An 81286-nucleotide genomic window follows, 5' to 3' on the forward strand; every position below is an offset into this window, starting at 1 on the left:
ACCATGGCGGCCTGACTTAAACGAAATGGCCTCCATAAAACCCGGTACGATTCAATCAGGCGTTTGCCGCGAATTACGAGGGTTTGAAAATCCTTGCAGCTAGCGTGCGCGAGCTCGAAATTCAATACGTAGCAAACGACCCTCATGCTGCGCATGTCGTGCTGCACATGAGTAGTCAAGTTCCGGCACTTGTCCCCTGTGCGTTCAATTGGTTTTCGGTCACATTGGTTAACTACCTGCGCCTAGTTGGTCTAGTTCAGCTCATGAATATAAATGGCTGGAAATCGTCTGCTTTGGCAGATCCAGAAAATCGCTCTGCTATCAAAGCGCACTGCACCAGCTTCGTGAAATCGGCGGTTCCGGAAGTTTATCTTTGGAGAAATAAGGTTGCGGCCCATTTCGCTGCAACCGACCCATTCCATGATGACAATCTCGGAACACTGGAGCAGTCAATCATGAATCCAGTTACATACAAGTTCCCCCACTACTACGTCGGCGTATTAAAGTGGAATACAGCCGGGGAGACGTCACAATTGCCGAGCTGGGCGCTAACAAAGGTATACGAAGACTTAAGCGCACGATTCTGGCCTGAAATAAAGCTAAAGCAGGTGCCAGGAGCTGATAAATAACCACGCCAAGCAGAGCGGCCCATTTTTTTTAGCCTTTGTCTGCACTCAAAATGGCCGCTTGTTGGCGGCGTTATACGTCAAGCAAGATCAAACTTTAGGGGGTTCAAATGAGTATAAGATCAATTGGTGCGATGGCCGCATTCTTGCTTGTTTTTCTTGGGTTAATGTCGATGGTCGGCAATGTCCATGTGGCTGAGTTCTTTGGTAGCTTAGCATTAGGATTTATTGCGGCTTTGATAGCATGGTTCAAGTTGCCCAAACCAGCTCAAAAAGGTAAAAATTAATCATAATTTAAGTGCAAATCCATATTAAAAAAGACAGAATCGCCCTTCGATTCGGACGTGCTAACGCGCACCGTTGCTTTGGGTGTTATGCATAAAAAGAGCTTTTGTTCATGTATCTGAAAGTTGGGGGGAAGTATGCTGATCGGGAACTTAAATTGCTCGCAGAGCTGCTGAATATTCTTGATGAGAACCTAGTCGAGGTTAGCGATCTAATCTCTAAATCAGTTGATCCCGAGTCAGATGGTCTGAATGACCGGGGGGAGTATTTCATAGGTGTTGGTTTCTCCGTAATACAACAATATTTAACTGATACGCTTACCTTGACCGGCGTTAGTAAAAGAAAAGCTTTCGATATTGGCCCTCGCTACTCAGAAGAATTCACTTTTATTTCCGTTGTGAATGCAGCCGCCAACTGGTGGAAGCATTCTGCTGAGTGGGTGGGCCAGGAAACAACGAGTACGTTGGCATTACAGACACAAAGAATTGTGGTCGAGACTGCTGAATCGTTGGGTTACCCTCTTAGCAATGTGCTTGCGAAGTTACTCGGTGCAAGCGAAATTACGCTTTGCGCATTATTGCCAAATTTGGTGCTGTGGCGGTCAGCCGTAGATACTGTGGTGCGTGAAAATGCATAACAATCCGCAGCAGTTCGCGGCCGGTAGCCGCCGGATTCTCGTAAACTCGCGCCGCTGTAGTCGGCGTTATAGGTCAAGATCGTGGCCGAGGTTAATCGCAACTCTTACATCGTCCGGGCGGCCCGTACTGAGCTTCGGCCTAGTGGATCCACCCCGAAGGGGCCGTCTCGCAAATCGCTGGACGACCACCACTGGTGTGATTTAACTGCGAGTGCTAGTTACCCGCTGAGTAAATCTAGCGGCAGGCCGCCCCACACCAACCAAATCACGACCAAATCTACTCCCAAAGTATCATTCGTACCCCCCGATCCCGGTGTTTAACTGAGTCCGTCGGTTCCTGCCGACGCTGTAAACCCACGCAATAACAAGAGGATCGACCCATGTGGACTAAACCCAGCTACACCGACCTGCGCATTGGCTTTGAAGTCACCATGTACTTTGCCAACCGCTGAGTACCGGGCGCCCCGGGTTCCGGGGCGTTTAGGCACGCTGGCCGAGGACAGATCCCATGCATGTACAGATACTTGGTTCAGCTGCTGGCGGTGGTTTTCCGCAGTGGAACTGTAACTGCCGCAACTGCGACGGCTTGCGCCGTGGCACGCTGAACGCGAAAGCGCGTACCCAATCTTCCATTGCCTTGTCGGATGACGGGGTGAACTGGATTCTCTGCAACGCTTCCCCCGACATTCGCACCCAGCTGGAGCAGACGCCTGTGCTGCAACCGGCGCGGGCGGTGCGTGATACGGCGATCCGGGCGATTGTGTTGATGGACAGCCAGATCGATCACGTGACCGGGCTGCTGACCCTGCGTGAGGGTTGCCCGCACGAGGTCTGGTGTACCGATATGGTCCATGAGGACCTGCAAACCGGCTTCCCGCTGTTCCCGATGCTGAGCCATTGGAACGGTGGTTTGCAGCGTCGTCGGATCGGGCTGGGTGAGCCGTTCCGTATTCCCGCTTGCCCGGCGCTGGAGTTTTTGCCGATTCCGCTGCGCAGCGCGGCGCCGCCGTATTCGCCGCACCGCAATGACCCGCACCCCGGCGACAACATCGGCCTGCTGGTGCGTGACACCAACACTGGCGGCGTGCTGTTTTACGCGCCGGGCCTGGGCCAGCCAGATGAAGGCCTGCTGGCGACCATGCGTGATGCTGACTGCCTGCTGGTGGACGGCACCCTGTGGCGCGATGACGAGATGGCCTTTGCTGGTGTGGGCGACAAGCTCGGCAGCGAGATGGGCCACCTGCAGCAGAGTGGGCCGGGCGGGATGATCGAGCTGCTGGATGCGCAGCCGGCCAGCCGCAAGGTGCTCATTCATATCAACAACACCAATCCGATCCTGGACGAGGACTCTGCCGAGCGCGCCGAACTGGTGGCGCATGGCATCGAGGTCGCCCATGACGGTATGCAGATCGTTCTGTAAGGAGGCCGCCATGCAGCGCGAGCCGATGAGTATTGCCGAATTCGAGCAGGCCCTGCGCGACAAGGGGCGCTACTACCACATTCATCACCCGTTCCACGTTGCCATGTACGACGGCAGCGCAACCCGCGAGCAGATTCAGGGTTGGGTGGCGAACCGTTTCTACTATCAGGTCTGCATTCCGGTGAAGGACGCGGCGATTCTGGCTAACTGCCCGGACCGCGACACCCGCCGCGAGTGGATTCAGCGCATCATCGACCACGATGGCGAGCCGGGCAGCGAAGGTGGCATCGAGGCCTGGCTGCGTCTGGGCGAGGCTGTGGGGCTGGACCGCGAGGTGCTGCTGTCGCAGGAGCTGGTGCTGCCGGGCGTGCGCTTTGCGGTGGATGCCTACGTCAACTTCGCCCGCCGGGCCAGCTGGCAGGAGGCGGCCAGTTCGTCGCTAACCGAGCTGTTTGCCCCGCACATTCATCAGTCGCGGCTGGACAGCTGGCCGCAGCATTACCCGTGGATTGATCCAACCGGGTACGACTATTTCCGCAAGCGTCTGAAAGAGGCCCGCCGCGACGTCGAGCACGGCCTGCGCATCACCCTGCATCACTACACCACCTGGGAGGCGCAGCAGCGCATGCTGGAGATTCTGCAGTTCAAACTGGATGTGCTCTGGAGCATGCTCGACGCCATGACCATGGCCTACGAGCTGGAGCGCCCGCCGTATCACACGGTCACGGCCGACAAGGCCTGGCATCGGGGGATCGCGCTATGAACCCGGTGGTGCGTGATAACACGCCGGTGCTGCGCCCCGGCTTTCGTCTGCAATGGGAACCGGTGCAGAACAGCCACGTGCTGCTCTACCCGGAGGGCATGGTCAAGCTGAACGAAAGCGCCGCCGAAGTGCTGTTGCTGGTCGACGGCAAGCGGCCGGTCGCTGAGATCATCGACACCCTGTCCGAACGTTTCCCCAATGTGCCTGGTCTGGACGAAGACGTTCTGGCCTTCATCGAGGTGGCCCATGCTCAACACTGGCTCCACATCCGCTGAACAGGGGCCACCACTGTGGCTGCTGGCCGAGCTGACCTACCGCTGCCCGCTGCAGTGCCCGTACTGCTCGAACCCGCTGGAGTTTGCCAACCACAAGAGTGAGTTGAGCACCGCCCAGTGGATCGACGTGTTCACCCAGGCGCGAGCGCTGGGCGCGGCGCAGCTGGGCTTTTCCGGTGGCGAGCCGCTGGTGCGCGAAGACCTGCCCGAGCTGATCGGCGCGGCGCGCGAACTGGGCTTTTACACCAACCTGATCACCTCCGGCATGGGGCTGACCGAGGCCAAGATCGAGGCGTTCCGCGAGGCGGGGCTGGATCATATCCAGATCAGCTTTCAGGCCTCCGATGCCGAGATCAACAACATGCTGGCCGGCTCGCGCAAGGCGTTCGAGCAGAAGCTGGCGATGGCGCGGGCGGTCAAGGCGGCCGGTTATCCGATGGTGCTCAACTTCGTGACCCACCGGCACAACATCGACCAGATCGACCGCATCATTGAGCTGTGCGTGGCGCTGGAGGCCGATTTTGTCGAGCTGGCGACCTGTCAGTACTACGGCTGGGCGCACCTGAACCGCGCCGGGCTGCTGCCGACCAAGGCGCAGCTGGACCACGCCGAGCAGGTCACCAATGCGTGGCGCGAGAAACTGGCCGAGCAGGGCAACCCGTGCAAGCTGATTCTGGTCACCCCCGATTACTACGAAGAGCGCCCCAAGGGCTGCATGAATGGCTGGGGCAATATCTTCCTGACCATCACGCCGGATGGCACCGCGTTGCCGTGCCACAGCGCGCGGCAGCTGCCGGTCAGCTTCCCGAGCGTGACCGAGCACAGCCTTTCACACATTTGGTATGACTCTTTCGGTTTCAACCGTTTCCGCGGCTATGATTGGATGAGCGAGCCGTGCCGGTCCTGCGACGAAAAGGAGAAGGATTTTGGCGGCTGTCGCTGTCAGGCGTATTTGCTGACCGGCGATGCCACCCAGGCAGACCCGGTGTGCAGCAAGTCGCCCCACCATCACAAGATTCTGCAGGCCAGAGCCGAAGCAGAGCAGCCCCAGCCGGGGATAGAGGAGTTGACCTTCCGTAATGAACGTACCTCGAGGATCATCTGCAAGGTCTGATGTAACCCGGCCCGGCCGTTGGCCGAGCGACTTCAGTGCAGCGCAGGCGGTTGCCGCCAGCGCTGACTACAGCGATCTGTGCTGCGCCGATGGCGCACTCTGGTGGCTGACCTTTCGCCCGGAGCAGGGTGACAGCGTGCTGCAGCGTTGGCAGGACGGCGTCACCCGCACCGTCACCCCCCAAGGCCATTCCGTGCGCAGCCGCGTGTATGAATACGGGGGCGGCAGCTTCTGCGTGCTGCCCGGTGAGTACGAGCCAGACTGCCTGCTGGTGTTCGTCAATGAAGCCGACCAGCAGCTGTATCTGCAATGCCCGGAAGGCCAACGTCTTGAACCCCTGACCCAACACCCCGAATGCCGCTACGGTGGGCTCTGCGCTGACCTAACCCGCCGCCGCGTGCTGGCGGTGGAAGAGGCGCATCTGCCGGGGCGGGTGGAGCACCGGCTGGTCGCCATCGGGCTGGACGGCTCGCGCCAGTTGCTCGCCAGTGGCGCCGATTTCTACCACAGCCCGCAGGTCAGCGCCTGCGGCACCCAACTGGCCTGGATCGAATGGGATCGCCCTGACCTGAGCTGGACTCGTACCCGGCTGATGCTGGCAACCCTGGCGGCCGACGGCAGCGTGGCGCAGGTGCAGTCGCAGGGCGGGGCGGATGAAGCGCTGCAGCAGCCGCGCTTTGATGCCAGCGGCCAGCTGTGCTGCCTGTCTGATCGCAGCGGTTATTGGGTGCCGTGGCTGTTTGCAGCTGACGGCCCGCGCAAGTTGCCGGCGATTGCCGCCGATCATGCGCCCGCGCCGTGGCAACAGGGCAGCAACACCTGGCTGCCGCTGACTGACGGCTGGATGGCGCTGAGCTGGAGCGAGGCCGGCTACGGTCACCTGGCGCTGCGCCATTCGGTCAGCGCCGAAGAGCGGCGGCTGGCGCACGCCTACAGCCGCTTCCGTCACCTGTGCAGCGATGGCAAGGCGCTGTATTGCATCGGCGCCTCGCCCAGTTGCACCGCCGCCATCCTGCGTATCGAACTGGCCACTGGCGAGCTGACCCGTTTGCTGGGCGAAGACACGGCGCTGGACGCCGCCGATCTGTCCCGCCCCGAACGGTTGCTGTATCTGAGCGCTGGTGGCGAGAGCGCCCACGGCTTTTTCTATCCGCCGCGCAATCACGCCCAGACGCTCGATCAACCGCCGCCGCTGCTGATCTTCACCCACGGCGGGCCAACCTCAGCCTGCTATCCGGTGCTGGATAACCGCATCCAGTTCTGGACCCAGCGCGGCTTTGCCGTTGCCGATCTGAACTACCGCGGCAGCACCGGGTACGGCCGGCCCTATCGCCAGCGGCTGCAGGGCAACTGGGGCGTAACCGACGTGGAAGACGTGCTGGCGGCCGTCGACTATCTGAGCCAGCAGGGCAAGGTCAACCCGGCGCAGGTATTCATCCGCGGCTCCAGCGCCGGTGGCTACACCACCCTCTGCTCGCTGGTGGCCGGGGCAGGGCGCTTCCGCGCGGCTGCCAGCCTCTACGGTGTAAGTGATCCGCTGCAGCTGCGCGCGGTGACCCACAAGTTCGAGGCCGACTACATCGACTGGCTGATCGGCGACCCCGAGACCCAGCCAGAGCGCTACGTCGATCGCTCACCCCTGGCCCAGGCCGAACGCATCCGCACCCCGGTGATCTTCTTCCAAGGCCTGCGCGACGCCGTCGTACTGCCCAGCCAGACCGAACAGATGGTCGCCGCGCTGGACGACAACGGCGTACCGGTGCACTGCGTCACCTTCGCCGACGAGCGCCACGGCTTTCGCAAGGCCGCGCATCTGGCGCAGGTGCTGGAAGAGGAGCTGGCGTTTTATCGGTCGTGGTTGTAGGGCGGCATCGGGAAGGTCGAACTCCCGCTCGACTAGTGACCTGTGGTGTGACGCCATGGACGAGTTGGAACTCGGCCTCGCTGGGTAGAGCACTTCCTGCTTCCTCGAGGCGGCTCCTGTTTGAACTTGAGTCTGAAGCTACTTCAAGGTTTAGCCTGCATTTCCACTTAAACGTGAAGGGTGCAGGCAATGGAGAGCAACCGCGTTGAAACGGCTATAACAGACCAGCATGTGTACCCAGTGCTGATCATTGGCGCAGGTCAGGCGGGGTTGGCTGCCTCCCATGCGCTGGGCCAGCGCGGTGTTGACCACCGGGTGCTGGACGGCCACGCAGAGGTTGGCGACAGCTGGCGCCAACGCTACGCCGGTCTGCGTTTATTTACCCCGCGGCAGTTCAGCAGCCTGCCGGGTATGCCGATGCCGGGGGATGCAGCGGGCTATCCGGATCGCGACGAGTTTGCCGATTACCTGCGGGAATACGCGCGCTTGTTTGAGCTGCCGGTGCGGAGCAATACGCGGGTGACTCGTTTGACGCGCGATGCGCTGGGGCGCTTTGCGGTGTCGTTGGACAGCGGTGAGCAGCTGCTGGCCCAGCGGGTGACCATTGCCGCTGGGGGCTTTCAGCAGGCGGTCATTCCTGCAGTGGGCGCTGGGTTGGACTCCAGCGTGCTGCAGTTCACGCCAGACACCATCGGCGACGGCAGTGCGTTGCCCAGCGGCACGCTGTTGGTGGTGGGTGATGGGGCCAGCGGGCGCGACCTGGCCCGGCGCTACGCGGCAACGCACCGGGTGTTGCTAGCCTGCGGCAAACCGCGACGCCTGTTGCCAGAGCGGCTGCTGGGGCGCTCGATCTGGTGGTGGCTGCAGCGGCTCGGCTTGATGCGCGCCTCGGCTGACAGTGTTATCGGTCGGCGGATGCGGCGCCTCGATCCGTTTCCGAATCGGCAGGTGGCACTGCCGGATCTGCAGCGTCTTGGTGTTGAGCTGTTGCCGCGGGTGCGGCGCGCGGATGGTCGGCTGGTTCAATGTGCTGATGGCCAGCAACACGACATTGATGCGGTGATCTGGGCGGTCGGCTACCGCGATGCGCTGGACTGGCTGCAGGTGCCGGGCGCGCTGGACGAGCGCGGGCGTGTGTTGCACGACAGCGGCCTGTCGCCGGTGCCGGGGCTTGGCTGGCTGGTGCGGCCGTGGCAGCGCAATCGCGCCTCGGCGCTGGTGATGGGCGCGGGCGAAGATGCCGAGTGGCTGGTTGAGCGGATGTTCGCCGAGCCATGCTAGGCTCGCTGCGTAGCCAACAAAGCGAACAAGAGGATAGGTCTGTGAGCACGTTTTCCCCTGTGCAGTGGTGCCTGAAGGCGTCGGTCGAGGTGCCTGCGATGGAGACCGCCGACGACTGGCTGGCCAACTGGCGACAGCTGCAGCTGGATGAGCTGTCGCCGTTCGCACTGGCAGTCATGGGTGGCTTTCAGGCTGATCGCGCCGCCTGGGCGTTCAGCGGCGGTTACGAGGCGGCGCTGCGGGCGATGTTTCCGCAGATCAGCGGCGGCGGGCTGCACGGCTTCAGCCTGAGCGAGGAGGGCATCCGCAGCCCGCGTGAGCTGCAGACCCTGTGGCAGGCAGACAGCAGCGGCGGTATTCGCCTGAACGGCAACAAGGGCTGGGTGCCGATGCCGGAGCACTGTGAGGCCTACTTCGTGGTCTGCCGGGCCAGTGGGCCGCAGGGGGCGCTGAGCGTCGTGCGGATGCCGGCGACCGCCGATGGTGTGTCCATGAGCCCGCGCAATCCGGCGGCCTTTATGCCGGAGCTGCCGGCTGCGCGCATGCAGTTGCAGGACGTGGTGCTGGACGCGTCAGCGATGCTGCCCGGTGACGGTTGGACCGACTACGCCAGGCCTTTCGGTGCGCTGGAGGAGCTTTACGTCAGCGCCGCGCTGATGGGCTATCTGCTGCGCGAAGGGCGCGCCCGTGACTGGCCGCAGGCGCTGCTGCGGCAGATGCTCGCGGCCATCACCTTGCTGGAGCGGATCGCAGCCGAGGCCGGCTCCGAGCAAAGCCTGGTGTTGCTGGCCGGTGCCACCGAGTGGGTGCGTACTCTGATGACGCGGGCGACAGCGCAGTGGGCGGAGCAGCCGGATGATGCGGCCAGGCAGCGCTGGACCCGAGACCAGACGGTGCAGCGGATGTGGGCTGCGTCCGGTGCCAAACGCGGCGATCGGGCCTGGCAGGCGCTGACTGCGGAGAGCTGATCAGTTGCCGGTTTCGCCAGCCAGCGGGGCTGGCGTTGCCGTCGCGGTGGACTTGAACGCCGGGAAGAGCACCGCCAACGGGCAGGTCAGCGCCGCGATCAACCCGGTCCACAGGGTCTTGAAAATCAGATAGTGGGTCACGCTCAGCTGCTCGATGCCGAACAGGCCGAGCAGGGCGATGGTTGGCGCGGCGTAAATCAGTGTGCCGGCCAGGCCGATGCACAGCGCGGCGCCGAAGGCGCGGTCGGGCAGGTAGCGAATGATCTGGCGCAGGCCGTTGAAACGCCCTGCGGGCACGTCAGGGAACTGGCCGCTGCTGAGCTTGCGGCGCTGCAGGGCAATGGTGATCCAGCTCAGCAGCAGGCAGAGCAGAAAGGCGGTGATCACCAGGTCGACGGCAATTCCTTCCTCGCCGCGCAGGGTCAGCATCGACTTGCCGTGCAGCAATGCCCAGGCAATGCCGCCGTTGAGCAGGGCGTTGATGATGAAGGTGGCGGAGACTTCGGTTTTCAGGTGCGCTTGTATCGAGTTGCTCATGGGGTTCTCGTTGTTATCATTGTCGACCGTTCAAGCTGCCAGCCAGCCTACTGCTCAGGGCACCCCGCCACAAGCGAGCAGGCCCTATGGCTGATCATCAGGGATATCCATTTTCATGACTGTCCGCACTCCCAGCGCCGCTCCGACCGCCCGTGAGGTCTATCAGCTGTTTCGCGATGTCGCCATGCAGCAGGCCACGCTGACGCTGGATCGCGGGCCGCGCTGGACGGAGGTGGATACTGGGGCGGTTTCGGTCCGCATCGATGGCCATCTGGTCACCGTTTTCAAGGACGCCGGAGAGCTGCATCACTGTCTTGGCTGCGAGCTGGATGATGGTCGCCTGGCCGACCAGCAAGCCTGGGCCGGCCCCGGCACCGATCCGCTGGAACTGCTCAGCGTCTGGGAGCGGGCACAGCTGCTCAAGGCGCTGGAACAGGCCTGATGTCCGGCGGTCGGTTATCGCCAAATTAGCTCTTTTGCCTAATACCGCTTGCTTGGCAAGTCCCTAAGCTGGTTGGGGTAGAGCTGTCCAGTTGTCGGTTCTGCGTAGCGCTCAGGGAGTGCCGGGCGTTGCCCGAGGCAGTCAGTCACCGGTTGTTGTTAGCACTCCAGCTGCGGCCGGGATGAGGACAGAACAATGCAAATGGATAGACGCTGGAGCAGAGGGCTGCTGGCTGCGTGGGTGGTGTTGTGTGCGCTACCGGCGACGGCGGCGGATATCTATCAGTCGTTCGACGCGGGTAAGAGCTGGTCTGCGTTAGCGGCGCCGGTCGACACGATCGCCAGTGCCGGTAACGGCTCTTACAAGGTCGGCGTGGATGCGGCGGGTGCCATGCACATTACCCGTGGCGGCGAGTGGAGCAAGTTGAATTCACCGACGGGCAAGACCATGCGTCAGGTGGTATTCGGCTTCTCCGGTGGGCACCTGTATGCCATTGCGACCGATGACACTATTTGGTGGAGCAACGACTACGGCAACACCTGGCGTGCGATGTCCGGAAGACTGCGCCAGCTGGCGGCGGGTGCCGACTCCAGCATCTGGGGGGTAAACGCGGGCGGCGAGGTGTGGGGCACCTTTGATCTTGGGCGTAACTGGATCAAGGGGCGTGCTACCGCTCCGAGCGGCCAGCGCTGGAGCCGGATTGCCGTGGCGCAGCCGGGTGTGCTGGCTGCCGTTGCCGCCGACGACAGCCTGTGGTTGAGCCGAGACAAGGCGCAGAGCTGGACAGCCTTTCAGGGGCGATTGCGCGAAATTACGGCGACACCCGATGGCAGCATCTGGGGAGTGAACGCCGCCGGTGATATCTGGACCACCAGCAACTATGGGCAGAACTGGCGCAAGATCGAGCGTAGCGGCGCCAAGACCGTTGCACCGACCCAGAGCATCATCTATCTGGTCGAAGACAGCAGTGCAAACGATGTGGTCATCCCTCCGGAAAACCTCAATATTCCTAACGTTGGCACCACCACGACCACCACTCAGCCGGTCACCGGTCAGCCGATACAGCTCACGACCACCACCAGTACCATCACGCTCGATACCAGCACCACTGCCAGTGAGCCGTTTGCCGTCCCCAACCCGACCGCGAGCTTCGACCAGAACGTCAATGTGACGGGCTGCGTCTCGACGCCTAACTACTCCTGTGTCAGCAACACCACCAGACCGCGCAGCTCAACCTGGGTGCTGGACGGCGGTGGTGATTGCACCCAGGCGTTGCCGGGGGTAGCGAAGTCGCGTTACCTGCGCGCCCGTTTTACGCTTGATGGCATGGACTGCTCGACGTCAGCGGGCGTTGAGCAGTACAGCCGGGTAAACCGGTGGTTTCTCGATCTTGAGCGGCGCAACCCGTCGGTGCACAGCAGTGAGGTGATGAAAGTGATCCTGCTGCAGGCCGATCGCTTGCTGGCCCAGCCGGAGTCAACTCTCAGCGCAGACGATCGCGCAGCACTGGGCTGGTTTCTTTCGGCGGCCTACAGCCTAGAGGACCGCATCTTGCGCCAGGCGTATCTTGAGTACACCACTTGGAAAACGATGCCGTGCGCCTACCCGGTGCCGGGCAACCTGGGGCAGATCAATCGCACCAACTTTTATAGCGACTATCACTGCATCGGTGATGAGGTGATGACGCGCAGCAGCTTGGCCAATGCGTTTTCTATGGGCGGGCTGGACGCTATTTGGGAAACCCCTAAGATGTCGCAATTCCGTCAGGCGGGCATCTCCAAGTTGTGCACCCGGCCGCAGTTCTCTGGGTTACGAGGCACCACCACCCGCAGTAGCCGGAGTTATGGCGACGTGCTGAAGGTGCTGAAGCCGGGTCAGCCGCTGGTTGTTCCTTATACCGAGTGCACCGAGATCATGCGCAGCATCAGCTACGGTGGGGGCTCCGGTGAGGATCTCGTGTACCTGGGCGGCAGCTGGCAGATCAGTACCTTTGAACTGGCCTTGTTGCAGACCATGGGTATGTCCGTGAAACAGGCGATGGACAGTGGTTACTTCAAGAAGCGCTCGCCCACCCGGGATACCAGCGGCACCTTGCTGCAGCAGTACCAGCGCCAACTCAAGCCTAGCGAGGGCTTTGCGTTGCTGGTTGGGGGCATCGCCATGGGCATCAACCAGTAAGCTTGGGCCGGGCTGCCGGCCGCCGGTGGGCGGTCGGCAGCATCTGTTATTCACTTGCGGTAAGCTGGCGCAGCGAGTCAATAACAACAAAGAGCAAATCGATGCCCGCCTTGTCCCGCTTGATCAATGCATCTGGCCAGCCCCGCTATGGCCTCTTCCCCGATGGGGTAGAGGAAATCAACTACCTCGACTTCGACCTGCGCACGGTGATGGACAGGCCGCGCTCGCAGTTGGCCCGGCGCTTTGGCGCTAACCAGTTTCAGTTCATCAGCTTGCTCAGCCCGGAGTTGATCGTCGGTGTGGCGATTGTTGATCTGAAGCTGGTCAGCAACGCGTTCGTTTATCTTTATGCTCCGGCAACCGGCCAGTTTGACGAGTTCAGTTTTCTGCAGCCGTTGGCCCGTGGCACGACATTCGAGTCTCGGCCGGGCAGCGGTCGGGCGGTGTTCGAGAAAGGACGTAACCGGATCAGCGTGGATGCCGCCAGTGAACCGGGCGTGCGTCACCTGCGGGTCGAACTGGCTGGCGGCACCCGGATCGATGCGCGGATCGATGAAGCATCGAGCCAACAGCCTCTGTCGGTCTGCACCCGGGCCGGATACACGGGCTGGGTATTTACCCGCAAGACGGCGGCGCGTGGCTGCAGCGGCAGCGTTAGCTGGCGCGGCCAGCAGCATGATCTGCAGCAGCTCGGCGCACTGGCGGCGGTGGACTGGACCACCGGTTTTATGCGCCGGGAGACATTCTGGAACTGGGGCAGTCTGTCCTGCTGTTTGCCTGACGGTCGGCGCCTCGGCTTTAACTTGGCGGCCGGGGTCAACGAGACCGGTTTCACCGAGAACGGGATCTGGCTAGACGATCAACTGATCAAGGTCGATATGGTCGACTTTCAATTCGACCGTGCCGAGCCGCTGACGCCCTGGCAGCTGCGTTCGGCCGATGGTCAGATTGATCTGCGCTTTCAGCCGGTCGGTACCCGTCAGGAAAAACTCAACGCGCTGCTGCTGGCCTCCAATTTCAAGCAGCACTTCGGCCAGTATCACGGCGAGTTGCGGGTGGCTGGCGAGACGCTGACGCTGGATGGTGCCTGGGGGCTGGTGGAAGATCACTACGCGCGCTGGTGATGAGCCTCGCCAGCGCTGATAGTGCCCCAATCAGCAGATCCATGAAGCGTCTGGACGGTTGGAATTGGGCGGCAGGCTGCCTATTCTGTCTGCTTTACGAGACACAAGACCCTGAAAGGGCTGCCAATGAAACCCGCACTTCCCGATGGCCTGATTGTAGTGGCCAAGGCCGATTGCCCGACCTGCCGACTGGTCGAACCGCTGCTGGCCGAGATTGCCGAGGCCGGCCCACTGACGGTTTACGCGCAGGATTCGGCTGACTACGCCGCGGACCTGCCGTCCTCCCTGTACGACAAGACGCTCGAACACTCCTTCCACCTCGGTATCGAGTTTGTGCCGACGCTGATTCGCGTCGAGAACGGTGAAGAGGTCGAGCGTACCTACGGCTGGCACAAGGAAGACTGGCGCCAGCTGACCGGTTTGGCCGAGCTGGGTGAAGCGCTGCCGGTGATGCGTCCGGGCTGCGGCTCGAAGACACTGGAGCCGGGTATCAGCGAAGAGCTGGAACTGGCCTTTGGCGATATCCGCCTGCAGTCGCGCGAGATCGACATGGGCAGCGCCGAGGACCCGATGGAAGCCTGCTTCGAGCGCGGTTGGAGCGACGGCCTGCCGGTCGTACCGCCGACGCCGGTGCGGGTGCTGCGCATGCTCAAGGGCACCAGCCGCCAGCCCGACGAGGTGGTGGGGCTGATGCCGCCGGATCTGGTGCCGGTGACCGTCGAGAAGGTTGCGATCAACGCGGTGCTGGCCGGTTGCAAGCCGGAATACATGCCGGTGCTGCTGGCCGCGCTGGAAGCGGCACTGACCGATGAATTTGGCCTGCACGGGCTGATCTGCACCACCATGTTCGGCAGCCCGGTGATCGTGGTCAACGGCCCCGCCGCCCGCGCCATCGGCATGAATTCCGGCGTCAACGCGCTGGGGCAGGGCAACCGCGCCAACGCCACCATCGGCCGTGCGCTGCAACTGATTATTCGCAATGTCGGCGGTGGTCGCCCCGGTGAAATCGACCGCGCAACACTGGGCAATCCCGGCAAGTACAGTTTCTGTTTCGCCGAGGCCGAAGACGCCGACTGGCTGCCGCTGGCGCAGGAGCGCGGCGTCGAGGCCGGGCGCTCTGCGGTGACCCTGTTCCCCGGTGAGGGCGTGCAGGGCATCGTCGATCAGAAGTCGCGCGACCCCGAGTCGCTGGCGCGTTCCTTTGCCCTGTCGCTGCGCACTGTGGACCACGCCAAGCTGGCGATGGCCGGTGACGCGGTGCTGGTGGTGTCGCCCGAACATGCGCGGGTCTTTATCGAGGCCGGCTGGTCGAAACAGCGGCTGCGCGAAGAACTCGAGAAGCTGTTGCTGGCGCCCGGTGCCGAGCTGGTGGCCGGTGCCGGTGGCATCGCCGAGGGTATTCCCGAACGTTTCAAGGATCAGCAGGTGCCCAAGTTCCGTCCGGGCGGGTTGTTGATCGTCAGGGCTGGCGGCACCGCCGGCCTGTTTTCCGCCATTATTGCCGGTTGGGCCGCGTCTGGTCCGGTCGGTTCGTCTCCGGTAACACGTGAGGTAACGTCATGAACCACAGCATTGTGCTCGATCCGACCGCGGAACGGGCGCCGGCGCAGCGTGCGCGTCTGGCCCGTCCCGCCAGCCTTGAAGGCAAGGTGGTCGGTCTGCTCGACATTTCCAAGCCACGCGGCAATGTCTTCCTCGACCGTATCGAGGAGCAGCTGGCAGCCATGGGTATTGCGGTGAAGCGCTATAACAAGCCGACCTTCACCCGCATTGCCCCAACCGAACTCAAACAGCAGATGGCCGCCGAGGTGGATCTGCTGGTGGAAGGTCTGGCCGACTGAGGGTCTTGCACGTCGTGCTGTATGCATGACATCGCAGACCTGGAGTCACGTCAGATCCCGGGAGTAGGGGTTGCCTCCAGTGAATTTGTACAGGCCGCGGCGTTGCAGTCGAAGGCCCTTGGCTTTGATCCGGCCATGGTCTTTGTTCCGCATCCGATCCAGGACCGCACCGACGATGAAATGCGCGCGCTTGCTGATGGCGCGCTGGCAGAGATTCTGCGCCTGCTGCAAAGCGGCGACGCAGACTGAGCCACAGGTGGCCGCATGACGGCCACCCTCAACCGACCGCCAGCGGTCGACCGGGTTCTGGCCTGGCCGCTGGTGCAGCAACTGATTGCCGATCACGGCCGCGCGCTGGTGCTCGATGGCGTGCGTGCCGCGCTGCAGCTGTGGCGCGACGGCGCGATCAGCGACGACGAGGCGCTGGTGCATTGGCTGCGTCAGCACCTGCTGGCGACGCTGGCGCCATCCATGCGCCCGGTGCTGAACCTGACCGGGACCGTGCTGCATACCAATCTCGGCCGCGCGCCATTGCCGCCGGAAGCGGTGGCGGCGATGAACGCGGTCGCGCTCGGGGCCAGCAATCTGGAGTTCGATCTCGCCAGCGGGCAACGTGGCGACCGTGATGATCACGTCGAGCAATGGATCTGCCGCCTGACCGGCGCCGAGGCCGCGACCGTGGTCAACAACAACGCCGCTGCCGTGCTGCTAGTGCTCAACGCGCTGGCGAACCGCCGCGAGGTGGTGGTCTCGCGCGGTGAGCTGATCGAAATCGGTGGTTCCTTCCGCCTGCCGGACATCATGGCCCGCGCCGGCTGCAAGCTGCGCGAGGTTGGTGCCACCAACCGCACCCACCCGCGCGACTACAGCGAAGCCGTTGGCCCACGTACCGCGCTGCTGCTCAAGGCACACACCAGCAACTACCGCATCGAAGGCTTCAGTACCGCGCTCAGCGAGGCGCAGCTGGCGGCGATTGCCCGTGAGCATCAGGTACCGCTGGCGGTGGATCTGGGCAGCGGCTCGCTGATCGACCTGCAGGCGCTGGGTCTGCCGGCCGAACCGGTGGTGGCGCAGGTGCTGGCCGAAGGCGTCGACGTGGTGACCTTTAGTGGCGACAAACTGCTCGGCGGGCCGCAGGCCGGCATCATCGCAGGCCGTGCGGACCTGATCGCGCGCATCCGCAAGAGCCCGCTGAAACGGGCACTGCGCTGCGACAAGCTGACCCTCGCCGCACTGGAAGCGGTGCTGCGCTTGTATGCCGACCCTGACACCCTGGTGCAGCGGGTACCGACCCTGCGTCTGCTGACCCGCAGTGCCGAGTCGATTCAGCGGACCTGCGCGGCACTGCTGCCTGATTTGCAGCGCTGGGCGGGGGAGGGCTTTGCGGTAGACGTTTGCGCGGTCAGCAGCCAGATCGGCTCCGGTTCGCTGCCGCTCGATGTGCTGCCGAGTGCGGCGCTGCGTGTGTGCAGCACCAGTGGCAATCGGCGTGAGCGCAGCCGCGCGCTGCGGCAGTTGGCAGAGCGCCTGCGACAGTTGCCGCAGCCGGTGATTGGCCGGATTGCCGACGATAGTCTGCTGCTCGATTGCCGCTGTCTGGAAGACCCGCAAGAGCTGCGTGTCGCGCTGGGAACGGCCGGGTGATCATTGCCACCGCCGGGCACGTTGACCACGGCAAGACCTCATTGATTCGCGCCCTGACAGGGGTAGATACCGACCGGCTGGCCGAAGAAAAGCGCCGCGGGCTGACCATCGAGCTGGGGTTTGCCTGGCTGCCGAGCGAGACCGGCGAGCCGCTGGGCTTTATCGATGTGCCAGGCCACGAACGCTTTATCGGCACCATGCTGGCGGGGGTTGCCGGGGTGGATATGGCGCTGCTGGTGGTGGCCGCCGATGACGGCGTGATGCCGCAAACCCGCGAGCATCTGGCGATCTTGCAGCTGCTGGGTATGCGTGAGTTGGGGTTGGTGATCAGCCGTTGTGATCTGGTGGATGCTGCTCAACAGCAGCGGGTCGCCGAGCAGGTGCAGGCGCTGGCCGCCGAGGCAGGTTGGTCCAGTGCAGAGGTATGGCGGGTTTCCAGCACCAGCGGGCAGGGCATTGACGCGCTGCGTCAGGCGCTGCAGCAACAGGCAAAACACCTTGAGGCGCGGCCGAGCGACAGCCCGGCGCGCTTTATGATCGACCGCCGCTTCAGTATCGCCGGGGCGGGCTGTGTGGTGACCGGCACGCTGGTCAGCGGTCGCCTGCAGGTGGGGCAAAAGCTGTGGCTGCATGGGCAGGAGGTGCGGGTGCGCAGCCTGCAAAGGGCCTCCAGCGAGGTTGCTGAGGTACACGCCGGGCAACGCTGTGCGCTCAATCTGGGTGGCGCGGTGTCGTCCGACCAACCCCAGCGCGGCGATTGGCTGAGCGAGCAGATGTTGCCACTCAGCGATCGGCTGGATGTTTCCCTCACGCAGTTACCCGACAGCCATTGGCACCGCGGCGTGCTGCAGCTGCATTTGGGCACCGCTGTTCATCCGGTTCGGGTGGTGCTGCTGGATGAGGCGGCCGGTCTGGCGCAGCTGATGCTGGATCAACCGGTGCCTGCGGTCTGGGGTGATCGCTTTATCATCCGCGACCCGGCGGCCAACACCACGCTGGGTGGCGGCCGGGTACTGGATCCGCAGGGTGTGGGCCGCGGCCGCAGCAAGCCGCAGCGGCTGGCCCTGCTGGCTGCCTGGTCGAACGCCAGCGCGCCGATTGAGGTACTGGCCGCAGCGCTGCAGCAGGGCGCGGTGGCGTTGCCCGAACTGGCACTGAAACTGAATCTGTCCGCCGAGCAGCTGGAGTGCTTGCTCCCGGTTGCCGGGCTGATCGTGCTGTCGGCGGCTGGCCAGCGGGTTGCGCTGACCGAGCAGACTTGTGAGGCGCGCTGGCAGCAACTGGCTGCGCGTCTGGCCGATTGGCACCAGCAGCACCCCGAGTTGCTTGGGCCGGGGGAAGGGCAGATCGGCTTGGTGGGCTGTCTGCAACTGCCGTTACCGCTGGCGCGCCAACTGCTGCAGCGCTGGCAGACCGAGGGGCGGCTGCAGCGCACCGCCTGGGCACTGCACCTGCCGCAGCACCGGCCGCAGCTGCAGCCGGGGGACGCCGAACTGCTGACGCGGGTTGTCGCCGAACTGGCGCCATGCGGCTTGCGACCGCCGATTGTTGGCGAGTTGGCGACCGCGCTGGAGATGGAGCTGGAGGCACTCAAGGCCTTCTTGCTGCGCATGCAGCGCTCTGGGGAGCTGATTGCCGTGGCACCTAACCGTTATTACCTGCCATCACAGGTGGAAGGGTTGGTAGCGGTGGCGCGGCAGTTGGTGGCAGACTCGCCATCCGGCAGTTTCAATGCGGCCCAGTACCGTGATGCCTCGGGCATCGGCCGCAACCTGACCATTCAGGTACTGGAGTATCTGGATCGCGCGGGCGTGACCCGCTTTGTGCGCGAGCAACGTTTTCTGGTGGCTGGCTGAGCTGGCTGCTGCAATGGATGGACATCGTCCCCGGTGGGGCGCCCGGACTTCAACTCCGGTGAGATGCGCAACGCGCGTCTGGTGGGTTCGACTCCCATGTCCTTCCGCCATCTTTAGGGTTGTGTTCTGGCGCTCGCCAACGCTGATGGTGCCTGAGCATTGCCCTGCCTCTTTTGATAGTAAAATACTATTGGGTGCGTTGATTTAAGTTAATGGCGCTATTCTGATCCCGTGCTTAACTTACCTTCAGGTTGCAGGCACATAGACCCGCCCCGCGGGGCCCGTCGCGTTAAGGCCTGTGCGAATAAAGCACCCTACACCTGAAGCGGAGATTGACATGACTGACAACAAGACTGGCGGATGCCCGGTGATGCATGGTTCCAATACCAAGCTGACCGGCCGTGGCACCATGAATAAGGACTGGTGGCCAAACCAGCTCAATCTGGCCATTCTGCACCAGCACAATCCCAAATCTGACCCGATGGGCGGCGATTTCGATTACGCGGCCGAATTCAAGAAGCTCGACCTTGCAGCGGTCAAGAAAGACCTGGCCGCAGTTATGACCGATTCCCAGGACTGGTGGCCGGCCGATTACGGTCACTACGGGCCGTTCATGATTCGTATGGCCTGGCACGCTGCCGGGACATACCGTACCGCCGATGGCCGTGGTGGCGCTTCCACCGGCAACCAGCGTTTCGCCCCGCTCAACAGCTGGCCGGACAACGGCAATCTCGACAAGGCCCGTCGCCTGCTGTGGCCGTTGAAGAAGAAGTACGGCAACAAGCTGTCCTGGGCTGATCTCTACATTCTTGCGGGTAACGTCGCGCTGGAAACCATGGGCTTCAAGACCTTCGGCTTCGGCGGCGGTCGCGCTGACATCTGGGCACCGGAAGAAGACATCTACTGGGGCGCCGAGACCGAGTGGCTGGCCACCAGCGACAAACCGAACAGTCGCTACTCCGGTGACCGTGATCTGGAAAACCCGCTGGCAGCCGTACAAATGGGTCTGATCTACGTCAACCCGGAAGGCCCGGACGGTAACCCCGATCCGCTGCTGTCCGCCCGCGACATCCGCGAAACCTTCGCCCGCATGGCGATGAACGACTACGAAACCGTAGCCCTCACCGCCGGTGGTCACACCTTCGGTAAGGCACACGGTGCCGGTGATGCGGCCTGCGTCGGCCCTGAGCCGGAAGCGGCACCGATTGAAGCCATGGGCTTCGGCTGGCTGAGCAGCCACGGCAGTGGCAAGGGCAGTGATGCCATCACCAGCGGCATCGAAGGTGCCTGGACGCCGAACCCGACCCAGTGGGACATGGGCTACTTCGACGTGCTGTTCGGCTACGAGTGGGAACTGACCAAGAGCCCGGCCGGCGCCCATCAGTGGCAGGCCAAAGGCCTGGCAGAAAAGGATCACGCACCAGATGCAGAAAATGCCGCCAAACGCGTCGGCATCATGATGACCACCGCCGATATGGCGATGCGCGAGGATCCCGAGTACCGCAAGATCGCCGAGCACTTCCACAAGAACCCGGACGAGTTTGCTGATGCCTTTGCCCGCGCTTGGTTCAAGCTGACGCACCGCGACATGGGGCCGAAGGTACGTTACCTGGGCAGTGAAGTTCCGGCTGAGGAGCTGATCTGGCAAGACCCGGTTCCGGCGGTGGATCACCCGCTGATCGACGCGCAGGACATCACCGCACTGAAGGCCAAACTGCTGGCCTCCGGCTTGAGCGTTGCCGAGCTGGTGTCGACTGCCTGGGCGTCGGCTTCGACCTACCGCGATTCCGACAAGCGTGGTGGTGCCAACGGGGCACGCATTCGTTTGGCGCCGCAGAAGGATTGGGAGGCCAATCAGCCGCAGCAACTGGCCAAGGTGCTCAAGGTCCTCGAAGGTATTCAGGCGGATTTCAACGCCGCCGGTGCCAAGAAGGTGTCGCTGGCTGACCTGATCGTGCTGGGTGGTGCTGCCGCTATCGAGAAGGCGGCGCAGGATGCCGGTCAGAGCATCTCTGTACCGTTCGCTCCGGGCCGCACCGATGCGACTGCCGAGCAGACCGATGCCGAATCCTTCGAGCCGCTCAAGCCCGAGGCCGATGGCTTCCGCAACTACCGCCGGACCAAGTTCACCGTCCCTGACGAGGAAATGCTGGTCGACAAGGCGCAGCTGCTGGGTCTGAGTGCGCCGGAGATGACCGTACTGGTCGGTGGCCTGCGGGTATTGGGCGCCAATCATGGCGGCAGCAAGCACGGCGTGTTTACCAGCACCCCGGGCGCGCTGACCAACGACTTCTTCGTCAATCTGGTCGATATGAGCACGGCCTGGGTTCCCACCTCTGCTGATGCAGACGTGTTTGAAGGTCGTTGCCGCAACACCGGCGCGGTGAAGTGGACCGGCACGCGGGTCGATCTGGTATTCGGGTCCAACTCGCAGCTGCGGGCACTGGCCGAAGCCTACGCTCAGGATGATGCCAAGGCGAAGTTCGTCACTGACTTCGTTGCTGCCTGGAACAAGGTGATGAACGCCGATCGCTTCGACTTGGCTTGATTACCTCGGGTTTTAACCCCTCCTGACCCACGGGCGCCGCAAGGCGCCCGTGGCGTTTCTGCGCTGTGCCGCAAGCCCATCACATTGGTGAATACCGTTACACAGGAAACAATGTGACTGTTCGGGCGCCGATTTATGTCTCGCGCGGCTCCTCCTGTGAACACGTTCTTGCGAGTTATCGGTATGTGTCGGAGCGGGGAGGGGCTCCCCGCAGGCCCCTGTTTTTATTTAAAAAAGAATGAATGTTCAGTCATTTTAAGGTTGTCAATTGTCTGCTCCAGCAGCGGCGGCAGTGCCTGAGACGTAGTGAGTTTGTGTCGCGGAATGAGTGTCTGTCTCGCGCGGAATGATCATTCATTTTTTCGTTGTATGCCCTTGCTCACCTGCCTATGCTCGTTCCGATCAGACCTGTGACTGCCAAGTCACGGCGGATCTGACTCCATCACAAGAACAAAAAGGAGCGCTGCATGAAAACCGGTATTGCACATTCCCCCTTGCGCCTCAGCTACCTGAGCGCCTCCCTTATGATGCTGGCGCTGCCGCTGGCCGGCTGCCTTGGTGGCGGTGGCGGCGGTAGTGACGATGGCCGCCGCACTGGCACCTTTGTTGACAGCCCGGTGGCCGGTCTTGATTTCAGTGCGGGCAGCCAAACTGGCACAACCAGTGATACCGGCACCTTCAGCTACCGCGCCGGTGAAACGGTTACCTTCTCGATTGGTGATCTGGTGCTGGGCAGTGCAGGCGGCGCCGAGGTCATGACGCCGCTGAGCATCATCCAGGGCGCGACCGATGCGTCTGATCGGCGGGTCAACAACCTGCTCATTCTGCTGCAGTCGCTGGATGCCGATGGCAACCTGAACAACGGTATCCAGATTACCGAGCAGATTCGCACCGAGGTTTCCCTCGCCGCGGCAGGCATCAACTTTGACCAGCCGGTGGCCGACTTTCGCACGGCCATTGGCGGTCTGATCGGCGACTTGGAGAGTGCGGGTGCGTTTTCCGACACCGATCCGCGTGAGCGCAAGGTGGTAGCGGCCGACGACGCGCGCGAGCATTTCAGCCGCTCCACCGGCGAGCGCATGGTGGTGACCACTACCGGGGGCGAGCTGCGTGGCTTCGAGGCCAACGACACCACCTGGCAGTTCCTGGGTGTGCCCTATGCCAAACCGCCGCTGGGCGAACTGCGCTGGCGCGCGCCGCAGCCGGCTGAGCCGTGGGAAGGCGTGCGCGATGCGGTGGCCTGGAGTGATCAGGCGGCGCAGAACGCAGCGTTGGAGCGCTTCGGCGAGGGCGGCATGAGTGAAGATTCGCTGTACCTCAATATCACCATGCCCAAGGACGCCGACAATCTGCCGGTGATGGTCTGGTTCCACGGCGGTGGCTTTACCGCACTGACCAGCAACACCATCCCGTTCAACAACCCGGAAGCGGTTGCCAGCAAAGGCGTGGTGCAGGTGTCGGTCAATCACCGATTGGGCGCCTTCGGCTATCTGGCGCACCCGGCCCTGACTGCCGAGAGCAGCTACGGCGGTTCCGGTAACTACGGTCAGATGGATCTGATCATGGCGCTGCAATGGGTGCAGGACAACATTGAGGCCTTCGGCGGTAATCCGGATAACGTCACCATCTTTGGCGAGTCTGGCGGTGGCCGCAAGGTGTTGTCGCTGATGGCGTCGCCGCAGGCGGCCGGGCTGTTCCATCGCGCGATCAGCCAAAGCGGCACCCTGCGTCCGGATACACGCTCGCTGGCCGATGGTGAGGCCCTTGGCCTGACTGTTCAGGAGCGCATGGGGGCCTCGTCGCTGGCCGAGATGCGTGAAGCAACCTGGCAGGAGGTCACTGCGGCCGCGACCGGTGCGGAGTACACCAACATCGACAACTATTACCTGCCGGTGTCCGAGCGAGCGCTGTTCGAGACCGATCAGGATAACGACGTGCCCTTTATGTTCAGCGTCAACACCAACGACACCGAGGAACCCACCTACACCGCCATCAATGTGTTCCCCTGGATGGCACCACTGAAAGCCCAGCCGATGTACGCGACCCTGTTTGCCCATCAGCCTGCCGGCTGGCGCGCCCGGGGTATGCAGGCCTATCACGCGGCGGAACTGGCCTATCTGTTCAACATGCCGTCTAGCGTGGTTACCCACTATCAACTCGGGCTGGTATTGGATCCGGCAACCGGCAGTCCGCTGGTAATCGGTGATTTGAACGAGAACGGCGTCAGCGGTTCGCGCGGTGACCCGGCAGACATCATGACCTCTGCCGGTTTTGATGCCACTGACGAGCAAGTGATCGATCGGATGATGACCATCTGGACCAACTTCGCCAGAACCGGCAATCCCAGCATCGACGGTGATATCAGCTATCCGACCTACGACGCGACCTCCGAAGCCTATGTCGAACTGACCGGGATCGCCGAAGCCAAGTTGTACCTGGGCGACGCGCTCAGCGACGACTGAGCCTCGGCACGGGTAAATCAATCGCAGGTTCGTTATTGACCCACCGGCTGCAGGTGCAGCCCGGTGTGGTCCTCAACATGCAACAGGGAGTAGCACATGGTTAGTTCAAAATTGCGCGGCCCCGCGCGTGCAGCTGTGCTGGGCGCTGGCTTGACCCCACTGTTTCTGGCGTTAACCGGTTGCCTGGGCGGCGGCGGGGGATCTGATGGTGACGCCAGCCGCAGCGGTGTGTTTGTTGACAGCCCGGTTGCCGGGCTGGACTACCAGGGCAGCCGAACGCCAGCCGGGCAGACCGACGCGCAGGGCGGCTTCCGTTACCGTGCGGATGAGACCATCCGCTTTTTCATCGGCGATCTGGAGCTGGGTTCGGCAGTCGGGGCGGCGCAGCTGACACCATTGAGTATTGTTGCTGGCGCGGAGTCAGTGACTGATCAGCGCGTCACCAATATGCTGATTCTGCTGCAAAGTATTGATGCTGACGGCAATCTGAATAACGGCATTCAGATCACCCACGAGATTCGTCAGGAAGTGTCGTTCAACGCCGGCAATATCAACTTTGATCAGTCCAGCGCCGACTTTCGCACCAGTCTGACGGCGATGCTGGAGCGGCTGGATGAGGTCGGCGCGTTTACCGACACCGACCCGCGTGCCCGCACGGTGGTCGATGCGGCCGATGCACAAGCGCACTTTCAGCGTTCCGCCGGCCCGCGGGTAGAGGTGGAGACGACTGGCGGCACCCTGCGCGGCTTTGAGGCCAGTGCATCGACCTGGCAGTTCCTCGGCGTGCCTTACGCCAAACCGCCGTTGGGTGAGCTGCGCTGGCGTCCGCCGCAGCCGCCGGAGCCGTGGGAGGGTGTGCGCGAAGCGACCTCCTGGGCAGACCAGTCGGCCCAGGATTACACCCTGGAGCGGGTTAATGAAGGCGGCATGAGCGAAGACTCGCTCTACCTCAACATCACCGCACCCAAGGACGCCGAAGGGCTGCCGGTGATGGTCTGGTTCCACGGTGGCTCGTTCGCCATCCTTTCGGCCAACTCGCCGCAGTACAACAACCCCAACGGGCTAGTCACCAAGGGTGTGGTGCAGGTGAGCGTCAACCACCGGCTGGGGCCATTCGGCTACATCGCCCATCCGCTGTTGAGCGCAGAAAGTGGTTACGGCGGTTCCGGTAACTACGGCCAGATGGATCTGGTCATGGCGCTGGAATGGATTCAGGACAACATCGCTGCCTTTGGCGGAGACCCGGACAACGTCACCATCTTTGGTCAGTCCGGCGGCGGCGGCAAGGTCTACTCGTTGATGAACTCACCGCAGGCGGTGGGGCTGTTCCACAAGGCAATCGTGCAGAGCGGCGTTGCGCCGCTGGAGACCGATAGCTCACCTGCCGATTCGCTGGCCGTTTCCGAGGCCATTGGTGCCGCGCTGTTCCAACGGGCGGGGGTAACGACGCTGGAACAGGCGCGGGCGCTGCCATGGACCGCGTTTGCCAAAGCGGATCTGGATAACAACATCCCGCGGCAGACCTATCGGCCGAACTCCGACAACTACTATCTGCCGAACACCTACTACCAGAATGTTCAGCAGGGCATGCCGAGTGATGTGCCGCTGATGGCCGGGGTGACCAACGGTGACTACACCACCATCCGGGGTGCCTTGCCGATCTGGCTGCAGCAACGCAGTGCCGACTACCAGTCCAATCAGTACATCTATCGCTTCAGTCGGGTACCACCGGGCTGGGATGATCTGGGTCTGAGCAGCTGCCACGGCTGCGAGCTGCCGTACCTGTTCAACTACCCGGCCGGCATGGTGCAGAACTATCTGCTGGGGCTGGTGCTGACCGATAGCTACACCCGACCGGTGATTGGTGATCTCAACAGCAACGGCATATCAGGCACCCAGGGCGATCCGGCTGACATCTACGCCTCCATGCGTTGGGGGGCTCAGGATGTGGCCATGGCTGACTTGCTGATGACCCAGTGGAGCAACTTTGCCCGCACCGGTGACCCGAGCACGGCGTCGCTGGAGTGGACGCCTTACAGCCTGGCAAATGATGCCCTGATGGAGCATGGCAACGACGGTGTTGCCGCAATGACCACCGGAGTCGCTGAAAGTCCCTGATCCTGATCGTCGTGCGTGGGCTGCGATAGCAGCCGTTATGGCCAAGTGGCCTGAACCGGTGCCTGCGATGGTGGGCACCGGTTTTTTTTGTGTTCGGAAGATCGGCGGTGCACCGTCTCTTGCGGTTTACCATCTCACGCTTGCGCTATTGCTGTGTCAGCCTTTCGCCTTCACGGCGAGCCAAGGGCACCCGGCTACGCGGCCCTGCGGGTTCGCTGCGTTGCTCGGCTTGGCAGGGGCCGTCAGAACTCGGCTCTGCGAGCCTCAGACAGGCTGCCGTCCTGTTTCCTGCCAACCCTGCGCTACTCGCCCGCGTAAACGGGGCGAAACCCTGGGTGCGCACTCCACCTGCTGAGCAGTCGGCAGAAGGACTTGGCGCAACAGCCAGGAGCTTCGTTTCGGAATGCCAGGATTCACTGACTTACCCAGCTGCCTTCAGCCGGTGCTCCCACAGTCTGCGTGCCAGACGACGCATGTTGGGGATCTCGTCGGTTTCATCGAGGATCGGCCGGCCGATCAGCGTCTCGATGATGTCTTCCATGGTCAGCAGACCACACCAACTGCCAAACTCGTCGTAGACCAGACACAGGTGCTGCTTCTCGTTGAGCATCTGGGTCATCAGTACCTCGATATTCTGGCTGTCTTGCACCACCTTGACCGGTTTCATCAGGCTGGAAATGGCGATGTCGCGATTGTCGCTGGCCAGCAAATCAACCCGAAACAGCACGCCGAGCGGTGTTTCCTGTTCATCCAGCACCGGATAACGCGAGAACTGGCCGTGCTGCACCCGGGTGCGAGCATCGGCGACGGTGAGCGACGGGCTCAGTACTTCACTGACGGTACGCGGGGTCATGACGTCGCGGGCGCGGATGGTGTGCAGATCCAGCACGTTGCTGATCATCCGTTGCTCGTCCTCGTCCAGCGACTTGAGTTCCTGACCGAGCGCAGCCAGTGCCTTGATCTCGGCGCGCAGGTCGTGCTCCGGGGCCTTGCCGCCGAGGCTGCGGGTGACCAGATCAGACATCAGGATGAACGGCTTGAGAAGCAGGATAAGGCTGTTGAGGATGCCGGGCATGACCGGTGCAAGGGCCGGCCAGTAGCGCGCGCCCAGGGTCTTGGGCAGGATCTCCGAGCCGAGCAGAATCAGCAGCGTCATGATTGCCGAGGCGATACCAAGATAGCCATCGCCGAACACCAGAGTCACCTGCGCACCGACACCGGTGGCGCCAACAGTGTGGGCGACGGTATTCAGGGTCAGGATGGCGGCCAGCGGCTGGTCGACATTTTCCTTCAGCTGCTTGAGCTGCGGGTAGAGTCTTGGGCGTTCGGTTTTCTGCCGGGCGATGAAACTCGGTGTCATCGACAGCAGTGCAGCTTCAAGGATGGAACAGATGAAGGAAACCAGAATGGAGAGGACAGCAAACGCTATCAGAAGGGACATGGGGATCTTGTGTGGCCAATGATGTGCGAAGTATACGACCGGCCGATCCCGGCTCAATGGCCTGGCTGATTCAGGATGTTTCAGACTGTGCGGCAGGCTGGGGGGCGGCCGCTTTTGTCGCTTGGTGCGGGCCCGGTCGGACGCGCGGCGCGATCCGACCGGGTGTTTAACCTATGCGGCCGCGCTGTTGGCCGCGAACAGCGCCTCGAAGGTATCCATGTCGAGTGCGGCGATGACGTTCTGCTGGTCATCGAGAATCTCGTACATGACGCCTTCGGTGCCGCGGATGCTGAACAGCACCAGCGTAGCGCCATCGCCGCCACATTCGCGGTGTGGCGTGGTGTCGGGCTGGCTGATGGTATAGCTGCCGGTGGGGCGTTTTTCCTTCAGTTCGCCGTTGGCATGGAACAGCTGATGCTCACCACGGATGACAAAGGTGTGGTTCACCGCGCAGTGGCGGTGCAGCACGATCGGGTCGTGGGCGTGGAAGTGGAATAGGACGTCGACCAGTTGGTTGGGGCGGTCGACACTGAGAATGCTGTAATCGAAGTTTTCGAAGCCCGGCAGTTGGTGCCAGCGGATGTGGTTCAGATCAAGAGAGTGCATGGTTACGTCCTTTTGTTGTTGTGCTGCTGCGGTTATCAGTTCTGTGGCATCCAGTCACTGACAATGATGTTGTTGGCACGCTCGGCGCGCGCCGCCTGTTTGCGGGCGCTGATCTGCGCGACGCATTGATCTTCGTTGTTGAGGATCACGATGCACTCCAGGCACTGGATGCACTCGTCGTAGTCGATGGCGCCGCTGCGCTTGATGGCGCCGATCTCGCACTTGTTGTGGCAGTGTTGGCAGGGCTTGCCGCAGGCGTCGATGCGGGTCAGCCAGGAGAACAGGCGCAACCGGCCGAGGATCGCCAGACCGGCGCCCAGCGGGCAGACGTAGCGGCAATAGAATTTGTGCACGAACAGGCCGATGCCCAGTAATAGCACTGCGTACAGCACGAACGGCCAGCTGCGCACGAACACCAGCGTGATCGAGGTCTTGAAGGGCTCGACCTCGGCCAGCCGTTCGGCCAGCGTCAGTGAGTAGAACGCGGTGGGTATCAGGCTGATCAGAATCAGGTATTTCAGCCATTGCAGTCGGTGGTGCCAGCGCTCGCTGATCTTCCACTGACGCAGGTGCAGTTTCTTCGCCAGCCAGCCGACCATCTCCTGCAGCGCGCCGAAGGGGCACAGCCAGCCGCAGAACAGGCCGCGGCCCCAGAGAAACAGGCTGATAAAGGTGAAGGTCCAGAGAATGAAAATCACCGGGTCCATCAGGAACACCGTGATGTCGAAGCCATGCCAGAGCGCGAGCAGCAGGGTGAAGATGTTGACCACCGAGAGCTGGCCCTGGGCGTAGAAACCGATGAACAGCAGGGTAAACAGCAGGAAGCCTCCGCGTAGCAGGTGGAAGCCTCGGGCCTGCTGACTGACGCGGTGCTGCCGCACGAACACCACGCTCACGAGCACCAGCGAGGCCAGCAGCACGGCGATCTGCCAGGCGCGCTGTTGCCACATCTGCAGCCAGATTGGCGCCGGGGCGGCAACCGTGCTGACCTCCTGCAGTTCGAACAGATCCGGCTCCAGCGTCAGCGCCTGTTCAAAGTGGCTTTGCCGCTCGCTCAGCGGGTTACGGCGCAGGGTGACGTTGAGTTGCAGGGCGGCCGAGTCGACCGGGTTGAAGGCAGCGTGGGTCTTGATGCGGAAGATATTGGCCTGCCAGTCACCCGCTGGTGCGTCCAGCAACGGCAGCAGGATGCCGTTATTAAAGTTCATGTCATGCAGCTCAATCGCCTTGCCGTGCTGCAGCAAGTTGATGCGACTGGGCGCAGTGGCGGGAATGAAGTCGTCAGGCACGTGCGGGTACTGCCCGCGTGAGAGCACCAGCAGCGCCTGCTCGCCAGCCAACAGCTCGCTCTGCAGGCGACTGAATACCTCATCACCGAGCAGATTGCGGCCGGTCATTGGCGTGTTCAGGTAAGCGAAATACAGCTCGCTGAACGGCAGGTCGGTGTCGTCAGAAAAGCCCGGATACAGCGTCAGACTATTGCCCAGCGCCGCTTCCACGGTGGCGGTATCCAGCTGCCAGTGCTGCAGCAGGCCGCGTGCCTGAAGCTGTTGCCAATCGAGTGGCTCGAACAGCTCGGCGCGCGCGACGGCCTGCGGCCCCTGAGCAAAATCCGGCAATAGCGCGCGGGCAACGGTCATCGCCGATTGCAGTACCGTTTCGTTGAGGATGACCACGGACACGGTCGCCTTGCTGACCCCATCGATATAGCCCACGGCGTCGCCATCCACGCTGCCACCGTGGGTGCTGCCAACCACGATGGGCGTGGCGATATTGCGGCCAGCGTACTGGCCGGCGAAGTCGAACAGCGCCTGCTCGCCCAAGCCGTGCAGAAACACTGGCTCATGGTGCTCCAGTACGGTGACGCCGGTCAGCTTGCCCTCTGGCGTCATGCCGATCAGCAGGCGGATCGGCTTGCCGGAAAAGCCCTGCAAGCTGGAGTAGTCGGTCGACTCAAAGGCGTAGCCGAGCAACTGGTCCAGCTGAAAGGCCTGGTAGACGGGTGGCGTGCCCTGCTTTTCGATCAGCCGGGTGGCACTGGGGAACAACTGCTGTACCGCGGGCTGCCACTCATGCACAGGCTGGCTCTCGGCGCGCAGGGCGGAGCCAAGCAAGCACAGCAGGCAGATCAGCAGGAGCTGCTGAAGCGTTGGGCGACGCACAGACATGGCGACTCATCCTTGTTGTTGTACTGCCATGCTGGCGAGCGCAGGGGCCAGCGAACCATCCAACTTAGGGTCTGAGCCGTTGCTACTTCAGTCTTAGTTCGCCGCCTTGCGGCTTATAAAAGGGGCGGCTTTGGGGTAGTCTGCCGGAACCGCCTGCGCAGCTCTGCAACAGCCCTTGCGAGCACGCAGCATTACAACAACAACGCGGATGCCCAAGCATGTCCTACGATGTCAGCCAGCTGCGCAAGTTCGTGACGCCCGAGATCATTTTCGGTGCAGGATCGCGCAAAACCGTCGCCAATTACGCCTCTACCTTCGGTGCCCGCAAGGTGCTGCTGGTGTCCGATCCGGGGGTTCAGGCGGCCGGCTGGGTGGTCGATGTCGAGCAGAGTCTGATGGAGCAGGGCATCGAATATGTGCTGTTCACCCAAGTCTCCGCCAACCCGCGCACCGAAGAGGTGATGCACGGCGCCGAGGTCTACCGCGCCGCCGGTTGCAACGTGATCGTCGCCATTGGCGGCGGCAGTCCGATCGATTGCGCCAAGGCGATTGGTATCGCCGTTGCCCATGATCGGCATATCCTCGAATTCGAAGGCGTGGATACCATCCGCGCGCCCATCCCGCCGCTGATCTGCATCCCGACCACGGCGGGCACCTCGGCTGACGTGTCGCAATTCGTCATCATTTCCGATCAGCAGGAGAAGGTGAAGTTCTCGATCATCAGCAAAGCGGTGGTGCCGGACGTGTCGTTGATCGACCCGGAAACCACCTCGACCATGGACACTTTCCTGTCCGCCTGCACCGGTATCGATGCCATGGTGCACGCCATTGAGGCCTTCGTTTCGACCGGCAGCGGGCCGATGACCGACGCCCATGCACTTGAGGCAATGCGGCTGCTCAACGGGAATCTGGTGCAGATGATCCAGAACCCGCAGGACATCGCCCTGCGTGAGCAGATCATGCTCGGCAGCCTGCAGGCCGGCTTGGCGTTTTCCAACGCCATTCTCGGTGCGGTACACGCCATGTCGCACAGCCTTGGCGGTTTTCTCGATCTGCCGCACGGGCTGTGTAATGCGATCCTGGTTGAGCATGTGGTGGCGTTCAATTTCGATGCGGCGCCGGAGCGCTTCAAGGTCATCGCCAACACCCTGGGCATCGATACGCGCGGTATGACCACGCCGCAGGTACGTCAGCGGCTGGTGCAGCATCTGATTGATCTCAAACAGGCGATGGGCTTCCACCAGGGCCTGCGCATGCACGGGGTTAATACCAGCGATCTGCGTACCCTGTCGCTGCACGCGATGGATGACCCGTGCATCCTCACCAACCCGCGCGAATCCAGCTTGCAGGACGTTGAGGTGGTCTATGCAGAAGCCCTCTGATCCGCGCCGTGAGGTGCTGACAGGGCTGCTTGGGCTGGGTTCGCAGTCGTCGCGCAAGAGTTATTACCCTGAGCTGTTGGCGCGCTTGGAAGAACTGGAAGAGGAACGCAACCGCTACAAGTGGCTATTCGAAAACGCGCTGCACGGGATCTTTCAGGCCAGTCTCGAAGATGGTCTGCGGGCGGCCAACAAGTCGTTGGCGCGGATGTTGGGATATGGGTCGGTCAGTGCGCTGGTCAGTGCCCGCTGCTCGCTGGCTGAACAGTTCTTTATCGGTGGCGAGGAAGAGTTTCAGCGTATCCGCCATCAGTTGCTGCGCAAAGGTGAGATAAGCGGCTATGAGACCCGGTTGCGCCGGGCTGACGGCAGCTTGCTGGATGTGCGCATGAATATTCAGCTGCGCCCCGATGCGGCTGATCATGTGATTGAAGCCTTTGTTGCCGATGTGACCGAACGCAAGCAGGCTCAGCTGGCGATGCAGCAACTGAACGACGAGTTGGAGCAGCGCGTCCAGCAGCGCACCCGTGAGCTGGAAGCCCTTAACGAAAGTCTGCGTTACGAGATCATTGAGCACGAGCGTACCCAGGGAGAACTGCGCAAGGCGCGGGATGCCGCCGAGCAGGCCAATCGCAGCAAGGATCGTTATCTGGCGGCCGCCAGTCATGACCTGTTGCAGCCGCTTAACGCTGCACGGCTGCTGATCTCCACGCTGCGCGAGGCGCCGCTGGAGGAGAGCGCCGGGCTACTGGTCGAGCGCTCGCACACGGCGCTGGAAAGCGCCGAGGATATGCTCAGCGATCTGCTGGATATCTCGCGGCTGGACCAGCCCAACCTGCAACCGGATTACAGCGACTGCGTGGTGGCCGATGTGCTGGAGCCTCTGCTCAGTGAGTTCGATGGTGTTGCCGAGGCCGCCGGGGTGGCGTTGCGCGGCCGGGTCAGCGGGCATGTGGTGCACACCGATTACCGTCTGCTCAGCCGGATCCTGCGTAACTTCATCAGTAATGCCATTCGCTACACCGAGCGGGGTGGCGTGCTGGTCGGCTGTCGGGTGCGTGGCAGCGAGCTGAGCATTCAGGTGTGGGACACCGGCCGCGGCATTGCCCGCGGTGATTTTCAGCGAATCTTTCAGGAGTTCAATCAGCTCGACGCTGGCAAGGCCAGTCAACGCCGCGGCGTTGGTCTGGGGCTGGCGATTGTCGACCGTATCGCGCGGCTGCTGAATGCCCGAGTCGAGGTGCAGTCACGTCTGGGTCGCGGCTCGATGTTCGCGGTCAGCATTCCGTTGGCAGTCGCGGGTCAGCGTCGCCAAGACAGCGCCTCAACCCAGCTGCTCAGCTCGCTGGATGTTCCGCTGCATGGCCGGCGCTTGCTGGTGCTGGACAACGAGCAGATGATTTTGCAAAGCATGCGCGGGCTGCTGGAACAGTGGGGCGCCGAGGTGCTGACCGCGGTCGATCTGGAGCAGGCGCAGGCGTTACTTGGTGATCAGCCACCGGATGCGTTGCTGGTCGACTTTCACCTTGATGGCGGGCGCACCGGTGGTGAGGCCGTGGCAGCGCTGCGCGCCCAGTTTGCCTGCCAGCTGCCGGCGATCATGATCACCGCCGACCGCAGCGAAACCTGCCGGCAGGTGGCCCGCGAGCTGGACATCATGGTCCTCAACAAACCGCTCAAGGCCGGCAAGCTGCGCGCTATTCTCGGCAAGCTGCTCAGCAATAGCGACTAGACTGGGTAGCAGCCGACCTTGTGTCGGCCCACCCTGTCCCCAACCGTGCAAGGAATTGCCCATGCTGGATGCCAAACCCCGCTCCAATCTCGCCTGGATCCTGATCGTCGCCGTTGGCGTCTGGCTCGGCAATCTGCTGCACGACGTCACCCTGGTGGTAGGTGCCAAGCTGTGGGTGCAGTATGAGCTGCACAGCATCGCCAACAAGGTCGAAGAGCGAGTCGAGGAGGGCGCCGAGCACGCACGTGATTTGATGGAAGAGGGGGCCGAGAACGCCCAGGAGTGGGTTGATGGCAGCAAGGAGCGTCTGCATGACGCGCTCCCCGAGAAACCCCATTTGCCGTCCCTGCAGGAGCGTCTATGTGAGTTCTGGCTTCAGCAGCTGGAGCGTCATCCGGGTGAACGCACCGAGCGCGGGGTTGCCGAGAACTGCGAGTAAACAGCTCTGTAACAGTTGTTTCAGAGCTGTTGTATTGTCATCAAAGGGACACTGCGGTGTCGTCGGAACGCCGCTGAAAGTTCATCATTCATTGCCTGATCTGTCACGTTAGGTCGCCATCCTGTTTGGGTTTTCAAGCAAACCAAAACCCTGAGAGGAAGGAACCGATGTCCATCGAACAACGTGACCAGCTGGTTTACATCGATCACGGTGAGGGTGATGAACCCCTCAGTACCCGTAAGATGAATCCCCTGTTTTCCAGCATTCTGGAAGCCCGTCTTGCCCGTCGTCAGGTACTCAAGGGCAGCGCCGGCGCTGCGGCGCTGGGTTTTTTCGGACTGGGTCTGGCTGGTTGCAAGAGCAGCTCCAGCAGTAACGACAATGGCGCGGGTGCACCAACGCCCCCCGCGCTGCTCGGTTTTTCTGCCGTTGCGGTCAGCAGTGCCGATGAGATCGTCGTACCGGAAGGCTACAGCTACCAGGTGATCATTCCCTGGGGCACGCCGATTCTCGGCAGCTTCCCGTCGTTTTCAGTAAACAGCACCGGTGCTGATCAAGCCGAACAGGTCGGCTCGCACCACGATGGTATGCACTTCTACCCGATCAACGGCAGCTCCGATGACGGCTTGCTGGTCCTCAACCATGAGTACGTTGAACCGCGCCTGATGCACGCTGCGGCCCAAGGCGTCGCGCTGACCAGCTCCGCGTTGCCCCCATACGCAGGCCAGCGTCCGGCGGATCAGGTACGTAAGGAAGCCAATGCGCACGGTGTATCGGTTGTCCGGATCGTCAAGGGCGTCAATAACGAATGGAGCGTTCAGCCGGATGCGATGAACCGTCGTATCACCGCACTGACACCGATGGAAATCCATGGCCCGGTGCGTGGTTCTGACTTCGTCAAGACGCTGTACAGCCCGAACGGCACCATGACCCGCGGCACCCTGAACAACTGCGGTAACGGCTACACCCCTTGGGGCACCTACATGGCTGCCGAGGAGAACTGGGCCGGGTATTTCACCAACAAGGGCGACGCCCCGCGTGAGCATTCCCGCTACGGCGTCCCGACCGGCGCAACCAGCCGCTATGCATGGGAAACAGCCGATAACGGCGCTGACGAGTTCATTCGCTTTGACGCCAGTATTCAGGGCGCTGACGCAACTCAGGACTACCGTAACGAGCCGGTCTGCTTTGGCTGGATGGTCGAGATCGACCCATTTGACCCGACTAGCAACCCGAAGAAGCGCACTGCCATGGGCCGCTTCGGTCACGAGGGCGTGGTTTTTGCTCCGGCCGAGGAAGGCAAGCCGGTCGTTTGCTACTCCGGCGATGATTCGCGCTTCGAGTACATCTACAAGTTCGTGACCGCGGCGAACTACAATGCGGCCACCGCCAGCGGCAGCCTGCTGGACGAGGGTACGCTCTACGTTGCCAAGTTCAACGACGACGGCACCGGTGAGTGGCTGCCGTTGGTCTACGGTCAGAATGGCCTGGACGAAAACAATGCTACGCCGTTCACCAGTCAGGCCGACGTGCTGGTCAACACCCGTCTGGCTGCCGACTTCCTGGGTGCCACTCCGATGGACCGCCCGGAGTGGGGTGCAGTGGATCCGGCCAACGGGGATGTGTACTTCACCCTGACCAACAACACCAGCCGTAACGCTGGCAACGTCAACGAAGCGAACCCGCGTGAGGTTAACCGCCACGGTCATATCATCCGCTGGAAAGAAGACGGTGGTGATCAGGCGGCAACTACCTTCAGCTGGGATATCTTCCTGTTCGGCGGCGACAGCGGCGAGAGCGGTGTCGATACCAATATCGGCTATGACCCGAACGGCGAGGTGCTGACTGCAGACAATATCCTCAGCTCGCCGGACGGTCTGTGGATTGATCCGGACAGTCGCGTCTGGATTCAGATGGACAGCGGCTACCGCGATCCCTTCGGCAACTGCGCCATGCTGGTCGCTGACCCCACCACCGGCGATCTCAGGCGCTTCCTGGTTGGCCCGATCGATCAGGAAATTACTGGCATCACCATGACTCCGGATCAGAAGACGTTGTTTATCAACGTGCAGCACCCGGGCGAAGGTACCAGTGCGGCCGACTTTGCTGCTGGAGATTACTCCAGCAGCTGGCCTGACTATATGCCGGCCACCCGTCCGCCGCGCTCGGCCACCGTGGTTGTCTGGAAGGACGATGGCGGCGTAGTCGGTAGCTAAAACGCTGCTCAGGCAGCCCGCAGGGGCTGCCGCAGAACAGCAATACAGCAGGTCATTTCGGGGGTCGGCAGCAGCTGACCCCTGTTTTTACGGAGAAATCATCATGGGTGTAGGTGGAATCAGTATCGGCTCACTGCTGATCGTGCTGGTTATTGTCATGCTGCTGTTCGGCACCAAGCGTCTGCGCAACATCGGCAGCGATCTGGGCGGCGCGTTGAGTGGTTTTCGCAAGGCAGTGCGCGATACAGACGAGGCCCGTGACGCACTGACCATGGATTCGCAGGAGCAGGTTGCCGAGCGCAGCGAATCGCGCTCGCGCGCTTGAAGCCGGGTGCCGTATGTTTGGTAACGGCATGACGGAATGGCTGGTGGTCGGCGTGGTTGCGCTGATCGTGCTTGGCCCTGAGCGCCTGCCATCACTGGTGCGCATGGCGGGGCGGGCAACCGGCAAGGTACGCGGGCTGTGGAGTGATGTGCAGCGTGAACTGGACGGTAGTCTGCCAGCCGATGAGGTCAAGGAACTGACCGAGAGCGTGCGTGAGTTGCGTGCTCAGACCAACGTCAAACAGTTTGTTCGCCGCCTGGCGGTGGATGAAGAACGCCGCCAGGGCTGAGCCCCGGCGGCGGCTGGTTGCTGACTGACTCAGGGTGGTGGTGGGCAGGGTGGCAGTTGGTTGCGCTGAACATTGTTGCCAGCGACAGGCCCGTCAATGGTGTAGGTGCATCCAAAGTCCGCTGCGGCAACGGTCGCAGGGCTCAGCCAGTCGTCTCCCTGGGGCTTGGGTCCGCCTTGCTCCCAGTCGAGCATGGCCGCCAATGTCGCAGTGAATTCAGCCTCGGTAAAGTCGCAATGGCCTGGCGCCCGCATTGCACGCTGCACAAGCAGATCGTCACTGCCATTATCAGCCGCCCGTCGTGCGTATTCCTGTTCCATCAGAATCGGCACAAACAGATCGCCGATAGTATGTGCCGTGACGACAGGCACATCGAATTCACCGTTAACCTTAGGAATCCAGCGCAGGCCGTCATTGCGCAGATCATTGGCGCCCTCTGTTGCTGTGGCCTTGACGATCATGCTGTTGAAGTTGATTTCGTCAGTGGTTAACGGCTCGTCCAGTTCGCTTTCAAAGCGATAGGTAATGGCGTTGGTGTCGACCACGTTGTCCAGCAGGATGCCGTCGACGGTGCCATCAGAGCCAGCAAAGCTTTGCAGCAGATCCTGGAACAGACCAAAGCTGATGGGGTACATCGGTCGCTCACCACCACTTAGGTTCTTCAGCGTCTGATAGAACGCGAACCCTTCTTGAGTCAGACCACTCGGGAACTTGTTCGTGGTGTAGTCGTTCCAGAGCACGGTGCGAGCGTTGGCGACCATCGTAGCCGCCTCTTGCTGAGTCAGCGGGAACTCTTCAATCGGGTTGCCTGACAACGCCGCCAGGGCGATGGTGTAGCTGGCGAAGAAGTTGAACAGCTCGGTATCGCCAACGACACCGCACATCGGTGCAGACCCTGAGTAATTGACGACATTATTGGCGGTCGCCAGCGTTTCCCGTTCTACCGCCGCAGCGGCAATATGGCCGCCCATGGATACGCCGGTTATGTAGTATTTATCCGGCGGATCCAGTGGGCGTCCGTTATCGGCGGCAATATCGGTGAACGCCAGTGCCAGAGCGTTGGTATCCTCAAGGCCAGCGCGAACATCGTAGAAGTTGGCGCTGTAGCTGGATGCTGCCCAGGCGTAGCCTTCGTCAAGCAGATAACGGCGCATCGGCGGGTTGTCGACGGTGAGCTGATCGACATTGTTAATACGAAAACCGTGGGTATACATCACCAGCATGCCGTTCCAGTTCTGCGGCACTTCGACGCGGTAGCCTGCTCCGTTCAAAACTCCTGACCAGCGGCTGGTGGTGTTGTAAGGCGCAGAGTCTTCGAGTGCGCCAAAGGACAGGTCATTCTCGTTAACGCTGAAGAAATCGGCGTCGAGTCGCTGTTGCTGCAACCGAACCCTGGTGTCACCCGCTTGCGGTTGGGCGTCACCGCCACCACCACCCCCACCGCTGAGGCAGCCGGTTAATGTAAGGCTGCTGATCACCATCGTCAGCAAGGCCGTTTTTTTCAACCCTGTCATTGTTATTTTCTCCGTGTGCAAGCTGTTGTTATTGGTTCGTTCTTGCCGCTCTGAGTTAAGAGCGAGTGCTGGCAAAGGGCAAGTACGAACTGTCTCATTTCGGGACGTTCTCGCGTGCGTGGATAGCTGGGCATCAGCGGGCTGGATTGCTGTAACAGGGGTATCACCCATTTGGGTGTATTTACAGGGCGGAAGGAGGGCGATTTAGCCCGAATGGGTGATGCTGGCGGCGTGGTCAGGCCGGTAGCGTCGTTGCTTCGGCCGAAGCAGTCTGGAATAACCTGTTCAGGGGGTTGCCGTGTGATTGCAGAATCGTGACAATCGAGGCGCCCTCGCAGTCATATTGCAGGCTTATAACAATAATTTTGCAAAGAAAGGTCAGTACCTTATTCCCAACTGCCCTACGCCCGATTCGGATCGGGATTCTTTGCCATGGAGAGAGCATGCCCCTGGTCGCCCGTTTTTCGCTGGAGAGCCTTGTCACGCTGGTTTGCGGTCTTTTCGTTGCGATTTCAGCGTGGATTCTCGGGCACCTGATCTGGACATTGATCGAGCCGCAAAGCGTTATGCCGGCAGCCTCCAGTCTTCCTTATTCCGTATCCTCATCCGAACGTTCTGTTGCTCAGCCCGGTTTTCGCGAGTTGGCGCTCCTGTCGCCCTATGGTCGCGCTGATCGCGCACCTGTTGCGGTTGATGCTCCTGACACCAAGCTTAGCTGGACGCTGAAAGGGGTGCTGTCCGACCCCGACCCGGCTCGCAGCGCCGCGATCCTGGTCACCCAGGGTCAGCCTGAAAAACTCTATCGCGTTGGCGCCACTTTGCCCGGGCAGGTTCGCCTGGAGCAGGTACTGGCTGATCGCGTGATGCTCATGCGCGACGGCCAGCTGGAAACTCTGCGACTCAAGCGCAATGAGCTCAACGGTTCGGGTCGCTCTGCTCGCAACGCGCGGACTGCAGCGCTGCCTGAGGTCGACGCCAATCAGACCTTGGCACCGGACGGCAATCTGGCGCGGATTGATCGTGAGGCCTGGCTGAACGACCCGCAACGTTTTGCCGAGGTGATCAGCGCCAACCCGGTGATGGTCGATGGCGCGCTCTACGGTATTGAAGTCTCACCGGCGCGCAATGCACGTGAATTTGAAGCAGCGGGCCTGAAGGCGGGTGATGTGATAACCGACGTGGATGGCACTCCGGTTTCCCAGATCGAGGACTACCGCGACATTCTGCGCGACATGTCTGGCGCCACTTCGGTGTCGGTGTCGCTGGAGCGCGACGGGCAGCCCATGAACATTACGATAACGATGGATTGATACTGATGTCGATGCAGTTTCGCAAACAACGGCTGGCGCTGGCGCTGGCGTTGAGTCTGGGGGTAGTGGGCGGTTCGGTGCACGCGCAGTCAACTGCCGGTACAGCTGATAACGCCGAGGATCTGGTGCTGAATCTGCGTGATGCGGATATCAACGGTCTGATCGAAATTGTCAGCCAGGAGACCGGCATCAATTTCATCGTTGATCCGCGCGTACGCGGTCAGGTGAATGTGGTCTCGGGTCAGCCGATTCGTCGCGAGGATCTCTACGAACTGTTTCTCAGCGTGCTGAAGTCGCAGGGCTTCGCTGCGGTGCGTGGCAGCGACGGCATGGTGCGCATCGTGCCGGAAGTGCAGGCCAAGGAGAACGAGGTCGCTGGCCTGACCGGGGATACGCCCGGCGATGAATACATCACTGAAGTTATCACTGTGAACAATATGGATGCCGGCCAGCTGGTGCGGATCCTGCGCCCCCTGGTGCCGAAAGGTGGGCATCTGGCTGCCGCTGCGGCCTCCAATAGTCTGGTGATCGCCGACACGGCAGCCAATGTGCGACGCATTCAGACGCTGATCGCGCGGATGGATCGTGAGTCCACCGAGGATTTTGAGGTGTTGCCGCTGCAGCACGCCTCGGCATTGGATGTAGTGCGCATCGTTCAAGGGCTGGATAACGCCGCGCCAGCGGAAGAATTTACCCGCGGCCCCAAGCTGATCGCCGATGAGCGCACCAACTCGGTGATTCTGCGCGGTGATCCGGAGGCACGGGCGATCCTGCGTTCGGTCGTGCGTCGACTGGACGTCGAGGGCGATCAGGGCAACACCCAGGTGCATTACCTGCGGTACGCCAAGGCGGAAGAAGTGGCCGAGGTGCTACGCGGGATTGCCGAGGGCCGGGAACGTAATCCGACCGCTTCCGGCGCCGGTAACTCAAGCGCCACATCAAGCAGCAATACGGCTGAACAGAATCGCGTACGCATTGAGGCTCACGAGAGCACCAACTCGGTTGTCATCTATGGTCCCGCCGAACTGTCTCGCGAGCTGTCATCGATCATTCGCCAGCTCGACATCCGCCGCGCGCAGGTACTGGTCGAGGCGGTCATTGCCGAAGTCTCCTACGATCGCGCCAAGGAGCTGGGTGTGCAGTGGGGTATTGGCAGCGAAGACTCGGGTGTCGGCATCATCAACTTCAACCGCAACGGCAACAGCATCGTCAACCTGGCTGCCGGGGTGAACTCCTTCCTCGAAGGCGACGTCAGCAGCCCTCCGTCGCTTGGCAGCGGCCTGAGCCTCGGCGGCATCGGCAGCATCGGCAGCACCCAGATCGCACTGCTGGTCAACGCGCTGCAGGGCGACACGGCCAGCAATATCCTCTCGACCCCAAGCCTGCTGACCCTCGACAACGAGGAAGCCGAAATCGTGGTCGGTCAGAACGTGCCTTTTATCGTCGGCCGCTCGGTTGAGGACTCTGGTCAGGCATTCGACACCATTCAGCGTGAAGACGTGGGTATCAAACTGAAGATCCGCCCGCAGATCAACGAAGGCAACGCGGTACGTCTGGAGATTGCTCAGGAGGTTTCGCAGATCGCACCGGGTACCAGCGGTGCGGCTGACATCATTACCAACAAGCGTAGCCTGACCACCCATGTGATGGTCGACGATAACCAGATGATCGTGCTCGGCGGCCTGATCGACGACCAGATGGTCGAGACCGCCGACAAGGTGCCGGGGCTGGGTGACATTCCCGGGCTCGGCCGCTTGTTCCGCTATGACACAGCCTCGCTGCAGAAGCGCAATCTGATGGTCTTCCTGCGCCCGGTGATCGTGCGCGATTCGGCCGTCGCCGAAAGCCTGACCCATGCCAAGTACAGCTACATTCGCGATCGTCAGGTGGCGGAGCAGAACCGCCGCGGGCGACTGGATGTGGGCGATGGTGTGCCGGTGTTGCCGGACTGGAACTACCTGCTGACGCTGCCGCCGCCGTTTGAGAACGCCATCCAGGGCCCAGCTGCGCCAGCCGCTATCAGCGCACCGCCCAGCGCAGGTCAGGAGTAAACGATGAGCGAGCAGGAAAGCAGCAGCGTCGCTGCGCCGGCTGCCGAGACCGGGTACCGCTACTCGCGACGGGTAGGGGTGCTGACCGGGGCCATGCGTGATGACGGCCAGCTGGAAGTCTTCGTGCGTGCCGACTGCGATCCGCAGGGGCTGCTGGAGCTGCGCCGCCGCCACGGCTGCCCATTACTGCCTATCGAGCTGGACGACGACGCATTTGCCGCGCGGTTGCGAGACCGTTACGAGCGCTCGGCCAACGATGCCATGCAGTTTGTTGAAGGGCTGGGTGACGACGCCGACCTGCTCTCGGTTGCCCAGTCGCTGGCCGAGCCGGAGGACCTGCTGGAATCGCAGGACGAGGCGCCGATTATCCGTCTGATCAACGCGCTGCTGTCCGAGGCGGTGAAGGAAAACGCCTCTGATATTCATATCGAACCGTTCGAGAATCGGCTGTCGATCCGTCTGCGGGTTGATGGTGTGCTGCGCGAGGTGCTGGAGCCGCCACGTGCGCTGGCGCCGGTCATCGTGTCGCGGATCAAGGTGATGGCCAAGTTGGACATCGCTGAGAAACGCCTGCCGCAGGACGGCCGGATCGGCCTTCGGCTGGTAGGGCGGGCGGTAGATGTGCGGGTGTCGACTCTGCCATCGGGGCACGGCGAACGGGTGGTGCTGCGCTTGCTCGACAAGCAGGCCGGACGTTTGGAACTGCGCCAGTTGGGCATGTGTCCGGAGCATTATGACGCGATGGAACGGGTGATCAGTCGCCCGCACGGCATTGTGCTGGTGACCGGCCCGACCGGCTCGGGCAAGACCACCACGCTGTATTCAGCGCTGATGCGCCTGAACGACCGCAGCCGCAATATTCTCACTGTCGAGGACCCGATCGAGTACTACCTCGATGGCATCGGCCAGACCCAGATCAACAACAAGGTCGATATGACCTTTGCCCGCGGCCTGCGCGCGATTCTGCGTCAGGATCCGGACGTGGTGATGGTCGGCGAGATCCGTGACGTCGACACCGTGCAGATCGCCATTCAGGCCAGTTTGACCGGGCACCTGGTGTTCTCCACCCTGCACACCAATACCGCCATTGGCGCCATTACCCGTCTGCGTGACATGGGTATCGAACCGTTTCTGTTGTCGTCCACACTCAATGGCGTGCTGGCCCAGCGGCTGGTGCGCACCTTGTGTCCCGACTGCCGCGTGCCGCATCAGGCCAGCAGCAGCGAGTGTCGCTTGCTGGGAGTCGACGAACAGGCACCGCCGACCCTCTACCGCGCCGGAGGCTGTAGCGCCTGCAACGGCAGCGGCTACCGCGGCCGTACCGGTATCTACGAGTTGATCGAGATCGACGACACCTTACGCGGCATGATCCACGACGGGGCCAGCGAGCAAGCGATGGTGCGCCACGCGCGTTTGGCGCAACCGGGAATTCGGCAGGACGGGGTGCGTCGGGTTTTGGCCGGTGACACCACGCTGGAAGAAGTCTTGCGCGTTACCCGGGAGGACTGACCGTGCCTGCCTTCGAATACACCGCGCTGGACGCCAGCGGCCGCACCCGCAAGGGTGTAGAGGAGGGGGACTCCCCGCGTCAGGTGCGCGGCCGGCTGCGTGAGCAGGGGCTGACGCCAATGACGGTCAGCCAGGTCGCCGAGCGCGCCGCTCTTTTGCGCATGCCGGTGCTGCAGCAGAGGATCAAGCCGCTGGAGCTATCCCTGGCGACCCGGCAGATGGCCACGCTGGCCCGCGCGGGGTTACCCATTGAAGAGGTCTTGGCGACAGTGGCTCGGCAGAGCGAGTCGCCCAAGGTGCGCTCGGCGCTGACAGCCGTGCGCACCCGGGTTATGGAAGGCCTGCCGCTGGCCCACGCACTTGGCGAGTTTCCCTCGGTCTTTCCCGTGATCTATCGCACCACCATCGCCGCCGGTGAGCAGGCCGGGCGACTGGACCTGGTGCTGGAGCGGCTCGCCGACAACGTCGAAGCGCAGAGTGCCATGCGCCAAAAGATCCAGCTGGCGATGTTCTATCCCGCCATCCTCACCTGCGTCGCGCTGCTGGTAACGGTGGCGCTGCTTACCTACGTGGTGCCCGAAGTGGTCAGGGTATTTGACGGCATGAATCAGCAGCTGCCGCTGTTGACCCGCATGCTGATTGCCGTCAGCGACACCTTACGCGATTGGGGGCTGCTGATGCTGCTGGTACTCGGCGGTCTGGGCTATGGCCTGCGTACGGTGCTGCAGCGTCCGGCCTACCAGCGGCGTTGGCACGACCTGCTGCTACGCTTGCCGCTCATTGGCCGTTTGACCCGCGGACTCAACACCGCACGCTTTGCCCGCACCCTGAATATTCTTGCCGCCAGCGGCGTGCCCTTGCTGGATGCCTTGAACATGAGTGCCAGCGTGATCACCAACCTGCCAATGCGCGAGGCGGTCAGCGAGGCGGCCCAGCGTGTACGCGAGGGCGCGGGGGTAGGCCTGGCGCTGGAGCGCAGCGGCTACTTCCCGGCGATGACCCTGAGCCTGATTAAAAGCGGTGAAAGCAGCGGTACGCTCGATGACATGCTGGAGCGCGCGGCGGAGACGCAGGAGCGTGAGCTCGAAGCCCGTATCGCGATGGTGATGGGCGTGTTTGAACCGCTGCTGATTTTAACTATGGGGGCGGTGGTGCTGGTGATTGTACTGGCGATTCTGCTGCCAATCTTTGAACTCAACCAACTGGTGAATTGATGATGAGCAATAACCACGTGCGCCGTGCCGCGCAGCGCGGCTTTACCCTGATTGAAGTAATGGTTGTGGTAGTCATCCTCGGGATTCTGGCTGCGGTGGTCGTGCCGCGGGTCATGGACCGCCCGGATCAGGCGCGCATTACCAAAGTTCAGAGTGACGTGCGTGCCATCGAAAGTGCGCTGAACCTCTACCGGCTCGACAACTTCAGTTATCCAACCACCGAGCAGGGTCTGCGGGCGCTGGTGCAGGAGCCGACTGGCCAGAATGCACCGCGTAACTGGCGTAAGGGGGGGTACCTGGATCGTCTGCAACAGGACCCGTGGGGCAACGATTACCAGTACCAGACCCCCGGTCGTGACGGTCGTCTGTTCGACCTCTACAGCTTCGGAGCGGACGGTCGCAGCGGCGGTACCGACAACGCGGCCGATATTGGTAACTGGAATCTGGAACAGAACGGCGAGCGTTGATGAACCTACGTTCCAGCTCCCATCGCGCGTGCGGCCGTCAGACCGGCTTTACACTGTTTGAAGTACTGATTGTGCTGGTACTGATCGGGGTGATGGCGGGTCTGGCGACGCTGTCGCTGGGCGATGGGGCGGAACGCGAGTTACGCCGTGAAGCAGATCGGCTGGCGACCGTCCTCAAACTGGCACGTGACGAGTTGCTGATCAGCGGTGGCAGCGAGCGGGCGCTGGGGATTCGGCGCGACAGTTACAGCCTGCTCGATCTGGTGTTGCTCGACGATGCCACCCGTGAATGGCAACCGGTGAACGATGCGCAGCTCGGGCCGCATGTCGTGACCGAAGGGTTGCTTGAACTGGATTTCGAGGCGGCCAACCAGCCACGCAGTCTATCGTCCAGCACGGTGTGGACTCCGCAGCTGCGTCTAAGCAATACCGGCGAAATGACGCCGGGGCTGATTATCCTGCGGGCGCGTGAGCACAATCTGCAGCGCTTCATTCAGGTCGAACTGACCGGCAATATCGAGGTGCTCAGTGAACGCCCGTAGCAGCCGCGGCTTCACCTTGCTCGAGGTGCTGGTGGCGCTGACGGTGCTGGCGGTAGCGCTGGGGGCGCTGGTCAAGGCGGGCAGCGATCACGCCCGCAACACCGGTTACCTGCAGGAGCGAACGTTGGCGCATTGGGCTGGCAGTAACCTGCTGGCTGAGTACGAGTCGGGCATGCGTCCGGCCACTGATGGCGAACTGGCGGGTGAGACCGATATGGGCCCCTACCGCTTCGGTTATCGCGCACAGGTCAGTGACTACACAGCCAAATCGCTGTTCCCGCTGCCCGCGGTCAAACGGATCGATATTCGCCTCTGGCTGTTGCCCGGCGATGAAAGCGACCAGCGCGCGCTGGTCAGCGGGTTCGTACTGCCATGACCTTCCCGAGTGCACAGCGCGGCTTCACCCTGCTGGAACTGCTGGTAGCGATGATGCTGTTTGCAGTGATGAGCGTGGTGGCCTATCAGGGCTTGCGCGCAGTACTAGAGACCAACGAGGTCAGCCGTGGTCATGCCAGCCAGCTTGCCGATCTGCAGGTCAGCCTGAGCGTTCTGGAACGTGATCTGGCGCAGTTGGTGGATATCCGCGTACGGGACGAGTTTGGTGATCGCCTGCCGCCGCTGCGGCTGCAGGCCAGTAGCGAAGAGCCGCTGCTGGAGATTGTCCGGGCAGGCGCCGGCGGCGAGCAGCGTCTGCGGCGTACGGCATGGCGGCTGACCGAGCGTGGCCTGGAGCGGGAATTGTGGCCGGGTGTGGATGTGGCGGACGCTGACAGTCGCCATCTGCAGCCCTTTGCCGAGCTGGTGGCCGAGGACGAGCGGCTCGGAGTTGAAACCGGCTTCCATTTCATCGTGCGTGGAGCCAGCGGTTTGGAGCGGGTCGACAGCTGGCCACCAGCGGATCTTGATCCTGAGTCCACCCAGTTGCCATTGGCGGTGGAGGTGCAGCTGGACCTGCCGCGGCTGGGTGTGATTCGTCGTCTGATTGCGGTGGGCCAATGAAACGCCGGCAGCAGGGCGTGGCCCTGATTACCGCTTTATTGATCGTTGCCCTGGCGGTGACGGCTGCGGTTGGTATGGCCATGCGTGGTCAAGCTGATATCCGCCGCAGTAGCGCGGTGTTTGAGCGTGACTTGTCGCGCGAGATTGCGCTTGGGGCCGAGAAAATGGTGTTGCAGGTGCTGGAGCAGGTCGACAGCGCTGATGAGCTGCTGTGGGACACCTGCCTGTCACCGGTGTTGCCGTTTGAGGTAGATCAGGTGAAGTTGCAGGCGACGCTGGACAACATGCGCTGCCGATTCAATCTCAACGCGCTGGCCTCCGGCGACGAACAACAGCAAGCGGAATTCGCCCGTCTCGTCGACCGGGTGGCGCAAGACTCAGGCGTGGCGATGCCCGCGGGCAGCCAACTGGCACTGGCGGTGAGTGACTGGATGAACCCGGAAACCGATGACCCGGTTTATCGACTCCAAGATCCGCCGCGGTTGTCGGCCAATCGCACCATGCTGGTGGCGTCCGAGCTGGCGTCGGTCAACGGTATGACGGCAGATGCCTGGCAGGCGCTGGCGCCCTACGTCGCCGCGTATCCGTCCGATCAGAGCCCGATTGATATAGAGCGCAGCAACGATCTGATCAAAGAGGTTTTCGCTGACCGCGCCCAGCCCGGCGATGACGCGCCTTGGTATATGCGATTGCAGATCGTAGCGCACTTCGGGGAACGCAATTTCTATCAATGCACGCTGCTCGACGCGCCTAATGGCAAGATCGTGCTGCGAGAACAGACGGCGTGCGAGCCGTAATGAAGACAGGAAGCAAGGCATGCTGATAGTGCTGTTGAGCAAACCCGACCAGCCGCTGCATTGGTGGCGGTTGGAGCGGGATGGGCAAATTCAGGAGCAGGGTTGTGATCCGCTCTCGGTGCTGCAGGGGCGTTTTCCCGGGGCGCGGATCAGGGCGTTTATGGCCGACGGCGTTAACTTGCTTCGGGCTACCCTGCCGGGACAGCGCGCTGCAGCGCTCAAGGCGGCGTTGCCCTATGCGCTGGAAGAGCAGCTGAGCCAGGATCTGGACGAACTGCATATTGTCATGGGGCCGCGTCGCAACGACGGCCGTATTAGCGCTGCGGTTGTCGAGCAGCGCCTGCTGGAAGGCTGGCTGGCCCAGTTCTCTGCCGTTGGCTTGCGCCTGGAGGCGGTGCTGCCGGTTGTCGCCGTTCCTGCCGATGCTGTTCCGGCAGCGGGGCTGCGAGTTCAGCGATCACCCTGGCCGCAGGATTCGCGCTGGCTGGTAACCGATAGCGCTGCCGAGGCGGTGCTGCTGGAGTCCGGCATGTTGCCGATTTGGCTGCGCAAGCGCGTGCAGGAGCTCGAGGAGGGCCAGCGCGCGGTTGAGCTGGCAGGCGAGCAGGCCGCGGAGTTGGAGTCGTCATTGCCGGCAGGCGTCGCTGTCAGCCGCTCGGATCAGGTGGTAAGCCTGCCACGGCTGCTCGGGGCAACTGAATTCAATCTGTTGTGCGGCCCGTTCGCAGTCAGTATGGCGCCGCCGCCCTGGCGTGCACTGCGGCCGGCGCTGTTGGCGGTGGCCGCCACGCTGGTGCTTGCGGTCGGCTGGCTGGCGGCGGAGCGTATGGCGCTTGAGCAGCAGCGTGACGCGTTGCAGGCCCGAATCGAGCGCAGTTTCTCCGATGCCCTGCCTGGTGAGCGCATGTTGGATCCGGCAATGCAGTTCCGTCAGCGCCTCAGCCTGGCTGCTGCTGCCGATGGTCAGGCCAGTGTCGGGCAGCTGCTGTATGCACTGTACGCCGCGGTGGGGCAGCAGCAGGGCGCAGAGGTGCGCCAACTGCGTGGCGGCAGCGGTGAACTGGAAGTCGAGCTCAAGATCGCTACCTTTGCCGATCTTGAGCAGCTACGCGCGACCCTTGCAGCGACTCAGGGAATTAGCGAGAGCCTGTTAGGGGCCGATTCGGACAGTGGCGCCGTGACGGCACGGCTACGCATAACAAGGAGTGGGTCATGAACGCCTGGTGGACGGCTCTGGCGCCCAGAGAGCGGCGTATTCTGGTCTTGGGCGGAGTCGCCCTGGTGCTGATTCTTGCCTGGATCGCGGTATGGGAGCCGCTGGTGCAGGGACGCAGTGCCTTGCGCAGCGATGTTGCCCGGTTGTCTGCCGAGGCAGTCTGGATGGAACAGACCAGCGATGAAGTACGCAGGCGTGCACGTCTGGAACAGCGCTCACCGGCGCTGCCAAGCGGCGGTAGTTCGGTGCTGACTCTGATCGAAGTGTCGGCCAATGCCGCTGGCCTGCGCTCGGCACTGACCCGTGTGCAGCCGGAGGGTGAGGGGGCACGGCTGATTTTGGAGTCCGTCAGCTTTGATGCTCTGATGGGTTGGCTTGCCGAGCTGGAACAGCGCCAGGGGCTGCAGGTCAGTCAGCTCGCACTGGAAGCGACCGAAGCCACAGGCCAGGTGTCCGCCCGTCTCTTGCTGGAGCGGCACTGATGAGCTGGTTAAAAGGGCGACGACTGGTTTTATTGGCCGTGGCAATACTGCTGGCGACGCTGATTGGCAACCTGCCGGCGCAGCTGGTCTGGCGTCAGGTACAGCCGCATTTGCCGGCCGATGTGGAACTGGACGGTTTGACCGGTACGCTGTGGCGCGGCAGCGTCGCTCGTATGCAGGTTGAGGGTATTGATCAGGGTGCACTGGACTGGCGCTGGAAACCTGCAGGCTTGCTCACCGCGGAGCTCGAGCTGGATCTGAGTTGGCGCCCGCGTGACGGACAGGTTGATGCAGTACTGCGCCTTGGTGCTAGCGCGGTCTCGCTGGAGAATGTGCGCGGTCGCCTGAGCGCTGCCAGTATGGCGCAGGTAAACAAGGCGCCCTTTGTACTGCAGGGGGACTGGTTACTGGATATTCCTCAGCTGACGCTGGAACACCTGCGTGAAGTTACCGCGGCCAGTGGGCGCATTGCCTGGCAGGACGCAGCGGGCGGTTTGCCAAACCCGCTGGCACTGGGCAATCTCGCCGCAGACCTGGGCGCGGATAACGGCTGGCTGGTAATGCAGCTGACAGACGCCGGCGGACCTCTCGGGCTGAGTGGTAGCGCCCGCTGGCAACCGGCCAAGCCGTTGAAGCTGGATACGCGTTTGCAGGCACGTGCTGACGCTGAACGCGATCTGGCGGCCGGCCTGCAATTGCTCGGGCGGGCAGATCCACAGGGTTGGGTGCGCTGGCGCGCTCAGCTGCAATGACAGAGATGATAACGATGACAACAGGACGAATTGGCTGCTGTGTGTTGCTGGCGTTGACCTTGACCGGATGTGCGGGCAATCAGGTCAGGCAACAGCAACAGGACGCTGCACTAGCAGATGTACGTGCTCGCCTTGGCATGGGGCAGTGTGATCCTGCGCTGGCGGCGCAGGTGCGCGCGTTGGGCGATTCAGCGGTATTGCTGGAGGCTGCTTACCAGTGCCTGACACTCGCGCAGCTGGATACCGCTCAAAGTCTGCTGGATAGCTATCAGCTGCAGCAGGATATCGGCGAACGCGACTATGCGGCATATCTGGGGGCGTTGATCCCCTACGCTCGTTTCGAACTGGCAGAGGGTGATAGCGAGCTGCAACTGCAACTCGGGCGTGAGGCGCATGCAGCGCTGACAGGCTTTGTCAGAAGCTACCCACAGTCAGGATACCGCTCTGAGATGGTGCCGCGTGTGCAGGCGGTGCTGGAGGGGATGGCCAAGGCTGAATACAGCCTTGCCGTGCTGGATCAAGAACGTGGGCAACTGGAGCGCGCGCGCGCGCGAATGCGCTACCTGCAGCGCGGATACCCGCGCAGTGCCGCAGCCGCTGATGCAACAGCCTGGTTGCTTGACCATCAGGGTTAGTAAACCGCTTCGCTGTCACTTTCTTGGTTACTTATTTGAGGCTCTGGTGCGTTGAAATGGCGCACCAGAGTGCCCTTCATTCGCGTTGTCCGCCCCGTGATTGTGCACAACGGCAGCTCATCCTGTCATCAATTCGTCAAAAGCCGCTGTAAGTTACTGATATCTGGCGCCATATCGTAAGTTATTGATTTTTAAGGTAAAAAAATAGGTTAAAAAATAACCATTCTAAGGGGTGCCCCCATTTTATATACCTTGAGGCGACTTTTTTGCAGGCTGTCCACACAGTTATCCACAGGATTTGTGGATAGTTTGGTGGGAGCCCCGCGGGGTGGGGGTTGCCGCCCCGGAACCGGGACGGCAATGGCTGGGACAGGACTCAGATTCCCTGTGGAATGTCTTCACCGCCAAGTGCGCTAGTGACCGCTGGCAGCAGTTCGCTCAGGGTGCTGGCCATGATGGTGAAGCTGGCATCCATCTGGCTAAGCATGTCGTCGCCGCCGTTTTCCTCGGCTTCCTCGCGCAGCAGGTCTTCAAACTTGACGCGCTTGAGGGTCAGCTTGTCATCCAGCATGAACGACAGCTTTTCCTGCCACTGCAGCGCAAGCTGACTCACCTGCTTGCCAGCACTGAGATGCAGCTGGATCTCGTCGCTGGCCAGGTCCTGGCGCTTGCAGCGCACCACGCCGCCGTCTTCGCTGGTATCACGCAGCTCGCATTCGTCGCCGATCTGCAGTTGCTCGGGCGCCTGATTGTCCTTGACCCACTGGGTCATGCAGCTGGCCGGCGCTATCTTGACGTTAAGCGGGCGTACGGGCAGTGAGCCGGTACATTCGCGCAGCAGGCTCAGCAGGTCCTCTGCGCGTTTGTGGCTGGAGCTATCGACTGCGATCCAGCCCTCGGCGGGGCAGATACAGGCAAAGGTGGTCTGGGTGCGGGTGAAGGCGCGCGGCAGCAGGGACATGACAATTTCGTCCTTGAGGGTGTCGCGCTCTTTCTTGTAGACCTTGCGGGCGTCGCGGTTCTCGATTTCCTCGACTTTCTCGGCCAGCGCTTCCTTGACGACGCTGCCGGGGAGAATACGTTCCTCCTTGCGCATGGCGATAAGCCAATAGCCGTTGCTGACTTCAACGCGGTTTTCCGAATGACGTCCCCAGGGAGTGGTCCAGCCGAGGGTGTGGGTTTCCTGACTGGCGCAGGGGCGCGACGGCTTCTGCTCCAGGGCCTCGATCAGCTGAGATTCGCTGAAGGGGACGGGTTGACTGAAGCGGTAGATAAGCAGATTGCGAAACCACATGGGTACTGTCCTTCTGTTGCAGTGGGCAGGGCTGCCCGAGAAAACGGCCAATATTGCCCCAGCAGACCGCTAGCAGCCAGTGTTTCCGCGGCTTCGGAATAAGATATTGAAATAACCTAATTTTTTTTTGAAAAAGGTGTTGCCAGATCCGGAAAAGCTCCCTAGAATGCGCACCACTTCGAGAGCAAACGGGTGATTAGCTCAGCTGGGAGAGCATCTGCCTTACAAGCAGAGGGTCGGCGGTTCGATCCCGTCATCACCCACCACTCGAGAAGAATAGCGCAGCGGTAGTTCAGTTGGTTAGAATACCGGCCTGTCACGCCGGGGGTCGCGGGTTCGAGTCCCGTCCGCTGCGCCATTTCCCCCTCCTGCAGTACCTTCTGATTTACCCCATCAAAGTACAACTCAGTACTCGTTCACATTCATGTTTCTGCCGGTAGCCGGGCGTTTAAACCCCTGCTAAGCTGGCTGCTTCTTTTCGCCCGTAAAGGGCTTGTCTACTGAGGTAAGCATGAAGCGTAATCTGCTGGCAGTCAGCATTGCAGTCGGGGCTCTGGCTCTGGCCGGTTGTAACAAGGACGAACCGGAACTCACTACTCCTATCCAACAAGCTTCTTACGGCATCGGCCTGAACATGGGTCAGAGTCTGCTGCAAGACGGTCTTGGTGATATTGATCCACAAGCGCTGGCGCTTGGCCTGCAAGATGCCCTGGGCAGCCAGGAGCAGCGGGTTGGTGACGAAGAGCTGGCTAATGCCTTTAACGAGCTGCAGCAGCGCTCGCAGGAGCGTGCCGAAGCGCTGGCCAAGGAAGCGCTGGATGCCAACAAGCAGTATCTCGAAGAAAATGCTGCCAAAGAGGGTGTCACCTCTACTGCTTCCGGTCTGCAATATGAAGTAGTCACCAGCGGTGACGCCGAAGGCCCGCAACCGCAAGCCGACGATGTGGTGGTTGTTCATTACGAAGGTCGTCTGCTTGACGGCACCGTGTTCGACAGCTCCGTTCAGCGTGGTCAGCCTGCAGAGCTGCCAGTTGCTGGTGTGATTCCTGGTTGGGTTGAAGTCCTGCAGCTGATGCACGTTGGCGACAAGTGGACCGTCACCGTTCCGGCCGAATTGGCCTACGGCCCGCGCAGCCCAAGCCCGGTTATTCCGCCGAACTCCATTCTGGTGTTCGATATGGAGTTGGTCGGTATCAAGCCCCGCGAAGAGTAAGGGGTCGGTAACACGTCGGAATGCCCGGTGCAAGGCCTCCGGGCATTCCAGTGTTACCTTTATGCACATTCTTCGGTAACGCGCGTTGTTTACTTTCGGTTTTTTTTCTGATCCATTCTTCTCTTGCTAACTCGCTGAAAAAATTGAATTTTTTTCCTTGGTTAAAATGTGCGCTGTTTGTCTGGAGGCGCATGTAAACGGGCGTTTGAGCGAGTTTTCCTGATTTTCTTCACAGACTTATCCACAGATCCTGTGGGTAACCACAGGCGTCATTCATGCCGCCGTACAACCTCGTGAATGCGTCCTTGATCGAGCAGCTGGTGAATGGTGTCTATCAGCTGCGTCGCTTTATCCGTTTCCGGTCTCGCGGCACAGCGCATGTCGAAGTGCTCTATCTCCCAAGCGCTGATCTGAATCGCCGCGGTGCTGCTGAGCAGGTGATGTTGCAGCGGACGTCGCATTTCTACAGTCGCATCCAGGCGGCCCCGCTCGAGCATCTTGATCCGCGTTTCCATGTCACGCACGTCGTGGCGGGTAAGCTGACCGTTTGCAAACGCGTTGGTAAGAGATTCGCTGTAGTGATACCCGAGGGTGGTACCGATCAGTGATCCCTGGAGATCGTCCAGCTGTGCCGGCGCTCTGTCGGCCCGTCTGGTCGCTATTACGTCGGCGTCTTCGTACAGCACATCGCTCCAGTTGAGTTGTTCAGGGCGGCTGTGCCAGGAAGGCAGAGTGTTGCAGATGATATCGATGCGACCTTGTTCAAAGGCTTCGTCGATCCGGTTATTGGGCACTGCTGCAAAGTGCACAGGCTGCTTAACGGCGCCTGCAACCAGTTCGCCAAGATCGCGGGTCAGGCTTGATGCCAGGTCAGCACCGTCCATCGCCACATAGGGTGGCGGGTCTGATGGAGAATACCCCCAATTGATCGGCCCGGCCTGCAGGTCGGAGAGCCACAGCAAGGGCAGGATGCCGAGGCATCTAAGATTCGGCCTCACGACGTTACCTGTATTTTGATCCTACTAGAGCATAGATCATTGCGCGCATTTAGCTGCACAGGTTGAGGTGTCTGTCAGGCAGATCCTGGGTACCCGTGGGCAGGGCATGCACCACGAGGCTAAAGCCACGCTGCTTCTTGGCTTCGTGCTTTGCGCGTGATGCCAGTTCGGCCAGTCGACTCGGGTCGAACTGGCTTGCCTGGCTGCCCTCCAGGTGAAGGATGCCGATCGAGAGGTTCAGCAGATCGTGGCTGCGCCAGCGGCCATCACGGTCTGGCGCGGTGAAGCTGCTGCTTTGCAGATGTTCGGCTCGGTACAGCGTGCGGCAGAGTTGCTGAAAGCGGATGTCGAGGCGCTGAAGGCGGTCACGCCAGTCGCTGCTGCGCATGACGAGCATAAAGTCGTCACCGCCGATATGGCCGACGAAGTCGCAGCGTTGGTCGCAGAGTTCGCGCAGCAGTTGCGCCAAGCCAAGCAGGATCTCATCGCCCTTGCCGTAGCCGTACAGGTCGTTGAAGGGCTTGAAGTTGTCCAGGTCGATGTAGCACAGCTGGGCGTCGACTTCGCGCTCGAGCAGGCGCTGGAGGCACTGTTGGATCGGAATGTTGCCGGGTAGCAGCGTGAGCGGATTAGCGTGGCGTGCTTGCTGTAACTTCAGCTCGGTAATCTGGCGCAGTACGTCGATCCCCCGCCCAAGGCCCTTGTAGATGCCCTGGTCGACGATGATGAAGTCGTCCTCCAGCCGCTGGCGCGCGCGGCTGGTCAGCAGCCGGCTTACGCGCTGAAGGCTTTGGCGGATATCCACCATGAGGCAATCCGGGTCCATCAACTGGCGTATCGGTTTGCGACTGTAGATCTCTTGGGCGAACGGTTTAAGCATGGTCTGCGATAGCGCGTGGCGTTGTACCGCCCCGATCGGTCGTTGGTGCTCATCTACAACTGCCAGTGTATTCAAGGTGGGTTGCTGCTGAAAACAATCCAGTACTGCCTGGACTTTGGTGTTTTCCGGCACGCCTGGAATCGGCAGTAAGAGACTGTGAATCGGCGCGTCGTCGCTGTTGCCGGTTTGGCGCTGTCCAAGACTGGTACTCAGGCTGACGTCATCGGTACGAGGAGCACTGTCAGGGCGGCCCAGCAGGTAGCCCTGCACCCAGTCGATACCGATTTCTTCCAGTACAGCCAGTTCTTCCTGCTGCTCAATGCCTTCGGCAATCACGCAGGCGCGGGAGGCCTTCGCCATCTGCAGGATCGAGGTGACAAACTCGCGCTTGACCGGATCGCGGTGGATGCCGTCGACGAAGTGACGATCAATCTTTACGTACTCTGGCTGTAACTCAGACCACAGACGCAGACTGGAGTACCCGGCACCCAGGTCGTCCAGGGCAATCGAGAAGCCCATGTCGCGGTAGTGGTGCAGGGCGTTCTGCAATAACGTCAGGTCTTCGATGGGCGCCTGTTCTGTCAGCTCAATCACCACTCGGTCGGGCGATAGACCGTTGCGCTGCAGAATTTCGAGCGTTTGTCCGGGGTAATGCTGCTGTTCAAGCAGGCTTTCCGGCGAGACGTTGAGAAACAGCTTGCCCGGAAGGTTTTGGTTACAGAAGCGGCTGATGGCGCGATCGCGGCAGAGCATTTCCAGTTCGGTGAGGATGCCGTGATGGCGCGCAGCGGCGAACAGCGTCACTGGCGAGTGCAGTGGACTGTCAGATGGGCCACGACTGAGTGCTTCAAAGCCGACAATACGCTCTTCGAGCATCGATACGATCGGCTGAAACAGGCTGCTGACGGCGCCCCGATTAAGAATCGAGATCAGGGCCTGACGTTGTTCGGAAACGGTCATAGTGTATCCCAGGCAGATGGAAGTGGCCGTACCTGGCCGCCCGGGCGCGCGCTAGAGACGTTCGCGGGCATTCGTCCTGACCGCGAAAGTGTGTCACTTGGCTATTACAGAAGGGTTACAGCAGTGCATTCATCCGCCAGCGGCTGCTGGCGGATGAATGATAGGCAGGGTCAGTCTACCGTGGCGACCTGGTGCTCCAGCTGGAGAAGGTCGAGCAGGATGTGGCTGGTTTCAACCAGGAAGGCGTCATCCTCTGCCTTGTCCTCGTCTTCCTCGCTGTGCTCCGCATTGAGCAGCGGATCCTGATTCTCCAGGCTGGTCAGCGGCTCTTCACCGCGCGCGGTCAGGCGCTGATTTTCCAAAGCCAGCAAGCGCGCTTCATAGTCGTCCTGACGCTGCTTGCGTTTAACCTCATTGAGCGGCACGGTCAGCTGGGCTCGGACTTCGTCATCCAGGCTGATTCGGGCCAGGGTGTAGAGAAAGTCAGGGTCGTTGGCCGCGCGTGCCTCGTGCTGCTTTTGCAGCTGCGACATGAAAGGTTGCAGCTGGCTGCTGGCGCGGAAGCGGGCTGGCGCGATGGTATCCCAGGGCATGGCATGGGGCAGGGCGCTTTCGCCGATTTCCTTGCTGTCGAGCAGTGACGGGTAGCTGATATCCGGCACCACGCCGCGGTGTTGAGTGCTTTGGCCAGACACGCGGTAGAACTTCGCCAGCGTCAGTTTCAGTTCACCGTGGTTGAGCGGCTGAATGGACTGCACGGTGCCTTTGCCGAAGGTGGACTCGCCGATCACCAGCGCACGGCCGTAGTCCTGCATGGCGCCAGCGAAAATTTCCGAGGCAGAGGCTGACAGTCTGTTCACCAGGACGGCCAGTGGGCCGTTGTAGGCGATGCCTGCTTCCGGATCGTCCAGTTGTTGCACTTGCCCCTGGCTATCGCGCACTTGCACGGTAGGGCCCTGGTCGATGAACAGGCCGGTCAGCTCGGTCGCCTCCTGAAGGGAGCCGCCACCATTGTTGCGCAGATCGAGCACGACGCCATCGACGTTTTGTTTGCTCAGCTCGCCCAGCAGGCGCCGCACGTCTCGGGTGGTGCTGCGGTACTCTGGGTCGCCCTGGCGATAGGCTTTGAAGTCGATGTAGAAGCCGGGTACTTCGATTACGCCTATACGGTAGTCGTGTCCCTGCTCGTTGATTTCGATGATCGACGACTTGGCGGCCTGGTCTTCCAGTTTCACCGCCTCGCGGGTCAGGTTAACGATTTTGCTGGTCAGATCACCCGGTGGGTTGCTAGCCGGGATGACTTCAAGGCGCACCGGAGAGCCCTTGGGGCCACGGATCAGCTTGACGACTTCATCAAGCCGCCAGCCAACAACATCCACCATGTCGTCGTCACCCTGGGCAACACCGACGATCTTGTCGCTGGTAGCCAGCTGCTGGCTGCGCTGGGCCGGGCCAGCAGGTACCAGGCGAACAATCTTGGTGTACTCGTTGTCACTCTGCAGCACCGCACCGATGCCTTCGAGTGAAAGGCTCATGTTGATGTCGAAGTTCTCGGCATTTTCTGGCGAGAGATACTGGGTGTGAGGGTCGTACACCTGCGCCATGGCGTTGATGTAGTTCTGGAACAAGTCTTCAGCGCGGGTCTGGTTGATCCGGATCTGCTGGCCGCGGTAGCGCTTGCCCAGCAGCTCCTTGATGCTCTGCATGTCTTTTCCGGCCAACTTCAGACGCAGGACTTCATCTTTGACCTGGGCGCGCCAGAGCTGCTCAAGGGCTTTCTCGTTGCTCGCCCAAGGTGCCTCTTCGCGGTCGATCAGGATCTCCTGGTCGCTTGTGAAGTCGAGGCTGTCGAGTTTGTTGTCGACCAGATCAAGTGTGAAGCCGAGGCGCTGCTGTACGCGTTGCAGTTGGCGTTTGTGCATCGCAAAGCCAACGCTCAGGTCGCCGGCTTTGAGCAGATCATCAAACCGCAGGCGGTTGCCGGCGAAGGCGTCGATATCCTGCTGGGTAAACAGGCTGCGCTGCGGATCAAGCTGCTTGATGTAGGTGTCGTAAATCTGTGCGGACAGGGCGTCGTCCAGACGGATGCGGTTGTAGTGATGGCGCCGCAGTAATTCGACAGTATTCAGGCTGGCAATGACCTGGTCGCGGGTCGGCTGCAGTGAATCGAGGTCGAGGGCTTGATTCTGCTCGGCTGAGAGCACAGTGCCGCTGATGGTGAGCAGGGCAATGAGACAGGACTGGCGCAGGAGAGGGAAACCTTTCATCTGGGGTATCGTGTCCGGAGAGAGTATGCTTTTGGAGTTCCGACGGGAGCCTGGAGTTCCCGTATATGGCCACTATTGAATGAACTATGGAGGTAGCGTGAGAGGATTGCAAGCTGAGGGCGGGGAGCTGTCGTGGCAGGTCCAGCCCGCTGTGGAGCTGAAATCTGGCGAAGTTCGCGTTCGCGTCATGGCCGCCGGTTTGAACCGGGCAGACCTGTTGCAGAAGGCGGGTATGTACCCGCCGCCCGCTGGTGTGACCAGCGTTCTGGGGCTGGAGTGTGCCGGTGAGGTGATTGAGGTTGCCGAGGGTTCGCGCTGGCAGATCGGTGACCGGGTCTGTGCGTTGCTGGCAGGTGGCGGCATGGCTGAAGAGGTGGTGGTCGATCAGCGTCACTTGCTAGCCGTGCCGGATAACCTTAACTGGGCGGAAGCAGCCGCGATTCCGGAAGTGTTCAGCACTGCGTGGTTGAATGTGTTTGTGCTGGGTAATGCGCGTCCGGGTGAAAAGGTCCTGATTCACGCTGGGGCCAGCGGCGTTGGCACTGCAGCGATCCAGTTGTGCAAGGCGCAGGGCAACCCGTGCTGGGTTAGTGTCGGCAGTCAGGACAAGCTGGACGCCTGTGTTGAGCTGGGCGCCGAAGGTGGTGTTCTGCGCCAGGGCGGCATTGCCGCGCTAAGCGACTTCGGCCCCTTCAACGTGGCGCTGGATCCAGTGGGCGCTACCTACGCAGCCGATCATCTTGATCTGTTGGCGCTGGACGCGCGCTGGGTACTTATTGGTTTGATGGGCGGCCGTGATGCTTCGCTGGATCTGGCCAAGGTGCTGGCCAAGCGTATCAGCCTGATCGGCTCGACACTGCGCACCCGCGATGCGGAATTCAAGGCGACACTGTTGGCGGATATGGAGCAGCGTTTGATGCCGCAGTTCGCTTCCGGTGAGCTCAAGCCCATGGTAGCCAAGACCTTCGGCTTTGCCGATGCGGCTGCGGCGTTTGAAGAGTTGGCGCGTGATCAGGTCGTCGGTAAGGTGATTCTGGTACGCGAGGCCTGATTGCTGGCCTGATGTTGTTGCAGAAAAGCCCCATGCGCTCAGGCGCATGGGGCTTTTTTATGCTCAGATCAGTTGCGCGCTGTTGCAGAAGGCCGTCAGGACGGTGATCAGGTAGCCGGGATCGCGGCTGCCGGCCAGTTCGCGAATCGAGTGCATGGCGAAGGTTGGTGCGCCGATGTCGACGGTACGCACCCCCAGGCGACTTGCGGTGATGGGGCCGATGGTGCTGCCGCAGCCCATGTCGCTGCGCACTACGAACGCCTGCACTGGCACGCTCGCGCTGGCGCAGAGTTGGCGGAAGAATGCGGAGGTCTCGCTGTTGGTGGCGTAGCGCTGGTTGCTGTTGATCTTGATCACCGGGCCTGCGTTGAGCTTTGGGCCGTGATTCTCGTCATGCTTCATTGCGAAGTTCGGGTGCACGGCGTGGGCGTTATCGGCCGACACCAGCAGCGAACGCTGGATTAGTTGGATGCGCTCGGCATCGTCTGGCACTAGACGGCGCAGGACATCCTCAAGGAACGGGCCGTCGGCGCCGCAGCAGGAGGATGAGCCGATCTCTTCGTGGTCGGTACAAACCAGCAGACAGGGCTGCTGACCATCACTGTTGAGCAGCGCCTGCAGGCCGGCGTGGCAGGACAGCAGGTTGTCCAGGCGCGCGGCGCTGAAAAAGTCACCATCCAGGCCGATCTGTGCGGGCGGCTGGGTGTCGTAGAAACTCAGTTCATAGTCCAGCACCTCAACCTCGGTGCATTCCGGGTGCTGTTTGTGCAACTGCGCCGCGAGCAGGGCCCGCAAGTCGCGGCCGCCGTCCAGGCTGTGGGCGAGCACTGGTGGCATGTCGGTCTGCGGATTGATCGGCTGGCCGTCGTTGACGCCGCGGTTGAGGTGAATTGCCAGATTGGGAATCACAGCGACAGGGCGTTTGAAGTCGATTAGACGGCTGTCCAGTTTGCCATCGTTACGCCGGAAGGTAACCCGGCCAGCCAGCGACAGGTCGCGGTCGAACCAAGGGGCGAGCAGGGCGCCGCCATAGATTTCCACGCCAAGCTGCCAGAGGCCTTGCTGGTCCTTCTCCGGTTGCGGTTTGACTCGCAGACAGGGGCTGTCGGTGTGAGCGCCGATCAGACGCAGGCCGCGACTTGCCAGCGCGCCCTCGGCACCCAGCTGGAAGGCGATGATGGAGGAGTCGTTGCGGGTCACCAGATAGCGTCCGCCCGCCTTCAGCTGCCAGTTTGCGCGCTCGTCCAGGGCTTTGAACCCGGCGGCGAGCAGGCGCTCGCGCAGCGTGGTGGTGGCGTGGAAAGGGGTCGGTGAGCTGGCGATGAAGTCGGCCAGATCCTGAAGCTGTCGGTCCTGCATGAAGCTCTCCTGCAAGGTTGAATTCGGGCCCGCGATCAGAACGGGCAGGGGCTCTCAAAGGCCATGCGCTCGCCGGTTTCCGGGTGGCTGATGGTCAGCCTGGCTGCGTGCAGTGCAAGGCGCGGGCAGGCATCGAGCGCGGCACCTTCTGCATACAGACGATCACCCAGCAGCGGATGCCCGATGGCTAGCATATGCACGCGCAACTGGTGCGAGCGCCCGGTGATCGGCGTCAGCTCAACACGGCAATAGTCGGCATGGCGCTCAAGCACGCGCCAGAAGGTCTGTGCGTGCTTGCCCAGTTCATGGTCAACGATATGCCGTGGCTTGTTTGGCGGATCATAGCGCAGCGGCAGGTCGATATGGCCAGCGTCACCCTCTGGCTGCCCCCAGCACAGGGCGATGTAGGCTTTCTCGGTCTCACGGTCATGAAACTGGCGCGAGAGCTCGCGGTGGGCGTCGGGGTTGCGGGCAATTACCAGCAAACCGGAGGTCTCCCAGTCCAGGCGGTGGACGATGCGGGCTTCGGGGTAGCCGTTTTCCTGCAGGCGGGTGATCAGGCAGTCCTTGTTATCCTCGGCGCGGCCAGGGACGGACAGCAACAGCGTCGGCTTGTCGACGATCAGGAAGGTCGGGTCCTGATGAATGATGCCGATATGGGTCAGGGGCATGGGAAATCCGCGGTGCCGCCCGGGTGGACGGCACCGACTTGCTCAGGGGCGTTCGGGCAGGGTGATGTTGAGTTCAAGAATCGAGCAATCATCCTGATTGTCCAGCGCGACGTGTACCTGTTCGCGATCGATAGGAACGTACTTGCTGATGACATCGATGATTTCTTGCTGCAGCTGCGGCAGGTAGTCCGGCTGATTACGCTGGCCACGCTCGTGGGCAACGATGATCTGCAGGCGCTCCTTGGCGATCGACGCGGGCGTCGATTTCTTGCGATCGCGGAAATAATCGAAAATGCTCATTAACGCCCTCCGAACAGGCGCTGCAGCAGGCCCTTCTTCTGTGCTTCCAGGAAACGGTGCGGAATATCCTTGCCCAGCAGGCGCTCAACGGCGTCGCTGTAGGCCTGACCGGCATCGCTCTTGTCGTCCATGATGACCGGAATGCCCTGGTTGGATGCCTTGAGGACAGCCTGTGACTCAGGGATAACGCCCAGCAACGGGATGGACAGGATGTCTTCCACGTCTGCTACCGAGAGCATTTCGCCGTTTTCGACGCGCTCCGGGTTGTAGCGGGTCAGCAGCAGGTTTTCCTTGATCTTCTCACCGTTCTCGGCACGACGGGACTTGCTCGACAGCAGGCCCAGCATGCGGTCGGAGTCGCGTACGGAGGAGACTTCCGGGTTGGTAACAACGACGGCCTCGTCGGCGAAATACATCGCCAGGTGAGCACCTTTCTCGATGCCGGCCGGCGAGTCGCAAACGATGTAATCGAAGGTTTCTTTCAATTCGTTCAGTACGCGCTCGACGCCTTCAACGGTCAGCGCATCCTTATCACGGGTCTGGGACGCCGGCAGGATGAACAGGTTGTCGGAGCGCTTGTCCTTGATCAGGGTCTGATTCAAGTTGGAATCACCATTGATCAAATTAACGAAGTCGTAGACCACGCGGCGTTCACAGCCCATGATCAGGTCCAGATTGCGCAGGCCCACGTCGAAGTCGACGATAACGGTCTTGAAACCGCGCAGTGCCAGTCCGGTACCGATAGCGGCACTGGTGGTTGTTTTGCCCACCCCGCCTTTGCCTGATGTGACAACGATGACTTTTGCCAAAATGACCTTCCTGTCGAAATTGTCTGGATAGTGGAGCGCACCGGACGCGTATGGTTCCCGGTGCGGCTATAAGAATGTGGCTACGGCGGAACTCGGTCACAGACCAGAGAAAAAGGGCCCCCGAATGGCTGGACAGTATCTGTTAAAGCCCGGCTATCTTCAAGCTGTCACCCTCCAGACTGATCTGCACGGCTTCCTTCCATTGTTGCTTGCGCAGATCTTCCGCCACCTTGTACTGCCCGGCGATGGAAACAAGCTCGGCTTCTAGGCTTTGGCAGAAAATTCTTGCGTCCTGATTACCCTGTACACCTGCTAGTGCGCGGCCGCGAAGTGGCCCGTAAACATGGATGTGGCCGTCGGCGAGCAGCTCGGCTCCAGCGCTGACAGGCGCCATGACGATCAGATCGCCGCCGCGGGCATAGATCTGTTGGCCGCCGCGTACCGGTTCGGTGACGATCTTGCCAACGGTGGCTGGCGCCGGCGCGGGTGCCGGGGTGGGTGCTTCGACAGCGGGAGCCGGCGCAGGCTTGGGTTGCGGCGCAGGCTCGGCGGCCACCGGCTCGATACTGCGCTCACGCTGACGGCCGGGTGGCAGCAGTACCATCGCGGCGCTTTGGGCCAGCTCACGAAACTCTTCGCTGCCGCGCAGCGCCACGGGTTGCAGGCCGTTATCGCGGCAGATGTTCAGCAGATGGCGCAGGGTGAGGTCGGTCAGGGTTTCACTCAGCTTGTCGAGTGCGATGACCACCGGGGTATCGACGAAAAAATTCGGCGCCTGCTCGACTTTCTCCGCCAGTTGCCGGGCAAACTGGTCCGGGGCCAGGCGAATCAGCTCGACCAGCGTCATCGTCAGCATGCCACCTTTGAGGTGGAATACCGGGTCGTTGTCGAGCAGGTCGAGGGTGGTGTCAGCAGTCATGGGCAATCCAGTTCACAATGATAGGTAGCGCGTTGGCAGGGCGATTTGCCTGCTTGGCTGTTCTGCGCTTCCTTATATAGAAGGGCCCGGTCGATCGCAAGCCGCAGGCGGCGTGATCCGATGCCGTTTCGCGCGGGGAGAGGAAACCCGGCTGGCGATCACGGCGGTTCAGGCCATAGAATGTCGGTTTTCGCTGAGTGGACCTTTTGATGGAACGTCCGGGTTTTTCTGCCGCCTTGCTGCACCCACGCTACTGGTTGCTCTGGATGGGGCTTGGGCTGCTGTGGCTGGTTATTCAGTTGCCATACCGCTGGCTGCTCGGTTTGGGGCGTCTGGTGGGATGGGGCATGTTCCTCTTGATGGCTGATCGTCGCGAGGTTGCTCGCACCAATCTGGCCTTATGCTTCCCAGAGATGTCGGAGGTCGCGCGCGAGCGCCTGCTGCGTGAAAACTTCGCGTCTAACGGCATTGCCTTGTTTGAAATGGCTATGGCCTGGTGGTGGCCGCGCAAGCGCCTGGCAAAACTGGCACATATTGAGGGGTTGGAGCATCTCACCGAGGCGGCTGCTGCCGGCAAGGGTGTGGTGCTGATGTCGTTGCACTTCACCACATTGGAGATTGGTGCGGCGCTGTTGAGTCAGGCAGTCACCATCGACGGTATGTACCGCGAGCATCGCAACGCTGCCTTCGATTTTGTCCAGCGCCGCGGACGCGAGCGGCATAACCTTGATGCCAAGGCGGTGGAGCGCGAGGACGTGCGTAGCATGATGCGCTCGCTGCGCAGTGGCAGGGCGATCTGGTACGCACCGGACCAGGATTACGGCCGCAAGGCCAGCGTGTTTGTGCCGCTGTTTGGCGTTGAGGCGGCAACCGTGACCGCGACCAGCACCTTCGCTCGTTTGGGTAAGGCGCTGGTGGTCCCGTTCACCCAGCGCAGGCTGCCGGATGGCAAGGGTTATCAGTTGACAGTGCACCCGGCCCTGACCGACTTCCCCGGTGAAAGCGAAACCGCGGATGCGTTACGCATCAATCAATGGGTCGAGCAGGCAGTAAGTCAGCAGCCCGAGCAATACATGTGGGTGCATCGTCGCTTCAAGACCCGCCCGGAAGGGCAGAGCCGGCCTTATGCCAAACGGCGTCGGCGCAAGCGTCGGGCGCGGCGCGGTTGATGAGCGAGCACCTCGGTGGTGACTGTGCCGGGCTGATCCTGTCTGGAGGCGGTGCCCGGGCGGCCTATCAGGTCGGCGTGCTGTCGGTGATTGCCGAGCTGCTTCCCGAGGGCTCACCTAACCCCTTTCCGGTGATCTGCGGCACGTCTGCCGGTGCCATCAATGCCCTGGCGCTGGCGACCCACACGCGCCACTTTGCCGCGGGGGTAAAGCAGCTCGAAACCGTCTGGTCCGAGTTTCACTGCGATCAGGTGTATCGCACTGACTGGCCCGGTGTGACGGCTCAAGCCTGGCGTTGGGTCAAAGCCAATCTGCTCGGCTTCCCGAGCAAGCAACCTACGGCCTTGCTGGATAACGCACCGCTGCGCGCATTACTGCAGCGCACCATGCACTTTGGTCAGATAGATGAAGCGCTGCAGTCCGGACTGCTGCATGCGGTGGCCGTGAGTGCCTTTGGCTATCAATCGGCCGAGTCGGTCAATTTCTATCAGGGGCGGGAGCGGATCGCGCCATGGTCGCGGCACCGGCGGGTTGGGGTGCAGACTCGGCTCGGTCTGGATCATTTGATGGCGTCGTCTGCGATTCCGCTGGTGTTTCCGCCGGTGCTGCTCAACCGTGAGTGGTTTGGTGATGGCGCCGTGCGTCAGCAGGCACCGGTCAGTCCGGCACTGCACCTGGGTGCCAACAAGGTGTTGGTGGTCGGTGTTTCGGATAATCTCGCCGATCCACCCGGCGGGCGTCGCGGGCCGCGTCTGCGCGCCGCTGCTCCGCCAACTCTGGCGCAGATTGGTGGTCATCTGCTCAGCAGTACGTTCGTCGATAACCTTGAGGCAGATGTGGAGTTGCTGGACCGGATGAATCGGCTGGCCGGCTACCTGCCGAGTGCGGCGAGGCAGTCTGCCAGAGGGGTGCGTCAGGTCGATGTGCAGATCATCTCCCCAAGCGAGCCGCTGGATATTATCGCGGCGCGGCATCGGAAGTTGCTGCCGCGCACGCTACGCACCTTTCTGCGGGGCAGCGGGGCAACCCGGGCGTCGGGCGGCAGCGTTGTTAGTTATCTGCTGTTCGAGGCCGACTACACCCGCGAGCTGATCGAGTTGGGCCGGCGTGACGCCACCGCGCAGCGCGAAGCGCTGCAACGATTCCTTGGCTTGCTGTGTCTGGTGCCGAGCGCGTCCTGATCAGCCGGCAACCAGTACGCGAATCGCATCGAGGCGCAGTTTGGCTTGCTGCAACAGGTGGTCGCCCTCACGCAGGCGCTGTTCCTGTGCGGCAATCTCTTCGTCGCGCACCAGCGGGTTGACCAGCTGCAGCGCCTTCAGACGTTCGATTTCTTCCTGCAGCTCGCTGCTGAGCTGGGCACGGGCGTTGTCTACCAGTTGCTGATGTTCGGCTGCGGCCGCGGCCTCGCCCTTGCTGAGTAGTGCTTCAATCGGATCGCGCTGGGTCTTGGCGATCTTGACTGCCAGCTGGCGTGGCAGTGATTCAACCTGCGAATCCAGCGTGTCGAAGCTGACCTTGCTGGCCAGGTTGTTGCCGCTGATGTCGAGCAGGCAGCGAATGGGTGTCGGTGGCAGCACACGTTGCAGCTGCAGAGCGCGCGGCGCAACTGCTTCACAGACGTAGATGCACTCAAGCAGCATGGTGCCCGGCTTGAGTGCCTTGTTCTTGAGCAGCCCCACGGCGCTGTTGCCCATACTGCCGGACAGCACCAGATCCATCCCACCCTGCAGCATCGGGTGTTCCCAGGTCAGGAATTGCATGTCTTCGCGCGACAGTGCGGTGTCGCGGTCATAGGTGACCGTGACCCCCTCGTCGTTACCCAGCGGGAAGCCTGCGTCGAGCATGCGCTCGCCCGGACGCAGAATCAGTGCGTTGTCGGAATGGTCCTCGCTGTCGACGCCAAATACATCGAACAGGCGCTCCATGTAGATTGGCAGCTGGAAGTCGCTGTCCTGCTTAGCGATGGTTTCCAGCATCTGCTCGGAGTCCTGATGGCCGCGCGAGTGCAGTTCAAGCAAGCGGTCACGGCCGTTGTGCATTTCCTCTTCCAGCGCCAGACGACTGTTGCGGGCACGCTCCAGCAGGTCGTTCCAGCCGTCTTGCTGCGGGTGGTCGAGGTGCTGCAACAGCTCGCTGCCAAACCGGTGCTGCAGCGCGTTGCCGGTCGGGCAGGTCGCGCGGAATGCGTTCAGCGCGCTGTCGTACCACTCGACCAGGTGGGCTTGAGCAGTGCCTTCCAGATAGGGCACGTGCAACTGAATGGTGTGCTGTTGGCCGATGCGGTCGAGACGGCCGATACGCTGTTCGAGCAGGTCCGGGTGGCTCGGCAGGTCGAACATCACCAAGTGGTGAGCGAACTGGAAGTTGCGCCCCTCGCTGCCGATTTCCGAGCAGATCAGCACCTGAGCGCCGAACTCTTCGTCGGCGAAGAAAGCCGCCGCGCGGTCGCGCTCGACGATGCTCATACCTTCATGAAACACCGTGGCGGGCGTGCCGCTGCGTACGCGCAGGGCGTCTTCCAGGTCCAGCGCGGTTTCAGCGTGGGCGCAGATGACCAGCACCTTGTTGCGCTTGAGCAGCTTGAGGGTGTCGATCAGCCATTCCACGCGCGGGTCTGCCTGCCACCAGGCTGGCTCGCCACCTTCGGCCTGCAGAGCCTGCTCAGGATAGAGCGCAGCCTGACCTTCCAGGTCTTGGTATTGCTCGGGGCAGGGTAGCGGGTAGGCATGCAGCTGGCGCTCCGGGAAGCCGGAAATCGCCGCGCGGGTGTTGCGATACAGCACGCGGCCGGTGCCGTGACGGTCCAGCAGTTGGCGGATCAGGCTCTCGCGTGCGGCAGCGGCTTCGTCGCCGCCTTTGGCTGCGCTATCGAGCAGGCTGGTGGCGCTGGCGCCAAGCCAGCCGGTGATGGCGGCGATGTCCTCGGCACTCAGCGTGTCCTGTTCGAGCAGATGCTGTACCGCCTCGGCGACTGGCTGGTAGCGCTCGGTTTCCTTGATGAACTCTTCCAGACTGTGGAAGCGGTCCGGATCGAGCAGGCGCAGGCGGGCAAAGTGGCTGGCCTGGCCCAGCTGTTCCGGGGTGGCGGTCAGCAGCAGGACCGCAGGGGTGCGGCGGGCAAGGCCCTCGACCAGGACGTATTCTTCGCTGGGCTGCTCTTCATGCCAGACCAGGTGGTGCGCTTCGTCGACGATCAGCATGTCCCAGTCGGACTGGTCGAGGTAGTCGCGGGCTTTGTCATTCTCCAGCAGGAACTCCAAGGCAACCAAGGCCAACTGGGCCTCTTCAAACGGGTTGCTCTCGGCGCCATTGCAACGGTCGGCGTTGAACAGGGCGAATTCCAGATTGAAGCGGCGACGCATCTCGACCAGCCACTGGTGTTGCAGGTTCTCCGGAACCACGATGAGCACGCGGCGAATGCGGCCGGTTTGCAGCTGGCGATGGAGGATCAGGCCAGCCTCGATGGTTTTGCCCAGACCCACTTCGTCAGCCAGCAGAACCCGCGGGGCCATGCGATCGGCAACATCGCGGGCGATGTGCAACTGGTGGCCGATGGGCTGAGTGCGAACGCCAGCCAGACCGAGCAGCGGCGAGCGCTGAATGCGGCAGTAGTGGCGCAGGCTCTCGAAACGCAGGCTGAACCAGGGCAGAGGATCGATCTGGCTGGCGAACAGGCGGTCGCTGGCCAGGCGAAATTGAATGAAGTTGTCGAGCATGGTCTCGGCGAAGGCAGCAGGTGTGCCATCTTCGCGCAGGCCGGCATAGGCCAGCAGGCCTTCTTCCTCGACTACATCGCTGACTATCATGCTCCAGCCTTCGTGGTGGGTGATGCTGTCACCGGGGCTGAAGCGCACACGAGTCAGTGGCGCGTTGCGCAGTGCATAGTGGCGGGTTTCGCCGCTGGCTGGGAATAGTATGACCACCAGGCGGGCGTCCTGTGACAGTACCGTACCGAGTCCCAGTTCCGCTTCGCTGTCGCTGACCCAGCGCTGTCCGGGGGTAAAACCTGTCATGCCGCTCTCCTGGTGGTGCAAAAAAAGGGCGCACATCTTACCCGATCGGCCTGCTGCTCGAAACCGCGGTGTTGCCGGACGTTGGCTGATCCCGGTAACGTCGTTTGGTTAAAAATTGTTCATTTTTGTGCGTTATGACACAGTGCAGTGGTAAAGGCATCGGGTTTGCTGTCGATATTAGTGTAGTCACCAGGGTTTTCGCGGGGGGAAATCCATGCACAACGACACGAGGTCACGTCAGTCATGCTGATTCCGGGGTTGCCACCAGCGGGTTCTCAGAATGATGCAGTCAAAGTTTCGCGGGAGGTAAAGCCTGCGGCTGCGACTGAGCCTGTGCATGAGGCTGGAGTGCAGCAGGTGGACCGTCGCAGACGCGATAATGGACATTGGCCCGAGCGCCGGCGCGGTCGCCGCCGGGTGCATACACGTCAGGAGCAGCCGCCACAGGAGCGGGAAGCGGAGCTGGATCTGCCGCGCAAGGGGCTGCTGGTTGACATTGAAGTCTGAGAGGGTGCTAGTCTGACGTCACCCGTTGGCGTTGTTGAAGGTTGTGTGATGGCAGAAAAGACAGATTCCCCTGATGTGATCGACTTCGCTGAAGCCCGCCGCCAGCGTATCCACGATATCCACGACGCTCGCCTTGAGGCTATGCGCGCCGCCTTTACCCGCGCCCTGCCATTACCTTCCAAGCCCGCTGCCAAAAAACGCAAGAAAACTAAGAAGCCCCGTTGAGCGCTATGGCGCCTGCTATTGATCAGCGTCAATAACCCTGGTTCCGGTTAGGCATAACCTGCAGTCATTGATAACGCAGGAGGTGCCTTATGTACGTTGATGAAGTTGTCATCGCTGGTGTGATTACTGTGGGTCTGATGGTTGCCTTTCTGGGCGGTGTCGGTCTGTTCATCTGGCGCGACGCGCACAAGAAGAAAAATCAGTAATCGGTTCTGATCTGCTGTATGGGGCATAATGGCCTGCCGTAGCGCGCTCGGTAGCCCGGAATGCCCCAAGCCTCTTCTCGCCAGCGTTGTGCTGACTGTTTTCGTCCGCTCAGTCACTGCCTGTGCCACCTGATTCCCAAACTCTGGCCTGATACTCAGGTGCTGGTCATTCAGCACCCCGATGAGTCATCGCACGCCTTGAATACGGCGCGCTTGCTGGTGCGCGGGCTGGTCAACGCCCATCTGCTGGTCACCGAGTCGCTGGATGAGCACCCTGAGTGGGTGGCGCGTTTGACCGATGTCGGTTGGCGCAACGAGCTGCTTTTTCCAGGGCCGGGCGCTGCTCAGCTGGCGCCTGAGGCAGATCATCGGCCCCGTCGTCTGGTACTGCTTGACGGCACATGGCGCAAGGCGCGCAAGTTGCTCTATCTCAATCCGGTGTTGCAGGCCTTGCCACAGGTCCGACTTGCCGGCGGGCTGGTAAGCCGATACCGCATTCGCAAGGTGCCGGAGGTCGGTGCGCTGTCTACCATCGAAGCTGGCGCCGAAGCTCTTGCTGTTCTGCATCCGGGGTTCGCGCGTGAGCAGTTGTTGGCACCGTTTGACGCGCTGATTGAGGGGCAGATTCAGGCCATGGGGCAGCGGCGTTATCAGCGTAACTATCAGAACAAGCCTTAGACTGCGGATGGCCTCAGCGCCAGCGTGATTGGTGCACGGCTAGAGCCTTTCATTCACGACTTTTATTATCGGCGTTATTTGCCGCGCAACCCCGGCGCGCTCGCTAGACTGCCAGCTACAGACTTACAGTCCGTAACAAAACAACAAGAAAAGCCGTATCAGCACTGTCTGGCGACAGGTAAGGGGAAAACATGCAAACAACAGGACAGCGCGTCGTGATCACTGGCGCCGGTAGCGGCCTTGGTCGCGAACTGGCCTTGCGCTACGCACGCGAGGGCGCCCGACTGGCACTCGCCGATATCAACGATGCCGGGCTGGAAGAAACACGTCGGATGGCAACTGCCGCCGGTGGCTGGGCCTTCACCCAGCGCTGCGACGTGCGTGACTTCAGTCAATTGGCTGCTCTGGAACAGAGCTGTGAAGAGCGGATGCAAGGTGTTGATGTCTTGATCAATAACGCAGGCATTGCGTCTGGTGGCATGTTCTGGGATTTGTCGCTTGAGGACTGGGACTCGCAGATCTGTATCAACCTGATGGGCGTGGTCAAAGGCTGCAAGGCGTTTATGCCGGTGTTCATGAAGCAGGGCGGTGGCCGGATCATCAACATCGCGTCGATGGCGGCGATCATTCAGACGCCGGGCATGAGTAACTACAATGTGGCGAAGGCCGGTGTCGTCGCGCTTTCTGAAAGCCTGCTGGCTGAGTTGCAGCCACTCGGGATCAAGGTCAATGTGGTTTGTCCGTCGTTTTTTCAGACCAACCTGCTGGAGTCCTACCACGGCCCGGACAGCAAGGCGCGCGACGATATGGCCAAGCTGCTGCAGAACTCGCCCATCAGTGCGGCGGACGTGGCAGACACTATCTACCGTGAAAGCGAAGCTGATCAGTTCATGATTCTGCCGCATGAGCGCGGCCGTCTCGCTGCAGAGCAGAAGCGGGCTGATCCGCAAGTTATCTACGACGAGATGTTCAAGCTGGCAGCCAAGCGTCTGCAGGCCAGTTGACGGCACATTTTTTCGTCCTGTTTGCCAGCAGCTGAGCGCATGTTTGCCGGCTGCTGGTGACTGTTCGCCGCTAAATGGCGTTTTATCACGCCTGTCTATTGTGTTTACCCTCTGCGACTTCGCCTTTATGCTTGTCCGCCTCTGGACGGCAGAACCGTCCCAACCCATCGGCAACAAATGAGGTTACCGCAATGCGTGAAGTCGTAATCGTCGACAGTGTACGGACTGGTCTCGCCAAGTCCTTCCGTGGCAAGTTCAACATGACCCGTCCTGACGACATGGCAGCCCACTGTGTCAACTCGCTGCTTGAGCGCACTGGCGTTGACCCGAAGATGATCGACGACTGCATCGTCGGTGCTGGCTCCAACGAAGGTGCTCAGGGTCACAACATCGGTCGTAACGTTGCCGTGCTGTCCAAGATGGGCATCGACGTTGCGGGTATGACTCTGAACCGTTACTGCTCTTCCGGTCTGCAGGCTATCGCCATTGCGGCCAACCAGATCGCATCCGGCTGCTCCGATGCCATCGTTGCCGGTGGTGTTGAGTCCATCACCCTGACTGCCAAGAGCCGTAACACTGATCACTTCGTTAACCCGATCCTGGAAAAAGACTTCCCGGGCATCTACTACCCGATGGGTCAGACTGCCGAAATCGTTGCGCGTCGCTACAACGTGACCCGTGAGCAGCAGGATGCCTACGCGCTGCAGAGCCAGCAGCGTACCGCCCGTGCTCAGGCTGAAGGCCTGTTCAACGACGAAATCGTTCCGATGGCGGTTAAGTACCAGGTTCAGGACAAGGCCACCGGCGAAATCACCATCGTTGACGGTGTCGTTGATGCCGACGACTGTAACCGCCCGGACACCACCATCGAAGGTCTGAACAGCCTGAAGCCGGTCTTCGCTGAAGACGGTTCGGTAACTGCCGGTAACGCTTCCCAGCTGTCCGACGGTGCCTCCATGACCCTGCTCATGAGCCTGGACAAGGCTCTGGAACTGGGCCTGAAGCCGCTGGCTTACTTCCGTGGCTTCACCGTTGCCGGTTGCGAGCCTGACGAAATGGGCATTGGCCCGGTTTACTCCGTGCCGAAGCTGCTGAAGGCCCGTGGCCTGACTGTTGAAGACATCGACCTGTGGGAGCTGAACGAAGCCTTTGCTTCCCAGTGCCTGTACGCCCGTGACTTCCTGAAGATCGACAACGAGAAGTACAACGTCAACGGCGGCTCCATCTCTATCGGTCACCCGTTCGGCATGACCGGCTCCCGTCAGGTTGGCCACCTGGTTCGCGAACTGCAGCGTCGTGGTAAGCGCTATGGCATCGTGACCATGTGTGTTGGCGGTGGCATGGGCGCAACTGGCCTGTTCGAAGCCTACCGCGGCTGATTAGTCTGGCCGTTCATTCGACCTGACTGATAAAAAGGCGCTTCCCCTCGCGGGAAGCGCCTTTTTTGTTGCAGATTTATCACCGCTGTTACGGTGTGCAGCGTGTACCCTTGTGGCACAATGCGATTTTTCCGAATGAGACGGGATGCGCCCGGTGACGTGTCTGAACGAGCAGTTTTGCGAGCAGGGTGATCATGGCCACTGAGTTGCGCCGGGTCGTCTTTGCGCTGCTGCCCGGGGCGCACCCAGGCTGCCTGATGCCGGCTCTGTCGGTCCTGCTCTCGGCCAATCGCATGGCCGAGGAAGTCTGTTATCAGATCGAATGTTGTACGCTGGACGAGCAGTCGGTTCGTGCCGACGATGGTCTCTTGCTGCAGCCGGCGCCGCTGGATCAATGTGCCCCCGGGTTCGCTCAGCTCTGGCTGGTCGCCGAAAGTCTTTCCGCTTCAGATCATTTGCCCGATTGGCTGGCGCCGCGCTTGCGTGAGTGGCAGGCCGAGGGCGTGCTGATCGGTGGTCTGGAGGCCGGCGTTGCTGCACTGGCTGCGTCAGGAATGCTCGCCGGAGCCCGCTGCGCCGTGCACTGGCGCATGCTGGACGAGTTTCGTGAACGCTTTCCGGATGTGGAGGCCGTTACCCAGCTCTTTGTTTGCGGTGAGTCGCTGTGTTCAAGCAGCGGCGGACAGGCGAGCACGGACCTGCTGTTGTCGGTTGTCGCCCGCGAGCAAGGTCAGGATCTTGCGGCGCTGGTTGCTGAGGATCTGGTCATCGAGCGTATGCGCGATGGGGCCGAACGGCAACGCATGCCGCTGCGCAACCGGCTCGGCAGTAGCCATCCAAAGTTGACCCAGGCGGTCATCCTGATGGAGTCCAATATCGAAGAGCCGCTAACTACCGATGAGATTGCGCGTCACGTTTGCGTCTCTCGGCGTCAGCTGGAACGTATTTTCAAACAGTACCTCAACAGCGTACCGTCGCAGTATTACCTCGAGTTGCGGCTCAATCGGGCGCGTCAAATGCTGCTGCAGACCAGCAAGTCGATTATTCAGATCGGGTTGTCGTGCGGATTTTCGTCGGGGCCGCATTTTTCCAGCGCCTACCGCAACTGTTTTGGGGTTACGCCGCGGGAAGACCGCAATCAGCGCCGTGCTCAACAGGCTGCTGAAGGCGCAGCCAAAGATCATTGAGTCCGGATGCGCCGGGCTTGAATAAACGCGCACGCCCTGTGCGCCCATGTATAGAAAGGAGATGACAGTGTCAGCAACGGTCGGTCGGTCCGATTTTGATCGGGTGATGGTTCCCAATTACGCACCGGTAAACATGGTTCCGGTTCGCGGCGCGGGTTCGCGTCTGTGGGACCAGCAGGACCGAGAATACGTCGATCTGGCCGGTGGCATTGCGGTCAATGCGCTGGGGCATGCACACCCGGCGATGATCGAGGCGCTGAACGAGCAAGCCCACAAGCTGTGGCACGTCTCCAACATCATGACCAATGAGCCGGCGCTGCGGCTGGCTGACAAACTGGTGCGGGCCACCTTCGCCGAACGCGTGTTCTTCGCCAACTCCGGTGCGGAAGCGAACGAGGCGGCATTCAAGTTGGCGCGCCGCTGGGGCCACAACACTTGTGGCGCGCAGAAGCACCAGATCATTGCCTGCACTAACAGCTTCCACGGTCGTTCGCTGTTTACCGTCAGTGTCGGTGGGCAACCCAAGTATTCCGAAGGGTTTGGGCCGGCGATGGGCGGTATCAGCCACGTACCCTATCAGGACATCGCGGCGCTGGAAGCCGCCATCTCTGACGATACATGCGCTGTGGTGCTTGAGCCGGTTCAGGGCGAGGGCGGTGTCATTCCGGCCAGTACTGAGTATTTGCGGGCTGTGCGTGCGCTGTGTGACAAACACCATGCGCTACTGGTCTTTGATGAGGTGCAAAGCGGTATGGGCCGCACTGGCAAGCTGTTTGCCTACATGCAAAGTGGCGTCGTACCGGACATTCTGACCAGTGCCAAGAGTCTGGGCGGTGGCTTCCCGATTTCGGCGATGCTGACGACCGCTGCGATCGCCGAGCACTTCGTGGTTGGTACCCATGGCAGCACCTATGGCGGCAACCCGCTGGCTTGCGCGGTTGCTGAGCGGGTCCTGGATATCGTCAACACCCCGGCAGTGCTCGACGGGGTGCAGCAGCGTCATGAAACGATTCGTGCCGAGTTGGAGCAAATGGGTACTGAGTTTGGTGTCTTCTCCTCTGTGCGTGGCAGCGGTTTGCTGCTGGGCGCGGTGATGAGTGATACGTTCAAGGGGCGGGCGAAGGATGTGCAGGCGCTGGCTCAGGAAGAGGGTGTGCTGGTGCTCCAGGCTGGGCCTGACGTGGTCCGTTTGGCGCCGAGTCTGATTATCGAGCAAGAGGATATCGCCGAGGGCATGACGCGTCTGCGTGCTGCGCTGCGGCGGATGGTCGGCTAGACCACAGGGGGATTGGGATGCTGATGCTGCGCTTGGGCAGGGCTGCTGACCTGCCACAGATCGAACGCCTGGCGGCGGCCAGCCCGGTTGGGGTGACCGCGCTGCCGGCCAGTCGTGAGCGACTGGCCGACATCCTGGCGGCATCCGAAGCGTCCATGGCCGAAGAAGTGGTGTTCAGTGGCGAGGAACGCTACTTCTTCGTGCTGGAGGATACCGAGACCGGTACCTTGGCGGGCTGCAGTGGCATCATCGCCGCATCGGGCTTCCGCTCCCCCTTCTATACCTTTCGCAACGAGATGTTCGTGCATGCCTCGCGTGAATTGGGGCTGCATAACCGTATTCACGTGCTGTCGCTCTGTCATGATCTGACCGGGCACAGCCTGCTGGTCGGCTACCACCTGTCCGAGCAGTATCATCAGTCTGACGTCATGCAGCTCAATGCGCGTGGTCGCCTTTTGTTCATGGCCAGTCATCCGCAGCGGTTCGCCGAGTCCACCTCGGTTGAGGTTGTGGGTATCAGTGATGAACAGGGCAATGCGCCGTTCTGGGACGCGGTTGGTCGTCACTTCTTTGCGGTCAGCTATGCCGAGGCCGAGCGGATCGGCAGCGAGCGTGGGCGTGGCTATCTGGCGGAGCTGATGCCGGGTTACCCGATCTACGTCCCGATGCTGTCCGATGAGGCGCAAGAGGTGATTGGTCAGGTCAATCCGTCCGTTCAGGATGTGTTCGATATCCTCATGGATGAAGGTTTTGAGACCGACAACTACGTCGACATCTTCGATGGCGGCCCGGTAGTGCACGCCAAAACGGCGCTGCTTAACACGGTGCGGCATAGTGAACTGGCAGTTGTTGAGCTCGGCGAGCCGCAAGAGGGTGATGCGCTCTGGCTGGTTGCCAACACAAAAGTGTGTGATTTTCGTGCCTGCGCGCTGAAGTTGCGTTGGCAGCCGGGTGAGCCGGTAGTGGTGTCTGCGGCGACAGCGCAGGCGCTCAAGGTCTCGGCCGGTGACCGGCTGCGTCTGGTCAGGGGAGGTTGAGATGCTGGTTCGTGCTGCCTGTCTGCAGGATCTTGAGGGTCTGGTAGCCCTTGCCGCCAGCGCTGGCGGAGGGTTGACGTCGCTGCCAGCCAGCGAGGACAAGTTGCGTGATCGTCTGCTGCAGATCGAGCGCAGTTTCGCTGGCGCCGCGATGCAGGCTGATGCCGACTACCTGTTGGTCATGGAGGCGCCGGACGGGCGTATCGTCGGTTCCAGCGGCATGCTGGGCGCAGCAGGGCTGCGTGAACCCTGGTACAGCTATCGCATGGGGCTGACCGTTGCTGCCAGTACTGAGCTGGAGGTCTATCGCCAGCATCCGACGCTGTTTCTGGTCAACGACCTGACTGGTGCGACAGCGCTGTGCTCCTACTTCCTCGCGCCCGAGTTTCGTTGTGGTGATTTCCCGCGCCTGCTATCCAAGGCGCGCTTCATGTTCATGGCCGATGCGCCCCAGGATTTCTCCGAGCGGGTCGTCGTTGAGATGCGAGGCGTTTCTGACGCCGACGAGCGCTCGCCGTTCTGGGATAGTCTGGGGCAGCATTTCTTCCGTATGGACTTCGCTCGTGCCGACTACCTCACCGGTATTGGCAACAAGGCGTTCATCGCCGAGATGATGCCCAAGTTTCCGCTCTACGCCTGCTTTTTGAGTCAGGCGGCGCGGGATGCTATCGGGCAAGTGCATCCGGATTCCGAGGCCGGACGACTGGTGCTCGAGGAGGAAGGAATGCGGTATCAGGGCTACATCGATATTTTCGATGGCGGGGCCACACTGGAAGCGCAACGCGGCCAGATTCGCGCTATTCGAGACAGTCGTACACTGCTGCTGGCCATCGGTACGCCGGGTGATGAGGCGCAGCCCTATCTGATTTCCAACCGCGGCCGGGAAAATTGTCGGATGATCTCCGCGCCAGCTCGGGTTGCTGCCGGCACGCTGGTGGTCGCCGCCGAGTCTGCTGAACGGCTGAAGTTGCGTGCTGGCACCCTGGTCAGAGCGGTTTCGCTTACCGGTTGAGTTGGCTCGCGGGGCTCCAATAAATACCCGCTCTGAACCCGCTGGCATCTGCGACTGTCTGAAACTATGGTTGCCATAGTGAATATCAACGGAGCAGATAATGCATAGTGCGCGCTGATGCTTATATAATGCGGCTCTTTGCCAGATTGCGCGCTCTTTTCGGGGCAACTTCTCCACGCGGCGCAGATCGCGACATGCTCCCGACGTTCAGCTGGCCGACCCGTCTCTGGTAAGGGAATTATGAAAAGCGCAGAAATCCGTGAATCCTTCCTCCGTTTCTTTGAAGAAAAGGGCCACACCCGCGTTGCCTCCAGCTCGCTGATCCCGGCAAACGATCCCACGTTGCTGTTTACCAACGCAGGCATGAACCAGTTTAAAGACTGCTTCCTTGGGTTGGAGAAGCGCGCTTACACCCGCGCCACCAGTAGCCAGAAATGTGTGCGTGCTGGCGGAAAGCACAACGATCTGGAAAACGTCGGCTACACCGCGCGTCATCACACTTTCTTTGAGATGCTGGGTAACTTCAGCTTTGGTGACTATTTCAAGCGTGATGCCATTCACTACGCGTGGGAGTTCCTGACTTCTCCCAGCTGGCTGAATCTGCCGCAGGAAAAGCTCTGGGTGACCGTGTACGCCAGCGATGATGAGGCCTACGACATCTGGACCAAAGAAGTTGGTGTGCCTGCCGAGCGCATGGTCCGTATTGGTGACAACAAGGGTGCTCCTTACGCGTCGGACAACTTCTGGGCGATGGGTGACACTGGGCCATGCGGCCCCTGTACCGAAATTTTCTACGATCATGGTGCTGATATCTGGGGTGGCCCGCCGGGCTCGCCGGAAGAGGACGGTGATCGCTACATCGAAATCTGGAACAACGTCTTCATGCAGTTCAATCGCACTGCTGATGGCGTGCTGCATCCGCTGCCGGCGCCAAGCGTTGATACCGGCATGGGGCTTGAGCGCATTAGCGCGGTCATGCAGCACGTGCATGCCAACTACGAAATCGACCTGTTTCAGAATCTGCTTAGTGCCGCGGCCGCAGCGATCGGTTGCCCACAGGACAACGCCGCTTCGTTGAAAGTTGTTGCTGACCACATTCGCTCCTGCAGTTTCCTGATTGCTGATGGCGTGCTGCCGTCCAATGAGGGTCGTGGTTACGTGCTGCGCCGTATCATTCGTCGCGCCTGCCGCCACGGCAACAAGCTGGGTGCCAAGGGTGTGTTCTTCCACAAGATCGTCGCCGCACTGGTTGCCGAGATGGGTGAGGCGTTCCCCGAGCTCAAGGCGCAGCAGGCACATATCGAGCGAGTGCTGAAGACTGAAGAAGAGCAGTTCGCCAAGACCTTGGATCAGGGGCTGCGCATCCTCGAGCAGGATCTGGCCGAGCTGAAGGGCAGTGAGATTCCGGGCGATGTTGTCTTCAAACTGTATGACACCTACGGCTTCCCGGTTGACTTGACCGGTGATATTGCCCGTGAGCGTGATCTGACCATCGATGAGGCTGGTTTTGAGGCAGCGATGGAGGCGCAGCGCGAGCGCGCCCGTTCCGCCAGCCAGTTTGGTCTGGATTACAACGCCCTGGTGAAGGTGGATATCGAAACCCGCTTCCAGGGTTATGAGGGCACCGAAGGGCAGGGCACGGTTGTTGCTCTGTTCCGCGACGGCGAGCCGGTCGAGGTGCTGAACGCAGGCGACAAGGGTGTGGTCGTCCTGAATCAGACGCCGTTCTACGCTGAATCTGGCGGCCAGGTTGGTGATACCGGTTACCTGTCGGCTTCCGGCCTGCGCGTTGAAGTGTCCGATACCACTAAGGCGGGCAATGCCCACCTGCATCACGTGATTGTCCAGCAGGGCAGCCTGCGGTCCGGTGAGGAAGTTCAGGCACATGTCGATGCGGGTGTGCGTCAGGCCACCGCGTTGAACCACTCTGCAACGCACCTGTTGCACGCCGCATTGCGCGAGGTGCTCGGTGATCACGTGCAGCAGAAAGGCTCGCTGGTTGACAGTCAGCGCCTGCGCTTCGACTTCAGCCACTACGAGGCGATCAAGCCCGAGCAGCTGCGCCTGCTGGAAGATATGGTCAACGAGCAGGTTCGTCTGAACTCGTCGGTTGGCGTGGAAGTGACCGATATCGAGTCGGCCAAGAATAAAGGCGCAATGGCGCTGTTTGGTGAGAAATACGGCGACGAGGTGCGCGTGCTGACCATGGGGAACGGTTTCTCTGTGGAACTGTGCGGTGGTACCCACGTCTCACGCACAGGTGATATTGGCTTGTTCAAGATCACGGCGGAAAGCGGTATTGCTTCAGGCGTTCGTCGTATCGAGGCGGTAACCGGCGCTGGTGCGTTGGCTTGGGTTGCAGATACAGAAGAGCGCCTGCGTGAGGCGGCCGCTACCGTCAAGGGTAGTCGTGACAACGTACTGGACAAGCTTACTGCACTGGTTGAGCGCAGCCGCCTGCTCGAGAAGGAAGTGGAGCAGCTCAAGGCCAAAGCGGCCAGCGCAGCCGGGTCGGACCTGGCGTCGGCGGCTCAGCAGATTGGCGAGCGTACGGTGCTGGTACAGCGCGTCGACGGTCAGGACGGCAAGAGCCTGATGGCCTTGGTTGATCAGTTGAAGAACAAACTGGGCTCAGCAGCAATTCTGCTGGGTGGCGAGAGTGACGGAAAGGTTGTGCTGGTTGCCGGCGTAACCAAGGATCTGGCGGGCCAGCTCAAGGCGGGTGACTGGATTCGTACCACCGCGCAGGCGGTTGGCGGCAAGGGCGGCGGTCGTCCGGACATGGCTCAGGGTGGCGGCACCGACGTTGCTGCGCTGGACCAGGCGCTTGCTGACGCTGTCAGCTGGGTTGGACAGCAATAAGGGCGGCGCTCTCGCGAGCGCTGATGCAATGGTCGGGAGACCGACCTCTGGGTGAGGATAGACGTAGAAAAATGGCGCTTATTGTCCAGAAGTTTGGTGGTACCTCGGTCGGCAGCGTGGAGCGAATCCAGCAGGTCGCCGAGAAAATCAAGGGCTTCAAGGAGCGGGGCGACGATCTCGTCGTAGTGGTTTCCGCCATGAGTGGAGAGACCAATCGCTTGATCGACCTGGCCAAGCAGGTTCAGGCTGATCCGGATCCGCGTGAAATGGACGTTATTGTGTCCACAGGCGAGCAGGTCACCATTGGGTTGCTGGCCATGGCGCTTAAGGCAATCGGCGTTGAGGCCGTCTCTATGACTGGCCCTCAGGTACGCATCCTGACTGACAGTGCGCACGGTAAGGCTCGGATTCAGCAGATTGACGATGAGCGCATGCGCGGCGAATTGGCTGCGGGGCGGGTTGTCATCGTCGCCGGTTTCCAGGGGGCGGACGAAAGTGGTGCGATAACCACGCTCGGACGCGGCGGCTCTGATACCACTGGCGTTGCGCTGGCAGCGGCTCTGAAGGCCGATGAGTGTCAGATCTATACTGATGTCGATGGTGTTTACACCACGGACCCGCGAGTTGTTGAGCGTGCTCAGCGCCTTGACCGCATCACCTTCGAGGAGATGCTTGAGATGGCCAGCCTTGGTTCCAAGGTTTTGCAGATCCGCTCGGTTGAGTTTGCTGGTAAGTACGCAGTGCCGCTGCGCGTGCTGCACAGTTTTAAAGAAGGTCCTGGCACCCTTATTACCCTTGAGGACAATGTATCAATGGAACAACCCGTCATCTCCGGTATCGCGTTCAACCGTGACGAAGCCAAATTGACTATTCGCGGCGTGCCGGACACTCCCGGTGTGGCGTTCAAGATCCTCGGTCCGGTCAGCGCGGCGAACATCGAAGTCGATATGATCGTGCAGAACGTTTCGATGGATAACACCACCGACTTTACCTTTACTGTGCATCGCAATGAATTCCGTAAAGCAGAGGCTATTCTTAAGCAAATAGCGGCGGATATCGGTGCGCGTGAAGTGGCGGCGGACGACAAGATCGCCAAGGTGTCGATCGTGGGTGTCGGCATGCGTTCGCATGCGGGTGTTGCCAGCAGCATGTTTGAGGCGCTGGCGAAAGAGGGGATCAATATCCAGATGATCTCTACGTCTGAAATCAAGGTATCTGTCGTTATCGACGAGAAGTACTTGGAGTTGGCAGTACGTGCGCTGCATACCGCGTTCGGGCTGGATGCTCCTGCCTCCAGTGATGCCTGACGGGCATTGAGGAGGGTAGGCAGACTGCCGCCTGATACAGTCTGCTGCAAGGGCACGGTCTCTGGCTGCCGTGTCCGCCTGCGTCATTGGCTATTTTGATGGCGTCAGGCTTCTAGCCGGTTTTTTGCAGAGCTGTGTCCTGATCATTAGCAAGGAGAAATGGAATGCTGATTCTGACTCGACGGGTTGGTGAGACCCTGATGGTAGGTGATGAAGTGACCGTGACCGTACTGGGTGTAAAAGGCAACCAGGTACGTATAGGCGTCAACGCGCCGAAAGAAGTCGCGGTTCACCGCGAGGAAATTTACCAGCGCATTCAGAAGGAAAAGGACGAAGAACCAAATAACTAATTTTATTGAGTTTTTCGTTGCAATAATAAAATCGCGCGGGTAATATTCCCCGCGTGTTCGGAGAGGTGGCCGAGAGGCCGAAGGCGCTCCCCTGCTAAGGGAGTATACCTCAAAAGGGTATCGCGGGTTCGAATCCCGCCCTCTCCGCCATTTTCAGAGTTGTAGGCTGTGTCAATCGTTAGCTTCTGAATTTAAAAGAAAAAACGTTTGACGAAGTGAAAAAAGAGCCTATAATTCGCCCCCACACGCACTCGTAGCTCAGCTGGATAGAGTACTCGGCTACG

The 81286-nt window shown here is 61.4% G+C and carries 72 protein-coding genes and 4 tRNA genes; 61 read left to right on the plus strand and 15 right to left on the minus strand.

The genetic code is table 11. From position 1 onward, the window contains the following. Nucleotides 1–104: 104 nt before the first annotated feature. The 11 genes from AAFM31_RS12150 to AAFM31_RS12200 all read left to right on the plus strand — a co-directional run bounded on the left by AAFM31_RS12150 (nt 105) and on the right by AAFM31_RS12200 (nt 9233). A complete protein-coding gene (locus AAFM31_RS12150; protein ID WP_341708204.1) occupies nt 105–629 on the plus strand; it encodes a hypothetical protein in 525 nt (174 codons plus the stop codon). 107 nt (nt 630–736) lie between these two features. Further along, nucleotides 737–913 carry a hypothetical protein gene (locus AAFM31_RS12155; protein ID WP_341708205.1) on the plus strand — a complete coding sequence of 59 codons (177 nt, stop codon included), beginning with the start codon at nt 737–739 and terminating at the stop codon, nt 911–913. Nucleotides 914–1023: 110 nt separating this feature from the next. Further along, on the plus strand, nt 1024–1548 hold the full coding sequence (locus tag AAFM31_RS12160; RefSeq protein WP_341708206.1) for a hypothetical protein: 525 nt from the start codon (nt 1024–1026) through the stop codon (nt 1546–1548). Between the two features lie 380 nt (nt 1549–1928). Further along, a complete protein-coding gene (gene pqqA / locus AAFM31_RS12165; protein WP_063607997.1) occupies nt 1929–2000 on the plus strand; it encodes a pyrroloquinoline quinone precursor peptide PqqA in 72 nt (23 codons plus the stop codon). 56 nt (nt 2001–2056) lie between these two features. After that, nucleotides 2057–2968 carry a pyrroloquinoline quinone biosynthesis protein PqqB gene (gene pqqB, locus AAFM31_RS12170; protein ID WP_321351299.1) on the plus strand — a complete coding sequence of 304 codons (912 nt, stop codon included), beginning with the start codon at nt 2057–2059 and terminating at the stop codon, nt 2966–2968. A 10-nt stretch (nt 2969–2978) separates the two neighbouring features. Beyond that, the gene (pqqC, locus tag AAFM31_RS12175) at nt 2979–3731 is read left to right on the plus strand and encodes a pyrroloquinoline-quinone synthase PqqC (protein ID WP_083724656.1); all 753 of its coding nucleotides are present in this window, start codon (nt 2979–2981) and stop codon (nt 3729–3731) included. Continuing rightward, the gene (pqqD, locus tag AAFM31_RS12180; protein WP_341708207.1) at nt 3728–4006 is read left to right on the plus strand and encodes a pyrroloquinoline quinone biosynthesis peptide chaperone PqqD; all 279 of its coding nucleotides are present in this window, start codon (nt 3728–3730) and stop codon (nt 4004–4006) included. The genes pqqC and pqqD overlap by 4 nt, the downstream gene beginning before the upstream one ends. After that, a complete protein-coding gene (gene pqqE, locus AAFM31_RS12185) occupies nt 3978–5120 on the plus strand; it encodes a pyrroloquinoline quinone biosynthesis protein PqqE (protein ID WP_285678085.1) in 1143 nt (380 codons plus the stop codon). Before pqqD ends, pqqE begins: the two co-directional genes overlap by 29 nt. Next, nucleotides 5086–6984 carry a prolyl oligopeptidase family serine peptidase gene (locus AAFM31_RS12190; protein ID WP_341708208.1) on the plus strand — a complete coding sequence of 633 codons (1899 nt, stop codon included), beginning with the start codon at nt 5086–5088 and terminating at the stop codon, nt 6982–6984. Before pqqE ends, AAFM31_RS12190 begins: the two co-directional genes overlap by 35 nt. A gap of 189 nt (nt 6985–7173) precedes the next feature. After that, nucleotides 7174–8265 (plus strand): NAD(P)/FAD-dependent oxidoreductase, encoded by a 1092-nt coding sequence (locus tag AAFM31_RS12195; protein ID WP_341708209.1) that lies wholly within the window; start codon nt 7174–7176, stop codon nt 8263–8265. Nucleotides 8266–8306: 41 nt separating this feature from the next. Further along, the gene (locus tag AAFM31_RS12200) at nt 8307–9233 is read left to right on the plus strand and encodes an acyl-CoA dehydrogenase family protein (RefSeq protein WP_341708210.1); all 927 of its coding nucleotides are present in this window, start codon (nt 8307–8309) and stop codon (nt 9231–9233) included. Here AAFM31_RS12200 and AAFM31_RS12205 read toward each other — a convergent pair whose 3' ends face one another. Next, on the minus strand, nt 9234–9770 hold the full coding sequence (locus AAFM31_RS12205) for a hypothetical protein (protein ID WP_341708211.1): 537 nt from the start codon (nt 9768–9770) through the stop codon (nt 9234–9236). A gap of 115 nt (nt 9771–9885) precedes the next feature. Here AAFM31_RS12205 and AAFM31_RS12210 point away from each other — a divergent pair, with 115 nt between their 5' ends. The 11 genes from AAFM31_RS12210 (at nt 9886) to AAFM31_RS12260 (ending at nt 25983) form a co-directional block, all read left to right on the plus strand. After that, nucleotides 9886–10212: a hypothetical protein gene (locus AAFM31_RS12210; RefSeq protein ID WP_341708212.1), complete on the plus strand. Its 327-nt coding sequence runs from the start codon at nt 9886–9888 to the stop codon at nt 10210–10212. A 195-nt stretch (nt 10213–10407) separates the two neighbouring features. Then, nucleotides 10408–12390, plus strand: a complete 1983-nt coding sequence (locus AAFM31_RS12215; RefSeq protein WP_341708213.1) for a tectonin domain-containing protein — start codon at nt 10408–10410, stop codon at nt 12388–12390. 101 nt (nt 12391–12491) lie between these two features. Next, nucleotides 12492–13514 (plus strand): DUF2804 domain-containing protein, encoded by a 1023-nt coding sequence (locus AAFM31_RS12220; RefSeq protein WP_341708214.1) that lies wholly within the window; start codon nt 12492–12494, stop codon nt 13512–13514. 126 nt (nt 13515–13640) lie between these two features. Beyond that, the gene (locus AAFM31_RS12225; RefSeq protein WP_341708215.1) at nt 13641–15077 is read left to right on the plus strand and encodes a thioredoxin family protein; all 1437 of its coding nucleotides are present in this window, start codon (nt 13641–13643) and stop codon (nt 15075–15077) included. Continuing rightward, entirely contained in the window at nt 15074–15604 is a 531-nt protein-coding gene (locus tag AAFM31_RS12230; protein WP_276527218.1) for a UGSC family (seleno)protein, read from the plus strand. The genes AAFM31_RS12225 and AAFM31_RS12230 overlap by 4 nt, the downstream gene beginning before the upstream one ends. A 15-nt stretch (nt 15605–15619) precedes the next feature. Then, nucleotides 15620–16999, plus strand: coding sequence for an L-seryl-tRNA(Sec) selenium transferase (gene selA / locus AAFM31_RS12235; protein WP_341708216.1), 1380 nt, complete (start codon nt 15620–15622; stop codon nt 16997–16999). Then, nucleotides 16996–18855, plus strand: coding sequence for a selenocysteine-specific translation elongation factor (selB, locus tag AAFM31_RS12240; protein WP_341708217.1), 1860 nt, complete (start codon nt 16996–16998; stop codon nt 18853–18855). The genes selA and selB overlap by 4 nt, the downstream gene beginning before the upstream one ends. Nucleotides 18856–18870: 15 nt before the next feature. Next, nucleotides 18871–18965: transfer RNA gene (locus AAFM31_RS12245), tRNA-Sec, on the plus strand. Nucleotides 18966–19192: 227 nt separating this feature from the next. Continuing rightward, a complete protein-coding gene (katG, locus tag AAFM31_RS12250; protein ID WP_341708218.1) occupies nt 19193–21403 on the plus strand; it encodes a catalase/peroxidase HPI in 2211 nt (736 codons plus the stop codon). A 467-nt stretch (nt 21404–21870) separates the two neighbouring features. Continuing rightward, the gene (locus AAFM31_RS12255; protein ID WP_341708219.1) at nt 21871–23865 is read left to right on the plus strand and encodes a carboxylesterase family protein; all 1995 of its coding nucleotides are present in this window, start codon (nt 21871–21873) and stop codon (nt 23863–23865) included. A gap of 96 nt (nt 23866–23961) precedes the next feature. Continuing rightward, complete coding sequence (locus AAFM31_RS12260) at nt 23962–25983, plus strand: carboxylesterase family protein (protein ID WP_341708220.1); 2022 nt, start codon at nt 23962–23964, stop codon at nt 25981–25983. Between the two features lie 421 nt (nt 25984–26404). Here AAFM31_RS12260 and AAFM31_RS12265 read toward each other — a convergent pair whose 3' ends face one another. From AAFM31_RS12265 to AAFM31_RS12275, 3 genes are all read right to left on the minus strand, one after another. Continuing rightward, entirely contained in the window at nt 26405–27424 is a 1020-nt protein-coding gene (locus AAFM31_RS12265; RefSeq protein WP_341708221.1) for a CNNM domain-containing protein, read from the minus strand. Between the two features lie 171 nt (nt 27425–27595). After that, entirely contained in the window at nt 27596–28030 is a 435-nt protein-coding gene (locus AAFM31_RS12270) for a hypothetical protein (protein WP_341708222.1), read from the minus strand. A gap of 35 nt (nt 28031–28065) precedes the next feature. Continuing rightward, nucleotides 28066–30198 (minus strand): 4Fe-4S binding protein, encoded by a 2133-nt coding sequence (locus tag AAFM31_RS12275; RefSeq protein ID WP_341708223.1) that lies wholly within the window; start codon nt 30196–30198, stop codon nt 28066–28068. A 218-nt stretch (nt 30199–30416) separates the two neighbouring features. Between AAFM31_RS12275 and ercA the strand changes: the two genes are divergently transcribed. From ercA to tatB, 6 genes are all read left to right on the plus strand, one after another. Further along, the gene (gene ercA / locus AAFM31_RS12280; protein WP_341708224.1) at nt 30417–31580 is read left to right on the plus strand and encodes an alcohol dehydrogenase-like regulatory protein ErcA; all 1164 of its coding nucleotides are present in this window, start codon (nt 30417–30419) and stop codon (nt 31578–31580) included. Then, complete coding sequence (locus AAFM31_RS12285) at nt 31564–33309, plus strand: NahK/ErcS family hybrid sensor histidine kinase/response regulator (RefSeq protein ID WP_341708225.1); 1746 nt, start codon at nt 31564–31566, stop codon at nt 33307–33309. The genes ercA and AAFM31_RS12285 overlap by 17 nt, the downstream gene beginning before the upstream one ends. 61 nt (nt 33310–33370) lie before the next feature. Then, complete coding sequence (locus AAFM31_RS12290) at nt 33371–33748, plus strand: hypothetical protein (protein WP_341708226.1); 378 nt, start codon at nt 33371–33373, stop codon at nt 33746–33748. Nucleotides 33749–33915: 167 nt separating this feature from the next. Next, the gene (locus tag AAFM31_RS12295; protein WP_341708227.1) at nt 33916–35964 is read left to right on the plus strand and encodes a PhoX family phosphatase; all 2049 of its coding nucleotides are present in this window, start codon (nt 33916–33918) and stop codon (nt 35962–35964) included. A 103-nt stretch (nt 35965–36067) separates the two neighbouring features. Continuing rightward, complete coding sequence (locus tag AAFM31_RS12300; protein WP_341708228.1) at nt 36068–36289, plus strand: Sec-independent protein translocase subunit TatA; 222 nt, start codon at nt 36068–36070, stop codon at nt 36287–36289. A 28-nt stretch (nt 36290–36317) separates the two neighbouring features. Further along, nucleotides 36318–36578, plus strand: a complete 261-nt coding sequence (tatB, locus tag AAFM31_RS12305) for a Sec-independent protein translocase protein TatB (protein WP_341708229.1) — start codon at nt 36318–36320, stop codon at nt 36576–36578. Nucleotides 36579–36607: 29 nt separating this feature from the next. Here tatB and AAFM31_RS12310 read toward each other — a convergent pair whose 3' ends face one another. Then, entirely contained in the window at nt 36608–38092 is a 1485-nt protein-coding gene (locus AAFM31_RS12310; protein WP_341708230.1) for an alpha/beta hydrolase, read from the minus strand. A 443-nt stretch (nt 38093–38535) separates the two neighbouring features. Here AAFM31_RS12310 and gspC point away from each other — a divergent pair, with 443 nt between their 5' ends. From gspC to bamD, 13 genes are read left to right on the plus strand one after another with little or no spacing between them, the layout of a single operon-like run. Further along, nucleotides 38536–39402, plus strand: a complete 867-nt coding sequence (gene gspC, locus AAFM31_RS12315) for a type II secretion system protein GspC (protein ID WP_341708231.1) — start codon at nt 38536–38538, stop codon at nt 39400–39402. Between the two features lie 5 nt (nt 39403–39407). After that, the gene (gspD, locus tag AAFM31_RS12320) at nt 39408–41453 is read left to right on the plus strand and encodes a type II secretion system secretin GspD (protein ID WP_341708232.1); all 2046 of its coding nucleotides are present in this window, start codon (nt 39408–39410) and stop codon (nt 41451–41453) included. Between the two features lie 3 nt (nt 41454–41456). Next, entirely contained in the window at nt 41457–42962 is a 1506-nt protein-coding gene (gspE, locus tag AAFM31_RS12325) for a type II secretion system ATPase GspE (RefSeq protein WP_341708233.1), read from the plus strand. A gap of 2 nt (nt 42963–42964) precedes the next feature. Continuing rightward, nucleotides 42965–44176 (plus strand): type II secretion system inner membrane protein GspF, encoded by a 1212-nt coding sequence (gene gspF, locus AAFM31_RS12330; protein WP_341708234.1) that lies wholly within the window; start codon nt 42965–42967, stop codon nt 44174–44176. Continuing rightward, nucleotides 44176–44643, plus strand: coding sequence for a type II secretion system major pseudopilin GspG (gspG, locus tag AAFM31_RS12335; RefSeq protein ID WP_341708235.1), 468 nt, complete (start codon nt 44176–44178; stop codon nt 44641–44643). The genes gspF and gspG overlap by 1 nt, the downstream gene beginning before the upstream one ends. After that, nucleotides 44643–45185 (plus strand): prepilin-type N-terminal cleavage/methylation domain-containing protein, encoded by a 543-nt coding sequence (locus tag AAFM31_RS12340; protein ID WP_341708236.1) that lies wholly within the window; start codon nt 44643–44645, stop codon nt 45183–45185. Before gspG ends, AAFM31_RS12340 begins: the two co-directional genes overlap by 1 nt. Then, nucleotides 45172–45561 (plus strand): type II secretion system minor pseudopilin GspI, encoded by a 390-nt coding sequence (gene gspI / locus AAFM31_RS12345; RefSeq protein WP_341708237.1) that lies wholly within the window; start codon nt 45172–45174, stop codon nt 45559–45561. Before AAFM31_RS12340 ends, gspI begins: the two co-directional genes overlap by 14 nt. Further along, a complete protein-coding gene (gene gspJ, locus AAFM31_RS12350; protein ID WP_341708238.1) occupies nt 45558–46184 on the plus strand; it encodes a type II secretion system minor pseudopilin GspJ in 627 nt (208 codons plus the stop codon). Before gspI ends, gspJ begins: the two co-directional genes overlap by 4 nt. Beyond that, complete coding sequence (locus tag AAFM31_RS12355; protein WP_341708239.1) at nt 46181–46981, plus strand: hypothetical protein; 801 nt, start codon at nt 46181–46183, stop codon at nt 46979–46981. Before gspJ ends, AAFM31_RS12355 begins: the two co-directional genes overlap by 4 nt. Nucleotides 46982–47000: 19 nt before the next feature. Then, the gene (gspL, locus tag AAFM31_RS12360) at nt 47001–48197 is read left to right on the plus strand and encodes a type II secretion system protein GspL (protein WP_341708240.1); all 1197 of its coding nucleotides are present in this window, start codon (nt 47001–47003) and stop codon (nt 48195–48197) included. Next, nucleotides 48194–48679, plus strand: coding sequence for a type II secretion system protein M (locus AAFM31_RS12365; RefSeq protein ID WP_341708241.1), 486 nt, complete (start codon nt 48194–48196; stop codon nt 48677–48679). Before gspL ends, AAFM31_RS12365 begins: the two co-directional genes overlap by 4 nt. After that, entirely contained in the window at nt 48679–49431 is a 753-nt protein-coding gene (locus tag AAFM31_RS12370; protein ID WP_341708242.1) for a type II secretion system protein N, read from the plus strand. Before AAFM31_RS12365 ends, AAFM31_RS12370 begins: the two co-directional genes overlap by 1 nt. Before the next feature lie 14 nt (nt 49432–49445). Continuing rightward, on the plus strand, nt 49446–50066 hold the full coding sequence (bamD, locus tag AAFM31_RS12375) for an outer membrane protein assembly factor BamD (RefSeq protein WP_341708243.1): 621 nt from the start codon (nt 49446–49448) through the stop codon (nt 50064–50066). 376 nt (nt 50067–50442) lie between these two features. Here bamD and rdgC read toward each other — a convergent pair whose 3' ends face one another. Continuing rightward, the gene (gene rdgC / locus AAFM31_RS12380) at nt 50443–51360 is read right to left on the minus strand and encodes a recombination-associated protein RdgC (RefSeq protein WP_341708244.1); all 918 of its coding nucleotides are present in this window, start codon (nt 51358–51360) and stop codon (nt 50443–50445) included. 190 nt (nt 51361–51550) lie between these two features. Between rdgC and AAFM31_RS12385 the strand changes: the two genes are divergently transcribed. The 3 genes from AAFM31_RS12385 (at nt 51551) to AAFM31_RS12395 (ending at nt 52573) form a co-directional block, all read left to right on the plus strand. Next, nucleotides 51551–51626 (plus strand) — tRNA-Val (locus AAFM31_RS12385). Between the two features lie 15 nt (nt 51627–51641). After that, nucleotides 51642–51718: transfer RNA gene (locus AAFM31_RS12390), tRNA-Asp, on the plus strand. Between the two features lie 153 nt (nt 51719–51871). Further along, nucleotides 51872–52573: an FKBP-type peptidyl-prolyl cis-trans isomerase gene (locus AAFM31_RS12395; protein ID WP_341708245.1), complete on the plus strand. Its 702-nt coding sequence runs from the start codon at nt 51872–51874 to the stop codon at nt 52571–52573. A 269-nt stretch (nt 52574–52842) separates the two neighbouring features. Here AAFM31_RS12395 and AAFM31_RS12400 read toward each other — a convergent pair whose 3' ends face one another. From AAFM31_RS12400 to AAFM31_RS12410, 3 genes are all read right to left on the minus strand, one after another. Then, nucleotides 52843–53571, minus strand: coding sequence for a transporter substrate-binding domain-containing protein (locus AAFM31_RS12400; RefSeq protein WP_341708246.1), 729 nt, complete (start codon nt 53569–53571; stop codon nt 52843–52845). 49 nt (nt 53572–53620) lie between these two features. Then, complete coding sequence (locus AAFM31_RS12405; protein WP_341708247.1) at nt 53621–55411, minus strand: bifunctional diguanylate cyclase/phosphodiesterase; 1791 nt, start codon at nt 55409–55411, stop codon at nt 53621–53623. 170 nt (nt 55412–55581) lie between these two features. Then, nucleotides 55582–57678: a carboxy terminal-processing peptidase gene (locus tag AAFM31_RS12410; RefSeq protein ID WP_341708248.1), complete on the minus strand. Its 2097-nt coding sequence runs from the start codon at nt 57676–57678 to the stop codon at nt 55582–55584. A gap of 106 nt (nt 57679–57784) precedes the next feature. Here AAFM31_RS12410 and AAFM31_RS12415 point away from each other — a divergent pair, with 106 nt between their 5' ends. Further along, nucleotides 57785–58729: an NAD(P)H-quinone oxidoreductase gene (locus AAFM31_RS12415; protein ID WP_341708268.1), complete on the plus strand. Its 945-nt coding sequence runs from the start codon at nt 57785–57787 to the stop codon at nt 58727–58729. 63 nt (nt 58730–58792) lie between these two features. On the opposite strand, the gene AAFM31_RS12420 is transcribed toward AAFM31_RS12415, so the two are convergent. From AAFM31_RS12420 to minC, 5 genes are all read right to left on the minus strand, one after another. Continuing rightward, the gene (locus AAFM31_RS12420; RefSeq protein ID WP_341708249.1) at nt 58793–60088 is read right to left on the minus strand and encodes a M18 family aminopeptidase; all 1296 of its coding nucleotides are present in this window, start codon (nt 60086–60088) and stop codon (nt 58793–58795) included. A gap of 35 nt (nt 60089–60123) precedes the next feature. Next, complete coding sequence (locus tag AAFM31_RS12425; protein ID WP_341708250.1) at nt 60124–60759, minus strand: RluA family pseudouridine synthase; 636 nt, start codon at nt 60757–60759, stop codon at nt 60124–60126. Nucleotides 60760–60801: 42 nt separating this feature from the next. Beyond that, nucleotides 60802–61059 carry a cell division topological specificity factor MinE gene (gene minE / locus AAFM31_RS12430; protein ID WP_088276757.1) on the minus strand — a complete coding sequence of 86 codons (258 nt, stop codon included), beginning with the start codon at nt 61057–61059 and terminating at the stop codon, nt 60802–60804. Continuing rightward, a complete protein-coding gene (gene minD, locus AAFM31_RS12435; RefSeq protein WP_341708251.1) occupies nt 61059–61868 on the minus strand; it encodes a septum site-determining protein MinD in 810 nt (269 codons plus the stop codon). Before minD ends, minE begins: the two co-directional genes overlap by 1 nt. Nucleotides 61869–62010: 142 nt before the next feature. Next, nucleotides 62011–62787 (minus strand): septum site-determining protein MinC, encoded by a 777-nt coding sequence (gene minC / locus AAFM31_RS12440; RefSeq protein ID WP_341708252.1) that lies wholly within the window; start codon nt 62785–62787, stop codon nt 62011–62013. A 209-nt stretch (nt 62788–62996) separates the two neighbouring features. Here minC and AAFM31_RS12445 point away from each other — a divergent pair, with 209 nt between their 5' ends. Both AAFM31_RS12445 and AAFM31_RS12450 read left to right on the plus strand, forming a co-directional pair. After that, entirely contained in the window at nt 62997–63956 is a 960-nt protein-coding gene (locus AAFM31_RS12445; protein ID WP_341708253.1) for a lipid A biosynthesis lauroyl acyltransferase, read from the plus strand. Then, nucleotides 63956–65137, plus strand: a complete 1182-nt coding sequence (locus tag AAFM31_RS12450) for a patatin-like phospholipase family protein (RefSeq protein ID WP_341708254.1) — start codon at nt 63956–63958, stop codon at nt 65135–65137. The genes AAFM31_RS12445 and AAFM31_RS12450 overlap by 1 nt, the downstream gene beginning before the upstream one ends. Here AAFM31_RS12450 and rapA read toward each other — a convergent pair whose 3' ends face one another. After that, nucleotides 65138–67972 carry an RNA polymerase-associated protein RapA gene (rapA, locus tag AAFM31_RS12455; RefSeq protein WP_341708255.1) on the minus strand — a complete coding sequence of 945 codons (2835 nt, stop codon included), beginning with the start codon at nt 67970–67972 and terminating at the stop codon, nt 65138–65140. Between the two features lie 357 nt (nt 67973–68329). Here rapA and AAFM31_RS12460 point away from each other — a divergent pair, with 357 nt between their 5' ends. The 14 genes from AAFM31_RS12460 to AAFM31_RS12525 all read left to right on the plus strand — a co-directional run bounded on the left by AAFM31_RS12460 (nt 68330) and on the right by AAFM31_RS12525 (nt 81152). Beyond that, nucleotides 68330–68479 carry a hypothetical protein gene (locus AAFM31_RS12460; protein WP_341708256.1) on the plus strand — a complete coding sequence of 50 codons (150 nt, stop codon included), beginning with the start codon at nt 68330–68332 and terminating at the stop codon, nt 68477–68479. 48 nt (nt 68480–68527) lie between these two features. Continuing rightward, on the plus strand, nt 68528–68704 hold the full coding sequence (locus tag AAFM31_RS12465) for a hypothetical protein (protein ID WP_341708257.1): 177 nt from the start codon (nt 68528–68530) through the stop codon (nt 68702–68704). An 89-nt stretch (nt 68705–68793) separates the two neighbouring features. After that, nucleotides 68794–68910, plus strand: a complete 117-nt coding sequence (gene ccoM / locus AAFM31_RS12470) for a cytochrome c oxidase subunit CcoM (RefSeq protein ID WP_341708258.1) — start codon at nt 68794–68796, stop codon at nt 68908–68910. 60 nt (nt 68911–68970) lie between these two features. Beyond that, nucleotides 68971–69588 (plus strand): tRNA-uridine aminocarboxypropyltransferase, encoded by a 618-nt coding sequence (locus AAFM31_RS12475; RefSeq protein ID WP_341708259.1) that lies wholly within the window; start codon nt 68971–68973, stop codon nt 69586–69588. Between the two features lie 191 nt (nt 69589–69779). Further along, a complete protein-coding gene (locus AAFM31_RS12480; protein ID WP_341708260.1) occupies nt 69780–70592 on the plus strand; it encodes an SDR family oxidoreductase in 813 nt (270 codons plus the stop codon). 191 nt (nt 70593–70783) lie between these two features. Beyond that, entirely contained in the window at nt 70784–71971 is a 1188-nt protein-coding gene (locus tag AAFM31_RS12485) for a thiolase family protein (protein ID WP_341708261.1), read from the plus strand. A gap of 194 nt (nt 71972–72165) precedes the next feature. Next, nucleotides 72166–73158, plus strand: coding sequence for a GlxA family transcriptional regulator (locus AAFM31_RS12490; protein WP_341708262.1), 993 nt, complete (start codon nt 72166–72168; stop codon nt 73156–73158). 67 nt (nt 73159–73225) lie between these two features. After that, nucleotides 73226–74434, plus strand: coding sequence for an aspartate aminotransferase family protein (locus tag AAFM31_RS12495; RefSeq protein WP_371833034.1), 1209 nt, complete (start codon nt 73226–73228; stop codon nt 74432–74434). A 17-nt stretch (nt 74435–74451) separates the two neighbouring features. Next, nucleotides 74452–75471, plus strand: coding sequence for an arginine N-succinyltransferase (locus tag AAFM31_RS12500; protein WP_341708264.1), 1020 nt, complete (start codon nt 74452–74454; stop codon nt 75469–75471). A gap of 1 nt (nt 75472) precedes the next feature. After that, nucleotides 75473–76483: an arginine N-succinyltransferase gene (gene astA / locus AAFM31_RS12505; RefSeq protein ID WP_341708265.1), complete on the plus strand. Its 1011-nt coding sequence runs from the start codon at nt 75473–75475 to the stop codon at nt 76481–76483. A 240-nt stretch (nt 76484–76723) separates the two neighbouring features. Next, nucleotides 76724–79345, plus strand: coding sequence for an alanine--tRNA ligase (alaS, locus tag AAFM31_RS12510; protein ID WP_341708266.1), 2622 nt, complete (start codon nt 76724–76726; stop codon nt 79343–79345). A gap of 71 nt (nt 79346–79416) precedes the next feature. Then, on the plus strand, nt 79417–80652 hold the full coding sequence (locus AAFM31_RS12515) for an aspartate kinase (RefSeq protein ID WP_341708267.1): 1236 nt from the start codon (nt 79417–79419) through the stop codon (nt 80650–80652). Between the two features lie 164 nt (nt 80653–80816). After that, nucleotides 80817–81002 carry a carbon storage regulator CsrA gene (gene csrA, locus AAFM31_RS12520; protein ID WP_083724804.1) on the plus strand — a complete coding sequence of 62 codons (186 nt, stop codon included), beginning with the start codon at nt 80817–80819 and terminating at the stop codon, nt 81000–81002. Between the two features lie 59 nt (nt 81003–81061). Then, nucleotides 81062–81152 (plus strand) — tRNA-Ser (locus AAFM31_RS12525). Nucleotides 81153–81286 lie beyond the last annotated feature (134 nt).

Source organism: Halopseudomonas sp. (assembly GCF_038130085.1).
In the GTDB taxonomy this organism is placed as follows: domain Bacteria; phylum Pseudomonadota; class Gammaproteobacteria; order Pseudomonadales; family Pseudomonadaceae; genus Halopseudomonas.

Coding starts and splice junctions, on each gene's coding strand:
- AAFM31_RS12155 (WP_341708205.1), top strand. CDS start 737: ATGAGTATAAGATCAATTGGTGCGATGGCCGCATTCTTGCTTGTTTTT.
- AAFM31_RS12160 (WP_341708206.1), top strand. CDS start 1,024: ATGTATCTGAAAGTTGGGGGGAAGTATGCTGATCGGGAACTTAAATTG.
- pqqB (WP_321351299.1), top strand. CDS start 2,057: ATGCATGTACAGATACTTGGTTCAGCTGCTGGCGGTGGTTTTCCGCAG.
- pqqC (WP_083724656.1), top strand. CDS start 2,979: ATGCAGCGCGAGCCGATGAGTATTGCCGAATTCGAGCAGGCCCTGCGC.
- pqqD (WP_341708207.1), top strand. CDS start 3,728: ATGAACCCGGTGGTGCGTGATAACACGCCGGTGCTGCGCCCCGGCTTT.
- pqqE (WP_285678085.1), top strand. CDS start 3,978: ATGCTCAACACTGGCTCCACATCCGCTGAACAGGGGCCACCACTGTGG.
- AAFM31_RS12190 (WP_341708208.1), top strand. CDS start 5,086: ATGAACGTACCTCGAGGATCATCTGCAAGGTCTGATGTAACCCGGCCC.
- AAFM31_RS12195 (WP_341708209.1), top strand. CDS start 7,174: ATGGAGAGCAACCGCGTTGAAACGGCTATAACAGACCAGCATGTGTAC.
- AAFM31_RS12205 (WP_341708211.1), bottom strand. CDS start 9,770: ATGAGCAACTCGATACAAGCGCACCTGAAAACCGAAGTCTCCGCCACC.
- AAFM31_RS12210 (WP_341708212.1), top strand. CDS start 9,886: ATGACTGTCCGCACTCCCAGCGCCGCTCCGACCGCCCGTGAGGTCTAT.
- AAFM31_RS12215 (WP_341708213.1), top strand. CDS start 10,408: ATGCAAATGGATAGACGCTGGAGCAGAGGGCTGCTGGCTGCGTGGGTG.
- AAFM31_RS12220 (WP_341708214.1), top strand. CDS start 12,492: ATGCCCGCCTTGTCCCGCTTGATCAATGCATCTGGCCAGCCCCGCTAT.
- AAFM31_RS12225 (WP_341708215.1), top strand. CDS start 13,641: ATGAAACCCGCACTTCCCGATGGCCTGATTGTAGTGGCCAAGGCCGAT.
- selA (WP_341708216.1), top strand. CDS start 15,620: ATGACGGCCACCCTCAACCGACCGCCAGCGGTCGACCGGGTTCTGGCC.
- katG (WP_341708218.1), top strand. CDS start 19,193: ATGACTGACAACAAGACTGGCGGATGCCCGGTGATGCATGGTTCCAAT.
- AAFM31_RS12255 (WP_341708219.1), top strand. CDS start 21,871: ATGAAAACCGGTATTGCACATTCCCCCTTGCGCCTCAGCTACCTGAGC.
- AAFM31_RS12260 (WP_341708220.1), top strand. CDS start 23,962: ATGGTTAGTTCAAAATTGCGCGGCCCCGCGCGTGCAGCTGTGCTGGGC.
- AAFM31_RS12265 (WP_341708221.1), bottom strand. CDS start 27,424: ATGTCCCTTCTGATAGCGTTTGCTGTCCTCTCCATTCTGGTTTCCTTC.
- AAFM31_RS12270 (WP_341708222.1), bottom strand. CDS start 28,030: ATGCACTCTCTTGATCTGAACCACATCCGCTGGCACCAACTGCCGGGC.
- AAFM31_RS12275 (WP_341708223.1), bottom strand. CDS start 30,198: ATGTCTGTGCGTCGCCCAACGCTTCAGCAGCTCCTGCTGATCTGCCTG.
- ercA (WP_341708224.1), top strand. CDS start 30,417: ATGTCCTACGATGTCAGCCAGCTGCGCAAGTTCGTGACGCCCGAGATC.
- AAFM31_RS12285 (WP_341708225.1), top strand. CDS start 31,564: ATGCAGAAGCCCTCTGATCCGCGCCGTGAGGTGCTGACAGGGCTGCTT.
- AAFM31_RS12290 (WP_341708226.1), top strand. CDS start 33,371: ATGCTGGATGCCAAACCCCGCTCCAATCTCGCCTGGATCCTGATCGTC.
- AAFM31_RS12295 (WP_341708227.1), top strand. CDS start 33,916: ATGTCCATCGAACAACGTGACCAGCTGGTTTACATCGATCACGGTGAG.
- AAFM31_RS12300 (WP_341708228.1), top strand. CDS start 36,068: ATGGGTGTAGGTGGAATCAGTATCGGCTCACTGCTGATCGTGCTGGTT.
- tatB (WP_341708229.1), top strand. CDS start 36,318: ATGACGGAATGGCTGGTGGTCGGCGTGGTTGCGCTGATCGTGCTTGGC.
- AAFM31_RS12310 (WP_341708230.1), bottom strand. CDS start 38,092: ATGACAGGGTTGAAAAAAACGGCCTTGCTGACGATGGTGATCAGCAGC.
- gspC (WP_341708231.1), top strand. CDS start 38,536: ATGCCCCTGGTCGCCCGTTTTTCGCTGGAGAGCCTTGTCACGCTGGTT.
- gspD (WP_341708232.1), top strand. CDS start 39,408: ATGTCGATGCAGTTTCGCAAACAACGGCTGGCGCTGGCGCTGGCGTTG.
- gspE (WP_341708233.1), top strand. CDS start 41,457: ATGAGCGAGCAGGAAAGCAGCAGCGTCGCTGCGCCGGCTGCCGAGACC.
- gspG (WP_341708235.1), top strand. CDS start 44,176: ATGATGAGCAATAACCACGTGCGCCGTGCCGCGCAGCGCGGCTTTACC.
- AAFM31_RS12340 (WP_341708236.1), top strand. CDS start 44,643: ATGAACCTACGTTCCAGCTCCCATCGCGCGTGCGGCCGTCAGACCGGC.
- gspJ (WP_341708238.1), top strand. CDS start 45,558: ATGACCTTCCCGAGTGCACAGCGCGGCTTCACCCTGCTGGAACTGCTG.
- AAFM31_RS12355 (WP_341708239.1), top strand. CDS start 46,181: ATGAAACGCCGGCAGCAGGGCGTGGCCCTGATTACCGCTTTATTGATC.
- gspL (WP_341708240.1), top strand. CDS start 47,001: ATGCTGATAGTGCTGTTGAGCAAACCCGACCAGCCGCTGCATTGGTGG.
- AAFM31_RS12365 (WP_341708241.1), top strand. CDS start 48,194: ATGAACGCCTGGTGGACGGCTCTGGCGCCCAGAGAGCGGCGTATTCTG.
- AAFM31_RS12370 (WP_341708242.1), top strand. CDS start 48,679: ATGAGCTGGTTAAAAGGGCGACGACTGGTTTTATTGGCCGTGGCAATA.
- bamD (WP_341708243.1), top strand. CDS start 49,446: ATGACAACAGGACGAATTGGCTGCTGTGTGTTGCTGGCGTTGACCTTG.
- rdgC (WP_341708244.1), bottom strand. CDS start 51,360: ATGTGGTTTCGCAATCTGCTTATCTACCGCTTCAGTCAACCCGTCCCC.
- AAFM31_RS12395 (WP_341708245.1), top strand. CDS start 51,872: ATGAAGCGTAATCTGCTGGCAGTCAGCATTGCAGTCGGGGCTCTGGCT.
- AAFM31_RS12405 (WP_341708247.1), bottom strand. CDS start 55,411: ATGACCGTTTCCGAACAACGTCAGGCCCTGATCTCGATTCTTAATCGG.
- AAFM31_RS12410 (WP_341708248.1), bottom strand. CDS start 57,678: ATGAAAGGTTTCCCTCTCCTGCGCCAGTCCTGTCTCATTGCCCTGCTC.
- AAFM31_RS12420 (WP_341708249.1), bottom strand. CDS start 60,088: ATGCAGGACCGACAGCTTCAGGATCTGGCCGACTTCATCGCCAGCTCA.
- AAFM31_RS12425 (WP_341708250.1), bottom strand. CDS start 60,759: ATGCCCCTGACCCATATCGGCATCATTCATCAGGACCCGACCTTCCTG.
- minE (WP_088276757.1), bottom strand. CDS start 61,059: ATGAGCATTTTCGATTATTTCCGCGATCGCAAGAAATCGACGCCCGCG.
- minC (WP_341708252.1), bottom strand. CDS start 62,787: ATGACTGCTGACACCACCCTCGACCTGCTCGACAACGACCCGGTATTC.
- AAFM31_RS12445 (WP_341708253.1), top strand. CDS start 62,997: ATGGAACGTCCGGGTTTTTCTGCCGCCTTGCTGCACCCACGCTACTGG.
- AAFM31_RS12450 (WP_341708254.1), top strand. CDS start 63,956: ATGAGCGAGCACCTCGGTGGTGACTGTGCCGGGCTGATCCTGTCTGGA.
- rapA (WP_341708255.1), bottom strand. CDS start 67,972: ATGACAGGTTTTACCCCCGGACAGCGCTGGGTCAGCGACAGCGAAGCG.
- AAFM31_RS12465 (WP_341708257.1), top strand. CDS start 68,528: ATGGCAGAAAAGACAGATTCCCCTGATGTGATCGACTTCGCTGAAGCC.
- ccoM (WP_341708258.1), top strand. CDS start 68,794: ATGTACGTTGATGAAGTTGTCATCGCTGGTGTGATTACTGTGGGTCTG.
- AAFM31_RS12475 (WP_341708259.1), top strand. CDS start 68,971: ATGCCCCAAGCCTCTTCTCGCCAGCGTTGTGCTGACTGTTTTCGTCCG.
- AAFM31_RS12480 (WP_341708260.1), top strand. CDS start 69,780: ATGCAAACAACAGGACAGCGCGTCGTGATCACTGGCGCCGGTAGCGGC.
- AAFM31_RS12485 (WP_341708261.1), top strand. CDS start 70,784: ATGCGTGAAGTCGTAATCGTCGACAGTGTACGGACTGGTCTCGCCAAG.
- AAFM31_RS12490 (WP_341708262.1), top strand. CDS start 72,166: ATGGCCACTGAGTTGCGCCGGGTCGTCTTTGCGCTGCTGCCCGGGGCG.
- AAFM31_RS12500 (WP_341708264.1), top strand. CDS start 74,452: ATGCTGATGCTGCGCTTGGGCAGGGCTGCTGACCTGCCACAGATCGAA.
- astA (WP_341708265.1), top strand. CDS start 75,473: ATGCTGGTTCGTGCTGCCTGTCTGCAGGATCTTGAGGGTCTGGTAGCC.
- alaS (WP_341708266.1), top strand. CDS start 76,724: ATGAAAAGCGCAGAAATCCGTGAATCCTTCCTCCGTTTCTTTGAAGAA.
- AAFM31_RS12515 (WP_341708267.1), top strand. CDS start 79,417: ATGGCGCTTATTGTCCAGAAGTTTGGTGGTACCTCGGTCGGCAGCGTG.
- csrA (WP_083724804.1), top strand. CDS start 80,817: ATGCTGATTCTGACTCGACGGGTTGGTGAGACCCTGATGGTAGGTGAT.